The sequence below is a fragment of the Streptomyces sp. NPDC058864 genome, from assembly GCF_042742985.1.
GTDB lineage: Bacteria > Actinomycetota > Actinomycetes > Streptomycetales > Streptomycetaceae > Actinacidiphila.
Window position 1 is genome coordinate 9468 of the sequence record NZ_JBHYMQ010000004.1, and the last position, 113684, is coordinate 123151.

Consider the following 113684-nt stretch of genomic DNA (forward strand, 5'->3'; position numbering starts at 1 on the left):
TTGTTCTCCCTCCCGGGGGCTGTACCTAAAAAACCACCCCCCGGCGGCCCGGGCCGGCCGGGGGCCCGCGGGGGCCGCCCCCCCCCCCCCCGCCGCGCCCCCTCTCCACGTCAGCGGCCGCGCTCGGCGGCGTCGACTGCGGCGTAGATCCGGTCGAACACCGGCTTGAGGCTCTCCAGCTCCCCCGGGTCCAGCGGGTCCAGGACCATCCGGCGCACGGCCTCGACGTGCGCGGGCGCGGAGGCCACCAGCTTGTCGTACCCCTCGGGCGTGAGGATCGCGAGGGTGTAGCGGCCGTCCCCGGGGTCCGGCTCGCGGCGGACGAAGCCCTGGTGCTCCAGGCGCCGCACCACGTGCGACAGCCGGGACAGGGAGGAGCTCGCACGGTCCGCGAGCACGCTCATCCTGATGGTGTGCCGGTCCTGCTCGGAAAGCATCGCGAGGACGTGGTACTCCATCCAGTTCAGGTCCGCGTCGCGCTCCAGCTCGCGTTCCAGGGCCGGCAGGAGCCGGGCCATGACCCGGGCCATCGACATCCACGCGGTCAGCTCACCACCCTGCAACCAGCGCGGCTCCGCCGCGGCGGGCGCGGGCGGTGCCGCTGTGTTCTTCGTCATGTTCCCCAGGCTATCGGACTGCTTGAAGCTTCAATTCGATCTGTTACAGTGCACTTGAAGCTTCAAGTTGAAGCTTCAATCCATACCTCGCACCACACAGATCGGGAATCACGCCTCATGACCAGGATCGGCATCATCCTCGGCAGCACCCGCCCCGGCCGCAACGGCGAGAAGGTCGCCCACTGGGTCGTCGAGCAGGCCGCCAAGCACGCCGGCGACGCCACCTTCGAGCTCGTGGACCTCGCCGACTACCCGCTCCCCCACCTCGACGAGCCGATCCCGCCGGCCATGGGCCAGTACCAGAACGCCCACACCAAGGAGTGGGCCGCCAAGATCGCCGGCTTCGACGGCTTCATCTTCGTCACCCCGGAGTACAACCACTCCACCTCGGGCGTGCTGAAGAACGCCATCGACTACCTGCACGCCGAGTGGAACCACAAGGCGCTGGGCGTCGTGTCCTACGGCTCGGTGGGCGGCGCCCGCGCCGCCGAGCACCTGCGTCTGATCGCCGGTGAGCTGAAGATGGCCGACGTGCGCAGCCAGGTCGCGCTCTCCCTCTTCACCGACTTCGTCAACTTCAGCGAGTTCGCCCCCGGCGAGCACCAGGCCGCGAGCCTGTCGACCCTGATCGACGAGGTCATCGAGTGGAGCAGCGCCCTGGCGCCGCTGCGCGGCTGAGCTCCACGCCGTTCAGGCCCCGCCCCGGCCCGGGGCGGGGAACGGCGGACACCGGGGCCGGGCGGAACGATCCCCGCCCGGCCCCGCCGCCGCTCAGGCGAAACGCACGTCGTGGTCCGCCTCCGGGTCGGAGGCGGCGAGCAGCCGTCCGCCCTCGGCTTCCAGCGCTTCGCGGTCGGCGGCCGCGAGCGGTGCGAACGGCGCGACCGTGACGACAGCGGCGCCGCGCGCCCGGTCGGTGCTCCAGGTGCCGGCCACGAAGCCGTCGACGAGGACGGTGCCGCGGACGATGCCGTTCGCCGTCATCACCCGGCGGACGTCCTCCCGGGCCAGGATCCGCGAGCGGTCGGCGTGCGAGAGCACCAGGTTGTCGAAGTCGGCGACGAAGCGCGCGCCCACCGGCAGGTCCGGGTCGGGCAGCGGGGCGGCGTCCGGGTCGTCGTGGAGCACCCTGCCCTCCTCGTCGCGGTAACGGCGCAGCTCCATCGAGGCGAAGACCTCCCGCAGCCCGGTGAGCCCGGACCACTTCTGCGCATCGGCGACGGATGCGGGGCCGAAGGCCGCCAGGTAGCGGCGCACCAGCGCCCGCGGGTCGGCGGCGGCGACGGGGCGGGGCCCCAGCCAGGAATCGGCCGTGGTGTACGCGGTCCGCCCGGTCACACCCCACACGCCGCGCGGCGGCACCTGCACCAGCGGCAGCCAGTTGCGGAGCGCGTTGACCAGGGAGGCGGGATCGGCGTCCGGCCAGCGCGGGCCGAGCAGGTCGCGCAGCTCGCCCGGGGTGCGCGCCCGCGTCCCGACCAGCGCCCGGCAGGCGGCGACGGCCTCGTCGCGGTCCACGCCGCGCACACCGGCGCCCCAGGGGCCCTGGGCGATCTGCCGGTCCAGCAGCGGCTGCAGCACCGGGCGCAGCCGCAGCGCGTCGTCCGCGGTCACCAGGTGGACCGTGCCGCGCAGCAACGCGATCCGGACGACCCCGCGGTCCAGCAGCAACCGGGACAGGTCGGCGAAGGCGAAGCCGTCGAGCCGGGTCCACAGGGCGGTGTACGCCGCGTGCGGGGCCTGCGACTGAAGGCCCACCAGATGCCCGACCGCTTCCAGGGGGCCCATCCGCGAGCGCGCCAGCAGGAGTTGCCGGTCCAGCAGGGCCCGGTTGAGCGTACGGCGGCCCAGCACGGCCCCCGGTGTCGTCCTGCGCATGCGGACACCGTACGGCCCCGAAGAACTCGGGGGTAACAGTCGCCCCGGCAGCGCCCGGGAGTGTAGACATAGCCCATGGCAGGGCCGAGCGATCACCGCGCCTCGAGGAACCGACCGGAGCGGGGGCTGCGAGCGCTGCTGGCCGGACGCAGCGTGGCCGGGCAGGTCTTCCTGCTGCAGGTCGTGGTCGTCGTCCTGCTGGTCGCCGCCGCCGTCGTCGAACTCGTCGTCCAGGCACGGCACGACAGCGAGCAGGAGGCCCGCAACCGGTCGGTGGCGGTGGCCACGACCTTCGCGAGCTCACCGGGCCTCGTGGCGGCGCTGCAGTCCCCCGACCCGACCGCGGTGCTGCAGCCGAAGGCCGAACAGGCGCGCCGGGGCTCCGGGGTGGACTTCATCGTGGTGACGGACCGGCAGGGGATCCGCTACACGCATCCCAAACCCGACCGCATCGGCAAGAAGTTCGTCGGTGACATCGGGCCGGCACTGCGCGGCCAGCTGGTCACGGAGAACATCGTGGGCACCATCGGCCCGCTGGTGCAGGCGAACGTGCCCGTCCTCGACGACCGGGGCGAGGTCGTCGGCATCGTGTCCTCGGGCATCACCATCGCCAAGGTCAGCGGCGCGGCCAACGAGCAGCTGCCGGTCATGCTGGGCATCGCCGCAGGGGTGCTGGCGCTGGCCACCGCCGGGAGCTGGCTGATCGCCAGACGCCTCACCCGGCAGACCCGGGGCCTCGGCCCGGTCGAGATGACGCGCATGTACGAGCACCACGACGCCGTGTTGCACTCCGTGCGCGAAGGCGTCCTCATCCTCGACGGCGACCGGCGGCTGCTCCTCGCCAACGACGAGGCGCGACGGCTCCTGGACCTGCCCGCCGACGCGGAGGGCCGCCCCGTCACCGGGCTCGGGCTCGACGAGCGGGCCCGCGAACTGCTGGCCTGCGGCCGTGACGCCACCGACGAGGTGCTGCCGGCCGGGGACCGGCTGCTGGTACTCAACAACCGCCACACCGACCGCAACGGCGGCCCGCCGGGCAGCGTGGCGACCCTGCGCGACGCGACCGAACTGCGGGCGCTGTCCGGGCGCGCCGAGACCGCCAGGACCCGGCTGCGCCTGCTGTACGACGCGAGCATGGGCATCGGCACCACCCTGGACATCACCAGGACCGCGGAGGAACTGGCGCAGGTGTCGGTGCCGCGCTTCGCCGACTACGTCACCGTGGACCTCGCGGTACGCGTGCTCCGCGGCGACGAGCCGCAGTCGGGCCCGTCGGTGGAGATGCGCCGGGTGGCGGTGAGCGGGGTCCGCGACGACCACCCCCTGTACCCCGCGGGCCACCCGCTGCTCTTCGTGCCGTCCACTCCGCAGGCCGCCGGCATCGTCAGCGGCCGGGCCGTCCTGGAGCCGCGGCTCGCGGACTCCCCGGGCTGGCAGGCCCAGGACCCGCAACGCAGCGCCGAAGTCGTCGGCTTCGGCATCCACTCGCTGATCTGCGCCCCGCTCAGCGCCCGCGGCGTGCTCCTCGGAATGGTGAACTTCTGGCGCTCGCAGGCCCCGGAGCCGTTCGACGAGGAGGACCTCAAGCTCGCCGAGGAACTCGCCGCACGCGCCGCGGTGTGCGTCGACAACGCCCGCCGCTACACCCGCGAGCACGCCATGGCGGTCACCCTCCAGCACAGCCTGCTGCCCCGGGAGTTGCCGCGGCTGACCGCCCTGGACGCCGCCTACCGGTACCTGCCCGCCCAGGCGGGGGTGGGCGGCGACTGGTTCGACGTCCTGCCGCTGCCCGGGGCGCGGGTCGCCCTGGTGGTCGGCGACGTCGTGGGGCACGGGCTGCACGCCGCCGCCACCATGGGGCGGCTGCGCACCGCGGTGCACAATTTCAGCACGCTGGACCTGCCGCCGGACGAACTCCTGGGGCACCTGGACGAGTTGGTCGGCCGCATCGACCAGAGCGACTCCGCCCCCGCCGGTGACGGCGCCGCCCCCGCGGGCACCACCGTCGCCGGCGCGACCTGCCTGTACGCCGTCTACGACCCGGTGACGGGCACCTGCGCGATGGCCCGCGCCGGGCACCTGCTCCCCGCGGTCGTGCACCCCGACGGGTCCGTCGGGTTCCCCGACGTACCGGCCGGGCCCCCGCTGGGCCTGGGCGGACTGCCCTTCGAGGCGGTGGAGCTGACGCTGCCGGAGGGCAGCAGCCTGGTGCTCTACACCGACGGCCTCGTGGAGGACCGCGACCGCGACATCGACGAGGGCCTGGAACTCCTGCGCCGCTCCCTGTCCGAGCCCGGCCGCGACCCCGAACAGACCTGCCGCGACGTGTTCAAGGCCATGCTGCCCGCCCGTCCCGGCGACGACATCGCCCTGCTCGTCGCCCGCACCCGCGTCCTGTCCCCCGGTCGCGTCGCGGACTGGGACGTGCCCAGCGACCCCGCGGCGGTCTCCGGGGTCCGCGCGGCGGTCCAGCGGCAGCTGGCGGCGTGGGGGCTGGAGGAGTTGTCCTTCACGACGGAACTGCTGCTGAGCGAGCTCATCACCAACGCCATCCGGTACGGGGCCGAGCCCATCAAGGTCCGCCTGATCCTCGACCAGGTTCTGATCTGTGAGGTCTCCGACGCCGGGAGCACCTCCCCGCACCTGCGCTACGCGGCCGCCACGGACGAGGGCGGGCGGGGGCTGTTCCTCGTCTCGCAGTTCGCCGAACGCTGGGGTACGCGCTACACGCCCGAGGGGAAGGTGATCTGGGCGGAGCAGCAGTTGCCCCCCGGGGTGCGGTCGTAGTGCGCGGGTGTTGTTTGTGGTTGCGGTTGCGGTTTTTTTCCCCGCCGCCCTCCCGTTGCCCCGGTGCGGTCCGCGCCCGCGCGGCGTTCTTGTGCAGGCCGGTTGTTCGTGTGCGGGTCGTTTGCGCCTGCGGCGGGCGGTTTCCCGCCCGCCCGCCCGTGGCCCCGGTCGGTCAGTGACCGCCTCGCTGCGTGTTTTGGGGGTCGGTGGCGCGCCGGCGCACTCCCCCAGCCTTCGGCCGGGGGGACCCCCACAGCGCTCGCGGATTTGCCGGGCCGTTGCGTCACCGGCATCACCGCTCGTCTCCCCCAGCCTTCGGCCGGGGGGACCCCCATGGGCACACCCCGCCACACCCCCTTCTGCCGTGTGGGCGCATGACGGCCGGTGGGGGTGAGGAAGCGGTCCGGGGTTGCCGCACATGCCCTACTGACCCCCCACCGGCCGTTGGTCGCTCGCGATACGGAGGGGGTGGGGGAGTTGGGGGCACCCCCGGCCGAAGGCTGGGGGAGGGTGGGCGTTCTGGACGCTGACGTGTATTTGTTGTGCGGCAGAACGGCACCGATCCGGACCGCCCGCCATGCACATAAATATGCGGTACAGAATGCCCACCCCGGAGGCCCCGCCCCCGGCCAACCAAGGAAACCGGGCGCCGACCCGCACCAACCGTCCCCGGGGCAATCGGGAGGGCGGGCGGGGAAAAAACCCAACCGCAACCACAACGCACCCGCGCACAAACAAGCGGCCCGCGCCGCAGGCTCACCCCGGGGACGGGAAAGCGGCACCGTGGATCGGGGCGTTCACGCCCGTGAGGGGGCGGCCCGTGCCGCCGTGTCGGTGGGCGACGAACTCCGCGGCGATGGAAAGCGCCGTCTCCTCCGGCGTACGCGCACCGAGGTCGAGGCCGATCGGGCTGCGCAGCCGCCCCAGTTCGGCCTCACCGAGGCCCGTCCCGCGCAGCCGGGCGAGGCGCTGCTCGTGGGTGCGCCGGGACCCCATCGCGCCGACGTACGCGACGGGCATGCGCAGGGCCCGCTCCAGCAGGGGTACGTCGAACTTGGCGTCATGTGTGAGGACGCAGACGACGGTGCGCCCGTCGACCGGGGTCCGCTCGAGGTACCGGTGCGGCCACTCCACGACGACCTCCTCGGCCTCCGGAAAACGCCGGGCCGTCGCGAAGACCGGGCGCGCGTCGCAGACCGTCACCCGGTAGCCGAGGAACGTGCCGACCCGCACCAGGGCGGCGGCGAAGTCGATCGCCCCGAACACCAGCAGGCGCGGCGGCGGGACGCTGGTCTCGACCAGCAGCGTGAGCGGCTCGCCGCAGCGGCCGCCGTCCGCACCGATGCCGACGGTGGCGGTGCGGCCGGCGTCCAGCATGGCGTGGGCCTCCGCCGCGGCGGTGCGGTCCAGTTGCGGGTCGCCGAGGGTGCCCTCGTACGATCCGCCGGGGCGCACCAGCAGGGCCCGGCCGGGCAGGCCGGCGGGGCCGGCCACGACCCTGGCGAGCGCCGCCGCCTCCCCGCGGGAGGCGGCGGACAGTGCGGCGGCGAACTGCGGCTGGGGCAGGATCCGCTGGACGAAGACGTCGATGACGCCGCCGCAGCTCAGCCCCACGGCGAAGGCATCGTCGTCGGAGTACCCGAAGCGCCGGAGCAGCGGCTCGCCGGTCTCCAGCACTTCCTGGCAGAGCTCGTAGACGGCACCTTCGACGCACCCGCCGGACACGCTGCCGACGGCGGTGCCCTCGGCGTCGACGGCGAGCGCCGCGCCCGGCTGCCGGGGTGCGCTGCCGCCGACCGCGACGACGGTCGCGACGGCGAACGGCCTGCCCTCGGCCGACCAGCGGTCGAGCGCGTCGGCGATGTCCAGCATGGCGGGGACTCCTTCTAGCTGACGCCGAGCAGGCCCTCGAGCGGGTGCAGGGCGAAGTAGACGACGAAGACGGCCGTGAGCACCCACATGAAGACGCCGGGCTCGCGGTACCTGCCCTGGGCCGACTTGATCGCGGTGTAGGCGATGACGCCGGCGCCGACCCCGGCGGTGATGGAGTAGGTGAAGGGCATCAGGGCCACGGTGAGGAAGACGGGGACGGCCACGGAGCGGTCGCCCCAGTCCACGTGCCGCGCGTTGCCCGTCATCATGGCGCCGATCACAACCAGGGCCGCGGCGGCGACCTGGCCGGGGACGATCTGCGCCAGCGGGGTGAGGAACAGCCCGGCGGCGAAGAGCGCCCCGGTGACCACGGAGGACAGGCCGGTGCGGGCGCCCTCGCCGACGCCGGTGGCGGACTCGATGAAGACGGTCTGACCGGAGGCCCCGGCCACCCCGCCGATCGCGCCGCCGGCGCCGTCGATGAACAGCGCCTTGCTCAGGCCCGGCATGCGCCCCTCGGCGTCGGTGAGCTTCGCCTCCGTGCCGACGCCGATGACGGTGGCCATCGCGTCGAAGAAGCCGGCCAGCACGAGCGTGAAGACGATCATGCCGACGCTCAGCGCCCCGATGTGCTCCCAGCCGCCGAACTCGACGTGTCCGAACAGCCCGAAGTCGGGCGCGGAGACGATGTGGCCCGGCAGTTCGGGGACGGTCAGCCCCCACACCTTCGTGTCGGTGCCGCCGGCCGCGTGAACGGTCATGGCGAGGGCGGTGCCGGTGACGATGCCGATGAGGATGGCGCCGGGGACCTCACGCGCCTGCAGCATGAAGATCAGCAGCAGGGTGGCGCAGAAGACCAGCACCGGCCAGCCGGCCAGTTGCCCGCCGGTGCCCAGGGTGAGCGGGCTGCCCTCGCCCCGGCCCACGAATCCGGCGTTGACCAGCCCGATCAGGGCGATGAACATGCCGATGCCGATGGTGATCCCGTGCTTCAGCGGCAGCGGGATCGCGTTCATGATGACCTCCCGCAGACCGGAGACCACCAGCAGCACGATCACCGCGCCGTACAGCACGCACATCCCCATCGCCTGGGGCCAGGTCATGTGCGGGGCGACCTGCGTGGCGAGCACCCCGGAGACGGACAGTCCCGCGGCGAGGGCGAGCGGGACCTTGCCGACGAGGCCCATCAGGAGGGTGGAGACGGCGGCGGCCAGCGCCGTCGCCGTGATCAGGCCGGTCTGGCCGAGCCGGTGGCCGTCGACGTCGGGGCCGGACAGCAGGAGCGGGTTGAGCAGCAGGATGTACGCCATCGCCATGAAGGTCGTCAGGCCTCCGCGGAGCTCGCGGGCGACGGTCGAGCCGCGTTCGGATATGTGGAAGTACCGGTCGAGCCGGGTCCGTCCGGCGGGCCGGCGCGCGGGCGTGCCGGGCTCGTCCGGGGCGGTTCTGTGCATGGCTGACGGGGTCGACTGGGTCATGCGGTGCCACTCCCAAGGTTCACAGGGACACCCGGACGGCTTGCGCCGTGCGGGATTTGGGATGGTCCGCAGCACGACCGGGGGACGGCCCGACAGTGGTGCGGTGGACCGCCCGGCGCCGTACGGCGCCGGGCGGAGCTGCCTCACGTACCGGTCAGGTGCTCCGGTCGTACCGGTACGCGGCCGAGGGCGAGTCCGGTCGCCGCGCGGATGGCGGCGACGACGGCCGGGGTGGAGGACAGGGTCGGGGCCTCGCCGACGCCGCGCAGCCCGTACGGGGCGTGGTCGTCGGCGAGTTCGAGCACGTCGACGGGGATGGGCGGCGTGTCGAGGATGGTGGGGATGAGGTAGTCGGTGAAGGACGGGTTCCGGACCGCGGCCCGGTCGGAGACGAGGATCTCCTCCATGACGGCCAGGCCCAGGCCCTGGGTCGTGCCGCCCTGGATCTGGCCGACGACCGACAGCGGGTTGAGCGCCTTGCCGACGTCCTGGGCGCAGGCGAGTTCGACGACCTTGACCAGGCCGAGTTCGGTGTCGACGTCCACGACGGCGCGGTGCGCGGCGAAGGAGTACTGGACGTGCCCGCGGCCCTGGCCGGTGCGCAGGTCGAAGGGTTCGGTGGGGCGGTGCCGCCACTCCCGCTCGAGGTCGATCGTCTCGTCGCCGAGGACCTCCGCGAGTCCGGCGAGGACCTCGCCCGCGTCGGTGACGACCTTGCCCCCCTCCAGCCGGAGTTCGGCGGTGGCCCAGGCGGGGTGGTGGGTACCGAGCTTCGCCCGGCCGAGCTCCAGGACGCGTTCGCGCACCGCCTCGCAGGTGTGCCGCACCGCGCCGCCGGTGACGTACGTCTGCCGGGAGGCGGAGGTGGAGCCGGCCGAACCGACCTGCGTGTCGGCGGGGTTGATGGTGACCTGGGTGACGCCGAGTTCGGTGCGGGCGATCTGGGCGTGGACGGTGACACCGCCCTGGCCGACCTCGGCCATCGCGGTGTGGACGGTGGCCACCGGCTCGCCGGCGATCACCTCCAGGCGGACGCGGGCGGTGGAGTAGTCGTCGAAGCCTTCGGAGAAGCCGACGTTCTTGATGCCGACGGCGTAGCCGACGCCGCGGACGACGCCCTCGCCGTGGGTGGTGTTGGACAGCCCGCCGGGCAGGGCGCGGACGTCCACGGCGCCGCCGGCGCTCTCCCATTCCCGCTCGGGCGGCATCGGCATCGCCTTGACGCGGCGCAGCAGTTCGGCGACGGGGGCCGGGGAGTCGACGACCTGTCCGGTGGGCATGACGCTGCCCTGGGACATGGCGTTGAGTCGCCGGAACTCGACCGGGTCCATGCCGAGGGCTGCGGCGAGCTTGTCCATCTGCGCCTCGTAGGCGAAGCATGCCTGGACCGCGCCGAACCCGCGCATGGCACCGCAGGGCGGGTTGTTGGTGTAGAGCGCGAGGGCCTCGATGTCGACGTCGTCGATGACGTACGGGCCGGCGCTGAGCGAGGAGGCGTTGCCGACGACGGCCGGGGAGGAGGAGGCGTAGGCGCCGCCGTCCAGCACGATGCGGCACCGCATGTGGGTGATCTTCCCGTCGCGGGTGGCGCCGTGCTCGTAGTGCAGCTTGGCGGGGTGCCGGTGGACGTGCCCGAAGAAGGACTCGAAGCGGTTGTAGACCATCTTGACGGGCTTGCCGGTGCGCAGCGCCAGCAGGCAGGCGTGGATCTGCATCGACAGGTCCTCGCGCCCGCCGAAGGCGCCGCCGACGCCGGAGAGCGTCATGCGCACCTTCTCCTCGGGCAGGCCCAGGACGGGGGCGATCTGGCGGAGGTCGGCGTGCAGCCACTGGGTGGCGATGTAGAGGTCGACGCCGCCGTCCTCCGCGGGGACGGCGAGGCCCGACTCCGGGCCGAGGAAGGCCTGGTCCTGCATGCCGACCTCGTAGTCGCCGGTGACGATCACGTCGGCGCGCCGGGCGGCCGCGTCGGCGTCGCCGCGGACGATCGGCTGGCGGTGCACGACGTTGGGGTGCGGGACGTGGCCGCTGTGGTGGTCGGTGCGGCCCTCGTGGATCAGCGGCGCGTCCGGGCCGGTGGCGGTCGCCTCGTCGACGACCACGGGCAGTTGCCGGTACTCGACCCCGATCTTCGCGGCGGCGCGGCGGGCGGTCTCGGGGTGGTCGGCGGCGACCAGCGCGACCGGTTCGCCGTGGTGGCGGACCCGGCCGTGGGCCAGGACGGGGGTGTCCTGGATCTCCAGGCCGTAGTGCCGCACGTCGGTGGGCAGGTCGTCGTAGGTGAGCACGGCGTACACACCGGGCTGCGCCAGCGCCCGCGAGACGTCGAGGGAGACGATCTCGGCGTGCGCGTGCGGGCTGCGCAGGGTGTGTCCCCACAGCATGTCCTCGTGCCACAGGTCGGATGCGTAGGCGAACTCCCCGGTGGTCTTGAGGACGCCGTCGGGGCGCAGTGTGGACTCGCCGATGCCGCCCCGGGTCTCGGTGCCCTGGGTGGTGGGGGTGGGGGTACGGGTCACGCCCATCGCGGTCAGGCCTCCGTCCCCGTGCGGGCGGCCGCGAGGCGGACCGCGTCGAGGATCTTCTCGTAGCCGGTGCAGCGGCACAGGTTGCCCGAGAGCGCCTCGCGGATGTCGGCGTCGGTGGGCTGGGCGTTTCGCTCCAGCAGTTCGTCGGCGGCGACCAGCAGTCCCGGGGTGCAGAAGCCGCACTGGACTGCTCCGGCGTCGACGAAGGCCTGCTGGACCGGCGACAGTTCGGTGGCCGGGCCGGCGGGACGCGCCTGCCACCGCTGCGCGGCGCCCGGGTCGGTGCCGGGGCCCGCCGCGCCGGTGTCGCGCTCCTTGGCGAAGTCCGCCAGGCCCTCGACGGTCACGACCTCCCGGTCCTGCACCTGGCCCGCGGCGACCAGGCAGGCGCACACCGGGACCCCGTCGAGCCGGACCGTGCAGGAGCCGCACTCGCCCTGCTCGCAGGCGTTCTTGGAGCCGGGCAGGCCCATGCGCTCGCGCAGGACGTACAGCAGGCTCTCGCCCTCCCAGACGTCGTCGGCCTCCTGGCGCCGTCCGTTGACGGTGAAGGTCACGCGCATCGGGTGCTCCTCTCGTTGCCGCGGTACTCGTCCCAGGTCCAGCCGAGGGTGCGGCGGGCCATGACCTTCAGGGCGTGGCGGCGGTAGGCGGCGCTGCCGCGCACGTCGTCGATGGGGCTGGCGCAGCCGGCGACCAGTTCCGCGAACCGGCCCGCCACGGACGGCGGGATGATCCCGCCGCTGTCCCACAGCCCGTCCTCCTCCAGGGCCGCGGTGAGGAACTCCTCGGCGGTGCCGGCGCGGACGGGGGTGGGCGCGGCCGAGCCGATGCCCGTGCGCACCGTGCGGGTGGCCGGGTGCAGGGCCAGGCCGAAGGCGCAGACCGCGATGACCATGGCGTTGCGGGTGCCGACCTTGGAGAACTGCTGGGGGCCGTCGGCCCTGGCGATGTGCACGGCGCGGATCAGCTCGTCCGGGGCGAGGGCGTTGCGCTTGACCCCGGTGTAGAACTCCTCGACCGGGATCAGCCGGGTGCCGCGTACGGACACCGCCTCGACCTCGGCACCGGCGGCGAGCAGCGGCGGGTGCGAGTCCCCGGCCGGGGAGGCGGCGCCGAGGTTGCCGCCGACGCTGCCCCGGTTGCGGATCTGCGGCGAGCCCACGGTGCGGGCGGCAAGCGCGAGGCCGGGCAGTTCGCCGGCCAGGGCCTCGATGACGCGGGTGTACGGGACCGCCGCACCCAGCCGGACGGTCTCCTCCCCCACCTCCCACTCGTACAGGTCGCCGACACGGTTCAGGTCCAGCAGGACATCGGGCCGGCGGTGGTCGAAGTTGATCTCGACCATCACGTCGGTGCCACCCGCGATGGGTACGGCCGTAGGGTGCTCCGCCTTGGCGGCGAGGGCCTCCTCCCAGGTCGCGGGACGCAGGAAGTCCATGAGTGCTCTCTTCTTCGTCGGGGGACGGGATGGCTTTTCATGTCCTGTTCACGCTGTGTGACCCAGTACACGTCGGGGTACGGTGCCTGGTGCAGTCACCGAACACATGAAGCACTTCGCTGGTCGGTACGCTGGCCTTGTAGATTCCTCCGAAAGACGCGGACCTGAAACCTGTCGGCATCGACACGGCAACACCGATGCGACCGAGCGGGCGCCACCCTGGTACCGCCCCGGACAAGGAAGCGTTCGAGACAAGGCGACGACGATGCGGCTGCGCGCACTGCTGGACACCGATGCCCTGGGCCTGCGGCTGCTCGGCGGCGAGGACGAGCTGGACCGCACGGTCCGCGGTGTGATGACCACCGACCTGAAGGACCCCAGCCGCTACCTCTCCGGCGGCGAGCTGGTGCTGACCGGGCTGGCGTGGCGGCGCGAGCCCGAGGACTCGGAGCGCTTCGTGCGGATCCTCACCGCGGCCGGCGTCGCCGGACTCGCGGCGGGCGAGGCCGAACTGGGTTCCGTCCCCGACGACCTGGTGCTGGCCTGCGCCCGGCACCGGCTGCCGCTGTTCGCGGTGGACGAGGACGTCGCCTTCGCCTCCATCACCGAGCACGTCGTACGCCAGGTGTCCACCGAGCGCGCCGGGGACCTGGCCGCCGTGGTGGAGCGGCACCGCCGGCTGATGACGTCCGGCCCCGAGGGCGGTGGCCCCGACGCCGTCCTGGACCTGCTCGGCAGCGACCTGGACCTGAGGGCCTGGGTGCTTTCCACGACCGGCCGCCGGATCGCCGGATCGGACCACCCGCTGCCCGCCGGCGTACGGGCCGAACTCGCCGGCGAGCACCTGGCGGCCGCCCGGACCGGCCGCCCCTCGCCGCACCGCGCCTACACCGCGGGCCGCCACTACTCGCTCTTCCCGATCCGCAGCGGCGACCCGGCCGACGACATCCGCGGCACCCTGCTCTCCGACTGGTTCCTGGCCGTCGACGCCGACGCGGGCGACTGGCCGGCCGAGCGGCTGGACCTGCTGGACGGCGTCACCCAGCTCATCGCCGTCGAGCGCGACCGGCGGGACGCCGCGCGCACCGTACGCCGCCGGCTCGCCGCCGAGGTGATGGACCTCGTGCAGGCCGGCGCGCCGCCGGGGGAGATCGCGGCCCGGCTGCGGGTGGCCGCGCCCGTACTGGTGCCGGGGCTCGGCACCGCGCCGCACTGGCAGGTCGTCGTCGCCCGCGTCGACTGGGCGGGCGGCGGGCCCGCGGCCGGGCCGGTCGCCCAGGCACTGCTGGAGGAGGCCCTGGTCGACCCGGGCGCGGTGGGCCCGGACCCGGCGGACCGCATCGCCGTCGCCCACGCGGGCGAGGAGGCGATGGCCCTCGTCCCGCTGTCGTCGCTGGAGTCCGACGGCTCGGCCCCCGAGCTGTCGGCCCAGGGGCTGCTCGCCGTCCTGCGTGCGCCGCTCACGCGGGGCCTGGACGGCGACGGCCGGCTCACCGTCGGCGTCAGCGCCACCGTCCACTCCGCCGACGGGCTGCGCGGGGCCCTGGAGGAGGCCCGCCACGCCCGCCGCGTCGCCGCCGCCCGCCCGGGCCGGGTCTGTGTCGCCGGCCACGAGGAACTGGCCTCCCACGTCCTGCTGCTGCCGTTCGTCCCCGACGACGTCCGCCGCGCCTTCACCGCCCGGCTGCTGGATCCGCTGCGCGCCTACGACCGGCGGCACCGCGCGGAGCTCATCCCCACGCTCGAGGCCTTCCTCGAGTGCGACGGTTCCTGGACGCGCTGCGCGAACCGGCTGCATCTGCACGTCAACACTCTGCGCTACCGCATCGGCAGGATCGAGCAACTGACGGGCCGCGACCTGTCGCGCCTGGAGGACAAGCTCGACTTCTTCCTGGCCCTGCGGATGAGCTGACGGCGGGGTCGGCGGGCGGGCCTAGTAGACGTTGGTCAGCCAGATCTGGTTCCAGGCGCCGCTGCAGCTCCAGACCTGGAGCTGGGTGCCGTTGGTCCAGGACTTGCCCTTCGCGTCCAGACAGCGCCCGTCGTAGCGGTTGACGACGGAGTAGCCCCAGCCGAGGGAGCCCTCCCGCAGCTCCCACAGCTGGTTGGCGGCCCTGGAACAGGTGTACAGGTACACCACGGTCCCGTCGGCCGCGGGCCGGTCGCGGGACTCGTCCAGGCACTTGCCGCTCCCGGCGTCCTGGAAGTAGACCACCGGCTCGCCGTCCGCGGTCGTGCCGACGCGGACGGCCCGCACGTTCTGGTTGCCGCTGCCGCCCAGGGTCCACAGCTGCGCCTTCGCTCTGTTGGCGCTGCCCGCGAAGGCGATGACATGCGGCGTCCCGTCGTACGGCACGTAGAGCCGGACCGCCCCCGGGACGGGATCGTGCGCTCCGTACGCCGCCGCGTCGGCGGGCAGCACGGTGAGCAGCAGCGCCGCAGCCGCGGTCGTCGCGGTGGCGGCGCGGGCGAGCAGTCTGCGCACGGTCATGGGTCCTTCTCCTCTTCCGTCACAGCGGGGCGGCCCGGATGCCCACGACGGTCGCGGAGGCCGTTTGCACGGCGGTTGCGGCCCGGTTGCCGCGGTCCTTGACCGAGGATCACCGGCTCGGGCAAGCTCGCTGCAAAATTCGGGGGGCCGGGTGTTCGAGTTCGATGTCCTGGGACCGTTGTGCGTGCGCCGGGAGGGCCGATCGGTGGCACTGCCGGCGCCGATCCTGCGCCGGCTGCTGTGCCTGCTGCTGGCGGGCGGCGGACGCCCGGTGTCCGCCGGGCAGCTCCAGGACGCCCTGTGGGACGGCGAACCGCCGCCGAGCTCGCGCAAGACCCTGCAGGTCCATGTGCACCGGCTCCGCCGCGAGCTGGGGATCGAGGACCGGCTGCGCCACGGACCGCAGGGGTACGCGCTGACCGTCCACGACGGCGAGCTGGACGCATGGCGTTTCACGGACCGCGCGGACCGGGGGCGGCGGGCGCTGCGGAGCGGGGAACCGGCACGCGCCGCCGAGCTGTTCCGCGAGGCGCTGGCGCTGTGGCGGGGCCCGGCCTACGACGGCGTGCCCGGTGGGCCGGTCGTCGCCGCCGAGACCGGGCGGCTGGAGGAGCTCCGTGTACGGGTGCACGAGGAGTGCGCGGGCGCGGAGCTGGAACTCGGCCGGCACGCGGAACTCGTCGCCGAGCTGACCGCCCTGGCGCACCGCCACCCCTACCGCGAGGAGTTACGGGGACACCTCATGCTGGCCCTGCACCGGAGCGGGCGCCGCGCGGAGGGCCTGGCGGTGTTCCGCGAGACCCGCGCGCTGTTCGCGGAGCATCTGGGCATCGATCCCGGTGAACCGCTGCGGCGGCTGCACGAGGCGATGCTGCGCGCCGACGAGGGTCTGGAGGTCCCGTCACCGGCGCTCGCGGGGCCTCCGCGGCCACGGCCCGGGGGGCCGCCGCGCCGTGCGGGCGCGTTGCCCGCGCAGGCCACCGGCTTCGTCGGGCGGCGCCCGGAGGTGGAGGCGGTGCGGGCACTGCTCGCCGGTTCCCGGCTGGTGACGCTGACCGGCGTCGGCGGGGTCGGCAAGACGCGGCTGGCGCTGCAGGTGGCCGAGGAGGAGAGCGCCGCCTTCCCCGACGGGGCGTGGCTGGTGGAGCTGTCCTCGGTACAGGAGGGGGAGCTGGTCGCACACGCCGTGGCACAAGCACTCGACCTGCACGACTGGGCGCTCCGGCCGCCGCTGCAGGCGCTGCGGGAACATCTGGCCGGCCGGCGGCTGCTGCTGGTGCTGGACACCTGTGAGCATCTGGCCGACGCCTGCGCCCTGTTGGCCGAGACCCTGCTGCAGAGCGCTCCCGGCATCCGCGTCCTGGCCACCAGCAGGGAGTCCCTGGGTGTCGCCGGGGAGCAGATCTACGTGGTCGCGCCCCTGCCCGTGGCACCGCGGGATCCCACCGCTTCGCGGGACGGGGTCGCGGACGCCGTCGCCCTGTTCGTCGACCGGGCACGGGCCGTCGACCGGCACTTCGCGCTGACCCCGCTCAACCGGGCGGCGGTCGGCCGGCTCTGCGCCCTGCTCGACGGCATCCCGCTGGCGATCGAACTCGCCGCCGTGCGGCTGCGCTCCCTGTCGGTGGGTCAGATCCTGGAGCGCCTGGACGACCGCTTCACGCTCCTCGGCGTAGGACGCCGGACGGCGCTGCCCCGGCACCAGACGCTCAGGACGGCCATCGAGTGGAGCCACCAGCTCTGCTCGCCGGGCGAACGCCTGCTGTGGGAACGGCTGTCGGTCTTCTCCGGCAGCTTCGACACGGAGGCCGCACAGGACGTCTGCGCCGATGCCGAGCTGTCGCGCGCGGCAATCCCCGACCTGCTCGCCGGCCTCGTCGACAAATCGGTTCTGCTCCGCGAGGAGGACTCGCTCGGGGTCAGGCTCCGCATCCTCGACACGGTCCGCGAGTACGGCGCCGACCGGCTGCGGGGGCACGGCGAGCAGGACCGTCTGCGCCGCCGCCACCGGGACCACTGCCTGGCCCTGGCGCACCGCTTCGAGGACGACTGGTTCGGGCCGCGTCAGCTCCTGTGGCACCGGCGGGTGCTGCACGAGCACGCCAACATCCGCGCGGCGCTCGACTTCTGCCTGTCCCGGCCCCCGGAGCACCGCACCGGCCTCGAACTCGCGGGCACCCTGTGGGTGTTCTGGGTGGCCTGCGGGCTGTTCATGGAGGGGCGGCACTACCTCGACCGGCTGCTGGGACTGGAGCCGGCGCCGAGCGAAGAACGGCTCAAGGCGCTGTGGGCCTGCGGACACGTCGCCCTGGGCCAGGGCGACACCGAGACCGTCGACCGGGTGGCCGGCGAGTGCCGGTCCCTCGCCGACAGGCACGGCGACGGTGTCGCGGCCGCCTTCGCCACCCACCTGCTCGGCGCCGCCGCGGCCCAGCGGGGCGACGCCGGGACGGGTGTCGCCCTCGCGGCCGACGCCGTCCGCCTCAGCCGCGCGCTGCCCCGTACCGCCGACCGGGAACGCGGGCTGGCCATGGCCCTGGTGGGCGAGGCATTCGCGCTGCTGATGAACGGCGAGCTCGACGCGGCCGCCGCGGCCGTCGACGAGCAGCAGGCCCTGTCGGCCTCCCGCGGCGAGATCTGGACGCGCTCCTGGAGCAGCAGCCTGCGAAGCTCGGTCGACCTCGCCCGCGGGGAGACCGCGTCCGCCGTCGCCCACGCGAGGGCCTCGCTGAGGGTGCGCCGGATGCTCGGCGACACCCTCGGCGTGGCGATGTGCGTCGACACGCTGGCGCACGCCGCCCTCGCCTCGGGCGACGCCGACGGCTCCGCCCGCCTGATGGCCGTCAGCCGCCGGGTCTGGGAGATGTTCGGTCCGCCCCAGTTCGGCTCCCCCGAACTGCGCGCCGCCCAGGACCTGTGCGCGGAGCAGGCACGCAAGCTCATCGGCGACGCGGCGTACGACAGCGCCTTCCGCGCCGGCGGCGCTCTGGACCTGGAGGACGCGATCTCCTTCGCCCTGGGCGGGAGCTCGCGGTCCCCATGGGACCCCGGAGGGCCGTGGGGACCGCGGTGACGACCGCCCCGACCGCGGGCGTTCGGGAACCGGCTCCGCTCAGAGCGCGCAGTCGCGGTTGGGGATGTACAGATCGAGCCAGGTGTTGGACCCGACGATGCCGTCCACGCCACCGGGTGTCCGGTTGCAGCGCTGCACCGCGCGAACGGCCTCGTCGGTCTTCGTCCCGAACTCGCCGTCCTCGGACAGCCAGTAGTCGTAGGCGCTGCTCCCCACGTTGATGAGGCACTGGATCTGCTTCACTGCGGCCGCCGTGCTCGCGTTGTAGGGGCCCTTCTTGAGTGTCGGGCGGTTCCAGTCGTTCACGTAGTTGCACTCTCCGTAGGTGTCCGCCGCGTGCGCCGAGGTCGGTGCCACCAGCCCTCCCAGGCACAGCGCGGCGACGGTGGCGCCCACGGCGCCGATGCGGGCACGGTTCATGCGCATGGTCTGTCCCCTCCACAACCTGCCGGATACGCGCCCCTGTCCGGGGCGCCGGTGAACAGCGTCCGCCCCGCCGGATGCGGTACGGATGCGCCGTGGTTGCGCCACGGTTGCGGGTGGGGCCGGCCAACTGCCGTGCGGGAAATCGATCACGCGCCGTCCGCCCTCTTGGCGTGGCACCCGGTGACGTGCTGGACTTCGGCCCAACCGTGCTCGATGACGCGCTTCGGGGAGGGCAAGTGGCGGACACCGCCATGTCGGACGCAGAAGTGGGACCCGACGCGACGGGTGGCGGTACACCGCCCGACGTGTCGCGGCTGCGGGGCCGCGGGTGCTGGACGGAGGCCGCGCAACTGCTCGCACCGCACGCGGAACGGTTGCCGGCGGCGGCGACAGGGCGGGCGGCCCTGCTGATCGAGCGCTGCATGTTCACCCTGGACGGCTGGGCGGAGGCGGAGGACGCCCTGCGTACCGCCGAGGCCCTGGCCCGTACGGACGACGAGCGCGGCGAGGCCGCCTGCGAACGCGGCAACCTGGCGTACCTGGCGACGCTCTTCGGGCTCCGCGACCGGGCCGACGAGGCGCGGGCGGCCCTGATGCGCAGCGCGGCGCTGCTGGCACCCGGCGCGGCGGGGCGGCCCCTGCTGGACTTCCGGCGCGGCCTGGTCGCGGAGAACCTGGGCGACGACCCGGCCGCGGCACGGGCCGCGTACCGCCGGGCGCACGCGGGGGCGGTGGCGCACGAGGACGTGCTGCTGACCTCGTACACCTGGCGGCACCTGGCGGGGCTGGCGGCCCGCGACGGGGACGTCGCCGAGGCGCGGCACGGCTTCACCGAGTCGCTGCGGATCCGTGTGGAGCTCGGCTACGCCGTCGGGGTCGCGCCGGCCCTGACCGCGCTGGCCGGGGTGACGCCGGATCCCGAGGCGGGACGGCTGCGCGCGGAGGCGACGCGGCTGTTCCGGACGCTGGGCGGGGTGCCCGTGTGGCTGGCCGAGGAACTGGAGGCGGCGGAAGGCTGAGCGTCACGCCCCGGAGAAGTGCTCGCGCACCAGTGACTCGACGGTGGCGAGATCGCCGGAGACCAGTGCCTCCAGCAGCGCCGCGTGCTGCGTGGCGTCGGCGACCAGGCGGGCGCTGATGCCGCGCACGGGGGCGGCGCCGGGCCGGGCGTGGCCGTGGTCGTCCGTGACCGGCCACTGCGACCTGCGGTGCAGCTCGTCGGCGACGGCGACGAGCTGCCGGTTGCCGGACAGCTCCAGCAGGGCGCGGTGGAAGGCCCGGTCGGCCTCGGCGTAGGCGGCGCGGTCGCCCAGGGCCGCGGCGGCGACCGTGGCCTCGGCGAGCGGCCGCAGCTGCTCCCAGCGGGACGCCGGAAGGGTGCGGGCCATGCGCAGCACGACGGGGACCTCCAGCAGCGCGCGCACCTCGGCGAGCTCGGCCAGGTCCCGGCGGCTGCGCTCGGCGACCCGGAAGCCCTTGTTGGGCATGGCCTCCACCGCGCCCTCGCGGGCCAGCAACTGCATCGCCTCGCGCACCGGGGTGGCGGAGACCCCGAAGCGCTCGGCGAGGGCGGGTGCGGAGTACACGGCCCCGGGGCGCAGCTCGCCGGTGAGCAGGGCGCCGCGCAGGGCGCGCAGGACCTGGTCCCGTACGGTGTGCCGCTCGGGCAGCCGGCGCGGCCGGGGGAACCCTTCGGCGCGCTCCGGGACGGCCCCGGCGCCGGCCTCGGTACCGGGCTCGGCGTGCGGGTGGGCGCCGCGGACCCGCTCGTCGTGACCGGGGGGCAGCCCGGGGGCCGCGGCGGCGGGCGCCGCGGGGCGCCGCTGGGCGCGGGGGGCGTACTCCACAGGGGCTCCTTCGGGCAGTCGTGTGCGCTGGCGCACTCCCGCGGGGAATGTGCGCCGTCCTCTATTGCAACACGCTCGGCGACCGGCTTCGAGCCCCCTGGCGGACGGCTCTGCCCCGGCAAGATCGTCCGAGGTATGCCATACCTCGTGCGGATCTTTCGCCCATGTCGTCCGATGACCCGTCAGGTCACAGGTTTCGACTCGATCAACTGAACCAAACCCGCTCCTCAGTTCGAGTATTCTGTCGATCTCGTCCCACGCCACCCCTCCGTTGGCGTTCTCTTGCCCTGAAACCGCGTCACGCGTCCGAGGCGTTCGCCAGGATGGCGCGCGGACGCCGTCTCGCGGCCCGAGCGCGACGGTACTGCGACGCAAGGAATCGCACGATGAGACTTACGGACATAACGCTGGACTGGGCGCTCCCGGGCGCCGTGGGTCTGGCGGTCCTCGCCGCCGCGGCGGTGTTCCTGCGCAACCGCAAGGCCCGCAAGGAGGACGCGGGCCAGGCCGATTCCTGGGAGCGCGCGGAGGAGCGGCGCCGCAAGAAGGAGGCCGTGTACGGCACCGCCTCCTACGTCCTGCTCTTCGGGTGCGCCTCGGTCGCCGCGGCGCTGTCCTTCCACGGCCTGGTCGGTTTCGGCCAGCAGAACCTCGGCCTCTCCGGCGGCTGGGAGTACCTGGTGCCCTTCGGGCTCGACGGCGCGGCCATGTTCTGCTCGGTGCTCGCCGTCCGCGAGGCGAGCCACGGTGACGCCGCGCTGGGCTCGCGGCTGCTGGTGTGGCTGTTCGCGGGCGCGGCGGCGTGGTTCAACTGGGTGCACGCGCCCCGCGGCGGCGGCCACGCCGGCGCCCCGGAGTTCTTCGCGGGCATGTCGCTCTCCGCGGCGGTGCTCTTCGACCGCGCCCTGAAGCAGACCCGCCGGGCCGCCCTGCGCGAGCAGGGACTGATCCCGCGGCCGCTGCCGCAGATCCGCATGGTCCGCTGGCTGCGCGCGCCCCGCGAGACGTACGGCGCCTGGTCGCTGATGCTGCTCGAGAACGTGCGCACCCTGGACGAGGCCGTCGAGGAGGTCCGCGACGAGCGCGCCCGCAAGGAGCAGGAGGCCATGCGCCGCCGCGAGCACGAGCGCCTGGAGCGGGCCCGCATCAAGGCGATCAACCGGCAGCACCGGATCTGGAACCGCGGCGGCCGCAAGTACGAACTGCCCTCCTCCGCCGCGGCCGGCGCCCAGTCCGGCGCGGAGCCTGCCATAGAACCGGAGAAGGCCGAACTGCCCTTGCGCTCCCGCCCGGCCCTGTCGCCCGTACGTGAGGAGAGCGCCCGTACGACGATCGACCTCACCGCCGAGGACGACACCATGGCGCTCCCGAAGCTGGACTCGCTGGAGCGCAAGCTCGCCGACCTGGAGCGCCAGTACGGCTGATCCCGCACGTCCGTGACGTCTCATCGCGCCGCTGCCCCGGCCCGGAACCCCGGCCGGGGCAGCGGTGCGTCCAGGGGCGGTCGCCGTCGGCGGTGGGACAGGGGCGGTCGGGCGTGGGCGGGTCAGCAGGTCTCGGCGCCGAGTTCGAACCAGACGATCTTCCCCGTGCCGTCACCGTCGGGGCGGACTCCCCACGCGTCGGCGAGCGACTGGACGAGCAGCAGTCCGCGGCCGGAGGTGCGGCGGTCGGAGGGGGCGCGCAGCCGGGGGTGACGGGTGGTGAAGTCCCGTACCTCGACGCGCAGTCGGCGGGACGGGGCGGGCTGCAGGGTCACCGTGAGGACGGCGCCGCGGTCGGTGTGGCGCAGGGCGTTGGTGACGAGTTCGGTGGTGAGGAGTTCCGCTGTGTCGGCGAGGGCGGGCACGCCCCAGCTCCGTAACGCCTCGCGCAGCAGCCTGCGGACGTCGGCGACGGCCGGCAGGTCGGCGTGCTGGAGAGGCCGGTGCAGCCGGCGCGCCTCGACGGGCCCACCGGCCTCCCTGCTGCCCGGCTGGACAGGCTGACGTTCCATCGGCTCCGCTCCGGCCGCTGACGCCCTTTCGGGTTCGAACATCTACGCGCAATGCATGCCCCACCGCGACCACGTCCAGTCATGGAGCGGCGACGGAGCGCTCCCGAATTCCATTGCATGCAATGCATGCAATGGATACAGTGGAGGGGTGCAGCAGACGGACGCCGCGCGCACGCGGCTGCGGGAACTGATCCTGGACGGGGTGTACGCCCCCGGCCAGCGCCTGACCGAGCTCGAGGCCGCGGCGGTGCTGGCCATGAGCCGTACGCCGGTGCGGGAGGCGTTCCGGGCACTGGTCGCCGACGGGCTGGTGCGTTCCGCGGGGCGCGGGGTGAGCGTGGTCGAGCTGGGACCGGCGGCACTGCGGCACGCGTACCAGGTGCGGGGCGTGCTGGAGGGGCTGACGGCGGAGCTCGCCGCGGAGCGGCAGCGGCGCGGGGAGATAGCGCCCGCCGAACTGACCGCGCTGGAGCGGCTCGCGGCAGACACGGAGGAGGCCACGGCCGCGGGACGGCTGGTCGAGGCCGTCCGGCACAACCGGCGCTTCCACGGCCGGATCGCCGTCCTGTCGGCGAACCCGGTGGCGGCCGGGTCGCTGGAGCGGCTGTGGGACCAGATCCAGGTCTCCACACGGCGGTCGCTCGCCGCACCGGAGCGCCCGGAGCAGGTCGCCGCGCAGCACCGCCGCCTGCTCGCCGCGATCGCCGCCGGCCGCGCCGGGGAGGCCCACGCGGCCGCCCGTGAGCACGTCATGGACACCTGTTCCGCCCACGAGCGGGACGGGACGGAGGAGGAGCGTTAGCCGTGCCCGACATCAGCAAGCGCCACACCTACACCACCGAGGTCGTCTGGACCGGGAACCGGGGGACGGGCACCAGCACGTACCGCGGCTACGGACGGGAGCACGAGGTCGCCGCGCCCGGCCTGCCCGTGCCGCCGATACCCGGCAGCTCGGACCCCGCCTTCCGCGGCGACCGCGCCCGCTGGAACCCCGAACAACTGCTGCTCGCCGCGCTGTCGCAGTGCCACATGCTCTCGTACCTGCACGTGTGCACCGTCGCCGGAGTCGTGGTCACCTCCTACACCGACCGGGCGGAGGGCACGATGGAGGAAACCGGTGACGGCGGTGGCCACTTCACCCGGGCCCTGCTGCGGCCCCGGGTGGAGGTGGCCTCCGCCGCCATGGTGGACGCCGCCGTCGAGCTGCACGCCGACGCCCACCGGTTGTGCTTCATCGCCGGCTCGGTCAACTTCCCCGTGGCGCACGAGGCGGAGGTGACCGTCGCCGCGGGCGGCTGAGCGCCCTTGGGCGGCGGGCCCGGATCAGCGCAGTCCCCGCAGCACGTTGCCCTCGGTGGTGAGGTAGTTGGAGCGGTAGTCGAAGCGGCGCGCCCGGGCGAACAGCAGGTAGTAGTACTTGGCGTTCTCGCTGAACCAGTAGGCCGGGGTCAGGTCGCCCAGCTTCATGGGACGGGCGGTCACGTCACGCACCACGGTGTACCCGTTGGCCACCTTGCAGTACTGCTTCTGCCGCCGGAACATCTCGGCGGCCCGCCGCCGGTAGAGCTCCTTGCCCGTGGCCAGCCACAGGAAGAGGCAGGAGTCCACGTACTCCGGCCGCAGCGGGTAGGAGGCGTCCAGGGCGCGCATGCCCCGGTAGTCGAGGCTCTCGGGAGGCAGGCGGAAGGAGCGCAGGGCGGCGGCCCAGCTGTCGTGGTAGGCCTCGCCCTCGGCGACGCGGCCGCTCTGGGCGAGCAGCCCGGCGTAGAAGGCGGTCAGTTCGGACTGCGCGTGCCCGGTGGTGGCGCCCGTGCGCATGTCGGCCTGGCGGAACCAGAGCCGTCCGGAGCGGCGCTCGGTCAGGTGCTCGAGGACGGCGGCGGTGAGCGTGGTGTACCAGGTGCGCAGGTCCTCGTCGCGGTACAGCTCCCAGCCGTCCCAGAGGTACTCGTAGAAGGAGTCGACGGGCGGGTCGAGGGTGGCGGTGGTGCCCGTCCACACGCCGGTCTCGACGTTCATGCCGGTGCCGAGCAGGTTCAGCCGCGAGCGGCGGTCGTAGACGGCACGCAGGGCCTTCTTCGCCGCGTCGTAGTACTTCCGGTCCCCGGTGAGCCGGGACAGCTCGCCGAACTCGGTGATGCAGGTGCCGATCTCGGCGAGGTAGTTCTCCTTGCCGGAGACCGCGCCGGTGGCCAGGTTCACATAGCGGTAGGGGGCTCCGGTGGGCGACCGGGTGAAGGCGGGGAGCAGCCGGTCGGCCAGGTCGCGGGCCCGGTCCAGCAGGACCGTGTCCTTGGTGGCCAGGTGCCCGGAGAGCAGCCCGCCGACCAGACGGATGATCGTCTCGAAGACCTGCACGGAGGCGTCCTGGCCGAGCACGAGGTCGTCGCGCACCCACTGGACGCCGGCCTCCAGCTCCTCGTCCAGCTCCATCAGGTAGAGGGTGTCCAGCGCCTCGACGATCGTCAGGCCGAGGGTGCTGCCGGGGATGAAGAAGTCCGAGCCGGCGCCGGCGAGCGGCCGCAACTCGTCGCGTCCCCAGGCGAGTCTGCGATAGGCGTCCCAGGCACTGCGGAACTCGGTGACGGACGCGCGGGCCAGCGCCGCGTACGGGTCGGCGGCGGCCGCCGCCGTACCGGGCAGGGACACGGAGGGGACGGCGGCGAGGGGGGCGAGCCGGGCTGCGGCACCGAGCAATCTGCGCCGGGAGAGTCCGCCGGGACGCGCGATTTTTCTCATGCCCCGAAAACCCCGTCCGCCTTCCGGGCGTTACGGGACACCACCGCATTGACGGGGAATCCATCCGGTGAGCCGACCCGAGGAGCTGAGATGCACGACGACCGTCTGCTGGTCGAGGGCCGTCTGACCAGGGCCATGGACCAGTTCGTCCGGCCCGCCCGCTACGCCGACCGGGTGCCGCTGGGCATGTCGGTGTGGCACGTGGAGGACCGCAGGGGCGAGCCCCCGCCGGTCGGCGAGGCGCTGGAGGCGTGGTCGAACGGAAGGTTCGAACCGTTCTCCGTGGGCACGCCCTGGGGGCCGCCGTGGTCGACGAGCTGGTTCCGGCTGGAGGGCACCGTGCCGGCGGCCTGGGCGGGCCGCCGGGTCGAGGCCGTGATCGACCCGGGGTTCGGCAACGACGGCCCGGGCTTCGTGGCCGAGGGGATGGTCTACGACGCCGAGGGGGTACCGGTCAAGGGCGTCCACCCGCTCAACCGCCATGTCCCGGTGGCCTCTCCCGCCGCCGGGGGTGAGCGGGTGGGCCTGCTGCTGGAGGCCGCGGCCAACCCCGCCGTGCTGCGGGACTGGCGGCCGACGCCGCTGGGCGACGTACTGACCGCCGGGTCCGGTCCGCTCTACCGCTTCGACACCGCCGAACTGGCCGTACTGGACGAGGACGTCTGGCACCTCGTGCTGGACGTCGAGGTCCTCGAGGGCCTGATGCACGAGCTGGACTTCCACGATCCGCGCCGCCACGAGATCCTGCGCGCGCTGGAGGACGCCCTGGACGCGCTCGACCTGCACGACGTGCACGCCACCGCCGCGGACGCCCGTCGTCAGCTGGCCGGAGCGCTGTCCCGTCCCGCGCACGCCAGCGCGCACCGGGTCTCGGCGACCGGCCACGCCCACATCGACTCGGCGTGGCTGTGGCCGCTGCGGGAGACCGTCCGCAAGGCCTCCCGCACCTTCGCCAACGTCACCGCGCTCGCCCGCGACTACCCCGAGCTGGTCTTCTCCTGCTCGCAGGCCCAGCAGTACGCCTGGGTGAAGGAGCACCAGCCGGTGGTGTGGCAGCGCATCCAGCAGGCCGTCGGGAACGGCAACTGGGCCCCCGTCGGCTCCATGTGGGTGGAGTCCGACGCCAACATGCCCGGCGGTGAGGCGCTGGCCCGGCAGCTCGTCCACGGCAAACGCTTCTTCCTCGACGAACTCGGCGTGGAGACCGAGGAGATCTGGCTGCCGGACTCCTTCGGCTACACCGCCGCGTTCCCGCAGCTGGCGAAGCTCGCGGGGGTCCGCTGGTTCCTCACCCAGAAACTGTCCTGGAACCAGTCCAACAGGATGCCGCACCACACCTTCTGGTGGGAGGGCATCGACGGCACCCGCGTCTTCACCCACTTCCCGCCCGTCGACACCTACAACTCGCAGCTCTCGGGCCGTGAACTGGCGCACGCGGTGCGGAACTTCGCCGAGAAGGGCCGCGCCACCCGCTCCCTGGTGCCGTTCGGCTGGGGCGACGGCGGCGGCGGTCCCACCCGGGAGATGATGGAGAAGGCCCGCCGGCTGCGCTCCCTGGAGGGGGCGCCCCGGGTGGAGATCGAGAAGCCCGCCGCCTTCTTCACCGCCGCCGAGGCCGAGTACGGCAACCGCGCCCCGGTGTGGTCCGGCGAGCTCTACCTGGAGCTGCACCGCGCGACGTACACCACGCAGGCCAGGACCAAGCAGGGCAACCGGCGCAGCGAGCACCTGCTGCGCGAGGCCGAGCTGTGGTGCGCGACGGCGGCGCTGGAAGCCCCGTCCTCGTACGCCTACCCGTACGAGGAGCTGGACCGGATCTGGAAGACGGTGCTGCTGCACCAGTTCCACGACATCCTGCCGGGCAGCTCGATCGCCTGGGTGCACCGTGAGGCACGCGACACCTACGCGCAGGTGCGGGAGGAGCTGGAGCGGCTCGTCGCGGCGGCGGTGCGGTCACTGGGCGGCGGCCGGTCGCAGGGCTCCCCCGCCGTGCTCAACGCCTCGCCGTACGCACGGGAGGAGGTGGTCGAGCTGGACGCCGCGGCAGCGGCGGCCCTGCCGGAGGGCAGCGGCGCGCAACCCCTGGCGGACGGCCGGGCGGCGGTGGCGGTCGGCGTCCCGGCGCTGGGCACCGCGGCCGCCGGGGGCCGGGCGCAGTCCGCGGCCGAGCCCGTGCGCGCGGTCCGGGAGGACGGGCTGACCGTGCTCGGCAACGGCCTGCTGCGGGTCGTCGTCGACGCGGACGGGCTACTGGCCTCCGTCCGCGACCTGGCCGCGGACCGGGAGGTGCTGGCGCCGGGGGCGCGCGGCAACCTGCTGCAGCTGCACCCCGACCACCCCACCAAGTGGGACGCGTGGGACATCGACCGCCACTACCGGCGCAAGCACACCGACCTGACGTCCGCGGAGTCCGTCGAGCTCGTCGAGGAGGGCCCGCTGCGGGCCGCCGTCCGGGTGGTGCGGGCCTTCGGAGGAAGCCGGGTCGTCCAGGAACTGCGGCTGACCGCCGGGAGCCGCCGGCTGGACGTGCTCACGGAGGTCGACTGGCGCGAGTCGGAGAAGGTGCTGAAGGCGTCCTTCCCGCTGGACGTACTCGCCGAGCGCTCCACCGCCGAGATCCAGTTCGGACACGTCCACCGCCCCACCCACGCCAACACCGGCTGGGACGCCGCCCGGTTCGAGATCTGCGCCCACCGCTGGCTGCACGTCGGTGAGCCCGGTTACGGGATCGCGCTGCTCAACGACTCCACCTACGGCCATGACGCGGGACGTTCCGGCACGGACACCACCGTCCGGCTCACCCTGCTGCGCGCCCCGCACAGCCCCGATCCGCACACCGACCAGGGCACGCACCGCTTCCGCTACGCCCTGCTGCCCGGCGCGACCGTGGGCGACGCGGTCGCCGAAGGGCTCGCCCTCAACCTGCCGCTGCGGCAGGCTGATTCACTGCCGCCGCTGCGCCCGCTGCTGCGGGTCGGCCACCCCGGCATCACGGTGGAGTCGGTCAAGCTCGCCGACGACCGCTCGGGCGACGTGGTGGTGCGCCTGTACGAGTCGCGGGGCGACCGCGCCTCGGGCACGCTCACCACGGGCTTCCCACTCGCCGGGGCCCGGGTCGCCGACCTGCTGGAACGGCCGGTGGCGGACGCCGGGCACGAGGGCGACGCGGTCGCCGTCGCGCTGCGCCCGTTCCAGGTCCTGACGCTGCGGCTCACCCCCGGGCCGCGTCAGGCGTCCCAGACGGCGACGGCGGTGCGGTCGTCGGCGTAGCCCTTGACCCGGGTCTGCGTGTCGCCGAGGAAGGCGGGCAGGCCCGGGGGCCCGGCGGCACCCCACCGCTGCGTCAGGTGGGCGACCAGGGCGGGCTCCCCGCGCAGCGGCCCGGCCAGGCCACCGCTGCACAGCAACAGGGTGTCGCCGGAACGGGCCACGGAGGCGCGGAAGCGGAAGCGTACGGCCGGGCTGTCCTCGGTCTCGGCGCGCTCGTCGGGCCGCCAGGGGTCGAGGTCCTGCCATTCCCCGCCGCGGATGCGGTAGAGCCCGCCGTCGCCGACGCCGAAGAAGAGCCGGATGCGGCAGTCGGGGTCGGCGGGCAGCAGCAGGCAGCGCAGGGTGGCGCTGTACTCGGCCGGGTCCAGGCCCAGGTCCTCGCCGCGGGCGCGCAGGCGTCCGTAGCAGCGGTCGGTGAGCCGGTGCAGCCCGGACTTCAGGGAGCCCCGGCGGGAGGCGCGGATGTCCTCGCTGAGCCGGGCGTGGCTGCGGCCCACCGCCGCCGCCATCCAGGTGCAGGCGTCGCGGGCGGCACGGTGGGCGGTGTCCGAGGTGCGCGGTCCGGTGGCGACGGCGATCAGCAGCAGCGCGTCGTCGCCGGCGCCGAAGCGGGCGGTCAGGACGGCGTCCCGGCGCGGCTCGCCCCGGTAGCGGGCGGAGTCGCCGCGCACCGAGGCCGTACGGACCGTCAGCAGGCCGTACCGGGCGCCGTCGAGCTCGGTGTCCGGGACGAGGTCGTCGAGGCCGTCCGGGTCGGCCGCCGGCCAGGCGGTGGGCTCGGGGTCGTACGTGGGCGGGCCGTCGCCGACGTACGGCGCCTGCGGGAGGGCCGGCTCCGGCCGGACGGTCGGTGCCGACCCGACGGCCGGGGCGGCGGGCGCCGGGGGCGCGGAGGGCGTCGCGGACCGCACGGGGTCCGGGCCGGGTTCGGCCGGGGCCCAGCCCGGAGGAAGCCCGGGCGGCTCCGAGGCCGGTCCGGGCGCCACCGGGGGCTGGGGCGGGCCCTGGTACTGCCAGGGGCGCGGGGCGGCCGCCGGGGGCGGGGCCGGGCGGCGCAGCCGCAGGGTGTCGGGCGGGCCGGCGTCGTCCGCGTCGGTGCCGACCCCGTACCCGGCGGGGGCCGTGCCCGGATCCGTGCCCGCGCGACCGCCGTCACCGGGCGCGGCCGGCGGGTCCGTCTCCTGCGGGGCGGCCTGCCGCGGCACCCCGCCGCCGTCCGGCTCCTCGCCGAGCGCGGAGAGCGCCGAACTGTAGCGGTCGTCGAGCGTGTCGCCCGGCTCCCGGCCCCCGGGGTCGGGCTGTCCGTACAACTGCCGCCACCACTCGTCCTCTTGGCGGCGGTCCGTCTCCCCCTGCTGACTCATGCCCCTATTGTCCACCGGCGGGCGCGCGGCGGAACAGGGTTCGGGTACGCGAATGGTCCGACGGGCGGCCGGCTCCCTCCTCGGGCCGCACGTCGGACGATCCAGTAGGGACACCTTGCCAGGACAGGGGTTCGAGCAGGGATGATGTCGGGCGGCGGGATTACGCCATGGCTCATTTCCGCCATGCCCTGTGTGTTGCGTTCGCGTTCTCCGGATCAGGAAGGGGTGCCCGTGCTCGGTGCCATAGGGCTGGACGATGCCCAGGAGGCGGCGTACCGCGCCCTCGTGGGGCTGGGGGCCGCCGAGGTCGTCGACCTTTCGCACCGGCTCGGCATGCCCGAGGACGAGGCGGCAAGGACACTGCGGCTGCTGGAGCGGCACGGCCTGGTCGCGCAGTCCTCCGCCCGGCCCGGCCGCTGGGTGGCCGCCCCGCCCACGGTGGCGCTCGGCGCGCTGCTCACCCAGCAGCGGCACCGGCTGGAGCAGGCCGAACTGACGGCGGCCGTGCTGGCGCAGGAGTACCGGGGCGAGGCGGCGGAGCCCTCGGCGCACGACCTGGTGGAGGTGGTGACCGGGGCGAGCGCGGTGGCGCACCGCTTCAACCAGCTCCAGCTGGGCGCGGAGAAGGAGGTCTGCGCCCTCGTGACGGGCACCCCGATGGTGGTGTCGGGGATGGAGAACACCGCCGAGGAGCGCGCCGCCGAACGCGGGGTGGCCTTCCGCGTGGTCATCGAGCGCGAGGTCATCAGCGGGCCGAACGGCGTCGCCGAACTCACGGCGGCGCTCGGCCGCAGGGAGCAGGTGCGGGTGGTGGACCGGGTCCCGACCAAACTGGTGCTGGCCGACCGGTCGCTGGCGATGGTGCCCATGGCCCGGGACGCGGGAGGGCCCGCCGCGCTGGTCGTCCACGGCAGTGGCCTGCTCGACTCCCTGATGGCCCTGTTCGAGAACGTCTGGCGCGAGGCCCTGCCGATCCGGCTGGGCGCCGGGGGCGCCCTGCGGGAGGAGTCACCGGACGCGCCCGATTCCATGGACCTGCAGATCCTGTCGCTGCTGCTGGCCGGGCTCACCGACGCCAGTGCCGCCAAGCAGCTGGAACTGGGTCTGCGGACGGTGCAGCGCCGCGTGAAGCGGCTGATGGAACTCGCCGAGGTGACGACCCGGCTGCAGCTGGGCTGGCACGCGTACGAGCGGGGCTGGGTGGAACGCAACCCCGGCTGATCCGCGGGAACTTGGCGCGCCGGCGACGAGGCCGGAAAACCAGGGGGCGCCGGGGCCCGGCTTCGGGCACGCTGGGCCCATGGGGACCGGACAGCTGTGCCTGATCGGTGCCGTCATGCTGTCCGGACTGCTGGGCGTGCTCGTTCCGGGCGCGCCGGGCCCGCTGATGTGCTGGGCCGCGGTCCTGTGGTGGGCGACCCATCTGCACACCCCCTTGTCCTGGGGCGTCCTGGCGGCGGCGACCGCTGTGCTGCTGCTCAACCAGGCCGTCCAACTACTGCTGCCCACCCGGTCGGTGCGCGAGGCCGGGGTACCCCGGCGGGCCTTCCTGGTCGCCGGGCTGTGGGCCGTCGCCGGCTTCTTCCTGCTGCCGGTCGTGGGCGCGCCCGCCGGTTTCACCCTCGCCCTCTACGGCGGCGAGCGGCTGCGGCTCGGCAGCCACGGCGCGGCCTGGTCCTCCACCCGTACGGCCATGCGCGCCGCCGGAACGGCGCTGCTGGTCGAGCTGTTCGCGTGCCTGCTGGTCGCCGGGGCGTGGCTGGTGGCCGTCCTCGGCTCGTAGGCCCGCGGTACGCGGCCCGCCGCGTCGCCGTCCTTCGGCGGAATCGTCAGGGCTCCGTAACAGCAGGATCCCCCGGGGCCCCGCTCCCGTCCTCCCGAGTGCACGTACGGAACACGGAACACGGAACAGCGGACACGGACACGGGGAGCGGTGCGGACATGGGGTGGAGCGGGATGCGCGGGACGAACGGCCGGGTGCTGGCGGCGGCGTTGGGCGTGGCGGGGGTCGCCGCGCTGGCGTCGGTCTGGACCGCCCAGGCCGGCACCGCCGACGGGCGGCAGGCGGCGGAACGTCCGGTGAAGCCCTCCGCGTCCGCCGAGCCCCGGCCCATACCCGGGCAGACCTCCGTGCCGGACGCCGCACTGCCCGCCCCCGTGGTGAACATGGACATCGCCCACGCCTCGGACAAGGGCCCCCGGGGCGTCAACATCACCATCGACGACGGACCCGACCCGCAGTGGACCCCGCAGATCCTCCAGGTGCTGAAGGACAACGGCGTGAAGGCGACCTTCTGCATGGTCGGCCCGCAGGCCCGGGCCCACCCCGACCTGGTGAAGGCGGTGGTGGCCGCCGGGCACCGGCTGTGCGACCACTCCGTCGCGCACGACACGACGATGAACGGCAAGTCGCGGGAGTACCAGGCGAAGGAGGTCCTGGACGCCGAGCGCATGATCACCCGGGCCTCGGGCGGCGTCCGGCCGCTGTACTACCGCGCTCCGGGCGGTGCCTTCACCCCGTACAGCCGCCAGCTGGCGGCCTCCCGCGGCATGCGCCCACTGGGCTGGAACGTCGACTCCGAGGACTTCAAGCAGCCGGGCACCGCCGCGCTGGTCGCCACCGTCAAGAACGAGATCTCCAACGGGCCGACGGTGCTCTTCCACGACGCGGGCGGAGACCGCGAGCAGACCGTCGAGGCGCTGCGGCAGGTCCTGCCCTGGCTGAAGCAGCAGGGCTACGCCTTCGGCTTCCCGGTGCGCTGACCGCCCGGCGGTCGTCCGGCACAACACAGAGAGCGCTCTCAGGAACTGCCTCCGAGCCGCGGGGAGAGCGCTCTCTCCGCGCTTCCGGGAGGGACTACGCTGTTCCCGTCCCGAGAGGAGCACCCCTTGTCCGACCAGATCACCGGAGCGCGCCCGACGCTCGAAGCCGTCGCCGAACGGGCCGGGGTCTCCCGGGCCACCGTCTCCCGGGTCGTGAACGGCGGGACGGGGGTGCGCGAGGCGCTGGTGGAGAAGGTCCGCAAGGCCGTCGAGGAGCTGGGCTACGTGCCCAACCAGGCGGCCCGCTCGCTGGTCACCCGGCGCACCGGGGCGGTCGCGGTCATCGTCGCGGAGCCGGAGAGCCGGGTCTTCGCGGACCCCTTCTTCGCGCAGCAGCTGCTCGGCATCAGCCGTGAGCTGGCGGTGCACGACTCGCAGCTGGTGCTGCTGCTGGTGGAGGGCCCGGCCGACTACGACCGTGTGGGCCGCTACCTGGCCGGCGGGCACGTGGACGGCGCGCTGGTCTTCTCGCTGCACGCCGAGGACCCGCTGCCCGGCATCATCCGCCGGATCGGGCTGCCCACCGTCTTCGGCGGCCGCCCCGGCTGGCCGGGAGCGGAGGGGGACCGCAGCCTGCTGTACGTGGACTCCGACAACCGCGGTGGCGCCCGCGAGGCGGTGCGGCACCTGGTCGCGCTGGGGCGGCAGCGGATCGCGACCGTCACCGGTCCCCTGGACCAGACCGCGTCGGTGGACCGCCTCGACGGCTACCACGACATCCTGATGGACGCCGACCCGCGCCTGGTCGTGGAGGGCGACTTCTCCGAGACGGGCGGGGAGCGCGCCATGGCCCGGTTGCTGGACCGGGCGCCGGACGTGGACGCCGTCTTCGTCGCCTCCGACCTGATGGCCTGCGGCGCGCTGCGGGTACTGCGCGAGCGGGGCCGGCGGGTGCCGGAGGACGTCGCGGTCATCGGCTTCGACGACATGGCCTCGGTGGCGGAGCTGTCCGACCCACCGCTGACCACGATCCGTCAGGAGATCGAGGAGATGGGCCGGCTGATGGTCAGGCTGCTCGTCCGGGGGCTGGAGCGGCGGGCGGCGGAGGACAGCGGCGGCCGGCCGCTGTCCTCGCTCGTCACCCCGACCCGGCTGGTGCGGCGCGCCAGCGCCTGACCGGCCGGGGCTCAGAGCGCGCCCTGCTCCTTGACCACACGGCGGGCCTGGGCGAAGAGCATGCCCACGTTGACCGACCGGCGGCAGACGACGACGGCGACGGCGTCCTCGTTCTGGTTGTTCCGCATGAACAGGTGGGTCAGGTTGTCGCTGTTGACGAGGATCTCCTGGAAGTAGTGCGCGTCGCTGGTGACCCCGCGGCGCTCCTTGAAGACGTCCTCGATCATCACCACCGTGCGCCCCTGGAAGAGGTCGAGCGTCGCCGCGGCGAGCAGGTCCAGGACCTCCGGCGGGTGGCTGTCGACGGTGTCGACGGACAGCAGCATGCCCGTCGACATGTCGACCACTCCGGCGGCGAGGCAGTCGGGCACCTCCTGGCGCAGGGTCTTCACCAGGCCCATGACCTGGTCGGACAGGTTGCCGTGCGGGCGTTTTCCGGTGGTGCTCACAGCACTCCTTCTGCGGTCTCGGCTGGGGGCGGGGTCGTCATCCGAGGACTCCCTCGGGGTCGTGCGCGGACTCCGGCGCGGGCACGGCGCCCGGTCCGGGATCGGGCGCCAGCAGGATCGCGCCGATACGATCGACGGCGGACCTGGCCTGGACATGGAGTTGGGGGACGTTCATGCCCTCGTCGCCCACGACGACGAGGAGCGCGGTCTCGCCGACCGCGTAGACGGCGGTGTAGCCACCGCTGCCGCAGGTCACGGTCCTGCGGAGCGGGCCGCGCAGGGCCGCCGCGGCGATCCGCCGGGCGAGCCCGAGGCTGGCCGCGGCCAGCGCGGCGAGCCCGTTGGGGTCGATGGCGTCCTCGGTGTCGGCGGCGATCAGCAGGCCGTCGACGGCCGCGACGGCCGTGTCGGTGACGCCGACCACCTGGTCCCGCAAAGCGCGCATCTCGGCGACCAGGGCGTCATGATTCATGCACGTGCACCTCCTTGAATTCCCTTCGGTCGGTGTTCCGTTGGTCCCCGGGGATTTCGGTCACGGGGAATCGGTCCGGCTCCGTCCGCGCGGCCGGAGAAATCCTTTCCAGCCCGTTTGCGGGCGGCTCGCGTCGAGCGCCTCACGAATACCGCTGGCGCCCGGTTCACGGCGGGGCAGGCCTTCGGCGGCCGGGGCCGCCGCGGGGGCGTCACCCGGTTCCCACTCCGGCAGGGGCGGGTACGGACCGGGGCCGGGGGCACCCTGCGGGGGAGCGGCGGGAGGGCGCGGTGCGGCGGGCCCTCCCGCCGGTCCCGCCGGCTCGACCGGGGCCACGGCCGTGACGTCGGGGGGCGGCGGCGCCGGGTCCGGGACGGGCGGCGGCAGCGGGTGCGCCGGCGGGGCCGGAACTGTCTCGACGAGGCCCTCGGCGCACATCCGGGCGACCTCCACCGTGATGGTGTAGACCCCCCGGCCGATGAGGAACGCGATGTCCCGCGGGCTGCGCCGCCCGTTGGCGCAACCGAGGATCTCGCGGCGCACCGGGGCCAGCGGTTCGTCCGCCCAAGCGGGCGGCCCCACGGCGGCGACCCGGTCGCGGTCGGGGGAGACCGGGCGCGGCAGCGAAGCCAGCGCGGTCAGCCGGCGACCCGCCTCCACCAGCAGTTCCTCCGGTTCCACCCCGGGGGCCAGGCCCGGCGGCAGGACGTCCGGCGCGCCGGGGTCGAAGGCGCAGTTGTCCAGCCGTCCGGCCAGCACGGCGAAGACCGCGTCCTGAACGGCCATCATGTGCAGCACCTGGAACTCGGCCGTGCCGAGGCGTCCGCCGGCGGCGATCGCCGCGCCCGGCAGCAGGCCCGTTCCGGCGGCGTCGTGGGCGGCGTTCCACTCGTCGGCGTCGATGCGCCCGGAGCGGACGAGCAGGGTGCCGACCCCCGGCGCCCCGGGGCTCTCCACGGCCACGACCGCACCGCCGAGCAGATGGAAGGCCCCGCCGGGACTGCCCTGGACGTGCAGCACCCCGGTGGCCCGTTCGTCGCGGCACCTGGACAGCGCACGGCCGAGCAGACCGTGCGCGGCATTCCGGGCGGGCACGGAACCGGATGGTGCCGAGGTCATCGCTCCCCTTGCTGCGTCTGTTCGGGCATACGGGCGGGCGGACTCGCGGGCATTGGGACGGGAGGCGCGGAAAAGCCGTACTCATGCACGAACATTCACGCCGGCGGGTAATTTCTAGCAGCCCTCCGACACGCCTCTCCGGCCATCGCACGACATGGCCGAGGACGAGTACTTGAGCCCTGCAGATGTCAATTTCGTGCCTCTCGGCGACCGTTCCCGCGCCAATGGGCTCAGGCATCCGGAGAGCTTCGCGAAGGGTCACGGCGCCGGCCGGCGATGCCGTCAAGACGTGGAGCCGCGCGGGGCCCGGGGCCGCCCCACCGGCCGTTGTCCATTCGGCTCTTGACGAATCACCGGCCGCGGCGGCACTCTCCTGGGCATCGCTTGAGAGCGCTCTCAACAGCCGCTGCCGAGGGCCCTCTCACCCGTCCCGAAGCCATGGGAGGCTTCCATGCCCATCGCCCGAGCCGCCAGACGCGCCACCCTCCGACTCGGGGCGGTCGCGCTCGCCGGAGCGCTCCTCGCCGCCTGCGGATCCGGTTCGACCGGCACGTCCGCGGACAAGGACGGCAAGGTCACGATCACCGTCGACCTGTTCGGCACCTTCGGCTACAAGGAAGCCGGCCTGTACGACGCGTACGAGAAGCTCCACCCCGGTGTCACCGTCAAGGAGAGCAGCACCGAGAACGAGGCCGACTACTGGAAGGCCCTGCAGACCCGGCTCGCGGGCGGCGGCGGCCTCGCCGACGTCCAGGGCATCGAGGTGGGCCGCATCGCGTCGGTCACCCAGCAGCAGGCCGACAAGTTCGAGGACCTGGGCGCCTTCGGCGCGAAGGACCTCAAGGACGACTTCTCCGCCGCCAAGTGGGCCGCCGCCACCACCTCCGACGGCCGCACCCTGGGACTTGGCACCGACGTCGGCCCCGAGGCGATCTGCTACCGCACCGACCTGTTCGAGAAGGCCGGCCTGCCCACCGACCGGGCCCAGCTGGCGCAGAAGTGGTCCACGTGGGACGGCTACCTGGAGCTCGGCAAGCAGTACAAGGCGAAGGCCGGGGCCAGGAGCGCCTGGGTCGACAGCGTCGGCAGCCTGTACTCCGTCATCGTCGGCCAGGAGAAGGAACGTTACTACGACGCCTCCGGCAAGCTGATCTACGACGACAACGCCGCGGTCAAGGCGGCCTGGGACATCTCCGTGAAGGCAGCGCAGGACGGGCTGAGCGCCAAGCTCGCCCAGTGGACCCCCGCCTGGAACCAGGCCTTCAGCAGCGGCTCCTTCGCCACCATCGGCTGCCCCGCCTGGATGCTGGGCTACATCAAGGGCCAGGCCGGCGACGCCGGCAAGGGCAAGTGGGACGTCGCCCCGCTCCCGGGCGGCGCCGCGGGCAACTGGGGCGGGTCCTACCTGGCCGTCCCCAAGGGTTCCGCGCACGCCAAGGAGGCCTTCGCGCTGGTCAAGTGGCTGACGGCCGCGGAGCAGCAGGCCAAGCTCTTCAGGAAGCAGGGCAGCTTCCCCTCCAACGTCGGGGCGATCGAGTCCGTCAAGGACGTCACCGACCCGTACTTCAGCGACGCGCCCATCGGGCAGATCTTCGGCGCCGCGGCCGAGGCCTCGCCGGTGCAGGTGCTCGGCGTGCACGACGGTGACGTCAACCAGCAGATCACCAACGGGCTCGGCGAGGTCGAGCGCAAGGGCACGGACTCCGCGACGGCGTGGAGCCACGCCAGGAAGGGCGTCGAGAACGCCGTCGGCTGACGGCCCCGCACCGCCGGCGCCGGGCGCACGGGACCGCTCCCCGGTCCTCCGCGCCCGGCCGCCCGAGCCCCGCCACTCCCCCGACCCGAAGGTCCCGCCCCATGACCCTGACCGCCACCGCGCCATTGCCCCCGCGGCGACTGCTCGCCCGGCTGTCGCCCTACGCCTACATCGCGCCGTTCTTCGCGCTCTTCGCCGCGTTCGGGCTGTTCCCGCTGCTCTACACCGCGTACGTCTCCCTCTACCGCGTCGAACTCCAGACCCCCGGCGAGATGGAATGGCGGGGCCTGGACAACTACACCGCGCTCCTGCGCGACGACTTCTTCTGGACCGCGCTGCGCAACACCTTCACCATCGGGGTCGTCTCCACCGTGCCCCAGCTGCTCCTGGCGCTGGGCCTGGCCCACCTGCTCAACTACAAGCTGCGCGGACGCACGTTCCTCCGGGTCACCATGCTCCTGCCGTACGCCACGTCCGTTGCCGCCGCGACCCTGGTCTTCGCGCAGCTCTTCGGCCGCGACTTCGGCCTGGTCAACTGGGCGCTCGGGCTGGCCGGCATCGGGCCCGTCGACTGGCAGTCCGGGACCGTCGCCTCGCAGGTCGCGGTGTCCACGATCGTCACCTGGCGGTGGACCGGATACAACGCGCTGATCTACCTCGCCGGGATGCAGTCCATCCCCGGGGAGCTGTACGAGGCCGCCGAACTCGACGGCGCCTCGCGGTGGCGGCAGTTCCTCCACGTCACGCTGCCCGGCCTGCGGCCCACGATCCTCTTCACGGTCGTCGTCTCCACGATCGGCGCCACCCAGCTCTTCGGTGAACCCCTGCTGTTCGAGGGGAGCATCTCGGGCGGGATCTCCCACCAGTACCAGACCCTCGGCCTCTACATGTACGAGCAGGGCTGGGGCTACTTCCACCTGGGCCGGGCCGCCGCCATCGCCTGGGTGATGTTCGTCCTCATCGTCCTGCTCGTGCTGCTCAACACCGCGCTGGCACGGCGCCGTTCACGGAAGGGGGACCGCCGGTGAGCGCGCTCCTCGCACGGCCCCGGCCCGCCCGCGACACCGGGCCCGCACGCCCCCTCCCCCGCCTCCGCCCGGCCCGGCGGCACCACGGCGGCCGCCTCGCCTACGCCCTCCTGATCGTCGCGGCGGTGATCTCCGCCTTCCCCTTCTACTGGACGGTCGTCGCCGCGACCCGTTCCAACGCGGAGCTCGCCGCGAGCCCTCCGTCGCTGCTGCCCGGTGGCAGGCTCGCGCACAACGTCCGCCAGGTGCTGGAGCAGGCCGACATCGGCAAGGCCCTGCTCAACTCCCTGGTCGTGTCGGGGTCCGTGACCGTCGGCACCGTGCTGTGCTCCACCCTCGCCGGGTTCGCCTTCGCGAAACTCCGCTTCCGGGGCCGCAACGCGCTGCTCGCCCTGACGGTCGGCACGATGATGATCCCGCCCCAGCTGGGCGTCATCCCGCTCTTCATGCTCATCGCCGAGCTGCACTGGGTGAACCAGCTCCAGTCCGTCATCCTCCCGGGTCTCGTCTCGGCGTTCGGCGTCTTCTTCATGCGGCAGTACCTCGTGCAGTCGCTCCCAGACGAGCTGATCGAGGCGGCCCGCGTCGACGGGGCCTCGACGGCGCGGATCTTTTGGAGCATCGTCGTGCCGATCGCCCGGCCGGGGATGGCGGTGCTGGGGATGCTCACGTTCATGGCGTCCTGGAACGACTTCTTCTGGCCGATCATCGCGCTCACGTCGCAGGAGCCCACGGTGCAGGTTGCCTTGCGGCAGCTGGGCGGGGGGTACGTGCACGACCAGTCCGTGATCATGGCGGGCACGTTGCTGGGGACGGTGCCGGTGCTGGGGGTGTTCGGGCTGCTGGGGCGGCAGATCGTGGGCGGGATCATGCAGGGCGCGGTAAAGGGGTGAGCGGTGCCGCGCCGACCGGTTGTCTGTGTGCGGGTGCGTTTGTGGTTGCGGTTGGGGTTCTTTTCCCGCCGCCCTCCCGTGTCCCCGGTTGGTTGGTGCGGGTCGGCGCCCGGTTTCGTTGGTTGGCCGGGGGCGGGGCCTCCGGGGTGGGCATTCTGTACCGCATATTTATGTGCATGGCGGGCAATCCGAACAGGTGCCGCTCTGCCGCACAACAAATACACGTCAGCGTCCAGAACGCCCACCCCTACGGCCCCACCCCCTCCGCGAGTTGCGCGACCAACGGCCGGTGGGGGGTGTGAAGCAGTCCGGGGTTGCCGCGAGTGCCTTACTACCCCCCTCCGGCCGTCAGTCGCCCCAACGACGGGAGGGAGTGTGGCGGGGTGCGCCCATGGGGGTCCCCCCGGCCGAAGGCTGGGGGAGACGAGCGGTGATGCCGGTGACGCAATGACCCGGCGAATCCGCGAGCGCTGTGGGGGTCCCCCCGGCCGAAGGCTGGGGGAGTGCGCCGGCGCGCCACCGACCCACAGACGAACAGAGCGCAGACCCGCACTGACCGACCGGAGCAACGGGCGGGCGGCGGGGAAAAACCCCAACCGCAAGCACGACGACGCCCCACACAAGGAGCCCCCGTGACCACGACCGCCCCCCGCCCCACCGCCCCGCACCACAACACACCGGCCTTCCCCGAAGGGTTCCGATGGGGCGCCGCCACCGCGGCCTACCAGATCGAGGGCGCCGCCCACGAGGACGGCCGCACCCCCTCGATCTGGGACACCTTCAGCCGCACGCCCGGCAAGGTCCGCAACGGCGACACCGGGGACATCGCCGCCGACCACTACCACCGCATGCGCGAGGACGTCGCGCTCATGGCGGAGCTGGGCCTCACGGACTACCGCTTCTCCGTGTCGTGGCCGCGCGTGCAGCCCACCGGCCGGGGCCCGGCCGTGCAGAAGGGGCTCGACTTCTACCGCGCCCTGGTCGACGAACTGCTGGATCACCGCATCCGCCCCGTCCTGACGCTGTACCACTGGGACCTCCCCCAGGAGCTGGAGGACGCCGGCGGCTGGCCCGTCCGCGACACCGCGGAGCGCTTCGCGGAGTACGCGGGGCTCGTCGCGGACGCGCTCGGCGACCGGGTGCCGTTGTGGACGACGCTGAACGAGCCGTGGTGTTCGGCCTTCCTGGGGTACGCGCAGGGCGTCCACGCGCCGGGCCGGACGGAGCCGGAGGCGGCGCTGCGGGCGGCGCACCATCTGCTGCTCGGGCACGGCCTGGCGGTCGGCGTGCTGCGCGAACGGCTCCCGGTTCCGGCGCAGGTGTCGCTGACGCTGAACCTCGCGGCGGTGCGCCCGCACACCGGGAGCGCCGAGGACGCGGAGGCGGCCCGGCGGATCGACGCGCTGGCCAACCGGATCTGGCTGGACCCGGTGTTCCGCGGGTCCTACCCGGAGGACCTGCGGCGGGACACGGCCGAGCTGACGGACTGGTCGTTCGTGGCGGACGGCGACCTGGCGCTGATCTCCCGTCCGGTGGACGCGCTGGGCCTCAACTACTACGCCCCGACCGTGGTGGCCGCGGGCGGCCACGCGCTGCCGTCGCCGTGGCCGGGGGCCGAGGGGCACGTGCGGTTCGTGCCGGCGCCGGGGCCGCGGACGGCGATGGACTGGCCGGTGGACGCCGGCGGTCTGCACGAACTCCTGCTCCGGCTGCGGGACGAACTCCCGGACGTCCCGCTGCTGATCACCGAGAACGGCGCCGCGTACGACGACTACGCCGACCCCGAGGGCGAGGTGCACGACCCGGAGCGGATCGCGTACCTGCGTACGCACCTGGCCGCGGTGCAGCGGGCGATCGCGGACGGTGCCGATGTGCAGGGCTACTTCCTGTGGTCGCTGCTGGACAACTTCGAGTGGGCGTACGGCTACGGCAGGCGGTTCGGCGTGGTGCACGTGGACTTCGCGAGCCAGCGCCGTACGCCCAAGGACAGCGCCCGCTGGTACGCCGGGGTCGTCGCCCGGGGCGGCCTGCCGTCGGCATGAGCCGCACATGCGGACAACTCGGGCCGCAGGCCAGTGAGTTGGGCAGCTTCGCGTGTGAGACGGCACGGCCACGGGAAGGTCACGTTCGGACATCGAAGGTGAAGGTGCGGTAAAACGCGCCCCGTACGGGCTGGAGGAGCCATGGTCTACTCGATCGTCCTCGGCGTCGTCATCGTCGCGCTCGGCCTCGGCAGCATCGTCTACACCTTCTGGCACGAGGGCAGTCCGCTGACCCTGCGACGCGGCGGTGAGCGCCACAACGGAGCCGGATGACCGCCGGCCCGGCTCCCCGTCGGGGAGCCGGGCCGGACCGGGTCAGTACACCTTGCGGTGGCCGCCGCCGCGCTTGCGCTCGTACATCTCTCGCCCCGCGGCGGAGCGCAGTTTCCACTCGCGCCGCATCTCGGAGCGGAGCCGGGCGTCGGTGCGTGAGGCGATCCAGGCGTTCTCACGGAGCAGCTTGCGGTAGCTGTCCAGACGGCGGTGGGTCAGGGTGCCGTCGTCCAGGGCGGCGAGGACCGCGCAGCCGGGTTCCGAGTCGTGCGAGCAGTCGTGGAAGCGGCATGCGCCGGCCAGCGCCTCGATGTCGGAGAACGTCTGGGTGAGACCGGCGTCGGCGTCCCACAGTCCGACCCCGCGCAGCCCCGGGGTGTCGATGATCACCCCGCCGCCGGGCAGCGGCAGCATGTCGCGGGTGGTCGTGGTGTGCCGGCCCTTGCCGTCGCTGTCGCGGATCGCCTGCACCTCCTGGACCTCGCGGCCCAGCAGGGCGTTGGTGAGCGTGGACTTGCCCGCGCCCGACTGCCCGAGCAGCACGGACGTGCTGCCGCCCAGTGCCCCGGCGACCTCCGGTACGCCCTCGCCGGTGGCGGCGCTGACGACCAGGACGTCCACGCCGGGCGCCGCGCCGCGGGCGTCGTCCAGCAGGTGGGCGGGGTCGGCGACCAGGTCGGCCTTGGTGAGGACGACCAGCGGCTGCGCGCCGCTGGTCCACGCCAGGGACACGAAGCGTTCGAGCCGCCCGAGGTCGACTTCCGCGGCGATCGAGACGGCGATGACGGCCAGGTCGACGTTGGCCGCGAGGACCTGTCCCTCGGAGCGCTTGGAGGAGGTGGAGCGGACGAAGGTGGTGCGGCGCGGCAGCAGGGCGCGTACCGCGGGGCCGGCGGCCGGTGTCTCGTCGACGGCGGCCCAGTCGCCGGTGCAGGCGATCCCCATGGGGTCGCGGGTGAACACGTCCTCGGTGTCGGCGCGTACGGTCCGCAGACCGTCCGGGCCGCCGGGGAGGACGACGTCGCAGAGCCCGCGGTCGACGCGGACGATGCGGCCGGGTGTGAGTCCCCGCTCCGCGTGGACGGCGAAGTCGGAGTCGAGTGCGGAGTCCCAGCCGTAGGCGGTGAGCGCGGTGGACGGCTGCGGGACGGTTCCGTTGGTCAACGGAGGAGAGCCCTTCGGGAGGGCGGTCGCGCGCGGCTGTGCCGTCGGTTGCTTCGCGGCGGATGGGTCAGCCGGCGACCGCTGAGGTGGGGTTGACGATCTTCTGGACGCGGGCAGCGCCCAGCGCGACGGCAGTCATCGTTCCAACACCTCCCGGTTCACTCGCGGTCCGACGGGGACACCATAGCCGGTGTGCCGGCGGGCCCCGCAACGGGTTTTCCACGGACGGCTCACGCCGTCTCGGCGTAGCGCTCCCCCGCGTACTCCCGCACCACCGGGACGACGGCCTCCGCCCCGCCGGGCAGCCGGTCGAGGCGGACCAGGGCGTAGGCCTTGTGGCCGTCGACCAGGTACGAGGGGTTGTCGTACGGACGGCTGCCCGGCAGCGGCCACACCACCAGCCACGGGCGGGGGTCGTCGGTGGTCGGCGGGCGGCCGACCGTGACGGCCGCGATGTCCTTCCAGGAGAAGAACGACTCCTCGCGGGTCACCTCGCGCATCCCGATCCCGGCGGGCCCGACGCGAAGCCGCAGCGGCTTGCGCCAGCGCCGGTACGAGCGCCCCGTGAGGTAGCAGCAGCCGATCGCGCCGAGCGGCCCGAAGGCGGTGAAGGGCTCGGGGCCGACGAGGCGGCCGTGGAGGAGTTCCCAGAACGAGTAGCCGAGGACGGCGGCGAGCGCCGCCCAGACCAGCGTCCAGGTGCCGGCCCGCCGCCCGTCGACGAACTGCCGCTCCCCGCCGGGCACCCGCAGTTCCGGTCCCGACACGGTCACCGGGATCGGCGGCCGCACGGCGCGCGGCGCGGTCTCGAAGGTGGCGCCGCCGTGTTCGGCGAGCACGGCCGTCAGTTCGGAGACGCTCTGGTCGAGGTCCTCGCAGTCGACGAGCGTCCAGCGCGGCCGGTCGCCGCGGGTGCGGTCGGGCTTGCGGGGGAAGGCGACGCCGGGCGCCGTCCAGAGGGTGAGCCGCGGCTTGGGCGGCGTGGTGGTCTCGCTGTCCTCACCGGTGTTGGGGACGTGCCACAGCGAGACCGCCTCGATCTGCTCCCAGGCGAGCTCCGCATCGTGCAGCGTGATGCCGAACGCGTCGACCCGCAGCCGGAACGGCTGCCGCGCCCTCCGCAGGTCCTTCGCCCCGCTCCAGGCCGCCACGCCCGCAAGGAACCCCAGCATCAGGGGGCCCGTCGCGCTCCGCGAGGCGACCATCCACACCGCTGCCGCCCCGATCACGATCAGGCCTCCGGTCAGCCACCGCCGGCCCCGTCTCACGAGCGTCCGCTCTACCGTGAACTCCACTGCTCCCCGCCCCCTTTGACGTCCCCACCCGGATCTCATGATGCGCTCGCGGGGGCGTGCGGCCGCGGCCGTGAGCTGGGTGTTGCCCAACCGTGACGCCCGGCCGGACGGCGGCTCCGGCCGGTCGCCGCCGCGTCGCCCGCCGTTCACCGGGGGCCCCGCGAAAGCGACTTTGCCCGTTCTTTACAACCGGCTCGCGGGCCGCCTCGTCTCTTCGCGCGATCAGTTGCCAGAACCCGCCCGTGCCCCTACCGGGGGCAGGGGCGGGGTGACGAAGGAGAGCGAAACATGCGCAGGAGTGTTCTCACCGCCGCCGCCGTCGCGTGCACCGCGGTGCTGGCGGGGACGGCGCCCGCGTTCGCCGACGGGCCGAGCGCGCAGCCCGCGCCGGCCCGCAGCGCCGCGCCCGCCGAGGCGCCGTCCGCGGAGCCGTCCGCGGCGCCGTCGTCGCGTCAGGTCGGCACGGTGCCGGCGGGTGCCCCCGACACCGGCGTGCAGTCCCCGGCCGCCGCGCAGGGCCCCGACGGCACGGTGGTGGCGGCGGCCGCGGGCGGCCTGCTGCTCCTGGCCGGCGGCACGTTCGTGGTGACGCGGCGCAGGCGCACCACCGCCGGATGACCCCGGGCGCGAGGTGGGCGGCGGTCCTGGCGGTCCTTGCGGTCCTGCCCTGGGCGGGCGGGTGCGCGGGCGGCTCCGGTGACGGTCCCGTCGCCGCGCCGCCCGTCGTCTCCGTGCCGCCCGCGGTCACCGGGACCGACCCGTCCCCGCCGCCCCCGCTCGCCCGCTCGGTCCCGGTACGGCTGCGGATCCCGGCGATCGGGGTCGACACCCCGGTCATGGAGCTGGGACTGGCCGCGGACGGCACGGTGGAGGTCCCGCCGGTGGCGCGCAACTCGCCCGCCGGCTGGTACCGCCACTCCCCCACGCCGGGACAGCTCGGCCCGTCGGTGCTCCTGGCCCACGTCACCGTCGGCCGGTTCGGCGACGGGGTCTTCCGCGACCTGGCACGTCTGCGCCCGGGCGACCGGGTCGTGGCCGGGCTGCGGGACGGCGCGTCCGCGGAGTTCACGGTGGACCGGGTGCAGACGGTGGCCAAGGCGCACTTCCCGACCGGGGAGGTCTACGGCGACGTGGACCGTCCCGAGCTGCGCCTGATCACCTGCGGCGGCCCCCGCACCGCCGACGGGAGCGGCTACCGCGACAACGTCGTGGTGTACGCCTCCCTGACCTCGGCGGACCGCGGCTAGCAAGGGCCGGGCCGGCGGGCGGTGCGCCCCCGGCCCGGCCACCCCGCGGCGGGGCTGCGGCATGATGAACGACGGAATGTGGAGAGTGTTGAAACGGTCTTCCCGGGACGAAGCGGCGTCCGAGCTGTTCGCCGCCCTCTACCCGCGCCTGGCCGGCTGGTGCCGGCGGCTGGTCGACGACGACGAGACGGCCCACGAGATCGCCTCCGAGGCCTTCACCCGGCTCTGGGCGCGCTGGACGAACGTGGACGAACCGCGCGGCTTCCTCTACGTCACGGCCGCCAACATCGTGCGCGACCACTGGCGGAAGGTGGAGCGCGAACGCCGGGCCATGCGGCGCGCCACCGCGGAGGTCCTCGTCGACGGACAGGGCGAGGGGCGCGACGGGCAGACCGACCCCTCGGTGCGGATGCTCGTCCAGTCGCTGCCCGAACGGCTGCGGGTGCCGATCCTGCTGTACTACTACGCCGACATGCCGGTCCGGGAGGTGGCGGCCGCGACGGGACGGAAGGAAGGAACCGTGAAGGCCGACCTCCATGCGGCCAGGGAAATGCTGCGAGCCGGACTGAGGAGAAGCCTTGATCACACCCATTGAGGGCCCGGACGAGGAACGAGACCCGGAGCTGAGTGCCCTGCTGGGGTCCGGCACGGTCCTCCTCGGGCCGCCGCCCGGTCGCTTCCGCGAGGTCCGCCGCGCGGCGGCGCGGCGCAAGCTGCTGCGGGCGGCCACGGGAGCCGGGGTCTCCCTGGCGGTGGCGGCCATCGTCGCCGTACCGCTGCGCCTGATGTCCGACCCGGCGCAGGGCCCGGCGGTCGGGCCGACCGTGCCCGCGGTCTCCGTCCCCCCGGCGGCCGACCCGCCGCCCTCGCCGCGCCCCACGTCGTCCCCCGTCCCGGAGCCGTCCGAGACCCCCGGCCCCGACCGCCGCACCGGCCGACCCGACCCGGGCCGCGCCCCTTCCGCCGCCCGCCAGTCCCGGTCCGTCTCGGCCACCCCGCTCAGCGACCCCGGGGAGGACACCCCGGCCGGCCCGCGGCGCTGAACGGCACTGAACGGGCCGGCGCGTGTCCGATTCGTTCAAGACGGCCCGGACGGGGCGCCCCTACGGTTGCGGCATGACTCTTCGTTTCGATGTCGTCGAGATCGTCGTGGCCGACATGGCCGCCTCACTGGCCTTCTACCGCAGGCTGGGGCTGGAGATCCCCGCCGGGGCGGAGGCCGAACCGCACGTGGAGACGACTCTGCCCGGGGGGCTGCGGATGGCGTGGGACACCGTGGAGATGGTCCGCACCTTCGACTCCGCGTGGGAGCCGCCGCAGGGCGGTCACCGGATGGCGCTGGCCTTCACCTGCGACGCACCGGAGGAGGTGGACGCGACGTTCGCCGAGCTGACCGAGGCCGGGTACGCGGGACATCTGAAGCCCTTCGACGCGCCCTGGGGCATGCGCTACGCCGTGGTCCTGGACCCGGACGGGAACCCGGTCGACCTCTTCGCGAGGTTCTCCTAGCCGGGTAGTGGCGCATGGGTGCGGGTTCGTCCCGCGCCCTTCGGGCGGAAAGACGCGGGCTGCGGACGGGAGGGCAGGGAGCTGGACTTGCTGCCGGTGTGCCGCTGCGTTCGCGGCCGGGGTTCAGGCGCCGCAGCGGGGCCGGTTGTTCATCGGGTACCGGTCTCGTCGCCGTCCGCGGGTGCAGATGGCCGGTGGCCACGCCCACCGTTCGTGGGTGGCGCGTCCGCCGTAACCCGCGTCTGCGGGTGTTTCCCTGACATCGGGCCCTGCTACGCCGACATGTTCGGCGAAAGCGAGCCCGATCTCCCGCCGACCGCCCAACAGCACCCCGAAGCAGCCGCAGACGCCGGTCACGGCGGGCGCGCCACCCACCCGCAGTAGGCGTGGAAGCGGCCATCTGCACCCGCGGACGGCAACGAGACCCCCGCCACCTGCAAACGCACCCCGATCCGGCGCCTGAACCCCCACCACGAACCCACCCGCACCCTGCGCCGAAGCCCCGGACCGCCACCCTCCCCTCCGCAGCCCGCATCCGTGCGACCGAAGGGAGCGAGACGGCGCGACAGCCGACCCTCCCACCCGCGCCCACACACCACCCCACCCCCCGCGCGAGCCCCGGCGCCTAGAGCAGTTCGCCGAGCGGGACGCCGGCGAGGGCGCGGACGTCGCGGGCGAGATGTGCCTGGTCGGCGTAGCCGGCGCGGGCGGCGACCTCGGCGAAGGCGTGACCGTGCCGGGCCAGGGACAGTGCCCGCTGGAGGCGCAGGATGCGGGCGAGGGTCTTGGGGCCGTAGCCGAAGGCGTCCAGGCAGCGGCGGTGGAGCTGGCGTTCGCTGAGCCCGGTGTCCTCGGCGACGGCGGCGACGCGCGCCCCGGCCGCCAGGCTCGCGGCGATCTCCGGGCCCCACGGGGATGCCGCGCGCCGGACGCCGCTCGCCGACACCAGGGACTCCAGGACGGCGCCGGGGTCTGCGGCCGCGCCGACGCGCTCGGTGAGCCGGCGCGCCTCGGCGCCGGGCCACAGCGCGTCAAGCGGTACGCGGCGGTCGCGCAGTTCGTGCGCGGGCAGGCCGAACAGGGCGGGCCCCACGCCGGGGGCGAAGCGCAGCCCCGCGTATCGCGTGCCGGGCGGGCTGCCGGAGAGGTGGGCGGTGGTGTCGGGCCCCGCCGCGAAGACCCCGGTGTCCTCGCCCCAGATCAGGTCGATGCAGCCGTCGGGCAGCACGCGGGCGGCCCCGGCACCCGCTGTCTTCGTCCACAGCACGGCGCCGGGGACGGTCGAGGTCCGTTCCCGGTACACCGCTCCAGCATGGCACCGGCCACCGACACCGCGCCGGGTCCGGTCCGGGTCCAGGTGCGGGCCGCGTCAATCGCGCGGCTTCTTGCCGCCGTCCTTGCCCGAGGGGCGGCGGCCGCGCAGCCGGGACCGGACGTCGTCCGGGGGCAGGAAGCCCGCCCAGCGCTCGGGGAATTCGGCGGGCGGGTCCTCCGGGCCGACCTCGTCGTCCGGGCCGGACTCGAACGCGGCGCGGCGGGCGGCGGCCTCGGCGACGAGGTCGGCGGCGGCGCGCTCCCTGGCCCGGGCGTTCTCCTCGCGGGCGGCCGCGGTCTCGATCGACGGCCACACCCGGTCGATGGCCGCGTTGACGGCCGCCCCGACGAGCACCGCGAAGGCCGACACGAAGATCCACAGCAGTACGGCGACGGGCGCGGCCAACGACCCGTAGATGGTCGGGCCCTCGACGGTCTGGGTGAGGTAGATGCGCAGCACGAAGCTGCCCAGGACCCACATCAGCAGGGCGACGGCCGCCCCCGGCATGTCCTCGTACCAGGGCGACCGCACCGGTACCGAGACGTGGTACAGCGTGGTGAGGAACGCGATCGACAGCACGAGGACGACCGGCCAGTACAGTATCCGGATCACGGCCTCGCTCCAGGGCAGGAGCGACACCACCGCGTCCGGCCCGACGACCATCAGCGGCATGACGACCGCGCCGATCACCAGGGCGACGATGTAGAGCAGCAGGGCCAGCAGCCGCGTCTTGACGATGCCGCGCCTGCCCTCCAGCCCGTACATGATCGTGATCGTGTCGACGAACACGTTGAGGGCGCGCGATCCGGACCACAGGGCGATGACGAAGCCGATGGAGATCACATCGGGCCGGCCGCCGCCGAAGACGTCGTCGACCAGGGGCCGCATCAACTGGTCGACGCCCTTGTCCGACAGGACGGTCGCGGCGGCCGTCAGGATGTTGCGGCGGATGTTGTCGATCGTGTCGGTGCCGATGATCCCGTCGACGTAGCCGATGGCGCCGACGAGGCTCAGCAGCAGCGGCGGCAGGGAGAGCAGCACGAAGAAGGCGGCTTCGGCGGCGAGTCCGGTGACGCGGTACTCCATGCAGGAGTCAACCGTGTCCTTGAGCAGCAGCCAGCCCACCTTGCGCTTGGACACGTTCCGGTAGAGGGCCTGCGCCCGGTGGAGACGGCCGCGCCTGGGCCGCTCGGGTGTTTCGTCTGCTGCCTGCACGCGCCTACCGTAACTGTCATGAGTCCCCCCACACACACCGTGACCAACCAGGCTCCGCCCCTGGTCGGGTATGACGTGTACACCGCCGACACCGCTCTGGTGGAGGGGGTGGCACGGCACGTGGCACCCGGTCTCCGGGAGGAGGTGCACCGGGAGCTCGGCGACATCGGCCGGGTCGCGGGTTCGGCGCAGGCGCGGGGGTGGGCGGAGGCCGCCGACACCCGTCCGCCGGTGCTCCGCACCCACGACCGGTACGAGAACCGGATCGACGAGGTCGAGTTCCACCCGGCCTGGCACCGGCTGCTGGGACGTGCGGTCTCGTCCGGGCTGACCGACGCGTGGTCGCGCCCGGGCGGTCACCTGCGGCGGGCCGCGGGTTTCCTGGTGTGGTCCCAGGCGGAGGCCGGGCACGGCTGCCCGGTGTCGATGACGCACGCGGCGGTCCCGGCGCTGCGGGCCGACCCGGCGCTGGCCGCGGAGTGGGAGCCCCGGCTGGGGTCGCGGGTGTACGACCCCCGGCTGGTGGCGCCGGGGGCCAAGCCCGGGGCGCTGTTCGGCATGGGGATGACCGAGAAGCAGGGCGGCTCGGACGTACGGGCCACCACCACGCGCGCGGAGCCGCTGGCGGAGGCGGGCAGCTACCTGCTCACCGGCCACAAGTGGTTCTGCTCGGCGCCGATGTCGGACGCCTTCCTGGTGCTGGCGCAGGCGCCCGGCGGGCTGACCTGCTTCCTGCTGCCGCGGGTGCTGCCGGACGGCTCGCGCAACGTCTTCCTGATCCAGCGGCTCAAGGACAAGCTGGGCAACCGCTCCAACGCCTCGGCGGAGGTGGAGTTCGACGGCACGTGGGCGCGCCGGGTCGGCGAGGAGGGGCGCGGGATCGCGACGATCATCGAGATGGTGGCGGCCACCCGGCTGGACTGCGCGACCGGTTCGGCGGCGCTGATGCGCCAGGCGGTGGCGCAGGCGGTGCACCACGCCGGGCACCGCAGCGCGTTCGGCGGGCTGCTGGTCGACAAGCCGTTGATGCGCAACGTGCTGGCGGACCTGGCGCTGGAGTCGGAGGCGGCCACCACGACCGCGCTGCGGCTGGCGGCCGCGTACGACGCGGACGACGAGCAGGAGCGGCACCTGCGGCGGCTGGCGGTGGCGGTCTCCAAGTACTGGATCACCAAGCGCTGCCCACCGCTGGTGGCCGAGGCGCTGGAGTGCCTGGGCGGCAACGGCTATGTGGAGGAGTCCGGGCTGCCGCGGCTGTTCCGCGAGTCGCCGCTGAACTCGGTGTGGGAGGGCTCGGGCAACGTGCAGGCCCTGGACGTGCTGCGGGTGCTGCAGCGGGAGCCGCAGGCGCTGAACGCCTTCCTGAGCGAGATCGGCCTGGCGCGCGGCGCGGACCACCGGCTGGACGGCGCCATCAAGTCCCTGCTGACGGAACTGGCCGACCTGGAGGGCGTCGAGGCGCGGGCGCGCCGTGTGGTGGAGCGCATGGCGCTGGTGCTGCAGGGCTCACTGCTGGTGCGGTTCGCGCCGGTGGAGGTCTCGGACGCCTTCTGCGCCTCGCGGCTCGGCGGGGACTGGGGCGCGACCTTCGGCACGCTGCCGCGCGGCCTGGACCTGGCGGCGATCGTCGAGCGGGCGCGCCCGCGGGTGTGAGGGGCGGATGCGGCGGCGGTCCGCCCGCGGTCCCGGCGGAAGGACCGGGACCCTCGGGGAAACGTTCCGCCGCCGCGCCGCACTGAGGGTGGTGCCGCGCCGACTCGGCACCACCCCCGGTCTCGCCTCACCGTCGCACGGATTCAGGGTTCCGTACGAGTAGCGTGATGCGCCGTCACTGTCCGTCGAATGCGCGCATATTCGCAACCGTTGCAGACAGTTGCAAGGTATTGGCCGGATATCCCACCGGAGGGACCGGCCCAACGGCACCATATGCACATGGTGTGGCAGCGCAGAAACGTCGCTGCCACTGCCGGGGCGCGCCACGCACGGCGCACACGGACGCGGGGAGCACCATGAGCCAGGTTCCGATCGACGCACGGTCGTTGTCGGTCCAGTCCGTCCGGGAACCGCGTCGTTCCGCGCGGCTGCTGGCCGGCATGCGGGACGCCGCGCTGGGCGGCGGATCGGGTGGCACGGTGGCCAGACCGGTCATCCAGGACTCCTGGCAGCGTGCGCTGGATCTCGGGGTCGATCCCGACAACGGCAGTCAGACCGGCATGCTGACCGCCGACGAGATCGAGGTGCGCCGGCGCCGGACCCCGCTGAACGACGTGCTGCCCGCGCTGCGCGACGGGCTGGTCTCGGTCGCCGACGAGGCCCGGCACATCATGGTGGTGACCGACCCCGAGGGCCGGGTGCTGTGGCGGGACGGCAGCCTGGCAGTCCGCAGGAGCGCGGACCGGCTCGGCTTCGCGGAGGGCGCCTCGTGGTCGGAGGAGGCCGTCGGCACCAACGCGATCGGCACCGCCCTGGTCACCGGGCGGCCGGTGCAGGTGCACTCCTCCGAGCACTTCGTACGGGTGCACCACCAGTGGACCTGCGCCGCCGCCCCGCTGCACGACCCGCGCGACGGGCGGCTGCTGGGCGCGGTGGACGTCAGCGGGCCCGCGGCCGGCATGCACCCCGCGATGCTGTCGCTGGTGACCGCGGTGACCAAGGTCGCCGAGGCCGAACTGCGCAGCCTGCACTGGGCGACCGTGGACCGGCTGCGCTCGGTCGCCGCCCCGCTGCTCTCCGGGATGACGGGCCGGGCGGCGGTCGTCGACCCCAACGGCTGGACGGCGGCCGTGACCGGGATGCCGCCGGTGGACCGGATCACGCTGCCCGCCGCGCCGAGCGCCGGGCGCACCTGGGTGCCCGCGTTGGGCACCTGCACCCTGGAGCCGCTGCCGGGCGGCTGGCTGGTGCGGGCCGCCCAGCCGGAGGAGGAGGTGCCGGCGTCCGGGCACGTGGTGCTGGACCTCGGCCGTCCCCGTACATGGACGGTGAGCGTCTCGGGTGCGGCCGGCGGCTGGTCGCAGGAGCTCAGCCCGCGCCACGCGGAGCTGCTCTTCGTGCTGGCCCTGCACCGGGACGGCCGCAGCGCCGCGGAACTGGCCGGCGACCTGTTCGGCGACCCCTCCCGCACGGTGACGGTGCGCGCCGAGATGTCCCGGCTGCGCCGCACCCTGGCCGGGGTGCTCGACCACCGTCCCTACCGCTTCGCGGACGGCGTCGAGGTCGAGGTGGTGCGCCCCGCCCGCCCCGCGGATCTGCTGCCGCACTCGACGGCGCCGGCGGTGCGCGAGGCGCGCCACGCGGGGTGAGGCGCGGACCCGGACGGGCCGCGGCAGCGAGCCGGGGACCCGCCGGGCCCGCGAGGCCGCAGAATGTGGCGCATGAGCACTAGCGTCACGGTGACCACGTGGTCACTGGAGCAGACCTCCCACGCCGACCTGCGGCCCTCCCTGGAACCGGACCCCGCGACGTCGGGCGTCCGCATCGCGCGGGCCGAGGCGCCGTCCCCGGAGTTCAGCCGCTTCCTCTACACCTCGGTGGGCGCGGACTGCGCCTGGACGGACCGTCTGCCGTGGTCGTACGAGCAGTGGCGGTCCTTCCTGGAACGCCCGGGCGTCGAGACCTGGGTGGCGTACGACCGGGACACCCCGGCCGGCTACATCGAACTGGACCCGCAGGACGACGGCCAGGTGGAGATCGCGTACTTCGGGCTGCTGCCCGCCTTCCGGGGGCGGCGGATCGGCGGGCACCTGCTGTCCGTCGGCATCGCCCGCGCCTGGGACCTGGCGGAGCGCTGGCCGGACCGCACCCCCACGAAGCGGGTGTGGGTGCACACCTGCAGCCTGGACGGGCCGCACGCGCTGGCCAATTACGAGAAGCGCGGCTTCCGCATCTTCCGGACCGAGACGGGGGAAGAGGAGAAGAGGCCCGTGACCGGGCCCTGGCCCGGAGCCCGGTAGGGGGCCGGCCGGCGGGAAGGGGCGGGCATGGACGTCGTCGGGGTCGGGGCACTCAACCTGGACCTCATCACGGGGGCGTCCGCCCTGAACGGCAGCCCGGTGCTGGCCCGGCTGAGCGCGCACATGCGGCTGCGGCACCCGCCGGAGAGCGGGGGCGAGCGCATGGTCGACGAGCCCGCCGTCCGAGCCGGGCTGGAGTGGCTGCGGGACGAGGGGGTGCCGCTGACCCCGGAGCCGGGCGGCTCGGCCTTCAACACCCTCCACGCCCTGGGCCGCCTGGGCCGCGGGCTGCGGCTGGGCTACGTGGGCGTCGCGGGCCGCGACCCGCTCGGGGCGGCCGGCCCGCTCGCCGTCCTCGACGGGCTCGGCATCGACCGGCGGCTGGTGGCCCGGGACCCGGACCGGCTGTGCGGGATCTGCCTGTCCGTGCACGACGGCGGGGAACGCACGCTGCTGACCCACACCGGGGCCAACACGCGGATCGCCGCCCATGTGCGCGAGCACTTCGAGGAGATCGCCGGCTACCTGGCGGCGGCCCGGGCGGTCCACGTCACCTCGTTCCTGGATCCGGACGGCGGGGCGGCGCTGCACCGGCTGCTGGTGGAGGTGCGGCGGCGTTCGCCGCGGACGCTGATCAGCTTCGACCCGGGGCACGCCTGGTCGGCGGAACCGGCCGCCGATGTGCTGGCCATGGCGGCGATGAGCGACTACCTGCTGGTCAACGGGCGGGAGTTCGAGCGGCTCGGCCATGTGCGGACCCGGCGGGAGGGCGCGGCCGTGGTGAAGTACCCGGACCGGGTGGAGGTGCGGCGGCCCGGCACCGTGGAGCGCTACGCGCACCGTCCGCTGCCCGACGGGGAGGTCGAGGACGCCACGGGGGCGGGCGACGTCTTCGCGGCGGGGCTGCTCGCGGCGCTGGTCGCGGACCGGGCCCTGCTCGGTACGGGGGTGCGGCTGGGTTCGGCGCTGGCGGGCCACAAGCTGCGGCACGTGGGGACCCGCGGGCACGGTGGATTCCGGGCCATCGCGGCGGATTTCCTGCGCCCGGCGAGTCCTGTCAGGTGAGGAACACCATGGACGTCTCACCATGCGGGATAATGACGTCCATCATATGGATAGCGGTGGACTGGCCCGAGATCCGCGTGACACGCTTTCGACATGTCTCGCACTGGAATCGCCTTGGTAGGTCGGCTGCACGTCGATCTCGGACGCATGTCCAGCGCCATCTGTCAGGCGTGCTGAGCACTCGCCGCCGTCCCGTTCAGGACTGATCCGGCCGTCCCCGGTCTCGCGGGCGCAATGACGCGCCCACGCCCCGCGCCTTTCCCGGTGTTCCGGCGTATCCGCAGGCCAAGGGGACCTTTTGCGCTACGACCGACTCTTTCCAGCCTGCCAGAAGGACTGCATCGCCATGGCATCCACCCCTGACCAGCCGAACGCCGCCGCGCCGCGCCGCAAGGTGAGCCGCCACCGCGGCGAGGGCCAGTGGGCGGTCGGTCACATGACGCCGCTCAACGCCAACGAGCAGTTCAAGCGGGACGACGACGGTCTCAACGTGCGGACACGCATTGAGACGATCTACCGGTACCGCGGCTTCGACGCGATCGACGGCGCCGACCTGCGCGGCCGCATGCGCTGGTGGGGCCTGTACACCCAGCGCAAGCCCGGGATCGACGGCGGCAAGACCGCGATCCTGGAGCCGGAGGAGCTGGACGACAAGTTCTTCATGCTCCGGGTCCGCATCGACGGCGGCCGGCTCACCACCGAGCAGCTGCGCGTCATCGGCGAGGTATCCCAGGAGTTCGCCCGCGGCACCGCCGACATCACCGACCGGCAGAACATCCAGCTGCACTGGATCCGCATCGAGGACGTCGCCGAGATCTGGCAGCGCCTGGAGGCCGTGGGCCTGTCCACCACCGAGGCGTGCGGCGACACCCCGCGCGTCATCCTCGGCTCGCCCGTCGCCGGGATCGCCGAGGACGAGATCATCGACGGGACCTGGGCCGTGGACGAGGCCCACCGCCGGATCGTCGGCAACAAGGAGTTCTCCAACCTCCCCCGCAAGTTCAAGTCGGCGATCTCCGGCTCCCCGCTGCTGGACGTGGCGCACGAGATCAACGACGTCGCCTTCGTCGGCGTCCGCCACCCCGAGCACGGGCCGGGCTTCGACGTGTGGGTCGGCGGCGGCCTGTCCACCAACCCCAAGATCGGCGTCCGGCTGGGCGCGTGGGTGCCGCTGGAGGAGGTCCCCGACGTCTTCGAGGGCGTCATCTCGATCTTCCGTGACTACGGCTACCGGCGGCTGCGCACCCGCGCCCGGCTGAAGTTCCTGGTCGCCGACTGGGGCGCGGAGAAGTTCCGCCAAGTGCTGGAGGACGAGTACCTGGGCCGCAAGCTGGCCGACGGCCCCGCCCCCGACCAGCCGGTCGAGCAGTGGCGGGACCACGTGGGCGTGCACCGCCAGAAGGACGGCCGCTACTACGTCGGCTTCGCCCCGCGCGTCGGCCGGGTGGACGGCACCACGCTCAGCAAGATCGCCGAGCTGGCGGAGGCGCACGGCTCCGGCCGGCTGCGCACCACCGTCGAGCAGAAGATGATCGTGCTGGACGTCGAGCAGGACCGGGTCGACTCCCTCGTCGCGGGTCTGGAGGCGCTGGACCTGCAGGTGAAGCCCTCCCCGTTCCGGCGCGGCACGATGGCCTGCACCGGCATCGAGTTCTGCAAGCTGGCCATCGTCGAGACCAAGGCGCGCGGCTCCTCGCTGATCGACGAACTGGAGCGGCGGCTGCCGGAGTTCGAGGAGCCGATCACGATCAACATCAACGGCTGCCCCAACGCCTGCGCACGTATCCAGGTCGCCGACATCGGCCTCAAGGGCCAGCTCGTGCTGGACGCCGACGGCCGTCAGGTGGAGGGCTACCAGGTGCACCTGGGCGGCGCGCTGGGCCTGGAGGCCGGGTTCGGCCGCAAGGTGCGCGGCCTGAAGGTCACCGCGGACGAGCTGCCCGACTACGTCGAGCGGGTCCTGAAGCGCTTCCAGGCCGAGCGCGAGGACGGCGAGCGCTTCGCGCAGTGGGTGACGCGGGCGAGCGAGGAGGCGCTGTCGTGAGCGAACGCGCCGCACCGTTCTACTGCCCCTACTGCGGGGACGAGGACCTGCACCCCGCCGAGCAGGGCCACGGCGCCTGGGAGTGCCGTTCGTGCAACCGCGCGTTCCAGCTGAAGTTCCTGGGCCTGCTGGCCCGGGGGCTGCGGACCGAGACCCCCGAGGGAGGCCCTTCGTGACCATCGCGCAGCAGCACACCGCGGACGAACTGCGGGCGCTGGCCGAGCAGGCGGGCCGCGACCTGGAGGACGCCCCCGCGCTCGACATCCTGCGCTGGGCCACCGGCACCTTCGGGTCCCGGTTCTGCGTCACCTCCTCGATGGAGGACGCGGTCGTGGCGCACCTGGCCTCGCGCGCCGCACCGGGCGTCGACGTCGTCTTCCTCGACACCGGCTACCACTTCCCGGAGACCATCGGCACCCGTGACGCGGTCGCCGCCGTCATGGACGTCAAGGTCATCACGCTGACGCCGCGGCAGAGCGTGGCCGAGCAGGACGCCGAGCACGGTCCGCGGCTCCACGAGCGCGACCCCGACCTGTGCTGCGCGCTGCGCAAGGTCAAGCCCCTGGAGGAGGGCCTGACCGGCTACGACGCCTGGGCGACCGGGCTGCGCCGCGACGAGTCACCGACCCGCGCGAACACCCCGGTCGTCGGCTGGGACGCCCGGCGGGGCAAGGTCAAGGTTTCCCCCATCGCCCGCTGGACGCAGGACGACGTGGACTCCTACGTCACCGAGCACGGGGTACTCACCAATCCGTTGCTCATGGACGGCTACGCCTCGGTCGGCTGCGCCCCTTGCACCCGCCGGGTGCTGGAGGGCGAGGACGCCCGGGCCGGCCGCTGGGCGGGCCGGGCCAAGACCGAGTGCGGGCTGCACGGCTGATGACGGCGGAACGGATCTCCCGGGAGGGGCGGATGAGTGTGACGGACGCGGGCGCCACGGTGTGGCTCACCGGTCTGCCGAGCGCGGGCAAGACCACGATCGCCCAGGCGCTCGCCGCGCGGCTGCGCGGCGACGGGCACCGTGTGGAGGTCCTGGACGGCGACGAGATCCGCGAGTTCCTCTCCGCAGGCCTCGGCTTCGGCCGCGAGGACCGGCACACCAATGTGCAGCGGATCGGCTTCGTCGCCGAACTCCTCGCCTCCAACGGGGTCAAGGTGCTGGTCCCGGTCATCGCGCCGTACGCCGACAGCCGGGAGGCCGTCCGCAAGCGCCACGAGGCCCGGGGCACGACGTATCTGGAGGTGCACGTCGCCACGCCGGTGGAGGTCTGCTCCGTGCGCGACGTGAAGGGCCTGTACGCCAAGCAGGCCGCGGGCGAGATATCCGGGCTGACCGGCGTGGACGACCCGTACGAGGCACCCGAGACCCCCGATCTGCGGATCGGGACCCAGGACCACACCGTCGAGGACTCAGCGGCGCTGCTGACCGCGTTGCTGGTGGAAAGGGGACTGGCGTGACCACGGTAGTCGCGGTCGACGAGAGCACCGGCAATCCCTTCGCGCTGTCGCACCTGGACGCGCTGGAGTCGGAGGCGGTGCACATCTTCCGGGAGGTCGCGGGCGAGTTCGAGCGGCCGGTGATCCTCTTCTCCGGCGGCAAGGACTCCATCGTCATGCTCCACCTGGCGCTGAAGGCCTTCGCCCCCGCGGCGGTCCCCTTCTCGCTGCTGCACGTCGACACGGGCCACAACTTCCCCGAGGTGCTGGAGTACCGGGACCGCACGGTGGCGCAGCACGCACTGCGGCTGCACGTCGCCTCGGTGCAGGACTACATCGACGACGGCCGGCTGCGCGAGCGCCCCGACGGCACCCGCAACCCGCTGCAGACGGTACCGCTGACCGAGGCCATCCAGGAGCAGCGCTTCGACGCGGTCTTCGGCGGCGGCCGCCGTGACGAGGAGAAGGCGCGCGCCAAGGAGCGGGTGTTCTCGCTGCGCGACGAGTTCTCCCAGTGGGACCCGCGCCGCCAGCGCCCCGAACTGTGGCAGCTCTACAACGGCCGGCACGCCCCCGGCGAGCACGTGCGCGTCTTCCCGCTGTCCAACTGGACCGAGCTGGACGTGTGGCAGTACATCGCCCGCGAGGGCATCGAGCTGCCGGAGATCTACTACGCCCACGAGCGCGAGGTGTTCAAGCGCGCGGGCATGTGGCTGACCGCGGGCGACTGGGGCGGCCCGAAGGACGGCGAGGCCGTGGAGCGCAGGCTGGTTCGCTACCGCACGGTGGGCGACATGTCGTGCACCGGCGCGGTGGACTCCGACGCCGCCGGCATCGACGCCGTCATCGCCGAGATCGCCGCCTCCCGGCTCACCGAGCGGGGCGCCACCCGGGCCGACGACAAGCTCTCCGAGGCCGCGATGGAAGACCGCAAGCGCGAGGGGTACTTCTAGCCATGACCACCGGCACCACCGCCGAGCAGCTCTCGGCCACCTCCCTGCTGCGCTTCGCCACCGCGGGCTCCGTCGACGACGGCAAGTCCACGCTCGTCGGCCGGCTGCTGCACGACTCCAAGTCCGTGCTCGCCGACCAGCTGGAGGCCGTCGAACTGGCCTCGGCCCGGCGCGGGCAGGACACGCCGGACCTGGCGCTGCTCACCGACGGCCTGCGCGCCGAGCGCGAGCAGGGCATCACCATCGACGTGGCGTACCGCTACTTCGCCACGCCGCGGCGGCGGTTCATCCTGGCGGACACGCCCGGGCACGTGCAGTACACCCGGAACATGGTGACCGGCGCCTCGACAGCCGAGCTGACCGTGGTCCTGGTGGACGCCCGCAACGGCGTCGTGGAGCAGACCCGGCGGCACGCGGCGGTCGCCGCGCTGCTTCGGGTGCCGCACGTGGTCCTCGCGGTCAACAAGATGGACCTGGTGGACTGGTCGGAGCCCGTCTTCGCCGCCATCGCCGAGGAGTTCACCGCGTACGCGGCGTCCATCGGCGTCCCGGAGATCACCACGGTCCCGATCTCGGCGCTGGCCGGCGACAACGTCGTGACCCCGTCGGCGAACATGGACTGGTACGGCGGCCCGACGATCCTCGAGCACCTGGAGACCGTGCCGGTGGGCACCGACCCCGGCAGCCACCCGGCGCGCTTCCCGGTGCAGTACGTCATCCGCCCGCAGACCGCCGAACACCCGGACTACCGCGGTTACGCCGGGCAGATCGCCTCCGGCGTGCTGCGCGTCGGCGACCGGGTGACGGTGCTGCCGTCCGGGCTGACCAGCACGATCAGCGGCATCGACGCGCTCGGCACCGCGGTCGACGTGGCGTGGGCGCCGCAGTCGGTGACGCTGCTGCTCGGGGACGACCTGGACATCTCGCGCGGCGACCTGATCGCGCCGTCCGACGCCGCCCCGGAGACCACGCAGGACGTCGAGGCGACCGTGTGCCACCTCCACGAGCGGCCGCTGAAGGTCGGCGCGCGCGTGCTGCTGAAGCACTCGACGCGCACGGTCAAGGCGATCGTGAAGCGGCTCCCGTACCGGATCGACCTGACCCGGGGGCTGGAGCACCAGGACGATCCGGGCGAGTTCGGCGTCAACGACATCGGCACGGTGGTGCTGCGCACCTCGGAGCCGCTGCCGCTGGACGCGTACGCCGACTCGCGGCTCACCGGCTCCTTCCTGCTGATCGACCCGGCGGACGGCACCACGCTGACCGCCGGCATGGCGGGCGAGGCCTTCGCCGTCCGCACCGCCACGGCCGCCGCGGACGCGGCCGGTGACGACGAGGGGTGGGACTTCTGATGGCGTTCGACGACGCCTTCGCGGGATTCGCCAAGGAGGGCGGTCGCATCGGCAGCGGCTGTCTGGGCAGCGGCACGGGCGGTGTGACGCGATGTGCGCGCTGACCGCGTCCGAGCACCGTACCCACGCCGCGCAGGCGGCACCGCACCACCGACCACCAGACAGCCACCACCCCGGCGCGCCCTAGAGAGCGCGAGCCGGGGCCATCGAGAGGACCACCTCCCGTGACTGCCGATCGCACCACCGCCCCGAGAACGTCCGCCCGTCGCCGCCTGATCGCGGGCGCCGCCCTTCTGCCGCTGCTGGCGCTGGCCGCGTGCGGCTACGGCTCCGAGAAGAAGGACGACACCACCAACGCGGCCGCGAGCAGCGGCACCAGCAAGAAGCTGTCCGCCTCGACGGTGAAGATCGGCTACTTCGCGAACCTCACCCACGCCACCCCGCTGGTGGGCCTGAAGGAGGGCTTCTTCGCCGACGAACTGGGCTCGGGCACCACGATCAAGGAGTCGGTGTTCAACGCCGGGCCCGCCGAGATCGAGGCGCTCAACGCCGGTTCCATCGACATCGGCTGGATCGGCCCCTCCCCGGCGGTCAACGGCTGGACGAAGTCCGGCGGCAAGAGCCTGAAGATAATCTCCGGCTCGGCCTCCGGCGGCGTGAAGCTGGTGGTCAACCCGGACAAGATCAAGACCCTGAAGGACGTCAAGGGCAAGAAGATCGCCACCCCCCAGCTCGGCAACACCCAGGACGTGGCGTTCCTCAACTGGATCGCCGAGCAGGGCTGGAAGGTCGACGCCACCAGCGGCAAGGGCGACGTCTCCGTCGTCCGCACGGACAACAAGGTGACGCCCGACGCCTACAAGACCGGCTCCATCGACGGCGCGTGGGTGCCCGAGCCCACCGCCTCCAAGCTGGTCGCCGAGGGCGCGAAGGTGCTGCTGGACGAGCGCGACCTGTGGCCGGACAAGAAGTTCGTCATCACCAACGTGATCGTCTCCCAGACGTTCCTCAAGGAGCACGCGGACGTCGTCGAGGCCGTGCTGCGCGGCTCGGTGAAGACCAACGCCTGGATCAACGCCAACCCGGACAAGGCGAAGGCCGACGCCAACGCGCAGTTGGAGAAGCTCTCCGGCAAGCCGCTGCCCGCCGACGTCATCGACCCGGCCTGGGAGAGCATCCAGGTCATCGACGACCCGCTGGCGTCCACCCTGCAGACCGAGGCCGACCACGCCGTCACCGCCGGCCTGCTGGAGAAGCCCTCGCTGGGGGGCATCTACGACCTGTCGCTCCTCAACAAGATCCTCGAGGCCGACGGCAAGCCCGCCATCGACGACGCCGGTCTCGGCGGCTGACGCCCGGCAGCACCCCGTGAAGCCCGCAGCCCCAGCCCTCAGGAGGTGACGCCATGGCCACCGCACTCACCAAGCAGCCCGCCGTGACGGTCGACGCGGCCCCGTACGCCGCACGGCTCGAGCACGTCTCGAAGTCCTTCGGCCGTCCCGGCGCGGAGACGCACGTGCTGGACGACATCAGCATCGACGTCGCCCCCGGCGAGTTCGTCTGCCTCCTGGGGGCCTCGGGCTGCGGCAAGTCCACGCTGCTCAACCTGGTCGCGGGACTCGACCGGCCGACCGTCGGGGGCATAGCGACCCCCGGCGGCCGACCGGCCCTGATGTTCCAGGAGCACGCCCTGTTCCCGTGGCTCACCGCCGGCCGGAACATCGAACTCGCCCTGCGCATGCGCGGCGTACCGCGCGCCGAGCGCCGCCCGGAGGCCGAACGGCTGCTGGAGCTCGTCCGGCTGAAGGGCGCGTACGGCAAGCGGGTGCACGAACTGTCCGGCGGCATGCGGCAGCGCGTCGCGCTGGCCCGGGCGCTGGCGCAGGACAGCCAGCTGCTGCTGATGGACGAGCCGTTCGCCGCGCTCGACGCCATCACGCGCGACGTGCTGCACGAGGAGCTCACCCGCATCTGGGCCGAGACCCGCCTGTCGGTGCTCTTCGTGACCCACAACGTCCGCGAGGCGGTGCGGCTCGCCGAGCGGGTCGTGCTGCTCTCCTCGCGGCCGGGACGGATCGCCCGTGAGTGGACGGTCGACATCCCGCAGCCGCGCCGCATCGAGGACTCGGCGGTCGCCGAGCTCTCCGTGGAGATCACCGACCACCTCCGGGGGGAGATCCGCCGACATGGCCAGCACTGAGACGAAGGCAGAGGCCAGGCCGGCCGGCGACCTCGCGGGACTGGAGGCCGGCCTCGACGCCCTGGAGACCCGCTCCACCACGCGTGTGCCGCTGGCCCGCGTACTGCTCCACAAGGCCGTTCCCCCGCTCGTCGCCATCGCCCTGGTGCTGGTGGTGTGGCAGCTCGCGTACCACTTCGAGGTCAAGCCGCACTACCAGCTGCCCAGTCCGGCCGAGGTCGGCCGCGCCCTGCAGGACAAGTGGCTGGACGGCACCCTCCTCGGCTACGTCTGGACGAGCCTGTCGCGCGGCGCGCTGGGTTTCGTCGCCTCCGTCGCGATCGGCACGCCGCTGGGCCTGCTCGTGGCGCGGGTGAGGGTGGTGCGGGCCGCGATCGGGCCGATCCTGTCGGGTCTGCAGTCACTGCCGTCGGTGGCCTGGGTGCCCGCGTCGATCATCTGGTTCGGGCTGTCGGACGCCACGATCTACTGCGTGGTGCTGCTGGGCGCGGTGCCCTCGATCGCCAACGGCCTGGTCGCCGGCGTCGACCAGATCCCGCCGCTGTTCCTGCGGGCCGGCCGCACCATCGGCGCCACCGGTGTCCACGCGGTGCGGCACGTGCTGCTTCCGGCCGCCCTGCCGGGCTACCTCGCCGGCCTCAAGCAGGGCTGGGCCTTCTCCTGGCGCTCCCTGATGGCCGCCGAGCTGATCGCCACCTCCCCCGATCTCGGCGTGGGCCTGGGCCAGTTGCTGGAGCAGGGGCGCGAACTGTCCGACATGCCGAGCGTGCTGGCGGCGATCCTGCTGATCCTGGTCGTCGGCATCGGCATCGAACTGCTGGTGTTCGCGCCGCTGGAGCGTACGGTGCTGCGCAGCCGCGGCCTGTTCGCACGGGGCTGACCATGACCGCGCGCCACGTCCTCCTCGTCATCGCCCACGGCAGCCGCGACCCGCGGCACGCCGCGACCGTCCACGCCCTGACCGAACGCGTCAGGGCGGCCCGTCCCGGGCTGCGGGTGGAGACGGCCTTCCTCGACCACTGCGCGCCGAGCGTGCCGCAGGTCGTGGACCGCCTCGCCGATGAGGGCGTGCGCGACGTGGTGGCGCTGCCGCTGCTGCTGACCCGCGCCTTTCACGCCAAGGCGGACATCCCCGCCGTGCTGCGCGAGTCTGCGGCGCGCCACGTCCGGATGCGCGTGCGCCCGGCCGACGTGCTCGGCCCCTCACCGCTGCTGCCGGCCGCCCTGGAGCGGCGGCTGCGCGAAGCCGGGATCGGCCCCGGCGACCGCCCCTCGACCGGGATCGTCCTGGCCTCGGCGGGCTCCTCCGACCCGGAGGCGATCGCAGTGATCGCAGAAATCGCGCGGGAGTGGCGGCGTACCGGTTGGTGCGCCGTGCGGCCTGCGTTCGCCTCCGCATCCCTTCCCACCACGGACGAGGCGGTGCGCGCGCTGCGCGCCGAGGGCGTACGGCACATCGCCGTCGCGCCGTACGTCATCGCCCCGGGCTTCCTGCCCGACCGCATCGCCCGTGGCGCCCTGGCCTCCGGGGCGGACGTCCTCGCCGACGTCCTCGGCGACGCCCCGGAAGTCGCCCGCCTGCTGCTGCGCCGCTTCGACGAGGCACTGCTGCCGCGCCTGTCGCTGGCCCTGGCCTGAGGCGCGGCAGGCGGCGCACCGTCAGGACACGACGTCCGCCAGGCGTTCCACCTGGCCGGGGTCCGACGCCCAGCAGTAGAGGATCACTTCGTCGGCGCCGATGCCGCCGTACCCGGCGACCGCGTCGCGGATCTGCTCCAGGGTGGTCAGGAGACCCTGCGCGACACGATCCGCGAAGTCGGTGAAGGCGTAGTAGGCGCGGATGTTGCCGCGGGCCGCGGTGACCACCGGATCCGGTCCGAGTGCGACGTTGGCCTGGGCGACCAGCCGTGGCCGGCCGGACCGCGCGTGCCGCTCCCAGCTCCGCTCCGCCTCACGGAAGAGCCGGTCCATCGCCTTGGGCGGCATTCCGGCACCGAGGAAGCCGTCGCCGTGGCGGCCGACCCGGTCGATCGCGGCCGGGGCGAAGCCGCCGAAGAGCACCTCGGGCCCGCCCGGGGTCGCCGGGGCGGGCCCGACCGGCCCGGCCCCGTCGCCGTACGGGTCACCCGCCCAGAGGCGGCGCAGCACGGCCATCTGCTCGTCGAGAAGGCGGCCGCGGCGGCGGAAGTCGGCTCCGGCGGCGATGAAGTCGTCCTCGCGCGCGCCCACTCCGACGCCGAGGGTGAAGCGCCCTCCGGACAGGCGGTCCAGCGTCGCGGTCTGCTTGGCCAGGACGGCGCCGTCGCGGAACGGGGAGATGAGGACCTCGGTCTGCAGCCGGATCCTGCGCGTCGCCCCGGCGAGCACGGCGAGGGCGACCAGCGGTTCCGGGTTGTCGTACACGAGACGGTCGAGCAGGCCGAGGCTGCTGAAGGGGCCGTCGTCGGCACGGCGGGCCCAGGTCGTCAGAACGGCGGGGTCGTCGACGGGAAGGCCGAGACCGATCTTCATGGGGTACTCCTCCGGAAGGGCACGGGCATGGGTTCCGCCCCTCCGTCACCACGCACCGGCCGTGCGGGCCGCTCCCGTTCTGCGGCGTCCTTCTGGGGAGCGTGATCATCGAGTGCTGCCACCGTAACCCGGCTCCCCCGGTCCTCGCCCCTTCATTTCTCCCGTGTCGGACCGGCCTAGTAGTACCGGCCTAGTAGTAGTGGCGCAGTGACGGCCACAGCTGCGACCAGGGCTCCTTCGGGCCCGTGCAGAGGACGATCACGGCGTCCTGTTCCTCGTTGTCGACGTCTCGCCCGTTGTTGACGCGGCCGGCCCCCTGGCAGCCGGTGAAGTGGCGTTCGACGCGGTCGGCTCCCACCTGACGCACCAGCAGCACCGGACCGGTGGCGGAGTCCGGCGGTGGGCCCCAGTCGGCGAAGCTCATGTGGGCGGAGTAGGGAGCGGGCAGGCCGCGGATGGCTCCGTGGTAGGCCAGGGCGCCGGCCTCGCCGTAGTTCTGGGCGAAGATGACGGCACGGGGCCGGTCTGCGGCGGGGACCCCGGACCATGCCTGGTCGACGGCGACGGCGAGTTCGGGCCAGCCGATCTGCTCGCCCTGTTCCTTGTTGACGGCGTTGACGAGGCCCACGCTGCGCGGCGGGAGCACCGGCAGCGAGATCAGGGCGCTGATGACCGCCGTCACCGCGACGGCCGGCCACATGGCCCGCGGCCGGGAGGCGACCGTGACGCAGCCCGCGGCGAGCAGCACGAGCAGCAGCGGCAGGCAGTAGTACGGCTTGCCGCCGGAGGCGACGACCATGACGGCGAGGATCAGGTAGGCCGGGGCGAACGCGCGGGCCCACCGCAGCGCGGGATCGCGCCACAGCCGCAGCCCGCCCGCGATCCACACTGGGACGAACACCGGTGAGAGGAAGACGATCTGCTGAGGCACGAACATGATGCGGTTCTCGGTGCCGTCGTCCGCGCTGATGCCGCCCGCGACGGTCAGCTGGGGCCAGCCGTGGGCCGCCTGCCACCACAGGTTGGGCAGGGCCACCGCGAACGCGACGGCGGCACCGGCGACCGGCCACCAGCCGCGCAGCACGTGCCGGGGGCCGGTGGCGAGCAGCGCCGCGAGCAGGGCGAAGGCCAGCAGGGCGATCAGGTACTTGTTCTGCATGCCGACACCGAGGGCCGCGCCCACGGCGAGCCACAGCCGGCCGTCCCCGGTGCGCAGCAGCCTCAGCAGCAGCCAGCAGACGACCACCCACGCGAGCATGTCGAAGGTCGCGGTGGAGACCAGGTGGCCGACGGCAAGGACGAAGCCGGAGACCCCCGTGCACGCCGCGGCGAGTACTTGCGCCGCGCGCCCGCCGCCGAGTTCCCTGGCGACGGCGGCGACGACCACGATGGTCGCGGCGCAGGCGAGGGTCGCCACCACTCGGAGTCCCCCGGGCGTGTCGCCGAAGACGGCGGTGGAGAGGCGGGCGGCGAGCGGAGTAAGCGGGGGCTGGTCGACGTAGCCCCACGCAGGGTGGTCGCCGGCGACGAGGAAGTACAACTCGTCGCGGTGGAAGCCGTAACGGCCGGAGAAGACGGTCAGCACGGCGGCGACCGCGGCCGTGACCCCCAGGACCGGAGCGGTGGCGAACGGCGCCACCTCCGTGCGGACGTACGCAGCGGACATCCCCCACCCCCCGGTGTTCCCGCGCTGTTCCCCCGACGACGGTACCGGGGCGGCGGGCGGGAGGCCATGGGATACGGGTCGCCGGTGGTGACGCGGTGCCGGGGGTGATGCCGGTGGGTGAGTGCGGCCTCGTCTCGCTCCCTGCGGTCGCAAAGCGGCGGGCTGCGGAGGGGGAGAGTGGGGGCGGGGCCCTCGTGGCAGTGTGCGGGCCGGTGGTCGGTGGAGGTTCGGGCTCCGGATCGGGTTCCCTCTCCGGCGGCTGGGGTCTCGTTGCCGTCCGCGGGTATAGATGGCCGCTTCCACGCTTACTCCCGGTGGGTGGCGTGCCCGCCGTGACCGGCGTCTGCGGCTGATTCGAGGTGCTGTCGAGCCGTCCACGGGACATCGGGCTCGCTTTCGCCGATATGTTCGGCGGAAGAGAGCCCGATCTTCGAGCGGGGGGAGATCGGGCCCGCCTTCGCCGACTATGTCGGCGAAACAGAGCCCGATCTCGGAAACCGACCTGCCGAACCCATGTCCTGTCGGGGAATCACCCGCAGACGCGGGTTACGGCGGGCGCGCCACCCGCGGACGGTGGGCGTGGCAACCAGCCATCTATACCCGCGGACGGCAACGAGACCCCCAGCCACGGAAAAGGCCACCCGCTCCGGCGCCTGGACCCCGGCCACACACCCACTCGCACGGCGCCGCGAAGGCCCGCGCCCCACCCTCCCCATCCGCAGCCCGCCGCTTTGCGACCGAAGGGAGCGAGACGACGGGACAGCAGCCCACCCACCCGAACCACCCCGCCCGAGTACCCCGAGTACCCCTACAACCCGTCGACGTCGAAGCGGCTCAGCCGCGAGCCCCCGGCGCGTGAGGCGCGGTCGAGCAGGGCGCTCAGCAAGCGGCGCCCCGGGGTGAGCCGGGCGCGGGCCTCGCGCGGGAGGTCCCACAGGGTACGGGAGTCGCGCAACCGCAGGCCCCAGGCGGCCAGTTCAGCGGGGTCGTCGCAGCTCCAGCCGGCGTCGACGGCGCGCGGACGGCGGGCCTCCGCGGAACCGACGGTGTCCATCAGGAGGACCGAGCCGGGGAACCGGCGGCGGATGACGTCCACGGCGGATCGTGCGCCGGCCTCGTCGAGGTAGATGAGCACTGCCTCCGAGACGAAGAGGTAGGGGCCGGGGGCGGCCGCGACGGCCGCCGCCCAGTCCGGTTCGGCCGCGGAACCCACGACCATGCGGCGGCGGTCGTGCTCCGCGAAGAGCTCCCGGCGCAGCGCGATGACGTCCGGCAGGTCGATCTCGACCCAGGTGGCGGAACCGTTGTCGAGCCGCTCGTACCGGGTGTTGAGGCCGACTCCGATCTCGACGACGGTGCCCGAGGGGTGCTCGTCCAGGAACTCCCGCACCCAGCCGTCGAGGACGACCCCGCGGAAGACGGGGCCGAGCAGCCTCAGGCGGCCGCCGACGCGCGTGAGGTCGCGGTCGAGGGCCTCGGCCACCTCCACCGAGCGGGGGTCCCGGGTCAGCGGACGCCTGCGGCGCGTCTCGGCCGCACGCGCCCGCAGCGGTATGAGCAGGGTCTCCTGGACCCGGCCGAGTTCCACGCGGCGACGCTCCATCCCGGCACCGTACCGCGGTTCAGGCGCCGCGCAGGGCGTCCGCGAGGGGGCCGTCCCCGGTGACCTCGGCGCCGCCGTCCCGCAGGGCGCCGGCGATGCCGCGGACGGCTCCCGGGGGCAGCGCCACGACCGCGTCGGGGCGCTTGGCGGGGCCGTCTGCGTACGACGGGGTGCCGCCGCCGAGTTCGATGTGGAAGGCGCCCTCGTCGAGGCGGACCTCGACCACTCCCGCGGGGGCCCCGGGCAGCGTGGCGAGGTGTCGCATGAGGGGCACGGCGGCCCAGTGCGCGCGGACGGCGTCGGTGGGCCGCGGTTCCCGCAGTTCCGGCGCGCCCCATTCGGCGAGGGCGCCGAGCACCGCGAGCAGTCCGCGGCCGCGCGGGGTGAGTTCGTAGACGTACGCCGCGCCGGGCGGTGCGAGGCGGCGGCGGGTGACCAGGCCGTCGCGCTCCATCTCCTTGAGCCGTGAGGCCAGGACGTCGGTGCTGACGCCGGGCAGGTCGGCGTGGAGGTCGGTGTACCGGCGGGGGCCCGCCAGCAGCTCCCGGACGATCAGGAGCGTCCAGCGCTCCCCGACGGTGTCCAGGGCACGGGCGACGGCGCAGTACTGGTCGTAACTTCGGCGCGGCATGATCCCCAGTGTAGACAATGAGTTGGACTTTCCAAGCGCGCACTTGGTAAAACCAAGGAGAGCAGCGCACCGGGCAGGACCGCGGGAACCGGATCGGGAGGCCGTCGCATGGAGTACAAGCAGTCGAGCAAGCTGGCCGACGTCTGTTACGAGATCCGGGGGCCGGTGATCGAGCACGCCAACGCGCTGGAGGTGGCGGGGCACAGCGTCCTGCGGCTCAACACGGGCAATCCCGCGCTGTTCGGGTTCGAGGCACCCGAGGAGATCCTGCAGGACATCATCCGCACGCTCCCCGCGTCGCACGGCTACAGCGACTCGCGCGGCATCCTCTCGGCCCGCCGGGCGGTGGCCCAGCACTACCAGGACCGCGGGCTCACCGACGTCGGCGTGGACGACGTCTTCCTCGGCAACGGGGTGTCGGAGCTGGTGCAGATGGCCGTCCAGGCCCTCGTCGACGACGGCGACGAGGTGCTGATCCCGGCCCCCGACTTCCCGCTGTGGACGGCCGTGACGAACCTGGCCGGCGGCAAGGCGGTGCACTACCTCTGCGACGAGCAGGCGGACTGGTTCCCCGACCTCGACGACATCGCCTCGAAGATCACCAGCCGTACGCGGGCCTTGGTGATCATCAACCCCAACAACCCGACGGGCGCGGTCTACCCGCGCGAACTGCTCGAGGGGATGCTCGACCTGGCGCGGCGCCACCATCTGGTCGTCTTCGCCGACGAGGTCTACGACAAGATCCTCTACGACGACTCCGTGCACCACTCGGCGGCGCTGCTCGCCCCCGACGTGCTCTGCCTGACGTTCAGCGGGCTGTCCAAGGCCTACCGGGTGGCGGGCTTCCGGTCCGGCTGGCTGGTCGTCACCGGGCCCCGGAAGCACGCCAAGAGCTACCTCGAGGGCCTGACGATGCTCGCCTCGATGCGGCTGTGCCCCAACGTCCCGGCCCAGCAGGCGATCCAGGCCGCGCTCGGCGGCCGGCAGAGCATCAAGGACCTGATCCTGCCCGGGGGGCGGCTGCACGAGCAGCGCGACAAGGCCTGGGAGAAGCTGAACGAGATCCCCGGTGTCAGCTGCGTCAAGCCCAAGGGCGCGCTCTACGCCTTCCCCCGGCTGGACCCGAAGGTGCACCGGATCCACGACGACGAGAAGTTCGTGCTCGACCTGCTGCTCCGCGAGAAGATCCAGGTCGTCCAGGGCACCGGGTTCAGCTGGCCGCGCCCGGACCACTTCCGCATCCTGACCCTCCCCCGCGCCGACGACCTGGACGCCGCCATCAGCCGCATCGGCCGCTTCCTGGCCGGCTACCGGCAGTAGCCCGGATCGGGGGCGCGCTTCCCCCACGTGCCGCTCACCCCGACGGGGAGCGGTGACCGCATCCCGTTTTCGTGCGGCCGGGCACCGGGACGGCGGTCGTTGTAGGGGGCACCACTCCCGGGGGCGGGGGTTTTCCCCACTCCCTGGGGAGGAGAAACCCGCCGCCGGTTCACCTGTCAGCCGGATGGGGCGTCGTCCCGCGGGCCCATAGCGTCGAGGGCGAGGCGGTGGAGAGGTTCCACCGCCCGGCTACGAGGGGGTTCGCAACCGTGGCAAGCGCACACGGCAGGGCACGTACCGCGGGGACGGTACGCGGGCAGGGCATCGCCGCCGCCATGGGCGGCTGGAGTGCCCGGCACCGCTGGACGGCGGTCGGGAGCTGGCTGCTCTTCGTCGTACTCGCGCTGGTCATCGGCTCGATGGCCGGGCGGGTCGACCTGACGGACCGGGAGGAGGTGCCCGGGGAGTTCGGGCAGGCCGTGGCCATCCTGGACGACGCCGGACTGAACGACCGACCGGCCGGCGAGATGGTGCTGGTCCAGGCTGCCGGGGGTTCCCTGAAGGCCACCGACCCGGCGTTCCGGGCCGTGGTCGGGGAGGTCGTCGCCGCGGTGCAGGGCACCGGCGCGGTCGCCTCCGTCCAGTCGCCTTACGACGTCGGCGCGGTCTCCAAGGACGGCCGGTCCGCACTGGTGAGGTTCGACATGCGCGGCGACCCGCAGACGGCGGCCGACCGGGTCGAACCCGTCGTCGAGGCCGTCAGCGGCGTCCAGGACAAGCACAAGGAGCTGAAGGTCGAGCAGTTCGGCGAGGCCAGCTCGGAGAAGGTCTTCAACGACGCCTTCGGCAGCGACTTCCAGCGCGCCGAGTACTCGGCGCTGCCGGTCGCGCTCGGCATCCTGCTGATCGCCTTCGGCGCGCTGGTGGCGGCGCTGCTGCCGGTGGCACTGGCGATGACGGCCTTCCTCGCGACGACCGGTCTGGTGGCCGTGGTGAGCCACGCCGTCCACATGAGCGACACCGCCAACTCCGTGATGCTGCTGGTCGGTCTGGCGGTCGGTGTCGACTACTGCCTGTTCTACCTGCGGCGTGAACGTGAGGAGCGGGAGGCGGGCCACGACCCGCAGACCGCGCTGCGCATCGCGGCGGCCACCAGCGGCCGGGCGGTGCTGGTCTCCGGCGTGACGGTGATCGTGGCGATGGCGGGCATGCTCTTCACCGGCATCGGCGACTTCAAGGCGATGGGCCTGGCCACGATGATGGTGGTGGCCGTCGCGATGTTCGGCTCGGTGACGGTGCTGCCCGCTCTGCTGTCCCTGCTGGGCGAGCGGGTCGAGAAGGGCCGGATCCCCTTCCTGCGCCGCCGGGGCAAGGGGGCGGGCGGGGAGTCCCGTGTCTGGCGGGCGATCCTCGGCGGAGTGCTGCGCCGCCCGGTGGTGGCGGCGGCGGTCGCCGGCGGGGCACTGGTCGCACTGGCCGTCCCGGCGGTCGGCCTGAACACCGCGAACCTGACGCTGAGCCAGGAGCTGGGGGACGGACTGCCGGTCGTCCGGGCGTACGAGGACATCAACAAGGCGTTCCCCGGCGGTCCAGACCCGGCCCAGGTGGTCGTCAAGGCCTCGGACATCACCTCGCCCGAGGTGCGTCAGGCCATCGACGCCTTCTCCCGGGAGGCCGTCACCAAGGGCGCCTCCCCCGGCCCGGTGGAGACCGAGCTCCATGAGAAGGAGGGCGTCGCCGTCCTGAAGGTGCCGCTGACGGGCGGCACCGACGAGGAGAGGGCCGAGGCCTCACTGAAGGTCCTGCGTGACGAGGTACGCCCGCACACCCTGGGTGTGGTGGCCGGTCTCACGGCGCCGATCGGCGGCTCGACCGCGGCGTCGATGGACTTCACGGACAAGATCGGCGACGCGGTGCCCCCGGTGTTCGCCTTCGTCGTGGCCTTCGCCTTCCTGCTGATGCTGCTCTCCTTCCGGTCGCTGACCATCGCGGTCACCTCGATCGTGCTCAACCTCCTGTCGGTGGGCGCCGCCTACGGCATCCTCACCATCGTCTTCCAGCACGGCTGGGGCGCCGGCCTGGTGGGTGCCGAGGGCGTGGGCGCGATCGTGGCCTGGCTGCCGCTGTTCCTGTTCGTGATCCTCTTCGGGCTCAGCATGGACTACCACGTCTTCGTGGTCTCCCGGATCCGCGAGGCACGGATGCGGGGGCTGTCCACGCAGGGCGCGATCCGGCACGGCATCACGACGACCGCCGGTGTGGTCACCAGCGCGGCGGTCATCATGGTGGCGGTGTTCGCGATCTTCGGCACGCTGTCCATGCAGAGCATGAAGCAGATGGGTGTGGGTCTGGCCGCGGCGGTGCTCATCGACGCCACCGTCATCCGCGGTGTGCTGCTCCCCGCGGTGATGGCCCTGCTGGGCGAGCGCAACTGGTACCTGCCCAAGTGGCTCGGCTGGCTGCCGGACATGACCCACGACGAGGCAGTGGTCGCGCCCGCCCCGGCGAGGCCGGTCGGCACCCCGGCACCGGTCGAGCCCTCGGGCGTGGGCCGCTGACCCCGCGGGCAGCGCGAGGACGTTCCGGTCCGGCCCCCGTCGCCACGGGGGCCGGACCGCGGCGCGTACACACCCCGCCGGGGGCCGGCGGCGCCTCTCGTCTCCGCTCAGCGACCGGCACCGGGGCGCGGGGCTATGGCCCCGCGCCCCGGGCCGCCCACCGCGCGCGCGGCCGGGGCCGTGGACGCGCCCGCGGAGCCAGGGGTCCGGAACGGGTCGAGGACGGGTGCCGGACCGCGCACCGTGAGTGGCGCGGTCCGGTCGGGGTCCGAGAAGAGGTCTCGCTCATCGTCTGAAGTCGACATGCCCGCAGCGTATCCCGTGTTCGAATATCTGTGCGATCCCCCGAAAGGGTGTCAACGAACCGGCGGCCCGAACCTCCGCACCTCCGCGCCCGCCCCCTCCCCCGGCTCGTACGACCGCCACGGCCCACGCCCCCCGCCGTCCCCGCCGTCAGGGCACCCGGTCGCCACGAACGCGGCGAGCGCCCCGCCGAACTCCCGGGCGAGGGCACGGTCGGCGTCGTCCACCGGGCCCAGCATCGGCGCGTCGGCGAACGCCTCGAAGTTGCCGAAGAGGAAGGGGATTTCGGAGCAGTGCGTAGCGCCCAGGGTGCCGTCGTCCCCCGGCGGGCGCCGCGTGAAGCGGTAGGCGTACGCGGGCCGGCCGCGCTCCGCGCAGCGGGAAGCGATCTCGGTGACCCCCGCCCCGAAGACCCGCTCGGTCCCGGCCGCCGTGGGGAAGTGCGCCGGCGACGCGGCGCGGAAGGCCGTCATCTCGTCCTGCGTGCTGCCCAGCAGGACGTCCTTGCCGTCCAGGCCGCCCGCGGCCACCGCCGCCATCGGGGCGCGGGGCAGCCCGGCCCCGCCGAGCACCGGGTACATCGCGGGTGCGACGTCGCCGGGCCGGGCGCGCTCGGCCGACAACCGCCCGTACGCCGACACCAGCCGTTCAGCCGGCATCTCCCGCAGTTCCGACGGGTGCCCGACGCCCCGGAGGCGCAGATACGCGGCGGCGACCTCGGCCGCCTCGGCGGGTTCCTGCGGTTCGAGCCCCCACGGCCCGCTCTCGGCGATCACCCGCCGGACGAGGAGCCGCGTCCCGGGGTCGACGGCGAGGCAGACCGCGCTGTACGCCCCGGCCGACTGCCCTCCCACCGTGATCAGCGCCGGGTCGCCGCCGAAGGACGCGATGTTGTCGCGCACCCAGTGCAGCACCGCGGCCTGGTCACGGCTGCCCAGGTTGCTCGCACCGATCTCCGGCAGGTACAGCCAGCCCAGGGGCCCGACGCGGTAGTTGGCGGTGACGACGACGATGCCGCCGAGGGCGGCGAGCCGCGCGCCGTCGTACCAGTCCCAGCCGCCGGAACCGGTGGTGAAGCCGCCTCCGTGGAACCACACCAGCACCGCCCGGGGGCCGGCACCGGGTTCGAGCGCCCCCTCCGGCGTCCACACGTTGAGGGTGAGGCAGCCCTCCTCGTCCCCGTGCGGCTCGCGCGGGCCCATGACGACCGCCAGCCGGGACGGCGCCTGCGGCACGTCGGCGCCGGCGTGGACCGCGTCGCGCACTCCGGACCAGCCGGGGGGCGGGGCGGGCGGGGCGAACCGCAACGCGGCGACCGGCGACGCCGCGTAGGGGATCCCACGGAAGGCCGCCACCCCCTGCCTCCCGGTCACCCCGCGCACGGAGCCCCGCTCCGTGACCACCACCGGCCGCCGCCGTCCCTCGGTCCCGCTCCCGCTGTCCATGGCAGCCGGTCTACCGGCAACGGCCGTGCGGTGGCCACGACCGGCCCGGCCGACGCGGCGGTGACGGTGCCGGAAGCCGCCCGGACTGCCGAACGCGCGTCCTGCCGTCAGGCCGCCGGAGTCCCGGGCGCCCCGGCGGACTCCCCCGTCCCGCCCTCGGCGGCCGCCGCGGCCTCGGCTTCCGCGGCCTGCCGTTCCCGCTCCTTGCCGCGGGCGGCGGCGCGCCGGCCGTAGAGGACCGTCCAGGCGATGAGGACGCCGGTGACTGCGTACGCCATCACCGAGTTGACCGTCACCATGGTGCCGGTCGACAGCTTGTACGAAAGGCCGATCCTGGTGAGCGCCTCCAGGACGTAGCCGAGTCCCCAGACGACGGTCATGGTGCGGATGACATGGCGGAAGCCCTCGTACTGCCACAGCCCGTCGAACCGCTCGGCGTCCTCCTTGGTGCCGTCGGTGCCGAACTTGCGCCCGAAGTAGAACATCAGCGGCCGCGGCGCGAGCAGGCTGGCCAGGCAGACCACCCCGAACAGGCCCGTGACGGCGGAGTCCTTGACCAGCAGCAGCCGCGTGGAGTGGGGACCGACGACGGAGACGACCACGCTGATCACCAGGAAGACGAGGGTGATGACGGCGAACTCGTCCACCTTGCGCCGCCAGGCGAGCGTGATGGCGGTGTCGAGCACGGGCCAGACGCCGGACAGCAGCAGGGCGGAGAACTCGCTCCAGCCGGCGTCGGTGAGCCTGCCGTAGGTGAGGACGGGCAGGACGATGTTGAAGACAATGGTGAGCGCCCAGCCGAGCGCCGACGACGTGCCTGACCGTCCGGACACGGCTTTCCCCCCGTAGTCGTTGCCGAAGCCGCAGGGGAACATACGCGCGGCGCCGCCGCCCCGGCCGGGCACTTTGCCCAGGCTTTAGGCGGCGGCGCCATGAGGTGCCCGCAGGGCCCCGCACCGGGGCCCTGCACCGGATCAGTCCTCCGGGTGCGGCTCCCCCGCGAAGGCGGCGGCGAGCCGCAGCCAGGGCGCGGCCTCGGCCTCGCGGCCCTGCCGCTGGAGGGTGCGGCCCAGCAGCAGGTGCGCGTAGTGCTCGACCGGGTCGCGCTCGACGACGACGCGCAACTGCGCCTCGGCGCGGCCCAGCTGGGCGGAGTGGTAGTAGGCGCGGGCGAGCAGGAGGCGCGGGGCGACCTGCTCGGGCACCTCGTCGACGACGGCCGTGAGCAGCCGGGCCGCCTCGGTGTACTCCTTGGCCTCGAAGTAGAGCCCGGCGCGCGCCCAGCGCTCCGCCGTGGTGTCCTCGCGGGGGGCGCGGGACCCCTGGGTGACGGTGGTGTTCACGCGAGCTCCTCTCCAGGTGCGGTGTGCGGCATGCGGCCGGCCGGCTCCAGTCCGAACCGGCCCCGCTCGAAGTCCTCGACGGCCTGCATGACCTCGGCCTTGGTGTTCATGACGAACGGGCCGAAGTGCGCGACCGGTTCGCGGATCGGGCGGCCGCCCAGGATCAGGACGTCCAGGGCGGGGGTGCGGCTGTCGGGGTGGTCGGTGGCCTCCAGGGTCAGGGTGTCGCCGCTGCCGAACACGGCCAGCTGGTGCGCGTCCAGCGGGCGCCGTTCGGCGCCGGCGGTGCCGCGCCCGGACAGCACGTAGGCCAGGGCGTTGAAGTCCGGCCGCCAGGGCAGGACCAGACGCGCGCCGGGGCTGACGGTGGCGTGGACCAGCGAGATCGGGGTGAAGGTGCTGCCCGGTCCCGCGTGGCCCGCGACCTCGCCGGCGATGACGCGCACCAGCGCGCCTCCGTCGGGCGAGGACAGCAGCGCCGACTCGGGGCCCTCGATGCTCTGGTAGCGGGGTACGTTCCACTTGTTCGCCCGCGGCAGGTTCACCCACAGCTGGACGCCGTGGAAGAGCCCGCCGGAGACGACCAGTTCCTCCGGCGGTGCCTCGATGTGGAGGATGCCGCTGCCGGCGGTCATCCACTGCGTGGCGCCGTCGGTGATGGTGCCCCCGCCGCCGTGCGAGTCCTGGTGCTCCATGCGGCCGTCGATCATGTAGGTGACGGTCTCGAAGCCGCGGTGCGGGTGCCAGGCGGTGCCCTTGGGCTCGCCAGGCGCGTACTCGACCTCACCCATCTGGTCCATGTGGATGAAGGGGTCGAGCTCCCGCATGGGCACGCCCGCGAAGGCGCGGTACACCGGGAAGCCCTCGCCCTCGAAGCCCTGCGGGGCGGAGGTCACCCGGCGGACGGGGCGCTGCTCCGCGGTCACCGGGTCGGGCTCGGCGACACGGGGCAGCAGCAGGGTGTTCTCGACGGTCACGGCAGGCATGACGCCCTCCTCGGCAGTCCCGGCGGGCCCGGTCCGGGCCTCGCACGACCGGTTTAACATTCAACCAACCGGGTCCATTCCCGCTCCCCGCCACCCCTCGGGGCCCACCCTCCGCGGGTCCCGAGGGCCTCAGAAGCCGAAGCGAGCGCGCTCGCCCTCCGGCACCAGGTCCACGTACTCGGGGTGCTTGCCGATCCACCCGCGGATGAAGGGGCAGAAGGGCAGCACGGCGAGCCCGCGCTCACGGGCCGCGTCCAGCGCGGCCCGGGCGAGGGCCCCGCCGAGGCCCCGACCGCCGAAACGGGGGTCCACCTCGGTGTGGATGAACGCGATCTGGTCCCGGTACAGGTGGTACTCGGCGAAGCCGGCCACCTCCTCGGCACCGCCCTCCTCCGCCGCGTCGAAGATCTCGAAACGGGACGTGCCGGGGTTGTCGGCGACTCGCAGTGCCATCGTCTCTCCTACTCGGGCCGCAGGGCGGCCAATTGCTGCTCGAACGGAACGACCGTATCCGCCGCGGTCGCCGCGGCCGGCGGCCGCGCCACCAGCAGCGCCGCCAGCTCGCCCGCGGCGCGGGCGATGCGGGTCGGCAGGGTGTCGGTGAGCGCGTCGCCGCTGCCGCCCCAGTCCTCCGACGCCGCGTACACGGCGGTCGGGACGACCACGGCCCGCAGGAAGGCGAAGAGCGGCCGCAGGGCGTGCTCCAGCACCAGCGAGTGCCGGGCCGTGCCGCCGGTGGCGGCGATCAGCACGGGCTTGCCGGACAGCGCGTCGCTGTCGACGACGTCGAAGAACGACTTGAACAGCCCGCTGTACGAGGCCGAGAAGACCGGCGTCACGGCGATCAGGCCGTCCGCCTCCGTCACGGCCGCGACGGCCTCCGCCAGGGCGCGGCCGGGGAAGCCGGTGACCATGTTGTTGGCGATGTCCACGGCGAGGTCGCGCAGTTCGACCACGCGCACGTCGACCGTGCGGCCGCCGTCCGCGACGGCCCGCCGTACGGCCTCGGCGAGCCGGTCGCCGAGCAGCCGCGTGGACGACGGCGTGCTCAGACCCGCCGAGACGACCACCAGCTTCAGGGGTGCGACGGTCACTTCGCGGCCTCCTTCTCCTTGCCCTCCAGGGCCTGCGCGTCACGGTGCGCGACCCGCGAGGCGTGCGTCGGAGCCTCGGGCGCGTCCGCGGGACGGCCCTTGGCGAACTCCTCGCGCAGCACCGGCACGACCTCCTCGCCGAGCAGGTCGAGCTGCTCCAGCACGGTCTTCAGCGGCAGTCCCGCGTGGTCCATCAGGAACAGCTGGCGCTGGTAGTCGCCGGCGTACTCGCGGAAGCCCAGCGTCCGCTCGATGACCTGCTGGGGCGAGCCGACGGTCAGCGGGGTCTGCTCGGTGAAGTCCTCCAGCGACGGGCCGTGCCCGTACACCGGCGCGTTGTCGAAGTACGGCCGGAACTCCCTGACGGCGTCCTGCGAGTTCTTCCGCATGAACACCTGGCCGCCGAGGCCGACGATGGCCTGCTCCGGAGTGCCGTGGCCGTAGTGCGCGTAGCGCGTGCGGTACAGCTCGACCATCCGCTTGGTGTGGTCGGCGGGCCAGAAGATGTTGTTGTGGAAGAAGCCGTCGCCGTAGTAGGCGGCCTGCTCCGCGATCTCCGGCGAGCGGATGGAGCCGTGCCACACGAAGGGCGGCACGTCGTCCAGCGGCCGGGGCGTCGAGGTGAAGCCCTGCAGCGGACTGCGGAAGCGGCCGGACCAGTCGACGACGTCCTCGCGCCACAGCCGGTGCAGCAGCGCATAGTTCTCGATCGCCAGCGGGATGCCCTGCCGGATGTCCTGCCCGAACCAGGGGTAGACCGGTCCGGTGTTGCCGCGGCCCATCATCAGGTCGACGCGGCCGCCGGCCAGGTGCTGCAGCATCGCGAAGTCCTCCGCGATCTTCACCGGGTCGTTCGTGGTGATCAGCGTGGTCGAGGTGGACAGGACCAGCCTCTCCGTACGGGCGGCTATCCAGCCGAGCATCGTCGTCGGGGACGAGGGGACGAACGGGGGGTTGTGGTGCTCACCCGTCGCGAAGACGTCCAGCCCCACCTCCTCGGCCTTCAGCGCGATCGCCGTCATGGCCTTGATCCGCTCGTGCTCTGTCGGCGTCCTGCCGGTCGTGGGGTCCATGGTCACGTCACCCACGGTGAAGATCCCGAACTGCACCGGCTTCACTCTCCTCCGTCGTCTCACGATGTTTGTTGATTATTCAACCACCCCTGTCAACGGGATGCCCAATCGGGCTATTCCTCCCGTGCCGGGGCGGGGCGCCCACGGCGCCGCCAAGGCCGTCCGACCGCCTCGCGCGGGCGCACACGCGCCGGGACCCCCGGCGCGAGCGACCACCCGGAAGCACCGCACGCGGATCACGAGGCCGACGAGGGGGGGGCACCGGCGACCGGCCGGGACGAGCGGGGACACGGGCCGGCTCGCCCTCGTGCACGTGGCGCCCGGGAGGCCGGTCCGAGGTGGGAGATCATCCTGGACGCGGCGCGATCGGCCCTCAGGACACGGACGTGGGCGCCGCCGTCCTCATCGCCGCCGGCTGCACCGCGGGCACCAGCGCCCCGGGCCGGCTTCGCGGACGCCCGGCTCCGTCTCTTCGCCGGAGCCCGCGTCCGCGTCCCCTGCGGGGGACGCGGGGCGGTTGGGACACGGACGGTCGACCGTAGCGGACCGCGCGAGGGAAAGGCGAATTACGTTCACGGGTGGGTGAAAAGTGCCTATGTGACTGGATCGGAACACCTCCGGCAGAGCACTCTCAGGGGCGCCGACCGCCGCCCCGTGCGCCACGCCGACCCCGCGACGCTCCCCCCGCCCGCCTCCGAGCCGAAGTCCGTTTCCTGACACATGAGCCACGTGATGCTGCCCCCGAAGCCCACCGCCCTTGACGCGCGTTCCGCGGCGGGCCTCGTCCGGCAGTGGCGCAGGGCCGTGGAGCCGGAGGCGCTCGCGGCGGCGTACGACGCGCTGGCCGCGGCGGGGCCGCTCGTGCCGACGCCGTGGGGCGCGCTCCTGGTCACGGGGTACGAGGAGTGCCGGCAGGTGCTGACCGGGCGCGAATGGCTCACGCTCGGCGTCCGCTGGCGCGACGCGCACCGTCCCGGGTGGCGGGAGAGCGCGAGCACGGTCGGGCTGTGCGAGACGCCGCTGCAGCAGGATCCGCCGGAGCACACTGCGCGCCGCCGCCCGCTCAACGCGGTTCTGGCGCCCCGGGTCGTGCGGGAGGCGGCGGAGCGGCTCGTGGAGCCGCTCACCGAGCGCCACGTCGAGGAGTTCGCCGCGGCCGTGCGCCGCGACGGCTCGGCCGACGTCGTCGCCCGGGTGTGCCGGCCGCTGCCCACCGCGGTCCTGGCGGAGATGGCCGGGCTGCCGGAGTGGATCGACCGGGGGTGGCTCGCCGCCGAGAGCGCAGCCATGGTGCGGGTGGAGGAACTCGCCGCCCCGCCCAGCGTCGTACGGCGCGCGGACGCCGCCGCGCTGGCCCTGCTCGACGCGTACGACCGCGCGCTGGCCGAGCGCCTGCGGCGTCCCGTGGGAGACCTGCTGTCGGGGTGGGCCGCCGAGGACCCGGCGGGGGCCCGCTACCTGCTGCTGACGCTGTTCTCCGCCGGGGTGCCGACCACGGCCGCGCTGCTGGCCGGCACGGCGCTGGCGCTGACCACCGACCCCGCGCTTGCCGAAAGGATCCGCCGGGACCCGGGGTTCGCGGGGCCGCTCACGGACGAGCTGCTGCGCTGGGACCCGCCGGGACGCGTGGTGACCCGCGTGGCGGGCGCGGACACCGAGCTGGGCGGCCGCCCGGTGCCCGCGGGGCGGGTGGTCCACGCGCTCATCGGCGCCGCGCACCGCGACCCGGTGCGCTTCCCCGCCCCGCACGTCTTCGACCCGGACCGGCCGGCGCAACGGCTGCTCGCCTTCGGCGGCGGTCTGCACTACTGCCTCGGGTCCCATCTGGCCCGCGCGCAGGCGCTCGCGTTCGCCCGGGCCTTCGCCCGCGAGCTGCCCGGCGCCCGGGCCGCCGCCCCGCCGGTACGGCACGCCGGGCCGAGCATGGCCGACATCGCCCGGCTGACCATCCACTCGCCCCTCACCTAAGGGAGACCGAAGGCCAGTGACCGAAATCCAGGACGCAACGGACGCCACGGACGCGTTCCGCAAGGACCTGTCGTCGTCGACCTTCGTACGGGCCATGGCGGAGACGGGCGTCCGGCCCTTCTACCGCACCGTGCACATGACGGGCGACGGTGAGGCCGTCGTCGACGGCCGGGACGTCGTCATGGCGGGCTGCAACGACTACCTGGGCCTTTCCACGGACCCCCGGGTGACGGCGGCCGCGGCCGAGGCGCTGACCCGCTACGGCGCGTCCTGCTCGGGCGCCCGCACCCTCAACGGCACCCTGCCCCTCCACGGCGAACTGGAGGAGCGGATCGCGGACTTCCTGGGCACCGAGGCGGCCGCCGTGGTCACCACCGGCTTCCAGGCGAACCTGGCCGTCGCCGCCCTGCTCGGCCGCGGCGACATCGTCTTCAGCGACATGTCCAACCACGCCTCGCTGGTCGACGGCATCCGGCTCGGCGCGGGCCGCCGCGTGCTCTACCCGCACTCGGACACCGCGCGGCTGGACACGCTGCTGGAGCAGGCCACGGCCGCGGAACCGGCCGCGGGCAAGGTCATCGTCACCGACGGCATGTTCTCCATGGACGGCGACCTGTGCCGGCTCCCCGGGCTGACGGAACTCGCCGCCCGGCACGGTGCCCGCCTCGTCGTGGACGGCGCCCACGACATCGGGCTGCTCGGCCCGGGCGGGCGCGGCGTCGCGGACCACTTCGGGCTCATGGACCGGGTCGACCTGTTCACCGGCACCCTGTCCAAGTGCTTCGGCTCCACCGGCGGCTTCCTCGCCGGGCCCGCGCACGTCGTCGACTACCTGCGCTACAGCGCCCGTTCCATCCTCTTCTCCGCGTCGATGCCGCCGGCCGCCCTCGCCGCGGGGATCGCCGCGCTCGGCATCGCCGCGGCCGAACCGTGGCGGCGCCTGCGCGTGCTCGCCCTCGCGGAGGAACTGCGTGCCGGGCTGCGCGCGCTCGGCTACGACACGGGGGACTCGGTCACCCCGGTCGTACCCGTCCTCATCGGGGACGCCACCGCGTGCGCCCTGATGTGGCAGGCCCTGCTGGACGAGGGCGTGTTCACCAACGCCGTCGGGGCCCCCGCCGTCCCCGAGGGCCGGTGCGTGATCCGGGTGACCGTGCAGGCCACCCATTCCGACGCCCATCTGCGGCGGATCCTGGACGCCTTCGCCGCCGCCGGGCGCCGGGCCGGCCTGGTACGGGACCTGCCCGCCCAGGCGGTGGCACGGTGAACGCGGTCACCGTCACCCCCGTCGAGGACCGCGCCGCGACGACGGAGTTCATCCGGCTGCCGTACGCGCTCCACCGCGACGACCCGCACTGGGTGGCACCGCTGGAGCGCGAGATGCGCGGCTTCCTCGACCCGCGCCGCAACCCCTTCTTCGACACGGCCGAGGTGCGGCTCCTGCTCGCCCGCCGGGGGCGCCGGACCGTCGGCCGGATCGCCGCCGTCGCCGACCCGCGCTTCCAGGAGCGGCACGACTACAAGTGCGGTCACTTCGGGCTCTTCGAGTGCGCCGACGACCTCGAGGCCGCCGGAGCCCTCTTCGACGCGGCGGACGCATGGCTGGCCGGACGCGGGCTGACCCGGATGCTGGGCCCGCTCAGCTTCTCCGTCAACGACGAGTGCGGACTGCTCGTGGACGGCTTCGACGGGCCGCCGAGCGTGGGCATCCCGTACAACCCGCCGTACTACGCGGACCTGCTGACCGGCTGCGGCTTCGGCAAGGCGAAGGACCTGCTGTCCTGGCTGGTGCCGATGCCCCCGGACGGCGAACCGCCCGCCGCGATCGCCCGGGTCGCCGCGCGTACCCTGGCCGACCCGGCCGTGCGGGTGCGGCCGCTCGACCCGGACCGCTACGAGGCCGACATGGCCGTCGTCAAGGACATCTACAACGACGCCTGGGCCGAGAACTACGCCTCCGTGCCGCTGACCGACGCCGAGTTCGCGCACATGGCCGCGCAGCTCAAGTCGGTCGTCCACCCGGAACTGGTGCGGATCGCCGAGGTGGACGGCGAGCCCGCCGCGTTCACGTTGTGGGTGCCCGACGTGAACCAGGCGCTGCGCACCGCGCGGGGCAGGCTCACCACCTGGGGGCTGCCGATCGGGATGCTGCGGATCAGCCGGGCGATGGGGCGCATCACCCGTGTCAGGGGCGGCACTTCGGGCGTACGGAAGGAGCACCGCAGCCGCGGGCTGGTGGCGGTGCTGCTCGCCGACGCGCAGCGGGCGGCGTTCCGGCTCGGCTACACCGAGACCGACCTGTCCTGGATCCTGGAGGACAACCGGGGCTCCAACCGGCACGCGCAGGCCATGGGCGGGGTGCACTTCAGGACGCACCGGCTGTACGAGCGCGACGGCGGGGGCCTGCGGTGAGGTACCTCGTGACCGGCGCCACCGGTTTCGTCGGCGGCCACCTCGTACGTCACCTCACCGCCCGCGGCCACGAGGTGACCGCGCTGGTGCGCGGCGGCCGCGACGTGCCCGGCGCCCGCAGCGTGCCCGGTGACCTCGTCACCGGAGCAGGGCTGGCCGTCGCGCTGCGGGGCGTGGACCGGATCGTCCACCTGGCGGGGGTCACCAAAGCGGGCGACCCGCGGGCCTACGCGGCCGTCAACGCCGCCGGGACGCGGCGGCTGTGCGAGGCGGCGGCGGCGCTCACCGTGCCGCCGCGCCTGGTGTACTGCTCGTCGCTGGCCGCCTCCGGCCCGGGGCGGCGCCGCCACGAGGACGCCCCGCCGGAGCCGGTCTCCGCGTACGGGCGCAGCAAGCTCGGCGGGGAGTGGGCGGTGCGGGACGCCGCGGACCGGCTGCCGGCGGTCGTGGTCCGGCCGCCGATCGTCTACGGCCCCGGAGACCCGGAGTTCCTGCCGCGGCTGGTGGCGGCGGTGCGCACGGGCCTGCTGCCCGCGGTCGGCCGGCCCGGGCCGCGGCACTACTCGCTGATCCACGTCGACGACCTGTGCCGGGCGCTGATCACCGCCGCCGACCCCGCCGCCACGGAGGTGGGCACGTACCACGTGTGCGACGGCACCGAGCACCGCTGGGAGGACATCGGCGCCGCCGTGGCCGCCGCGCTCGGCCGCCGCGCACCGCGGGTGGTGCACATCCCCGGACCCCTGGCGATGGCGGCGGCCCGGTTGTTCGGCCGCGCGTCCGCGCTCAACCCCGACAAGGTCGCCGAGGCGCTGCATCCCGCGTGGACCTGCGCCCCCGGCGGCCGGCTCCCGTACCGCCCCGCCGTCACGCTCCCCGAGGGGCTGCGCGGCGCCCTGAACCGCTGACCGCCCCGCGAGGAAGGGGGAGCACCCCGTGCGCCGCCGACTGTCCCCGTACGAACGCGTCATCTGGGCCGCAGGCGAGCGGCTCCCCGTCAACATCGCCGCCGTGGCCCGGGTCGAGGGCCGCACCACGCCCGGGCGCGTCCGCGCGGCCGTGGCCGCCGTCCGCGTCCGCCACCCCCTGCTCGGCGTCCGGATCGCCGACCCCGGGCCGTGGCAGGGGCGGCTCACCACGACCGGGGTGCCGGACCCGGGCGTGCGGGTGGTCCGCGACGCCGGCGCGGATGCCTGGTCCCGCGTGGTGGAGGAGGAACTCCCGCGGCCCTTCGACACCCGCACCGGGCCCCTCGCCCGCTTCGTGCTCGTGGACGCGGGCGAGGCCTTCGACCTGGTCACCGTGTACCACCACCTGGTCGCCGACGCCGTCTCCGCGGGTGTCGTCATGCGCGACCTGCTGACCCACCTCGGCGGGCCGGACCCGGCGGGCGCTCCGCCGCCCGGCGCCGGGCCGGTGCCGGTGCTGGCGGCGCCCGCGGACGAGCTGATCCCCGGCCCGCGCGCCCGCCCCGGGGACCTGCTGAGGACCGCCCGCGCCCTGGGCGGGCCCGTACGGCCGCCGTACCCGCCGGGCGGGCTGCTCGCCTACCGCGCGTGGTCGCTGGAGCGCGAGGAGACGGAGCTGCTGCTCAAGCGGTGCCGGGCGCGGGGCGCGACGCTGCAGGCCGCGCTGTGCGCGGCCTTCGCCCGGGCCGCCGCGCCCGGCCGTTCCGCACGGATCGCGGTCGCCGCGGACCTGCGCCGGGTGCTCGAACCGTCGCCCGGGGAAGCCATGGGCCTGTACGCGGCGAGCTTCGTCGTCCCGGTGGACGGCGCGACCGGCGACCTGTGGGCGGCCGCGCGGGAGGCCAGGACCGGCATCCACGCCCGGCTCACCCCGCAGGAGCTGCGGCCGCTCGTGCGCGTCTTCCGGCTGGCCTCGTTCCTGCCGCACCGCGCCGTCGGCGCCCTGCTGCGGCGCGGCGAGTCACGCGGCCCCCGGTTCGACGTGTCCGTGAGCAACACGCGCCTGGACCTTCCCGAGGCGTACGGGCCGCTGCGGCTGGCCGCCGTCCACGGCGGGGCGCACACCAGCCTGTCCGGGGCGCCGCTGGTGATCGTGGTGGGGCTCGGCGGGCGGCTGTTCTTCAGCGTCACGTCGACGGCGGGCGAGGAGGCCGAAGACCTGTGCCGGCGCGCCATGGACCACCTGCTGTCCGCCGGGTGAGGCCCGCGGACGGATAGCGGCGGGCTCAGCGGGTATCGGAAGAGGGTGGCACGCACCGTGGGAGTCGAAGAGGAGCTTCTTCTGGTGGACGCGCGGTCAGGTGAACCGCGCGCGGTGGCGGACGCGGTACTGGACGGCGGGCCCTGGTCCCGGGAACTCGTGGCCGAGCTGCAGCAGCAGCAGCTCGAACTGAACAGCTCCCCCTGCGCCACCCTCGACCAGCTGAGGGAGGAGTTGCGCGCCTGGCGGCGGAGGGCGGCGGACCTCGCCCGCTCGGAAGGCGTCGCGGTGGCGGCGCTGGGCACCTCTCCCGTGACGGTGCCGCCCCGGCTCACCCCCAGGGGCCGCTACCGCAGGATGGCCCAGTCCTTCGGCCTCACCGCCCAGGAGACCCTGACCTGCGGCTGCCACGTCCACGTCGGGGTGGAGTCGGACGAGGAAGGCGTGGCCGTCGTCGACCGCATCCGCCCCTGGCTGCCGCCGCTGCTCGCGCTCAGCTCCAATTCGCCGCTCTGGCAGGGTGCCGACACGGGGTACGCGAGCTACCGCTACCAGGTCTTCGGCCGCTGGCCCACCGCCGGAGCCACCCGCGGCTTCGGCTCCGCCGAGGGGTACCGCGCGGCGGTGTCACGGCTGCTGGCCACGGGGATCCTCATCGACCAGGGCATGCTCTACTTCGACGCCCGGCTGTCGGCGAAGTTCCCCACGGTGGAGGTGCGCGTCTGCGACGTGTGCCCGGAGTGCCAGGACGCGGTGGTGCTGGCCGCACTGGTGCGCGGCCTGGTCGAGACCGCCGCCCGCGAGTGGGCCGACGGGCATCCCGCACCCGACGACGACCTGGCCCTGCTCCGGCTCGCCTCCTGGCGCGCCAGCCGCTCCGGGCTGGACGGCGCCCTCCTCGATCCGCGCACCTTCCGCCCGGCGAGCGCGCACGACGTCGTCGAGACCCTGGTCGCCCACGTCGAGGACGCCCTCAAGGACGCGGGCGACCTGTACACCGTCCGCGCCGGCATCGACCGCCTCACCTCGCAGGGGACCGGCGCCCGCCGGCAACGCGAGGTGTACGCCCAAGGCGGCGCCCCCGCGGTCCTCCGCGACGCGGTCCGCCGCACGGCGGCCTGACGGACCCCCGGCGGCCGAGCCTCCCGCCGGGACGCCGTCAGCCCGATGCGACGACCAGGTCGACACCCCGGACGAGCGTGCGGGCCGCGGACCGGGAGTCGCCGAGATAGCCCGCGACCATCGCTCCGTCACGTAGGGCGACCACAAGGTCGGCGGACTGCCGGGGGTCCGCGACGCCCATGGTCGCGAGGGCGTCCTCGAGCACCTGGTGGAACCACTCGCGGTGCGTCAGCACGGCTTGGTGGATCGGGCACTTCCGATCCGGGTACTCCGCGGCCGCGTTGATGAAGGGGCAGCCACGAAACCCCGGACCGCAGATCTCCTCGCCGATGCTGTGCGCGACGACATCGAGCAGGGCAGCACCTCCCCCCGTCTTCTCGGCCGCGACGGCCACCCGGGCCCGGATGTCCTGATCGGTGGCGTCCAGGTAGCCGCGCACCAGGTCGTCCTTGCCCTCGAAGTGCCGGTAGAAGGTGCCGCGCGCGACGTCGGCCTCCGCCATCACCCGGTCGACGCCGACAGCGCGAATCCCCTCCGTGTAGAAGAGCCTGCTCGCCGTGGTCAGCAGCCGCTCCCGTGCCGCCGACTTGCGGGCTGTCGTGGCAGGCCCGCTCTTGGTCTCGCTCATGGACGCATTATATAGAACGTTCCTTCCATGATCTGGGCAGGCGGCGCAAGCAGGCACCCGGGCCACAGCACCAGTGGGACAACGCGACAGGGCCGCCGAAGGGCCGCCCGTATGTTCCCCGGGCGCCGTCCGGTATTCCCGTCGGGAAGGTGCGGGCGGATGCGCGGACTGGCGCGCAAAGGACGCGCGGTCAATGCACGGGCCGACGGCGCCGGCCATTTCCCGGCAAGAGGGCGGGAAATTGCCGTGGGGGACGAATAACCTTTGTCCGCCGAAATGGGTGCGCGCCGCTCACGGGACGACGGGGCGCCTTTCCGCTCCCGGCGTCTTGCGCGTTCCGGTATTTCTCGCCTGATCGCCCCTGCCGTCGGACACGCGCCTGACGGCCGCTCCCACCTGGGCGGGGATCGTCGCGCGAGGGGGTTTCCGCCGGAGGATCGTGCGCCCGGACGACACGCTACCCCCCGCAGACACCCACCGGGTTCCCCCTTTCACTCAGTGAAAGAATTTCCTCCCGAGTTATCCAGGCCGTCGAGGGGGCTGGTCGAAATACGGCCCGGCGACGTGATTCCGGAAGTTCGCGCGGTAGCATGAACTTCCCCTTGCCAGTGAATTCAAGGAATATCCGACCGAGTGGAACCCGGGCGGACGAGGACGGCTGACGGGAGTGTGTACGCGTGGGCTACGGCAACCCTTTCGATGACGGAGCCGCCGGCGCTCTTGTCGGGCGTGCCAAGGAACTGGATCGCATACGCGGCTTCCTCGGCGCAACCGACCGTGGCGGGGCGCTCCTGCTGTCAGGGCAGGCCGGGGTGGGCAAAACGGTCCTGCTCAACGCCGTGGCGGAGGCGGCGTCCGCGACCGGGACGCGGGTCCTGCGCGCGGCCGGCGTCGAGTTCGAGGCCGACGTGAGCTACTCCGGCCTCAACCAGCTCCTCTTCCCCCTCTCCGAGACGCTGGGTGATCTGGACAGCACCCATCAGGAGGCCCTTCGTGTCGCGCTGGGCTTCGGCAGCGGAGCGTCGCCGAACCGGCTCGTCGTGTCCAGCGCCACCCTCATGCTCCTTCGCCAGGTGGCCGCGCCCGGCTCCCTGCTGCTCGTCATCGACGACCTGCAGTGGGTGGACCGCGCCAGCGCCGCCGTGTTCGGTTTCGTCGCCCGCAGGCTCGGCGGCAGCCGGATCGGCTTCCTCGGCGCCGTGCGCCAGGGAAGCGAGACCTTCTTCCATCGCGGTGGACTCCCCGAGTACGAGGTGCCGCCGCTGGACGAATCGTCGTCTCGGGCACTGCTCGACGCGCGATTCCCGAACCTCGCCGAACGCGTGCGGCGTCGGCTGCTGTCCGCGGCCGAAGGGAACCCGTTGGCCCTGCTCGAGTTGCCCAGGGTGCTGAGCGGGCAGCAGCGCATGGCGCTGGAGAACCTTCCCGCCGTCCTGCCGCTGAGCCGGCGGCTCCAGGCGCTGTTCGTCTCCCGGGTCTCCGGGCTCCCGGCTGCCGCCCGCCATCTGCTGCTGCTCGCCACGATGGACGGGACCGGCGATCTCGGGGTCCTGCACGCGGCGGCGCGGCAGGACGGTTGCGACGCCGACCTCGAAGATCTCGCCCCGGCCGAGCAGAACCAGCTGGTCACCGTCGACGAGGGCACCCGGAGGCTGGTCTTCCGCCACCCTCTGATCCGCTCGGCCGTCGTCGACGCCTCCTCCAGCGCCGAGCGGCGCGCGGCGCACCGGGCCCTGGCCCGGGTTCTGGCGCACCAGCCTGAGCGCCGGGCCTGGCATCTCGGAGAAGCGACCGTCGAGCCGGACGAGCAGGTCGCCACCCTGCTGGAGCAGGCCGCCCACCGCATCACGGCGCGCGGCGACGCCCTGGGGGCGGTTGCGGCACTGAAACGGGCGGCCGATCTGAGTCCACACGGATCGGACCGGGCCCGCCGCCTGGCCGAGGCCGCCTACATCGGCGCCGACGCGACGGGGGAGCTGCGCGGCGTCTCGGAGCTGCTCGAGGACGCCCGTCGCGCCGACCCGGACCTGGCCGGGTCCCTGCACTCCGCCGCTGCCGCCGTCTATCTGGTCATCAACGGCGACGGGGACATCGACACGGCTCACCGCCTGCTGGCGGGCGCGATCGAGTCCGGCACCCACCAGTACGACGCCAAGGACAACGCCGTCGTCGACGCCGTGCACCTGCTGCTGCTCCTCAGCTTCTTCAGCGGTCGTGCGGAGCTGTGGGACCCCTTCTACACCGCGCTCTCCCGGTTGCGCCCGGAGCCGCCCGCACTGCTGTCCGTGGCCGGCAGGACCTTCTCCGACCCGGTGCGTTCGGGAGCGGCTGCGCTGGACCAGCTGGAGGACATCCTCGGCGGACTTCCCGAGGAGACCGACCCCGGCCGCATCGTCAGGGTCGGCACCGCGGCGCTCTACCTCGACCGGTTGCCGGCCCTCCGCGAGCCCTCGTGGAAGGTCGTCCGCCAGGGACGGGACGGCGGCCCGGTGCGCCGGCACCTCGGCGCCTTGATGCACCTGTGCCTGAACGACTACCTGACCGGCAGGTGGGACGAGTGCGTCGAGCTGGCCGACGAAGGAGTCCAGCTCTGCGAGGACTCCGGATACCGGTTCTTCACCTGGTACTTCTGGTACTGCCGTGCTGTCGTCGCCGCCCCCCGCGGGGAGGACGCGACGGTCGGCCTCCTCACGGGCCGCATCACGCAGTGGGCCGCACCGCGGGGCGTCGGGACGGCACTGCACTACGCCCGGCACGTACGCACCGTGGCCGACCTCGGACGCGGCGACTTCACCAGCGCCTACCGGCACGCGACGGCGATCAGCCCGGCGGGCACCTTCGCCTCCCACGTGCCGCACGCCCTGTGGGTGATGATGGATGTCGTCGAAGCCGCGGTCCGCACCGACCGGCCGGCGGAAGCGGCCGCTCATGTGCGCGCCATCCGGGACAACGACATCGCCGCCCTCTCGCCGCGGCTCGCGCTCCTCGCCGGCGCTTCGGCCGCTCTGTGCGCCACGGACGACGAGGAGTCGGTGCGCCTGTTCGGCGAGGCACTGGCCCTGCCGGAAGTCGGGCAATGGCCGTTCGATCTGGCCCGGGTGCGGCTGGCCCACGGCGAACGGCTCCGACGAGCCAGGGCGAACGCGGAGGCCAGAACACAGTTGACGCTGGCCCACGACACCTTCGCGGAGCTTCGCGCCCGCCCCTGGATGGATCGTGCGGCCAAGCAGCTGCGGGCCGCCGGATGGGTTGCGCCGAGGACCGAAGCGGGCGGGAAGGTGCTCACGCCGCAGGAGCGGGAGATCGCGGACCTGGCGGCAACGGGGCTCAGCAACAAGCAGATCGCCGAACGGCTCTATCTCTCGCACCGGACGGTCGGAGCGCACCTGTACCAGATCTTTCCCAAGCTCGGCATCACCTCCCGGGCAGCGCTCCGCGACGCGCTCGGGACTTTGGGGGAATGACGCCCACGCCCACGCCGGGCACCCTTCCGCTTCCACGCCCTGACCGCGCCTTTCCGCGTCCGCCTAACCGCCGTCGCCGGTCCCCGGCGGCCGGTCACCGGGCGCACCGGCGGTGACCCGCGGCGGGCGAGTGCCCTTCGGGCTGTCCACCACGGCTGCGACGGCCTGGGCCGTGCGGGCGAGACGCGCCGCGGATACGGCCTCATCGGCCAGGTGGGCGTCGACTCGGTCGACCAGGCCGGGATACCGGCCCTCGTACGCCTGCGCCGCGTCGAGGTCGTCCGGACGGAACAGCCGCAGCCGCCGGCCTGTTGCGGGCACGATCAGGCCGGCCACGACGGCCGTGGCCTCCACCCCGAAGCCGGCCAGCTCCTTCGCGTAGCTCGCCGCGAGATGGCCGATCGCCGCGACGCCTTCGGAGTGCAGGGCGAGATAGGGGGACTCGTCCGCGGGGCCGCCTCCGGACGCCACCCAGACCAGCAGGCCGTCCCGGCGCTCGCGCATCTGCGGCAGTACAGCACGGTTCACCCGCTGGGTGGACAGCACGTTCGCGTCGTAGATCTGCGCCAACTGGTAGGGGGTGAAGGACTCGATCGGGCCCCGGGGCACAGGTCCCATCGTGTGGACCACGCAGTCGATCCGCCCGGCTTCCGCCGTGATGTCGGTGACCGCGGCGCTGACCGAGCGCTGATCGGCGACGTCGAGGTCGATCGGACGCGGCCGAGCGCCCTGGTGGCCCGTGGCCCGGTCCGGTTCGGCGGCGATCGGCGGACGGCCTGAGGCCGCGCCCATTCCGGCGTAGATGATGTGACCGGCCTCGGCCAAGGCCTGGGCGGTCGCCGCCCCGAGGCCGCTGGACGCCCCGGTGACAAGGATGATCTTCGACATCATGCTCCTCGGCGCATGGTGGGAGCGGTGAGGCGGCGGCAGTCCTGGCCGCGGACGGGCCATGACGGATCCGGCACCGGCGTGTGACCGCACGGGTACCTGCTCAGTATTGGTGCGGGTGGGACCGGCCCGCATAAGTCGTCCGACCGTGCCGACGACTGGGGTTCATGGCGGGTCCCGGTCCAAGCGGCGGGGCGGAATCCGGTCGCCCGGGCTCCGGGTGCCGGCTCCCGGACCTTTCACCTGAGGAATCCGGGCCTTGCGCGGTCCGTGGTGCCGGCTCCGCCGCCCGGCGACCGGGCGGACACCTGGTGCGCTGTCGAAATGACTGCCCGGCACGGCTCGGTGACCGGCCTTTCCGCAGGCGTTCGACTGATGTGGGCCCGGTGCCTGCGGCGACACTCTGGGGGCGCTGCGGGAGGCCGGCGCGTACCGCCGGCCTGGCGCGGTCCGGATTCGTGCTCGGTGCAGGGGGACGCGGGCCCGGCATGCGCCCGATGCGTGCTCGTACGCACCGGCCATGTTCTGACGGTTCCCCCGCGCCTTTCATGGCTCCGCTTGCGTGCCGATACCGGCCCGGCTAGCGTTTAGTGAACAGAACGTTCTATTCGTTTTGGAGGTCCGCATGAGTGAGCCCCATGCCCATGAGGCAGGCACGATCGTGCTCATCCACGGCCTGTGGGTGAACCCGCGTAGCTGGGAGGGGTGGAAGCACCACTACGAAGCGCGCGGGTACAGAGTCCTGGCCCCCGCCTGGCCCGGGCTCGACCGCGAGGTGGAGGAGCTGCGGCGCGACCCCTCGGGCATCGCGGGGGTCGGCCTGCTCGAGGTGGTCGACCACTACGAGCGGATCATCCGCGACCTGCCTCATCCGCCCATCCTCATGGGCCATTCGTTCGGCGGCACCATCGTGCAGATCCTGCTCGATCGGGGCCTGGGCAGTGCCGGGGTCGCCATCGACTCGGCGGCCGTCAAGGGTGTGCTTCCGCTGCCGCTGTCGACCCTCAAGTCGGCGTGGCCGGTGCTGGGGAACCCGGCCAACAAGAACAAGGCGGTCTCCCTGACGGCGCGGCAGTTCCACTACGCCATCACCAACACGCTCAGCGAGAGCCAGTCCGACGCCCACTACGAGCGCTACGCCGTCCCCGGATCGGCGCGGGTCCTCTTCCAGGGGGCGTTCGCCAACTTCAACCCCCGGGCCGCGACCCGGGTCGACTTCCGCAACAGACGCAGGGCGCCGCTGCTGTTCATCGCGGGAGAGGCCGACCACATCGTCCCGCCCAAGGTGAACAAGGCCAACTGGCGCCTGTACCGGAAGTCACCCGCCGTGACCGATTACCAGGAGTTCCGCGGACGCTCGCACTTCATCATCGGCCAGGAGGGCTGGAAGGAAGTCGCGGACTACGCACTGAACTGGGCCGAGGAACACCTTCCCGCCCGCGTGTGACCGCGGATCGCGGGAGCCGCCGACCGCGGGACCCGCAGACCGCCGGTCTTGATCTGCCGGTCTTCGACCTCATGAACGCGCCGTCCGTCACCGGCGGTCCGGCGCGGCGCCCCCGCCGCCCGCGGGGGCTCTCCCGGGGACGCGATCGTCGTGTGCCCCGTCAGCGCGGGCGTGTGTGCCCGCCGCAACAACCCCATCGCACAAGGAGAAATCCATGCTTCGCCGCCGTACGTTCCGTATCGCCGTTCTCACGGTGACCGGTGTCGCCCTTGCCGGCGGGGTGACCGCATTCGCGTCGGCCTCTCCCGCCCACCACTCGGCGCCGAAGCCGACCGTCGTCCTGGTCAACGGCGCCTGGTCCGACGCCGCCGGCTGGAAGGGCGTGATCACGCGCCTGCAGAACGACGGCTACCCGGTCGTCGCGCCGCCCACCGGTCTGCGCGGCGTGACCGCCGACTCCTCCTACCTGGCCGCCTACCTCAAGACCATCCAGGGCCCCGTCGTCCTGGTCGGCCAGTCCTACGGCGGCTCGGTCATCACCAACGCCGCAACCGGGAACAAGAACGTCAAGGCGCTCGTCTACATCTCCGCCTTCGCGCCGGACAAGGACGAGTCCGTCGAGGGCCTGACCAAGAAGTTCCCCGGCTCCCAGATCAGCAACGACCCTGACGCCCAGGTCCCCACCGCCCTCTTCCCCGTCCCCTTCCCCAAGGCCGACGGCACCACCGGGGTCGACCTGTACGCCAAGGCCGACCAGTACCGCAACCTCTTCTTCAGCGACCGCGTCAGCGCCAGGACCGCCGCCGAACTCGCCGCCACCCAGAGCCCCGCCGCCCCTGAGGCGCTCGGCGAAGGCTCCGGCGAGCCCGCCTGGAAGACCATCCAGTCCTGGTACCTCGTCTCCAAGGACGACCACGTGATCCCGCCCGCCACCGAGCGCTTCATGGCCAACCGAGCCCACGCCCACACCGTCGAGGCCGACACCCCGCACGCCGCGCAGGTGACCAACCCCGGCATCGTCACCGACCTCATCAAGAAGGCCGCCGCAACCGTCCACTGACGGCGGCCGGGCCGCGGCGTCGCCCGGCGGCCCGGTACGCCACCCCGCACGACGGCCCAGGTCGTCGTGCGGGGAGGGGCCGTGGCCGGTCGCCCGGCGAACGGCACGGAGGCCGTCCCGCACACGAAGGAAGGGGCATGGACATGCCCGATGAACACGGCATGTCGGTGACCGACAAGGTCCTGGCGCTGCTCGGGGCCTTCTCGTACGAGAACCCCGCGCTCACCCTCACCGAGTTGTCCCGGCGAACGGGCCTGTCGCTGCCGACGGTTCATCGTCGTGCTGCCGAACTCGTCGCCTGGGGAGCCCTGGAGCGCGGACCCGACCGGCGCTACCGGGTGGGTCTGCGGCTGTGGGAGGTGGCCACCCTCGCGCCTCGCGGCTTCCCGCTGCGCGATGCCGCTCTGCCGATCCTGCAGGACCTGTACGACGTGACGAAGGAGCAGCACATCCATCTCTCGGTGCGAGACCACCTGGACGTCGTCTTCCTTGAGCGGCTGAGCGCGCCGGGCGCCCCGCAGGCCGACAGCCGGGTGGGAGGCCGCTTCGGCGCATTCGCCACGGGAGCGGGACTCGTCCTGCTCGCCCACGCGCCCGACGACGTCCAGGAGGAGTACCTGAGCACCCCACCGCGTCGCTACACCAGCAACACGGTCACCTCTCCCGCCCGGCTCCGCTACCTGCTGGCCGAGGTCCGCAGGGACGGGTACGCCAGCAGCGACAGAATGGTGGGGCCGGACGTCCACTGCGTCGGAGCGCCGATCCACGGTGCGGGCGGCTCGGTCGTGGCGGCCCTGTCGATCGCCTTCAGGGCGGGCAGCCAGTCCCCCCAGTCGCTCGCTCCCGCCGTTCGCGCGGCGGCACGAAGAGTTTCCCGCGCCTTGCGCGAGTGAACACGCCGCGGGTCGGTCGACGGCCCGCAACCGAGCCTCCTCGGCGGCCACGAAGAGGCCGGCGGCGATGCACCGAGGTGCTGACCGCTCACGTCGCCGGGCTCCTTGGGGCCTCAACTCACCCTTCCATACCGCGATGGCACGAAAGCCGCGCCATGTTGATACGACACCTTGTTTCAAGGAAGATCCGGCCACTCCTCGGACTCGCGATGCCGCGCTGCCCGCTCGCTCCCGTCTCCGCGCCCGGGACCGATGACGGGGCCCGCCTGCTCCAGGCGTCAGGCCCGGGAGTCCCCCGGCGGCCGAAGGCTCATGGCCGCGGCGCCGGACCGTTGGGCATGCGTGGCCAGGCTGTGCCTCCGCTCCTGCTGATCGCGGCCATCACCTTGGGTGCGTCGTTCGCGCCCCTGGCGGTGCACCTGTCCCCACTGCTCGTGGCGGCCCCCACGTGCACGGCGACCTTCGCACGGACACGCTTCACGGCCGTCGTCGCGCTCATGGCAGCCGCGGCAGTGCTCCTCGTGGACCGCCACGACGGCCTGCTGCACTCACCGCTGCTGCCCATTCACATCGGCGCGGTGCTCCTGGTCTCCGCGTTCGTCATCGCCTCCCGGGCGCTGCACGACCGCGACTTGCGGGAGCTGGCCCAGGTACGGGCCGTCTCCGAAACGGCCCAACGCGTGCTGTTGCGGCCGATCCCCGTGGAGCTGGGCCGCTTCCGTGTCGCCTCGATGTACCGTGCCGCGGCGGCACACGCGCTGGTGGGCGGCGACCTGTACGCAGCGGCCCGCACCGGCCGGGCCACACGTCTGCTCATCGGAGACGTCCGCGGAAAGGGCCTTCCGGCCGTCGATGACGCCTGCGCCGTCCTGGGTGCTTTCCGTGAGGCCGCCCAGCAGTACCGCACGCTCCCGGAACTCGCGGCCTCCCTGGAACGCAGCGTCCGCAGGCACCTGGGCGAGCTGACCGCGATCGCCCCCGACAGCAGCGAGCGGTTCATCACCGTCCTTCTGATCGAACTCCCCGACGACGAGGAGATCGTGAGGGTGGTCAGTTGCGGGCACCCGCCGCCTCTGCTGTGCCAGGGCGACCAGGTCACCCTGCTGCCGGTCGCCCGGCCCGCCCCGCCGCTGGGCCTCGCGGCGGACACGCCCAACGCCTTCCGCCTCGACACTGTCGCCTTCGGTCCCGGAGACACCCTGCTCCTCTACACCGACGGGCTGGCCGAAGCCCGGGACTCCGCCGGCGAGTTCTTCCCCGTCCTCGACCGTGCCGATACGTGGAACTGGGACTGCCCCCGCCGTCTCGTACAGCACGTCGGTCTCGATGTGGACCGGCATGTGGGCCAGAACCTCCAGGACGACCTGGCCCTTGTCGCGGTCCATCATCCAGCGCACCCCGTCCACGCCGGACAGGCGCCACCGTGAACAACCAGAACCCGAAGACCCGCACACCCGCGCACTGCCCCCTCACCCTTGCGCCACCCACCGTGCGCGTCAATCGCGGGCGCTGCGCGTCACATCAGAAGGGACGGTGACGGGAATGGCCACGCCCAGACTCCTCCTGCTCCGGCACCCGAGCGCGCTGCTCGCCGTCTACCTCGCTGCGGCCTGCGCAGTGCAGCTGGATGCCTCTGCTGGGGGCTTGGTCCGCTGGTCGGACTACTCGGTGCCGGCACCCGTGATGGCGGCAGCCCTGCTGCCCTTCAGGCACACCCTGATCGTCGGGGCTTCCACGCTGGCGACCAGCGTGGTCATCTACGGTTTCGTGATTCCGGGCGTGTCGGACGGCGGGCGGGCGGTTGTCATCGCCGCGGCCCTCCTGTCTCTGGGCATGAGCCTGGCCATCTGCCGAGTCCGGGGCCGCCGGCAAGCGAGGTGTGCCTTCGCCGTACCTGCCCCGAGCGGTGAGCGGACGGGCCGGATCGCCTCTGCACCACGTCAGGCGCCCGGCGGTCTGTGCGCCTCCCTACTGGCCGGGGGAACACCGCCCGGGCGCCTGCCGCAACCGGCGCCCGTGGATCTCGCATACGGCCGGGCCGACGACGGAAGGCCGCAGGCCCACTGGCTGGACGTCATCCCGCTGCCCGGAGCCCGGGTGGCGCTGGTCGCCGCCAGCGTGACCGAGGACGGAGAACCGGCCCCCGCCCTGGTGCCCGAACTCCGCGCCGCGGTGCGCACGCTGGCGGACATCGACGTGCAACCGGACGAGATGCTCGGCCACCTGCAGGACGTCCTCCACCGGCTGCAACCGGACGACGCCGCCCACGACGTCACGGCGAGTTGCCTGTACGCCGTCTACGACCCCGTCACCGCAGACTGCACCCTCGCCTGCGCCGGGCATCCCGCGCCCACCGTCATCAGCCCCGACGGTGTGACCGTCGCCGTCGACCTGCCCTCCGGAACACCGCTCGGACGCGCACGAGCACATGTCGCGACCGCGGAGATCCGGCTCGGCAAAGGCAGCGTGCTCCTGCTGCACACGCACTCCGGGAAGCGAACCGGTTCCGGGACCAGGGCCGATGGATCCACCGTGCGCGAACGACGCATCGAGCCACGGGCCTCGCTCGCAGCCACCTGCCGTGCCGCCCTGCGGGCCCTCGCGGCAGAGGGCGGCCCCCGTCAACTGCGTGTGCTCGCCGTACGAACCCGCACACTCGACACCACCACCGTGGCCACGTGGGACCTCACCGCCGAGCCGGCGGCCGTCTCCGCCGCGCGCAAACATGTCACCGCCCAGCTGACGGCATGGGGCCTGGACGAGGCCACCCCCACCACCGTCCTCATCGCCAGCGAACTGGTCACCAACGCCATCCGCCACGCGCGGCCACCGGTACGTCTCCGCCTGATCCGCTGCGCCACCAGCCTGACCTGCGAGGTCACCGACGGCGGCACCACATCCCCGCGCCTTCGACGCGCCCGCACCTTCGACGAAAGCGGCCGGGGGCTGTTCATCGTCGCCCAACTCACCCAGCGCTGGGGCACCCGCCATCACCCGCAAGGCAAGACCATCTGGGCCGAACACACCCCGCAACACGAAACATAGAGAGCACACCGTGCGTTGCCTCAGAGCCCGCTCCCAGGCGGCGCTTCTTCTTCGGGTTGGACTCCTCGCGCCTTCAGGCGGCCATCTCCTCCCGTATCAGGCGGGCCAGTTCCGCGGGGTGCGAGAGGAACGGCGAGTGCCCGCTGTCCATCGAGCGGACGCGGCCGGCCTGCCGGGCCATGGAGTACTGGAACGCGGCAGGAATCGCGCGGTCCTGCTCGCAGACGATGTACGAGCTCGGTACGTCGCGCCAGACGGCCCGGGTGAGAGGCTGGGTGACCGAAGCGAGGGACTGCTTGCGCAGGGTCGCCGCGACGGACTCGGCCAGTTGCGGGGCGACGCCGTTGTACAGCACTTCCACCGGATCGGACACGCCGAAGCAGCCCGGACGGTCGCCTTCCTCCTCATGGACGTCCCAGTACGGGGGATGGACGCCTCCCGTCGGTGTCAGCACCGTGTCACCGACGTCCTGCATCATCGCCGCCAGATAGATCACCCGCACGATGCCGGACACCGCCGGTGTCTGCGACACGGGCGCTCCCCCGTAGGAATGGCCGAGGACCACCGCTGGTCCTCCGATCTCCCCCAGGACGGCTTCGATGCGAGCCGCATCCGCGTACAGGTCCCCGAGGAGTGCGGGGTCCTCCCCGGTACTGGGCAGGCGCACGGCCCTCACGTCCACATCGGGAAGACACGAGGCAAGGAACCGCCAGGCAGGTGAGTCGTGCCAGGCGCCGTGGACGAGGAGCAGAGCCGGAAGTGACATGAGAGAGCTTTCGGGTAGGCAGGGGAATCTGGCGGGCCGAGCCGATCACGGGCGGCCGAGGTCCGCCCGGAACGGTTCACACTCTGTCCGCCCAGATCTGCCGGGACGCCGACACGGGGTCGGCCACCACTGAGGCGGGCACGTCCCAGATCCGCGTGAGCGCCTCACCCTTCACGTACTGCGGCCAGCCCGGGTCGCCGGTGGCGGCGAAGGCCGTCAGCGACGTGCGGACCTCCTGCGCCAGGCCGACGGCCTCCGGCGGGAGCGAGTCGCCGAAGAGCATGGCCGCCATCGGGCCGTGGAAGTTGCCGAACAACAGCGGCACGTCGAGCAGGTGGCAGGAGCCGAGCGCGCCGCCGAACGCAGGGGTCGGCCAGGCCACCTCATAGCACCAGCTGCGGCCGGAGTGCTCCTGCGCGCACCACGTCGACGGCATGCGGAAGAACGCGTCGGACTGGATGAGGAGGTACAGATCGGCATCGGAGGCGCCAGGGTACGCGGCTCGGTAGGCGTCGAGAGGAACACCGTGCGCCGTCGCGGCACCAGCGAGGTCGACGGCGGACAGATCCTCGTTCATTGCCATGGCGAAGAACCGGTACTCGTCCCGGGCGAACCCGGTCATCAGGTCGACCTCCGCACGCAGGCCGCGCCAGGGCCGGTCGCGCACCGCATCCCCGTCCACCACCAGTCCGTAGGGAGTCACCTCGCCCTCCCTCGACTGCACGGCGTGGATCGCCTCGGACGCCACGCCCGCGAAGGCCTCGGAAGTGAGCGGCACACCGAGCGCCGCCGCGATCCGCTCTGCCGTGCCGCGCGCCCGTTCTTCGGGCAGGAAGGCCGCTGTGACGCTCTGTCCGATGGCCCGGACGAACAGCCCGCGGCCGGCCTCGGCGGCCGTCAGCGCCACCACCGCGCTGGCTCCGGCCGACTGCCCGAAGATCGTGACGTTGCCCGGGTCCCCGCCGAAACGCGCGATGTTCTCCTGGACCCAGTGCAGGGCCGCGAGCTGGTCGAGCAGCGCCCGGTTCCGCGGCGCGTCCGGCAGCCAGCCCAAGCCCTCGAAACCGGTTCGGTAGTTGAAGGTCACCAGCACGACGCCCGAACGGGCCAGGTTCTCGCCATCGAACTCGGGCTGGCTCGCGGAACCGAAAATGAACGCCCCGCCGTAAATCCAGACCATCACCGGAAGACCGCCCGCCCCGGGATCGGGCGTCCAGACATTCACGGTGAGGCAGTCGGCATCGTCACCCGGCTGCCACAGCGCCGGCAAAGGCGGCATTTGTGCCTGCGGGGGCGAGGCACTGAAAGCAGTGGCGTCGCGGATACCGTCCCACGGCTGCGGCCGCCCCGGGGCCTGGAAACGCCGAGGTCCGTCGATGGGCGCGGCATACGGAACACCCTTGAAAACGCTGACACCCTTGTCCATTACGCCTCGCACGGCGCCCTGGATCGTTTGCACGATGATGTCTTCCATACTGAAGCCCGGCTCCGCTCCCCATTGGAATACGAACGTCCGGATGCTACCTCCGGATCAGCGGGCGGCAAAAAACTTTCACTGAATGAAAGTTCGGCTCAGAGCCGGAGGCTCATTCGTCGGCTTTGTGATCGACGACACGTCTGAGGGTCTCTTGTGCGTGACTAGAATCCCGCTTGTCCCGCACCGACTTCGCATGTCCCAGTCGCGGGCTGCTGCCTTACCCGGCGTGCTCCGAATTCATCGGATCCATCATCAGGGATGTGATTTGCGACAGGAATTTCTGCGAAGAGGCTGGCACCCAACAGGTGCCACGCTCGTCGCCGGCACAGCGGGGTGACACAGGCATCAGCACCACCTGCAAGAACATGCCGGACAACCAGAAGAACGCCCGCACCGGCAACGCCCACTACGCCACTTCCGCGCCGCCATCGCGAGCGTGAACACCAGGACCGCCGGCGTCGGTTGTCGCCTGCGACGGATGTCAGGCAGCCCCGTCGGCACCGATGACGAAGGAAGGACCCCACCATGTCCGCAGTAACCGCAACTTCCGCTCCGACCAGAACCGTTGACGTCTCAGGGACCCCGTTCGCCTACCGCGAGGTGGGCACGGGCGAGGGCGTTCCGCTGGTCCTCCTGCACCACGTGACCGCGGTACTGGACGACTGGGACCCCGCCGTCGTCGACGGCCTGGCAGCCGAGCGGCGCGTCGTCCTGGTCGACCTGCGCGGGGTCGGCCGCTCGGGCGGGACCGCCCCCGACACCTTCGAGGCGATGGCCGACGACACCGTCGCGTTCCTGGACGCCCTCGGCCTGGAGACCGTCGACCTGCTCGGCTACTCCCTGGGCGGCATCGTCGCCCAGCAGCACCCCGACCGCGTCCGCCGGATCATCCTGGCCGCCACCGCGCCCGCCGGCGCCCAGGGCCCGGCTGCCACCGGCGCCACCCTCCAGGCGGCCGTCCAGAGGGCGACCGAGCTCGGCAAGCACCCCAAGCACTTCCTGTTCTTCGAGCCGTCGTCGGCGGGTCAGGCAGCCGCGGACTCCTTCCTCGCCCGCCTGGATCAGCGCACCGCGGACGACCGCGACACCCCGATCTCCGACGAGGCCATCGGCGCCCAGCTCACCGCGCTCACCACGTGGGAGCAGGACACCTCGCCGGCCGGCCTGGCAGCGGTGAAGCAGCCCGCACTCGTCGTCAACGGCGACAACGACACGATGTGGCCCACAGCGGCCGGCACTCTCCGCCTCGCCCAGCTGCTCCCCGACGCCAAGCTCGCCGTCTACCCCGGCTCCGGCCACGGCGGCATCTTCCAGTACCACGAGGTTTTCGTGCGGCAGGCCCTGGACTTCCTCCGCAACTGACCCCGCACCCTGGGCAGTCCTCAACACCCGACCCGAACCGCCGTCCAGGCCGCCCTTCGCGGCCGCCGGCGGGCACGACCGCAACACCCGGCCCTGGTGCGCCATACCAGCCGGCACATGGACGGCAGGCCCCAGGAACCGCCGGGCTCCGCACCTCTCATCGGCCACGTCGGCCGCCATTCGGTTGTCACCGGTCGGCGTGACGGCGACCGTAGTCCCGGACCGGTCGACGACCAGATGGTGCGTGGAGCCAGGACGGACTCGGTGACCGGGCGAGGGACCGGCATGACCCGGCCTCGCCCGGTCACCGCTGCACGAGCTGCCCTGCGGCCGACGGACCGCCCAGCCGCCCGACCCGGATGGCGGGGCGAACTCAGCGGATCAGGACCTCGGCCTCGATCTCCACCGGAATGCGGAAGGGGAGCTCCGCGAGGCCGACCGCCGACCGGGCATGACTGCCGGCCTCGGGCCCCCACAGTTCCAGGATCAGATCGGAGAAACCGTTCACCACCGCTGGCGCCGAGGCGAAACCGGGCGCGGCATTGACCATGCCGAAAACCCTGAGCCAGGCGACGACGCGGTCCAGATCGCCGAGAGCCGCGCGCAAACTCGCAAGGACGGCAAGGGCTGTGGAACGTGCGGCGTCGTAGGCCTCCGACTGCGATCCGCCCAGAGTGTCGCCGCAGGCACCGGGCCCACATCCGTCGAACGCCTGCGGAAAAGCCGGTCACCGAGCCGCGCCGGGCAGTCGTTCCGACAGCGCACCACGTGTCCGCCCGGACACCGGGCGGCAGAGCGGGCGCCACGGACCGCGCAAGGCCCGGATTCCGCCGCCGCTCGGACCGCGACCCGCCATGAACCCCGGTCGTCGGCACTGTCGGACGACTTACGCGGGCCGGTCCCACCCGCACCAGTACTGAGCAGGTACCCGCGCGGTGGACGGCCCCGTCCCCGTCGCGCACGTTGCCCGGCTGCAGGTCGCGGTGGACCAGCCCCGCATGCCCGGGCCCGACGGCCCGCCGCCGCTACGAGGCGCGTCGCGCTCGCACGCGTCCCACGGCCCGCTCCGCCGTGCCGCGCAGTGACCGGCCCGTCACCGGTGGCGCTATCCTGCCGCGACATCGGCGACGGGGATCGGGGGCGGCTGATGACGGACGCGCGGGCGGCCGTGGACCGCATGCTGACGCGCTTCGGGCTGGCGGAGCCGCCGGGCACCGCGCGCTTGGTCGACGGTGCCGGCACGACGCCCGGGGGCCTGCTCACGGCGGCGGAGGGCCTGCTGCGGGAATCCTGGGGGAGCGAGGACGGGCGGGCCCCGGCCGCCGCCGCGCTCGCGCTGATGGTGCTCGGGCTGGACACGGCGTCCCGCGACGATCCGCTGCGCGCCCGGCTCGTCCTCCATCTGCAGCTCGCCGAACGCACCCTGGCGCACGTGCACGGCGACTTCCGGACCGCGCCCGAGGTCCGCCATCACCTGGGGGCGCAGACCCAGCACCGCCCGCCCGACGACCTCGTGGCGGTCGCCGCCGTCTACCCGTCGGGCCCCTCGCAGCAGCCGTTCCGGCCGGCGGACCCCCTGGAGGGCAGGGTGGCGGAGCTGCTGGCGACGCTGCCCCCGGACGACCTGAGCCGCCCCGGGCTGCTCGCCCGGCTCGCGCACTCCGCGCTGATCCGGTACGAGTGCGGGGCCACCGGCGAGTTGCCGTCGCTGTGGGCGCGTGCCCAGGAAGCCTTCGGGACGGTCATCCCCGGGCACGTCGACGCCCCGGACGCGGGCCGGGTGGCGGTGCTCGCCGGGGTCGCCTGGATCCGGGCGCATCCGCGGGACCGGGAGGCGGTGGACGTCGCCGTGCGGGGCGGGCGACTGGCGCTGGCCGCGGCGAGCGGGCGCACCATGGGCGGGCTGCGGGACCGGCACGAGATGCGGAGCGTCCACTTCGCGCTGGCGGTGGCGCTGATGTGCACGCTGCCGTGGGCGCCGGCCCGCGCGACGATCGACGAGGCGATGGGCCACCTGGAGGCGTACCGGGCCGAGGGGCTGCCGGACGACAACGGGGCCTACGAGGTGAACGCGGCCTCGCTGCTGGCCGCCCGTGCGGTCGTCGCCTGGGAGGCCGCGGACGCCGCCGAGGCGGAACGGATGCTGCGCGCGCTCATGGAGCGGCTGCCGCCGGGCCATCCGCTGCTGCCGCACATCGCCGAGAAGGCGACCGCGGTGGGCGAACTCCGCGGCAGGATGCGGCTCGTGCCGCGGGCCCTGGGCGCGGTGGTGACCCGGTTCCTGCCGGTGATGGTGCGGTTCGCGCCCGCGCTGCCGCCGCTGCAGTTGCGGACGGCCCTGCCGCCGGACGGCTTCCGTGCCGACCCCGTCACCGCTCCCACCGCGGAACCCGGGCCGCAGCCGCAGCCGCAGCCCGAACCGCCGCCCGAACCCCAGCCCGGGACGGAGCCGCCGACCGAGCCGCGGCCGGGACCGCGCGACGAGGCGGGCGAGGACCTGTACACCCGCTTCACCTCCGCCTTCCCCGTCCCTCCCGACATGCGGCCGCTGCTCGATGCCCTGGCCAAGGGCCCCGGCACACCCCAGGGCCTGGACCCCGCCTTCGTCGCCGACGCGGAACGGCGGCTGCGGGAGGCGCTGGAGCGTACGGCGGCCGGCAGCCCCGAACGCGCCCAGACGGCGAGCCTGTTGATGGCGATCACCGGGATGCGCTACATGGCCGACCAGGACGCCGCCGTGATCGACGAGGCGGCCGCGCTCGGCGACCGCGTCCTGGCCGAACTCCCCCACGGCTCCCCGGAGCACGCCCGTCTGGTCCTCGCCTCGGCGCCGTGGCAGCACATGCGGGCGGTGCTCGCCATGGACGCCGGTGCGCTGCGCGCCTGCTGCGGGGAACTGCGCGCGGCGCTCGACCTGCTGCCCGAAGACGCTCCGGAACGCGCCGCCGGTGAGGTCGAGTACGCCAACGCGCTCACCAACCTCGCCGGGCTCACCCAGGACCCGGTCCTGGCCGCCGAGGCGCGCCGCAGGATCGCCGACGCCTCGCGGCGCGTGGAACGCACCCCGGGCCTGACGGACCTGCTGGGCGGGATGGTGACCTCGTACGGCCACTGGGCGGACTACACCGATGCCACGGTCCGCGGGGACCAGCGGGCGGCACGGGCGGCCGAGGTCGCGTTGGCGGCGGAGCCCGGGGGCGAGATGCCGGCGCTGCGGTTCGAGGTGGCGCGCATCGCGATGGCCGACGCGCTGGAGCACCACGACTGGGCGGCCGCCGCCGACGCGGCGGCACGGGCGCTGGAGACCCTGCCATCGGTGGCCTCGCGCGCCCTGGCCCGGGAGGACCGCCGGGCCTTCGTCGGCGGGGCGCTGCTGGGCCGCCGCTACCCCCTGGCGCACCTGCGGACGGACGGCGGCGACCCGGCGGACACGGGCCGGCCCGATCCCCTGACGGGCACGAGCCTGGGCCGTACCGGCTGTGCGGCGGCGCTCGCCGCCGGGCGGCCCGCGCAGGCGCTGGCGCTGCTGGAGCAGAGCCGGGCGGTGCTGATGGGCCAGGACCTTGAGGCCCGCGCCGATCTGACCGCCCTGTCCGCGGCACACCCCTTGCTGGCCCGGGAGTTCTCCGCGCTGGGGGGCCGTCTGCGACGGGCCGAGGCGGGCGAGGACTTCATGGAACGGCACGTCGCGGCCGCCGAATGGGAGGCGCTGCTGATGCGCGTCCGCGGCAGGACGGGGTTCGAGCGGTTCCTGATGCCGCCCACGGAACGGGAGATGCGGGCCGTGGCGGCACAGGGGCCGATCGTCGCCGTCAATGTGGACCGGCTGCGGTGCGACGCCGTCGTCGTCACGCCGGAACGGATCTTCTGTGTGCCACTACGTGGTTTGACGGAGGGCCAGGTGGCCCTGCGGGCGGCGGAGTTCCTCGCCGCCGTGGGCCTTCCGCGGACCGCGCCCGGCGAGGAGCGCGACCGGGCCCGCGAGCTCGTGCTGGACACTCTCGCCTGGCTCTGGCGCACGGTGGCCGAGCCGGTGCTCACCGCCCTCGGACTCACCCGGCCGCTCCCCGGGGACGCCCCCGCGTCGGCCGCGCCCCGGCTGTGGTGGTCGGCCTCGGGACCGCTGGCGTACCTGCCGCTGCACGCCGCCGGGCTCCAGCGCAAGCACCAACTGCGCGACGGCCGGACCGTGCTGGACCGGGTGGCCTCGTCCTACACCCCCACCCTGCGCGCCCTGGGGCACGCCCGGCGGGTCTCCTCCGGCCGCACCGGCGGACGGCTGCTGGCGGTCGGCCGGCCCACCGGCACGGCGGGCTCGGCGGGCGCCTCGGCCCGTGAGATCGCCGCGATCGGGGAGGCCCTGGGCGGCGTCCGCGCCCTCGAGGGCGAGGCGGCGACACCCGAACGCGTCCTGTCGGCCCTGCGCACGGCCCGCTGGGTGCACTTCGCGTGCCACGGCGTCAGCGACCCGCAGGACCCGTCCGCCAGCCATCTGCTCCTGCACGGCGGGCCGCTGAGCGCCGCGGACGTCTCCCGGCAGGAACTGCTCTACGCGGAGCTCGCGGTGCTGCTCGCCTGCCACACCGCGCACACCGGGCAGCTGCCCGACGAGGCGGTCCACCTCGCCTCCGCCTTCCAGACCGCCGGCTACCCGCAGGTCGTCGGTGCCCTCTGGGAGGCCGACGACGCGGTGTCCGCGCTCCTGGCCGCCCGGCTCTACGCCGCGCTGCGCGCCCCGGTGCCCGGCGCCGTCGCCCCGGCGAACGCCGGCCGCGCCCTCAACCACGTCATCCGCGCCCTGCGCACCCGCTACGCCCGCTCCCCGGCGGTCTGGGCCCCGTTCGTCCACATCGGCCGCTGAGCGCCACGACGGGCGGTCATGCGCCGCCGAGCAGTCCGGCCAGGACCGGGTGCGCGCGGGCCGGGTCGACGGTGGTGACGGTGTACGCGGCGACCCCCGAGGTCAACAGGGGGTCCTCCGCGGCGATCCGCTCGATCGTCCGGCGGTCCGTCCCGCGGGCGAGGATCACCCCGCCCTGGGACGAGGGCACCGTCTGCCCGGAGAGCAGGAAGGTGCCGGCGCGGTGGTGGCGTTCCAGGAACGCGACATGGGCGGCGACGAACGGCCCGGCGTCCTCCTCCGGTCCGGTGTACGTCAGGAACAGCAGGTGCAGCATCCCCGTCCGATCTCGCGGCGGGCCGGGCGGCCCGGCACATCATGGCAGCGCCCGCTCCGGCGCGTCACCGGCGCCGGCGCAGCACCAGGTCGAGCTCCCGCCAGGTCGCGGGCGCGACGGGCCCCGGCGGGACGGGGATGCCCACCGCACGGGCGACGGAGCGCAGGCGCAGGTCCACGACGGCGTCGGCGAGGTCCGCGAGGGCGAAGAGCCTTTCGCGGCCGAGCCACCAGGCGGCGAACACGAGCACGGCGCCCGCGGCGAACGCGGGCCACCATCCGGTGGCGCAGGCCAGCACCGCGTACAGCAGGCCCCATCCGCACAGCCGGGTGGACGCCTCGAAGGCACCGGCCGCCGTACGGATCTCGTTGCGGTCGGCCTCCGTGGCCGCCAGCCACAGGCGCGGCCAGACCGCCGTGAAGGGCACCGCGTAGTACGCGCCGACGCGGTGTTCCAGGGCGTGCATCCGGTCGCCCATGCGGGTGGGGCGGGCCGGGGGCAGGGGCGCGATCCGGTCCCGGCGGGCCTCGGCCGCGCGGGCGGCGGCCAGTTCGGCCTCGTCACCGTCGCGCTCGTAGTTCCGCAGGTGGGCCGCGACGTCCGCGTCGGCACGTTCGCGGCGGGCGCGGCGCCGGCGCACCAGCCGCTCCCCCGATCCACCGGGCCAGGGCCCGACCCAGAGCACCTGGACGGCGCGGGCCAGGGCCTGCACCGCCAGGCCCGGTACGACGGCGAGCAGCAGCACGGCGACCAGGGCCAGGAAGAGCCCGGCTCCGCCGTGCGCGTCGGTCCAGTCCGCGTAGCGCTCGACCTCGCGCAGCAGGCGGCCCACGTCGAACGGCCGCCCGCCGCCCAGCACATGGGCGGCCCAGGCGGTGCCGAGGAAGAGCGTTCCGGGCAGCGCGAGCAGGGAGACCCACCGCTCGGCGAGCTTCCCGCCGATCTCGTCCAGCAGACCCCCCACCGCGCTACGACCTGCCTTCCGGGTCCCTGCGGCCGCGCGCCGCCCGGCGGGCGCATCCGCCCCGTGGCCTCCGCGCAGCGGCAACCGGTGCCTGCTGCTTCCTCCGCCGTGCCGCTGCGCTCACCGGACGGTGCTCCTTCCCCCCGCGGGGGCCGGGACGACAGGTCCGGGCCGTGTGGTCAAAGCGGTTCCTGCCCCGCGGCCGGAGCCGCTTCGACGACACGGCCTAGTACCAGACGGGCCGCAGTTCGGCGTCCCAGATCGCGCAGCGCGGGGCGGTGACGGACGCCGTCGGGTCCTCGCTGCGGGCGCAGACGCCGCGCGGGCAGCGGTGGCGCAGGATGCCGCCGCCTCCGCCGGTCATGCCGGGCACCTGGGGGTAGCCGCCCGTGTTCTTGCGGCCGTCGACGACCGGCACGCCGAGCCGGTTCCCCAGATCGGAGATCGCCGCCGCGTCACCGGCGCCCTGCCGTACGGCCTCGGCGGCGGCCTCGACCTCGGCCGCCTCGCCCGGGTCGCTCGCGGCGTCCCGTAGCTCCGTCAGCATCTCGCAGAAGGTCATGACGTCTTCCTCGGTCACCGGCTCAGCCTACTGATCTGCGATCATTGCCGTATGGCGTTCACCGAAGAGCTCGCCCGGGCCGTGCTCGCGGCGGACGGGCAGGACGGCGCGAAGCTGATCGCGCTCGGCGAGAACGCGGTGCTCGAGCTCGCGGACGGCGTGACCGTCGCGAAGGTCGGCCGCGGTCCGGAACTGCTGGACCGGGCAGCCCGGGAGGTGCGCACCGCGTCCTGGCTGGCCGCGCACGGCGTTCCGGCGGTACGGGCGGCGGCACCGGAGGCCCGGCTGGTGGAGGGGCATCCGGTCACGTACTGGGAGCGGCTGGCGGACACCGTACGGCCCGCGGAGCCCGCCGACCTCGCCGGGCTGCTGCGGCTCGTGCACGCCCTGCCCGAGCCGGACTTCGCCCTGCCGCCCCGCGACCTGCTGGACGGCGTGGAGCGCTGGCTGCGGCTGGCCGGGACGGCGATCGACCCCGCGGACGCGGCGTACCTGCGGGAACGCCGCGACGGTTTCGCCGCCGCGGCGGCCGCGCTGACCCCGCATCTCGCCCCGGGGCCCGTCCACGGCGACGCGCTGCCGCGCAACGTGCACGTCGGCCCGGACGGTCCGGTCCTGGTGGACCTGGAGACCTTCTCCGCCGACCTGCGTGAGCACGACCTCGTCGTCATGGCGCTCAGCCGGGACCGCTACGGCCTCGGCGCGGACGCCTACGACGCCTTCACCGCCGCCTACGGCTGGGACGTTCGCGAGTGGGACGGCTGCGCGGTGCTGCGCGGGGCGCGGGAGACGGCGAGCTGCGCCTGGGTGGCGCAGCACGCGCCGGGCAACCCCGCGGCGCTCGCCGAGTTCCGCCGGCGGGTGGCCTCGTTGCGGGACGGCGATCCGTCGGTGCGCTGGTACCCCTTCTGACCCCGTCGCGCCGCCCGGGCTGGGAGGATGGGCACTCCTCCAGCCAGGGCGGTGTCCATGCCGGATTCGTTGACCGTCCGCCGTGTCCTCGGCGACCGTCCCTTCGCCGAGATCGGCGAACCGGACGTCGCCGCCGCCGACGAGCGGCTGGGATGCCTCGTCGTCGGCGGCGACCTGGGGTGGATTCCCTGGCCGAACTCCGGGCGGGCCCCCATCGATCGGTGGCCGCGGTACCGCATCGGCGTCTACGACGCGGACGACCTGCGCTGCCGGCAGGTGCACGACTGCCGGTGGCCGGTGATGTCGGTCGCCTTCCATCCGCTCCTCCCGCTGGCGGCCGTGGGCGTGGGCCGCTACGACGGCAGTTGGGACTTCGAGGGACAACTGCTGCTGATGGACCTGGAGTCGGGTCGGGTGCGGCCGCTCCTCGACGGCGGCCGCCAGGTGACCTCGGTCCGCTGGCTGGACGACCGCCGGCTGCGCCTGGTGGTCTCCCCCGAGGACAAGGACCACGAACACGCCTTCAGCCACGGCTTCGAGTCCGTGCTGGAACGCGGGGACTGGATGGCGGTGCCCCCTCGCTCCGTCGGTCACCGCGAGGTGACGGGTCCGCGCGTCCGGTACGAGGGACCCCTGGACCGGGGCCGCGCCCGCGACCTGCTGGCGGAGCGCAGCCGCATCCTGGGGAGGCCATGGGTGCCGCGCCGGCAGGTGCGGGCGGTCGAGGTGCTGGCCGACGGCCGGGTGCTGGCCACGGCCGAGGGCACGCGGCTGGAGTGCCGGCTGCCGTCGGGAGAACTGCAGTGGGCCGTACCGGACCTGGACGGGGCACGGCAGATCCACGTCGCCGCCGACGGGACCTCGGCCTGGGTCAACGTGCAGCACACCGTGCGCCCGGCCGGGCCGGGGTGGCAGGGCCACGGCACCCAGGTCGAGCGGCTGTCCCTGGCGGACGGACGCTCCCTGGAAGCCTTCGATCCCGGTCACGCCGTGACGTTCTCCGGGAGCCTCGACGGGCGGCTCGTCATCCGGGAGGGTTCGCACAGCGGGCGGGGCGGCGAGACCCGCATTTTCGCACCCGACGGCACGGAGCTGGCCCGCTTCACTCTGACGGCGAGCGACTTCCGTCTGCGACGCGGAACCGACCCGCTGTTCGTGCAGGACCTCCACACCCACCCCGGGGGCCGGGCGTGGATCGGCGCGCTCGTCGCCGGGGAACCGGGCGCGGAGCCCGGACTGCGCAGGCTCTTCGCCCTCGACTGGGAGAGCGGGCGCGGTTCACACCTCTTCCCCGGCCCCGGAGTCCAGCTCGACGGCGCCGCCCTGGTGCATGCCGCCGTAGTGCGCGACCACGAGGAGGCGCTCCCCCGGAACGCCTTCGTGGTGCGGCGCGGCCTCCCGGACGGCGCGCCGCAGTGGGTGTTCGCCGCCGACGAGCCGGTCACGGCCCTCGACGCGGACGAGGACACCGTCTACGCCGCGCACCGCTCCGGGGAGGTCGTGGCGCTCGACGCGCGGACCGGCACCCCGCGCCTGCGGCACCGGCTGCGCCTCGACGGGCAGGTGGTCGTACCCCTGTCCCTCTCGGCGGCCGGTGCCGGCAGGCTGCTGGTCGGCACCGTGGACGGGCGGATCCTCGACTGCCGCACGGCGTCCCCGTCGGCGCCCGCGGGCCCCGCGGTCACCTCGGCCGGGGGATGACCGGCCAGGCCTCCTCGACGACGGCCGCCGGGTCGGCGGTGCGCCGCAGATACGCCTGGAGGGAGGCCGACTGCTCGGCCGCCGCCCGGACCTGAAGGGCGTGCAGGTCCGCCAGCGGCATCAGGCCGACCGGCTCGTGCCGCTCCCCCATGCGGCGCACCACGCGTGCCGCGGCCACCGCGTCGGCCCGCGCGTCGTGGGCGCCCTCCAGCTGGACCCCGTAGTGGGCGCACAGCGCCTGCAGGGCCCTTCTGCCCTTGCGGTACTTGTCGACGTGCTTGTCGATGACCAGCGGGTCGATGACGGGCGCGGGCACGCTGCCCAGCCGTTCGCTGACCGAGGCGACGCCGTGCCGCCGGCACTCGCGGTCCAGCAGCGACAGGTCGTAGCGGGCGTTCATCACCACCAGCGGTGTGCCCGAGCGCAGCACCTCGGCGACGGCGTCGGCGATCTCCTCGACCGCCGTGCCGGCCGGGGCGCCGTGCGCGCGGGCGTGGGCGGTCGAGATGCCGTGGATCGCCGACGCCTGCTCGGGTATGGCGACGCCCGGGTCGAGCAGCCAGGTCCGCTCCCGCGAGACGGCCCCGTCGGCCTCCAGCCGCACGACGGCGGCGGTGACGATGTGGTCGGTCTCGACGTCGGTGCCGGTGGTCTCCAGGTCGAACGCGACCAGCGCGTCACTGATCCAGCTCATCGCGCGGCCCTCGTGCCCGCGGTGTCCGCCGCGCCGCGCGGGCGGATGCCCGCGGTCCTCCCCCGTCCGGAGCCGGCCGGCCATGCCCGGCGTCGTCCCATGCCCATTGGCGTACGTCCTTCCCGCTGTTCCCCCGTGTTCCGCTCCATCATCCCGCGCGCCACTGACACTCCTGCGGCCGGGCCGCGGGGGACGTCCGGCCGGGGTGCCCGCCGGGCCGTCAGGAGACCGGACGGGAGTCGGCCCAGACGCCCTCGAACTCCTCGCGGTAGATCTCGAACAGCCCGTGCTCGGCCTCGGACGTCTCGCCGGCCCTGGTCTGCACGAGTTCCCGCGGCCCGCCGCGCAGGATGAGGACCGGCGCCTCCATGCCGCGGGCCTTGCGCAGGTAGGGCTGGACGACCGCGATGCCGTCGGAGGTGTCGCCGTCCACGAGGTAGGCGGTGAAGCGCGGGGTCTCGTCGAAGACCCGGATCTCGAACGCGGCGGTGTCCCGCAGCCGGGCGCGCACCCGCCGCATGTGCATGATGTTCATCTCGACGGACCGGCTGAGTTCGCCCCGGCCGAGGCCGAGTTCGCGCTCGCGGCGGCGGACGGCGCTGCTCGCCGGGTTGAGGAAGAGCAGCCGCACCCGGCAGCCGGACTCCGCGAGCCGCACCAGCCGCTTGCCGGAGTAGTTCTGCACCAGCAGGTTGAGGCCGATGCCCACGGCGTCCAGGCGCCGCGCGCTCCCGAACAGGTCCTCGGCGGGCAGCTGCCGCTGCAGCCGCACCCGGTCGGGGTAGACGCCGACGACGTCGGCGTAGCGGTCGGCGACCAGCTCCTCGACGGCGTCCACGGGCAGCCGCTCGGCGGAGGGGTAGCCGGGCCCGGAGCCGAGCATGTCCAGCAGCCGTGCGGCGGCCCGCTCGGCCTGGTCCAGGACGGTGCGCGACAGGGCACGGTTGCGGGAGACGACGTGCCGGGCCACCTCCAGCTCGTCCAGCGCGAGTTCGAGCTCCCGGCGGTCGTCGAGGTAGGGCTCGAAGCACGGCCAGTGCTGGACGGCGAGCTCGCGCAGCTGCGGCAGCGTCAGGAAGCTGAGGATGTTGTCGTCGGCGGGGTCGAGCAGGAACCCCTTGCGGCGGCTGACCTCGCGCACGGCGGCGGCCCGCTGCACCCACTCGTGGCCGGCCGGGCCCGCGGCCGCGACCACCCACTCCTCGCCGTGCACGGGTTCGTAGATCGGGCGCAGCACGGCGTTGACGACGGCGCGCAGGCGCTGTTCGACGAGGTTGAGCCACACGTACGCCCGTCCGGCGCGCCGGGCGCGGGTACGCACCTCGGCCCATTCGTCGGCGCCCCAGTCCAGTTCCGCTCCGATCTCCAGCGGCAGTGCGAGCGAGGCCGTACCGGTGCTTCCCTCGCCGATGCCGCCGCCCGGGTCCCCCTGATCACCACCACCGGGGAGCACCAGACCTCCCGACATCACGACTGCACCCGCCTTCCCGCCCCCGTCCACGATCAAGGAAGGGTACTGCGGGGCGGGAGGCGGTGCAGCCGTAACGACGCTACTTCACCACATGCTTACCGGGTCCGACGGGGCGGAACGGTCAGTGTCCCTGCCCGTTGCGGCCCGAGAGCTCGTCCGGTGTGAGCGGGCTCATGGCGGTCACGTCGCGCGGCGCGAGCTGGAAGCCCTGCCAGTGGATCGGCATGGGCGTCTGGTCCTCGTCGCGCGGGATGTGGTGGAAGCCGACGTTGACCCACATCACCGGGTGCCTGAGGGCCTCCCCGTCCGCCCACTTGTCCACCGACGTGCCCCGGCCGTTGCAGGCCGGGTCGCTGTTCCCGCTGGCCAGCTGCTCGCAGGCGCGGTACTGGGTGAAGTACACGTCCTTCGAGGTGTAGGCGTGGGCGTCGTAGCGGTCGGA

98 protein-coding genes (1 of these 98 only partly in view) are annotated in these 113684 nt (G+C 73.6%); 56 read left to right on the forward strand and 42 right to left on the reverse strand.

Annotated features, from left to right (window positions below; all coding sequences use genetic code 11):
* Positions 1-110: 110 nt before the first annotated feature.
* On the reverse strand, positions 111-617 hold the full coding sequence (locus ACFW3D_RS04550; RefSeq protein WP_500501215.1) for a MarR family winged helix-turn-helix transcriptional regulator: 507 nt from the start codon (positions 615-617) through the stop codon (positions 111-113).
* 117 nt (positions 618-734) lie between these two features.
* Here ACFW3D_RS04550 and ACFW3D_RS04555 point away from each other — a divergent pair, with 117 nt between their 5' ends.
* Positions 735-1295, forward strand: coding sequence for an NADPH-dependent FMN reductase (locus tag ACFW3D_RS04555; RefSeq protein ID WP_500321684.1), 561 nt, complete (start codon positions 735-737; stop codon positions 1293-1295).
* A gap of 93 nt (positions 1296-1388) precedes the next feature.
* On the opposite strand, the gene ACFW3D_RS04560 is transcribed toward ACFW3D_RS04555, so the two are convergent.
* Positions 1389-2495, reverse strand: coding sequence for a winged helix DNA-binding domain-containing protein (locus tag ACFW3D_RS04560; protein WP_500501217.1), 1107 nt, complete (start codon positions 2493-2495; stop codon positions 1389-1391).
* A gap of 75 nt (positions 2496-2570) precedes the next feature.
* Here ACFW3D_RS04560 and ACFW3D_RS04565 point away from each other — a divergent pair, with 75 nt between their 5' ends.
* Complete coding sequence (locus tag ACFW3D_RS04565) at positions 2571-5282, forward strand: SpoIIE family protein phosphatase (protein WP_500501218.1); 2712 nt, start codon at positions 2571-2573, stop codon at positions 5280-5282.
* Between the two features lie 756 nt (positions 5283-6038).
* On the opposite strand, the gene ACFW3D_RS04570 is transcribed toward ACFW3D_RS04565, so the two are convergent.
* From ACFW3D_RS04570 to ACFW3D_RS04590, 5 genes are all read right to left on the reverse strand, one after another.
* Positions 6039-7154 (reverse strand): XdhC family protein, encoded by a 1116-nt coding sequence (locus ACFW3D_RS04570; protein WP_500501220.1) that lies wholly within the window; start codon positions 7152-7154, stop codon positions 6039-6041.
* A 14-nt stretch (positions 7155-7168) separates the two neighbouring features.
* The gene (locus tag ACFW3D_RS04575; RefSeq protein ID WP_500501221.1) at positions 7169-8632 is read right to left on the reverse strand and encodes an NCS2 family permease; all 1464 of its coding nucleotides are present in this window, start codon (positions 8630-8632) and stop codon (positions 7169-7171) included.
* A 143-nt stretch (positions 8633-8775) separates the two neighbouring features.
* The gene (gene pucD, locus ACFW3D_RS04580) at positions 8776-11157 is read right to left on the reverse strand and encodes a xanthine dehydrogenase subunit D (RefSeq protein WP_500501223.1); all 2382 of its coding nucleotides are present in this window, start codon (positions 11155-11157) and stop codon (positions 8776-8778) included.
* A 5-nt stretch (positions 11158-11162) separates the two neighbouring features.
* Entirely contained in the window at positions 11163-11723 is a 561-nt protein-coding gene (locus ACFW3D_RS04585; protein ID WP_500501225.1) for a (2Fe-2S)-binding protein, read from the reverse strand.
* Positions 11714-12601: an FAD binding domain-containing protein gene (locus tag ACFW3D_RS04590; protein WP_500501227.1), complete on the reverse strand. Its 888-nt coding sequence runs from the start codon at positions 12599-12601 to the stop codon at positions 11714-11716. Before ACFW3D_RS04590 ends, ACFW3D_RS04585 begins: the two co-directional genes overlap by 10 nt.
* A 265-nt stretch (positions 12602-12866) precedes the next feature.
* Here ACFW3D_RS04590 and ACFW3D_RS04595 point away from each other — a divergent pair, with 265 nt between their 5' ends.
* On the forward strand, positions 12867-14513 hold the full coding sequence (locus tag ACFW3D_RS04595; RefSeq protein ID WP_500501229.1) for a PucR family transcriptional regulator: 1647 nt from the start codon (positions 12867-12869) through the stop codon (positions 14511-14513).
* A gap of 21 nt (positions 14514-14534) precedes the next feature.
* Here ACFW3D_RS04595 and ACFW3D_RS04600 read toward each other — a convergent pair whose 3' ends face one another.
* On the reverse strand, positions 14535-15092 hold the full coding sequence (locus tag ACFW3D_RS04600; protein WP_500501231.1) for an RICIN domain-containing protein: 558 nt from the start codon (positions 15090-15092) through the stop codon (positions 14535-14537).
* A 205-nt stretch (positions 15093-15297) separates the two neighbouring features.
* On the opposite strand from ACFW3D_RS04600, the gene ACFW3D_RS04605 reads away from it, so the two are divergent.
* Complete coding sequence (locus tag ACFW3D_RS04605) at positions 15298-18165, forward strand: ATP-binding protein (protein ID WP_500501233.1); 2868 nt, start codon at positions 15298-15300, stop codon at positions 18163-18165.
* 39 nt (positions 18166-18204) lie between these two features.
* Here ACFW3D_RS04605 and ACFW3D_RS04610 read toward each other — a convergent pair whose 3' ends face one another.
* Positions 18205-18591: a peptidoglycan-binding domain-containing protein gene (locus ACFW3D_RS04610; protein ID WP_500501234.1), complete on the reverse strand. Its 387-nt coding sequence runs from the start codon at positions 18589-18591 to the stop codon at positions 18205-18207.
* Between the two features lie 251 nt (positions 18592-18842).
* Between ACFW3D_RS04610 and ACFW3D_RS04615 the strand changes: the two genes are divergently transcribed.
* Entirely contained in the window at positions 18843-19610 is a 768-nt protein-coding gene (locus tag ACFW3D_RS04615; protein ID WP_500501235.1) for a hypothetical protein, read from the forward strand.
* 3 nt (positions 19611-19613) lie between these two features.
* On the opposite strand, the gene ACFW3D_RS04620 is transcribed toward ACFW3D_RS04615, so the two are convergent.
* Positions 19614-20438: a GntR family transcriptional regulator gene (locus ACFW3D_RS04620; RefSeq protein ID WP_500501237.1), complete on the reverse strand. Its 825-nt coding sequence runs from the start codon at positions 20436-20438 to the stop codon at positions 19614-19616.
* A gap of 386 nt (positions 20439-20824) precedes the next feature.
* Between ACFW3D_RS04620 and ACFW3D_RS04625 the strand changes: the two genes are divergently transcribed.
* Positions 20825-21862, forward strand: coding sequence for a DUF2637 domain-containing protein (locus ACFW3D_RS04625; protein ID WP_500501239.1), 1038 nt, complete (start codon positions 20825-20827; stop codon positions 21860-21862).
* 122 nt (positions 21863-21984) lie between these two features.
* Here the strand turns inward: ACFW3D_RS04625 and ACFW3D_RS04630 are convergent, their stop codons facing one another.
* On the reverse strand, positions 21985-22434 hold the full coding sequence (locus ACFW3D_RS04630) for an ATP-binding protein (protein ID WP_500501241.1): 450 nt from the start codon (positions 22432-22434) through the stop codon (positions 21985-21987).
* A gap of 148 nt (positions 22435-22582) precedes the next feature.
* Between ACFW3D_RS04630 and ACFW3D_RS04635 the strand changes: the two genes are divergently transcribed.
* The gene (locus tag ACFW3D_RS04635; RefSeq protein WP_500501243.1) at positions 22583-23236 is read left to right on the forward strand and encodes a GntR family transcriptional regulator; all 654 of its coding nucleotides are present in this window, start codon (positions 22583-22585) and stop codon (positions 23234-23236) included.
* A gap of 2 nt (positions 23237-23238) precedes the next feature.
* Entirely contained in the window at positions 23239-23733 is a 495-nt protein-coding gene (locus ACFW3D_RS04640) for an OsmC family protein (RefSeq protein ID WP_500501244.1), read from the forward strand.
* Between the two features lie 24 nt (positions 23734-23757).
* On the opposite strand, the gene ACFW3D_RS04645 is transcribed toward ACFW3D_RS04640, so the two are convergent.
* Positions 23758-25173, reverse strand: coding sequence for a glycoside hydrolase family 47 protein (locus tag ACFW3D_RS04645; protein WP_500501245.1), 1416 nt, complete (start codon positions 25171-25173; stop codon positions 23758-23760).
* A 90-nt stretch (positions 25174-25263) separates the two neighbouring features.
* Between ACFW3D_RS04645 and ACFW3D_RS04650 the strand changes: the two genes are divergently transcribed.
* On the forward strand, positions 25264-28443 hold the full coding sequence (locus ACFW3D_RS04650; protein ID WP_500501247.1) for an alpha-mannosidase: 3180 nt from the start codon (positions 25264-25266) through the stop codon (positions 28441-28443).
* Here ACFW3D_RS04650 and ACFW3D_RS04655 read toward each other — a convergent pair.
* The gene (locus tag ACFW3D_RS04655) at positions 28401-29807 is read right to left on the reverse strand and encodes a protein phosphatase 2C domain-containing protein (protein WP_500501248.1); all 1407 of its coding nucleotides are present in this window, start codon (positions 29805-29807) and stop codon (positions 28401-28403) included. The genes ACFW3D_RS04650 and ACFW3D_RS04655 overlap by 43 nt on opposite strands.
* Before the next feature lie 231 nt (positions 29808-30038).
* On the opposite strand from ACFW3D_RS04655, the gene ACFW3D_RS04660 reads away from it, so the two are divergent.
* The 4 genes from ACFW3D_RS04660 (at position 30039) to ACFW3D_RS04675 (ending at position 33746) form a co-directional block, all read left to right on the forward strand.
* Positions 30039-31028 carry a helix-turn-helix domain-containing protein gene (locus ACFW3D_RS04660; RefSeq protein WP_500501250.1) on the forward strand — a complete coding sequence of 330 codons (990 nt, stop codon included), beginning with the start codon at positions 30039-30041 and terminating at the stop codon, positions 31026-31028.
* Between the two features lie 79 nt (positions 31029-31107).
* Positions 31108-31590 carry a DUF456 domain-containing protein gene (locus ACFW3D_RS04665; RefSeq protein ID WP_500501253.1) on the forward strand — a complete coding sequence of 161 codons (483 nt, stop codon included), beginning with the start codon at positions 31108-31110 and terminating at the stop codon, positions 31588-31590.
* A gap of 173 nt (positions 31591-31763) precedes the next feature.
* Positions 31764-32570 carry a polysaccharide deacetylase family protein gene (locus ACFW3D_RS04670; RefSeq protein ID WP_500501255.1) on the forward strand — a complete coding sequence of 269 codons (807 nt, stop codon included), beginning with the start codon at positions 31764-31766 and terminating at the stop codon, positions 32568-32570.
* A 126-nt stretch (positions 32571-32696) separates the two neighbouring features.
* Positions 32697-33746, forward strand: coding sequence for a LacI family DNA-binding transcriptional regulator (locus ACFW3D_RS04675; RefSeq protein ID WP_500501257.1), 1050 nt, complete (start codon positions 32697-32699; stop codon positions 33744-33746).
* Between the two features lie 11 nt (positions 33747-33757).
* On the opposite strand, the gene ACFW3D_RS04680 is transcribed toward ACFW3D_RS04675, so the two are convergent.
* From ACFW3D_RS04680 to ACFW3D_RS04690, 3 genes are all read right to left on the reverse strand, one after another.
* Positions 33758-34147 carry a hypothetical protein gene (locus ACFW3D_RS04680; RefSeq protein WP_500501672.1) on the reverse strand — a complete coding sequence of 130 codons (390 nt, stop codon included), beginning with the start codon at positions 34145-34147 and terminating at the stop codon, positions 33758-33760.
* An 85-nt stretch (positions 34148-34232) separates the two neighbouring features.
* Positions 34233-34667, reverse strand: a complete 435-nt coding sequence (locus ACFW3D_RS04685; protein WP_500501259.1) for a roadblock/LC7 domain-containing protein — start codon at positions 34665-34667, stop codon at positions 34233-34235.
* Positions 34668-34727: 60 nt separating this feature from the next.
* Entirely contained in the window at positions 34728-35762 is a 1035-nt protein-coding gene (locus ACFW3D_RS04690) for a MarR family transcriptional regulator (protein ID WP_500501261.1), read from the reverse strand.
* Positions 35763-36237: 475 nt separating this feature from the next.
* Here ACFW3D_RS04690 and ACFW3D_RS04695 point away from each other — a divergent pair, with 475 nt between their 5' ends.
* From ACFW3D_RS04695 to ACFW3D_RS04715, 5 genes are all read left to right on the forward strand, one after another.
* Positions 36238-37542: an ABC transporter substrate-binding protein gene (locus ACFW3D_RS04695; protein ID WP_500501263.1), complete on the forward strand. Its 1305-nt coding sequence runs from the start codon at positions 36238-36240 to the stop codon at positions 37540-37542.
* 101 nt (positions 37543-37643) lie between these two features.
* Positions 37644-38570, forward strand: coding sequence for a carbohydrate ABC transporter permease (locus ACFW3D_RS04700; protein ID WP_500501265.1), 927 nt, complete (start codon positions 37644-37646; stop codon positions 38568-38570).
* On the forward strand, positions 38567-39463 hold the full coding sequence (locus ACFW3D_RS04705) for a carbohydrate ABC transporter permease (protein ID WP_500501267.1): 897 nt from the start codon (positions 38567-38569) through the stop codon (positions 39461-39463). Before ACFW3D_RS04700 ends, ACFW3D_RS04705 begins: the two co-directional genes overlap by 4 nt.
* Before the next feature lie 632 nt (positions 39464-40095).
* On the forward strand, positions 40096-41505 hold the full coding sequence (locus tag ACFW3D_RS04710; protein ID WP_500501269.1) for a GH1 family beta-glucosidase: 1410 nt from the start codon (positions 40096-40098) through the stop codon (positions 41503-41505).
* Positions 41506-41646: 141 nt separating this feature from the next.
* Positions 41647-41778, forward strand: a complete 132-nt coding sequence (locus ACFW3D_RS04715) for a hypothetical protein (protein ID WP_431965331.1) — start codon at positions 41647-41649, stop codon at positions 41776-41778.
* 42 nt (positions 41779-41820) lie between these two features.
* Here ACFW3D_RS04715 and rsgA read toward each other — a convergent pair whose 3' ends face one another.
* Complete coding sequence (gene rsgA, locus ACFW3D_RS04720; RefSeq protein WP_500501271.1) at positions 41821-42942, reverse strand: ribosome small subunit-dependent GTPase A; 1122 nt, start codon at positions 42940-42942, stop codon at positions 41821-41823.
* Positions 42943-43172: 230 nt separating this feature from the next.
* A complete protein-coding gene (locus tag ACFW3D_RS04725) occupies positions 43173-44237 on the reverse strand; it encodes a hypothetical protein (RefSeq protein ID WP_500501273.1) in 1065 nt (354 codons plus the stop codon).
* A 288-nt stretch (positions 44238-44525) separates the two neighbouring features.
* Here ACFW3D_RS04725 and ACFW3D_RS04730 point away from each other — a divergent pair, with 288 nt between their 5' ends.
* From ACFW3D_RS04730 to ACFW3D_RS04750, 5 genes are all read left to right on the forward strand, one after another.
* Positions 44526-44855, forward strand: coding sequence for an LPXTG cell wall anchor domain-containing protein (locus ACFW3D_RS04730; protein ID WP_500501275.1), 330 nt, complete (start codon positions 44526-44528; stop codon positions 44853-44855).
* Complete coding sequence (locus tag ACFW3D_RS04735; protein WP_500501277.1) at positions 44852-45484, forward strand: class F sortase; 633 nt, start codon at positions 44852-44854, stop codon at positions 45482-45484. Before ACFW3D_RS04730 ends, ACFW3D_RS04735 begins: the two co-directional genes overlap by 4 nt.
* A 76-nt stretch (positions 45485-45560) precedes the next feature.
* Complete coding sequence (locus tag ACFW3D_RS04740; protein ID WP_500501279.1) at positions 45561-46079, forward strand: RNA polymerase sigma factor; 519 nt, start codon at positions 45561-45563, stop codon at positions 46077-46079.
* Complete coding sequence (locus ACFW3D_RS04745) at positions 46063-46527, forward strand: hypothetical protein (protein ID WP_500501281.1); 465 nt, start codon at positions 46063-46065, stop codon at positions 46525-46527. The genes ACFW3D_RS04740 and ACFW3D_RS04745 overlap by 17 nt, the downstream gene beginning before the upstream one ends.
* A gap of 73 nt (positions 46528-46600) precedes the next feature.
* Positions 46601-46993, forward strand: a complete 393-nt coding sequence (locus ACFW3D_RS04750; protein ID WP_500501283.1) for a VOC family protein — start codon at positions 46601-46603, stop codon at positions 46991-46993.
* 625 nt (positions 46994-47618) lie between these two features.
* Here the strand turns inward: ACFW3D_RS04750 and ACFW3D_RS04755 are convergent.
* Both ACFW3D_RS04755 and ACFW3D_RS04760 read right to left on the reverse strand, forming a co-directional pair.
* A complete protein-coding gene (locus tag ACFW3D_RS04755) occupies positions 47619-48296 on the reverse strand; it encodes a helix-turn-helix domain-containing protein (protein ID WP_500501285.1) in 678 nt (225 codons plus the stop codon).
* 66 nt (positions 48297-48362) lie between these two features.
* Positions 48363-49523 (reverse strand): YihY/virulence factor BrkB family protein, encoded by a 1161-nt coding sequence (locus tag ACFW3D_RS04760; protein ID WP_500501287.1) that lies wholly within the window; start codon positions 49521-49523, stop codon positions 48363-48365.
* Between the two features lie 18 nt (positions 49524-49541).
* On the opposite strand from ACFW3D_RS04760, the gene ACFW3D_RS04765 reads away from it, so the two are divergent.
* The 15 genes from ACFW3D_RS04765 to ACFW3D_RS04835 all read left to right on the forward strand — a co-directional run bounded on the left by ACFW3D_RS04765 (position 49542) and on the right by ACFW3D_RS04835 (position 64165).
* Positions 49542-51176 (forward strand): acyl-CoA dehydrogenase family protein, encoded by a 1635-nt coding sequence (locus ACFW3D_RS04765; RefSeq protein ID WP_500501288.1) that lies wholly within the window; start codon positions 49542-49544, stop codon positions 51174-51176.
* A 356-nt stretch (positions 51177-51532) separates the two neighbouring features.
* Entirely contained in the window at positions 51533-52825 is a 1293-nt protein-coding gene (locus ACFW3D_RS04770; RefSeq protein WP_500501290.1) for a helix-turn-helix domain-containing protein, read from the forward strand.
* A gap of 72 nt (positions 52826-52897) precedes the next feature.
* Positions 52898-53476, forward strand: a complete 579-nt coding sequence (locus ACFW3D_RS04775) for a GNAT family N-acetyltransferase (protein ID WP_500501292.1) — start codon at positions 52898-52900, stop codon at positions 53474-53476.
* 27 nt (positions 53477-53503) lie between these two features.
* Complete coding sequence (locus ACFW3D_RS04780; protein ID WP_500501294.1) at positions 53504-54541, forward strand: carbohydrate kinase family protein; 1038 nt, start codon at positions 53504-53506, stop codon at positions 54539-54541.
* Positions 54542-54634: 93 nt separating this feature from the next.
* Complete coding sequence (locus ACFW3D_RS04785; protein ID WP_322975673.1) at positions 54635-54718, forward strand: putative leader peptide; 84 nt, start codon at positions 54635-54637, stop codon at positions 54716-54718.
* Positions 54719-54887: 169 nt separating this feature from the next.
* Positions 54888-56585, forward strand: a complete 1698-nt coding sequence (locus ACFW3D_RS04790; RefSeq protein ID WP_500501296.1) for a nitrite/sulfite reductase — start codon at positions 54888-54890, stop codon at positions 56583-56585.
* Positions 56582-56761: a hypothetical protein gene (locus ACFW3D_RS04795; protein ID WP_361796807.1), complete on the forward strand. Its 180-nt coding sequence runs from the start codon at positions 56582-56584 to the stop codon at positions 56759-56761. Before ACFW3D_RS04790 ends, ACFW3D_RS04795 begins: the two co-directional genes overlap by 4 nt.
* The gene (locus ACFW3D_RS04800) at positions 56758-57465 is read left to right on the forward strand and encodes a phosphoadenylyl-sulfate reductase (RefSeq protein ID WP_500501298.1); all 708 of its coding nucleotides are present in this window, start codon (positions 56758-56760) and stop codon (positions 57463-57465) included. Before ACFW3D_RS04795 ends, ACFW3D_RS04800 begins: the two co-directional genes overlap by 4 nt.
* A gap of 32 nt (positions 57466-57497) precedes the next feature.
* Positions 57498-58043 carry an adenylyl-sulfate kinase gene (gene cysC / locus ACFW3D_RS04805; RefSeq protein ID WP_500501300.1) on the forward strand — a complete coding sequence of 182 codons (546 nt, stop codon included), beginning with the start codon at positions 57498-57500 and terminating at the stop codon, positions 58041-58043.
* The gene (gene cysD / locus ACFW3D_RS04810) at positions 58040-58975 is read left to right on the forward strand and encodes a sulfate adenylyltransferase subunit CysD (protein WP_500501302.1); all 936 of its coding nucleotides are present in this window, start codon (positions 58040-58042) and stop codon (positions 58973-58975) included. The genes cysC and cysD overlap by 4 nt, the downstream gene beginning before the upstream one ends.
* Positions 58976-58977: 2 nt before the next feature.
* A complete protein-coding gene (locus ACFW3D_RS04815) occupies positions 58978-60327 on the forward strand; it encodes a sulfate adenylyltransferase subunit 1 (protein WP_500501304.1) in 1350 nt (449 codons plus the stop codon).
* A gap of 224 nt (positions 60328-60551) precedes the next feature.
* The gene (locus ACFW3D_RS04820; protein ID WP_500501306.1) at positions 60552-61679 is read left to right on the forward strand and encodes an ABC transporter substrate-binding protein; all 1128 of its coding nucleotides are present in this window, start codon (positions 60552-60554) and stop codon (positions 61677-61679) included.
* A 53-nt stretch (positions 61680-61732) separates the two neighbouring features.
* Positions 61733-62527, forward strand: coding sequence for an ABC transporter ATP-binding protein (locus tag ACFW3D_RS04825; RefSeq protein ID WP_500501308.1), 795 nt, complete (start codon positions 61733-61735; stop codon positions 62525-62527).
* On the forward strand, positions 62514-63407 hold the full coding sequence (locus tag ACFW3D_RS04830; RefSeq protein ID WP_500501310.1) for an ABC transporter permease: 894 nt from the start codon (positions 62514-62516) through the stop codon (positions 63405-63407). The genes ACFW3D_RS04825 and ACFW3D_RS04830 overlap by 14 nt, the downstream gene beginning before the upstream one ends.
* A 2-nt stretch (positions 63408-63409) precedes the next feature.
* The gene (locus ACFW3D_RS04835; protein ID WP_500501312.1) at positions 63410-64165 is read left to right on the forward strand and encodes a sirohydrochlorin chelatase; all 756 of its coding nucleotides are present in this window, start codon (positions 63410-63412) and stop codon (positions 64163-64165) included.
* A gap of 21 nt (positions 64166-64186) precedes the next feature.
* Here ACFW3D_RS04835 and ACFW3D_RS04840 read toward each other — a convergent pair whose 3' ends face one another.
* The 4 genes from ACFW3D_RS04840 to ACFW3D_RS04855 all read right to left on the reverse strand — a co-directional run bounded on the left by ACFW3D_RS04840 (position 64187) and on the right by ACFW3D_RS04855 (position 68938).
* Entirely contained in the window at positions 64187-65038 is an 852-nt protein-coding gene (locus ACFW3D_RS04840; protein ID WP_500501314.1) for an LLM class flavin-dependent oxidoreductase, read from the reverse strand.
* A gap of 190 nt (positions 65039-65228) precedes the next feature.
* Complete coding sequence (locus ACFW3D_RS04845) at positions 65229-66704, reverse strand: glycosyltransferase family 39 protein (protein ID WP_500501316.1); 1476 nt, start codon at positions 66702-66704, stop codon at positions 65229-65231.
* An 808-nt stretch (positions 66705-67512) separates the two neighbouring features.
* On the reverse strand, positions 67513-68307 hold the full coding sequence (locus ACFW3D_RS04850) for a class I SAM-dependent methyltransferase (protein WP_500501317.1): 795 nt from the start codon (positions 68305-68307) through the stop codon (positions 67513-67515).
* 19 nt (positions 68308-68326) lie between these two features.
* Positions 68327-68938 (reverse strand): winged helix-turn-helix transcriptional regulator, encoded by a 612-nt coding sequence (locus tag ACFW3D_RS04855; protein ID WP_500501319.1) that lies wholly within the window; start codon positions 68936-68938, stop codon positions 68327-68329.
* Between the two features lie 108 nt (positions 68939-69046).
* Here ACFW3D_RS04855 and ACFW3D_RS04860 point away from each other — a divergent pair, with 108 nt between their 5' ends.
* Positions 69047-70258, forward strand: a complete 1212-nt coding sequence (locus ACFW3D_RS04860) for a pyridoxal phosphate-dependent aminotransferase (RefSeq protein WP_500501321.1) — start codon at positions 69047-69049, stop codon at positions 70256-70258.
* A gap of 335 nt (positions 70259-70593) precedes the next feature.
* Entirely contained in the window at positions 70594-72816 is a 2223-nt protein-coding gene (locus tag ACFW3D_RS04865) for an MMPL family transporter (RefSeq protein ID WP_500501676.1), read from the forward strand.
* Positions 72817-73172: 356 nt separating this feature from the next.
* Here ACFW3D_RS04865 and ACFW3D_RS04870 read toward each other — a convergent pair whose 3' ends face one another.
* The 7 genes from ACFW3D_RS04870 to ACFW3D_RS04900 all read right to left on the reverse strand — a co-directional run bounded on the left by ACFW3D_RS04870 (position 73173) and on the right by ACFW3D_RS04900 (position 79096).
* The gene (locus ACFW3D_RS04870) at positions 73173-74564 is read right to left on the reverse strand and encodes a carboxylesterase family protein (protein WP_500501323.1); all 1392 of its coding nucleotides are present in this window, start codon (positions 74562-74564) and stop codon (positions 73173-73175) included.
* Between the two features lie 107 nt (positions 74565-74671).
* Positions 74672-75397, reverse strand: coding sequence for a VC0807 family protein (locus tag ACFW3D_RS04875; RefSeq protein WP_500501324.1), 726 nt, complete (start codon positions 75395-75397; stop codon positions 74672-74674).
* A 141-nt stretch (positions 75398-75538) separates the two neighbouring features.
* Positions 75539-75907 carry a tetratricopeptide repeat protein gene (locus tag ACFW3D_RS04880; protein WP_500501326.1) on the reverse strand — a complete coding sequence of 123 codons (369 nt, stop codon included), beginning with the start codon at positions 75905-75907 and terminating at the stop codon, positions 75539-75541.
* Positions 75904-76893 (reverse strand): pirin family protein, encoded by a 990-nt coding sequence (locus ACFW3D_RS04885; protein WP_500501328.1) that lies wholly within the window; start codon positions 76891-76893, stop codon positions 75904-75906. Before ACFW3D_RS04885 ends, ACFW3D_RS04880 begins: the two co-directional genes overlap by 4 nt.
* A gap of 129 nt (positions 76894-77022) precedes the next feature.
* Positions 77023-77346, reverse strand: a complete 324-nt coding sequence (locus ACFW3D_RS04890) for a GNAT family N-acetyltransferase (RefSeq protein WP_500501329.1) — start codon at positions 77344-77346, stop codon at positions 77023-77025.
* Between the two features lie 8 nt (positions 77347-77354).
* The gene (locus tag ACFW3D_RS04895) at positions 77355-77987 is read right to left on the reverse strand and encodes an FMN reductase (protein WP_500501331.1); all 633 of its coding nucleotides are present in this window, start codon (positions 77985-77987) and stop codon (positions 77355-77357) included.
* Positions 77984-79096, reverse strand: coding sequence for an LLM class flavin-dependent oxidoreductase (locus ACFW3D_RS04900; protein ID WP_500501333.1), 1113 nt, complete (start codon positions 79094-79096; stop codon positions 77984-77986). The genes ACFW3D_RS04895 and ACFW3D_RS04900 overlap by 4 nt, the downstream gene beginning before the upstream one ends.
* A gap of 684 nt (positions 79097-79780) precedes the next feature.
* Here ACFW3D_RS04900 and ACFW3D_RS04905 point away from each other — a divergent pair.
* Genes ACFW3D_RS04905 through ACFW3D_RS04930 form a run of 6 tightly spaced genes read left to right on the forward strand, consistent with a single transcriptional unit; the run spans position 79781 to position 86731 of the window.
* On the forward strand, positions 79781-81028 hold the full coding sequence (locus ACFW3D_RS04905) for a cytochrome P450 (protein ID WP_500501335.1): 1248 nt from the start codon (positions 79781-79783) through the stop codon (positions 81026-81028).
* 16 nt (positions 81029-81044) lie between these two features.
* Complete coding sequence (locus ACFW3D_RS04910) at positions 81045-82295, forward strand: aminotransferase class I/II-fold pyridoxal phosphate-dependent enzyme (protein ID WP_500501337.1); 1251 nt, start codon at positions 81045-81047, stop codon at positions 82293-82295.
* Positions 82292-83440: a GNAT family N-acetyltransferase gene (locus ACFW3D_RS04915; protein WP_500501339.1), complete on the forward strand. Its 1149-nt coding sequence runs from the start codon at positions 82292-82294 to the stop codon at positions 83438-83440. Before ACFW3D_RS04910 ends, ACFW3D_RS04915 begins: the two co-directional genes overlap by 4 nt.
* The gene (locus tag ACFW3D_RS04920; protein WP_500501341.1) at positions 83437-84348 is read left to right on the forward strand and encodes an NAD-dependent epimerase/dehydratase family protein; all 912 of its coding nucleotides are present in this window, start codon (positions 83437-83439) and stop codon (positions 84346-84348) included. Before ACFW3D_RS04915 ends, ACFW3D_RS04920 begins: the two co-directional genes overlap by 4 nt.
* 28 nt (positions 84349-84376) lie before the next feature.
* Positions 84377-85609, forward strand: coding sequence for a condensation domain-containing protein (locus ACFW3D_RS04925; RefSeq protein ID WP_500501343.1), 1233 nt, complete (start codon positions 84377-84379; stop codon positions 85607-85609).
* A gap of 57 nt (positions 85610-85666) precedes the next feature.
* Positions 85667-86731, forward strand: a complete 1065-nt coding sequence (locus tag ACFW3D_RS04930; protein WP_500501345.1) for a carboxylate-amine ligase — start codon at positions 85667-85669, stop codon at positions 86729-86731.
* 37 nt (positions 86732-86768) lie between these two features.
* On the opposite strand, the gene ACFW3D_RS04935 is transcribed toward ACFW3D_RS04930, so the two are convergent.
* Complete coding sequence (locus tag ACFW3D_RS04935; protein WP_500501346.1) at positions 86769-87359, reverse strand: TetR/AcrR family transcriptional regulator; 591 nt, start codon at positions 87357-87359, stop codon at positions 86769-86771.
* Positions 87360-88036: 677 nt separating this feature from the next.
* Between ACFW3D_RS04935 and ACFW3D_RS04940 the strand changes: the two genes are divergently transcribed.
* A complete protein-coding gene (locus ACFW3D_RS04940) occupies positions 88037-90823 on the forward strand; it encodes a helix-turn-helix transcriptional regulator (protein ID WP_500501347.1) in 2787 nt (928 codons plus the stop codon).
* A 63-nt stretch (positions 90824-90886) separates the two neighbouring features.
* Here ACFW3D_RS04940 and ACFW3D_RS04945 read toward each other — a convergent pair whose 3' ends face one another.
* The gene (locus ACFW3D_RS04945; protein ID WP_500501349.1) at positions 90887-91714 is read right to left on the reverse strand and encodes an SDR family NAD(P)-dependent oxidoreductase; all 828 of its coding nucleotides are present in this window, start codon (positions 91712-91714) and stop codon (positions 90887-90889) included.
* A 622-nt stretch (positions 91715-92336) separates the two neighbouring features.
* On the opposite strand from ACFW3D_RS04945, the gene ACFW3D_RS04950 reads away from it, so the two are divergent.
* From ACFW3D_RS04950 to ACFW3D_RS04970, 5 genes are all read left to right on the forward strand, one after another.
* Positions 92337-93158, forward strand: a complete 822-nt coding sequence (locus ACFW3D_RS04950; protein ID WP_500501351.1) for an alpha/beta hydrolase — start codon at positions 92337-92339, stop codon at positions 93156-93158.
* A 214-nt stretch (positions 93159-93372) separates the two neighbouring features.
* Complete coding sequence (locus ACFW3D_RS04955) at positions 93373-94218, forward strand: alpha/beta fold hydrolase (RefSeq protein ID WP_500501353.1); 846 nt, start codon at positions 93373-93375, stop codon at positions 94216-94218.
* A gap of 137 nt (positions 94219-94355) precedes the next feature.
* Positions 94356-95111: an IclR family transcriptional regulator gene (locus ACFW3D_RS04960; protein WP_500501355.1), complete on the forward strand. Its 756-nt coding sequence runs from the start codon at positions 94356-94358 to the stop codon at positions 95109-95111.
* A gap of 338 nt (positions 95112-95449) precedes the next feature.
* Entirely contained in the window at positions 95450-96538 is a 1089-nt protein-coding gene (locus tag ACFW3D_RS04965; protein ID WP_500501357.1) for a PP2C family protein-serine/threonine phosphatase, read from the forward strand.
* A 589-nt stretch (positions 96539-97127) separates the two neighbouring features.
* Positions 97128-98156 carry a SpoIIE family protein phosphatase gene (locus ACFW3D_RS04970; protein WP_500501359.1) on the forward strand — a complete coding sequence of 343 codons (1029 nt, stop codon included), beginning with the start codon at positions 97128-97130 and terminating at the stop codon, positions 98154-98156.
* A gap of 73 nt (positions 98157-98229) precedes the next feature.
* Here ACFW3D_RS04970 and ACFW3D_RS04975 read toward each other — a convergent pair whose 3' ends face one another.
* Complete coding sequence (locus tag ACFW3D_RS04975) at positions 98230-98922, reverse strand: alpha/beta hydrolase (protein ID WP_500501361.1); 693 nt, start codon at positions 98920-98922, stop codon at positions 98230-98232.
* Positions 98923-98998: 76 nt separating this feature from the next.
* The gene (locus tag ACFW3D_RS04980) at positions 98999-100396 is read right to left on the reverse strand and encodes a carboxylesterase/lipase family protein (protein ID WP_500501363.1); all 1398 of its coding nucleotides are present in this window, start codon (positions 100394-100396) and stop codon (positions 98999-99001) included.
* Between the two features lie 528 nt (positions 100397-100924).
* On the opposite strand from ACFW3D_RS04980, the gene ACFW3D_RS04985 reads away from it, so the two are divergent.
* Positions 100925-101761: an alpha/beta fold hydrolase gene (locus ACFW3D_RS04985; RefSeq protein ID WP_500501365.1), complete on the forward strand. Its 837-nt coding sequence runs from the start codon at positions 100925-100927 to the stop codon at positions 101759-101761.
* A 373-nt stretch (positions 101762-102134) separates the two neighbouring features.
* Here the strand turns inward: ACFW3D_RS04985 and ACFW3D_RS04990 are convergent, their stop codons facing one another.
* Positions 102135-102434, reverse strand: coding sequence for a RidA family protein (locus tag ACFW3D_RS04990; RefSeq protein WP_500501680.1), 300 nt, complete (start codon positions 102432-102434; stop codon positions 102135-102137).
* Between the two features lie 474 nt (positions 102435-102908).
* Between ACFW3D_RS04990 and ACFW3D_RS04995 the strand changes: the two genes are divergently transcribed.
* Positions 102909-106622 (forward strand): CHAT domain-containing protein, encoded by a 3714-nt coding sequence (locus tag ACFW3D_RS04995; RefSeq protein ID WP_500501367.1) that lies wholly within the window; start codon positions 102909-102911, stop codon positions 106620-106622.
* 16 nt (positions 106623-106638) lie between these two features.
* Here the strand turns inward: ACFW3D_RS04995 and ACFW3D_RS05000 are convergent, their stop codons facing one another.
* The 3 genes from ACFW3D_RS05000 to ACFW3D_RS05010 form a co-directional block, all read right to left on the reverse strand.
* Positions 106639-106938, reverse strand: a complete 300-nt coding sequence (locus ACFW3D_RS05000) for a YciI family protein (RefSeq protein WP_500501369.1) — start codon at positions 106936-106938, stop codon at positions 106639-106641.
* A 64-nt stretch (positions 106939-107002) separates the two neighbouring features.
* Positions 107003-107902: a hypothetical protein gene (locus ACFW3D_RS05005; RefSeq protein ID WP_500501371.1), complete on the reverse strand. Its 900-nt coding sequence runs from the start codon at positions 107900-107902 to the stop codon at positions 107003-107005.
* A 226-nt stretch (positions 107903-108128) separates the two neighbouring features.
* Positions 108129-108482, reverse strand: a complete 354-nt coding sequence (locus ACFW3D_RS05010; protein WP_500501373.1) for a hypothetical protein — start codon at positions 108480-108482, stop codon at positions 108129-108131.
* Between the two features lie 33 nt (positions 108483-108515).
* Between ACFW3D_RS05010 and ACFW3D_RS05015 the strand changes: the two genes are divergently transcribed.
* Positions 108516-109376 carry a phosphotransferase gene (locus ACFW3D_RS05015; RefSeq protein WP_500501374.1) on the forward strand — a complete coding sequence of 287 codons (861 nt, stop codon included), beginning with the start codon at positions 108516-108518 and terminating at the stop codon, positions 109374-109376.
* Between the two features lie 57 nt (positions 109377-109433).
* On the forward strand, positions 109434-111077 hold the full coding sequence (locus ACFW3D_RS05020; protein WP_500501376.1) for a PQQ-binding-like beta-propeller repeat protein: 1644 nt from the start codon (positions 109434-109436) through the stop codon (positions 111075-111077).
* Here the strand turns inward: ACFW3D_RS05020 and ACFW3D_RS05025 are convergent.
* The 3 genes from ACFW3D_RS05025 to ACFW3D_RS05035 form a co-directional block, all read right to left on the reverse strand.
* Positions 111058-111771, reverse strand: a complete 714-nt coding sequence (locus ACFW3D_RS05025; protein WP_500501378.1) for a 3'-5' exonuclease — start codon at positions 111769-111771, stop codon at positions 111058-111060. The genes ACFW3D_RS05020 and ACFW3D_RS05025 overlap by 20 nt on opposite strands.
* 220 nt (positions 111772-111991) lie before the next feature.
* Positions 111992-113239: a DUF5919 domain-containing protein gene (locus tag ACFW3D_RS05030; RefSeq protein ID WP_500501380.1), complete on the reverse strand. Its 1248-nt coding sequence runs from the start codon at positions 113237-113239 to the stop codon at positions 111992-111994.
* Between the two features lie 124 nt (positions 113240-113363).
* Positions 113364-113684: the end of a copper amine oxidase gene (locus ACFW3D_RS05035; protein ID WP_500501382.1), read on the reverse strand. It continues 972 nt past the right edge of the window; only the last 321 of its 1293 coding nucleotides appear in the window; its start codon lies off the right edge, out of view; its stop codon occupies positions 113364-113366.

What these genes read in the sequence shown, in the direction of transcription:
- ACFW3D_RS04550 (WP_500501215.1), bottom strand. Translation starts at nt 617, where the DNA reads ATGACGAAGAACACAGCGGCACCGCCCGCGCCCGCCGCGGCGGAGCCG.
- ACFW3D_RS04555 (WP_500321684.1), top strand. Translation starts at nt 735, where the DNA reads ATGACCAGGATCGGCATCATCCTCGGCAGCACCCGCCCCGGCCGCAAC.
- ACFW3D_RS04560 (WP_500501217.1), bottom strand. Translation starts at nt 2,495, where the DNA reads ATGCGCAGGACGACACCGGGGGCCGTGCTGGGCCGCCGTACGCTCAAC.
- ACFW3D_RS04565 (WP_500501218.1), top strand. Translation starts at nt 2,571, where the DNA reads ATGGCAGGGCCGAGCGATCACCGCGCCTCGAGGAACCGACCGGAGCGG.
- ACFW3D_RS04570 (WP_500501220.1), bottom strand. Translation starts at nt 7,154, where the DNA reads ATGCTGGACATCGCCGACGCGCTCGACCGCTGGTCGGCCGAGGGCAGG.
- ACFW3D_RS04575 (WP_500501221.1), bottom strand. Translation starts at nt 8,632, where the DNA reads ATGACCCAGTCGACCCCGTCAGCCATGCACAGAACCGCCCCGGACGAG.
- pucD (WP_500501223.1), bottom strand. Translation starts at nt 11,157, where the DNA reads ATGGGCGTGACCCGTACCCCCACCCCCACCACCCAGGGCACCGAGACC.
- ACFW3D_RS04585 (WP_500501225.1), bottom strand. Translation starts at nt 11,723, where the DNA reads ATGCGCGTGACCTTCACCGTCAACGGACGGCGCCAGGAGGCCGACGAC.
- ACFW3D_RS04590 (WP_500501227.1), bottom strand. Translation starts at nt 12,601, where the DNA reads ATGGACTTCCTGCGTCCCGCGACCTGGGAGGAGGCCCTCGCCGCCAAG.
- ACFW3D_RS04595 (WP_500501229.1), top strand. Translation starts at nt 12,867, where the DNA reads ATGCGGCTGCGCGCACTGCTGGACACCGATGCCCTGGGCCTGCGGCTG.
- ACFW3D_RS04600 (WP_500501231.1), bottom strand. Translation starts at nt 15,092, where the DNA reads ATGACCGTGCGCAGACTGCTCGCCCGCGCCGCCACCGCGACGACCGCG.
- ACFW3D_RS04610 (WP_500501234.1), bottom strand. Translation starts at nt 18,591, where the DNA reads ATGCGCATGAACCGTGCCCGCATCGGCGCCGTGGGCGCCACCGTCGCC.
- ACFW3D_RS04615 (WP_500501235.1), top strand. Translation starts at nt 18,843, where the DNA reads ATGTCGGACGCAGAAGTGGGACCCGACGCGACGGGTGGCGGTACACCG.
- ACFW3D_RS04625 (WP_500501239.1), top strand. Translation starts at nt 20,825, where the DNA reads ATGAGACTTACGGACATAACGCTGGACTGGGCGCTCCCGGGCGCCGTG.
- ACFW3D_RS04630 (WP_500501241.1), bottom strand. Translation starts at nt 22,434, where the DNA reads ATGGAACGTCAGCCTGTCCAGCCGGGCAGCAGGGAGGCCGGTGGGCCC.
- ACFW3D_RS04645 (WP_500501245.1), bottom strand. Translation starts at nt 25,173, where the DNA reads ATGAGAAAAATCGCGCGTCCCGGCGGACTCTCCCGGCGCAGATTGCTC.
- ACFW3D_RS04650 (WP_500501247.1), top strand. Translation starts at nt 25,264, where the DNA reads ATGCACGACGACCGTCTGCTGGTCGAGGGCCGTCTGACCAGGGCCATG.
- ACFW3D_RS04655 (WP_500501248.1), bottom strand. Translation starts at nt 29,807, where the DNA reads ATGAGTCAGCAGGGGGAGACGGACCGCCGCCAAGAGGACGAGTGGTGG.
- ACFW3D_RS04665 (WP_500501253.1), top strand. Translation starts at nt 31,108, where the DNA reads ATGGGGACCGGACAGCTGTGCCTGATCGGTGCCGTCATGCTGTCCGGA.
- ACFW3D_RS04670 (WP_500501255.1), top strand. Translation starts at nt 31,764, where the DNA reads ATGCGCGGGACGAACGGCCGGGTGCTGGCGGCGGCGTTGGGCGTGGCG.
- ACFW3D_RS04680 (WP_500501672.1), bottom strand. Translation starts at nt 34,147, where the DNA reads ATGGGCCTGGTGAAGACCCTGCGCCAGGAGGTGCCCGACTGCCTCGCC.
- ACFW3D_RS04685 (WP_500501259.1), bottom strand. Translation starts at nt 34,667, where the DNA reads ATGAATCATGACGCCCTGGTCGCCGAGATGCGCGCTTTGCGGGACCAG.
- ACFW3D_RS04695 (WP_500501263.1), top strand. Translation starts at nt 36,238, where the DNA reads ATGCCCATCGCCCGAGCCGCCAGACGCGCCACCCTCCGACTCGGGGCG.
- ACFW3D_RS04700 (WP_500501265.1), top strand. Translation starts at nt 37,644, where the DNA reads ATGACCCTGACCGCCACCGCGCCATTGCCCCCGCGGCGACTGCTCGCC.
- ACFW3D_RS04715 (WP_431965331.1), top strand. Translation starts at nt 41,647, where the DNA reads ATGGTCTACTCGATCGTCCTCGGCGTCGTCATCGTCGCGCTCGGCCTC.
- ACFW3D_RS04730 (WP_500501275.1), top strand. Translation starts at nt 44,526, where the DNA reads ATGCGCAGGAGTGTTCTCACCGCCGCCGCCGTCGCGTGCACCGCGGTG.
- ACFW3D_RS04735 (WP_500501277.1), top strand. Translation starts at nt 44,852, where the DNA reads ATGACCCCGGGCGCGAGGTGGGCGGCGGTCCTGGCGGTCCTTGCGGTC.
- ACFW3D_RS04740 (WP_500501279.1), top strand. Translation starts at nt 45,561, where the DNA reads ATGTGGAGAGTGTTGAAACGGTCTTCCCGGGACGAAGCGGCGTCCGAG.
- ACFW3D_RS04750 (WP_500501283.1), top strand. Translation starts at nt 46,601, where the DNA reads ATGACTCTTCGTTTCGATGTCGTCGAGATCGTCGTGGCCGACATGGCC.
- ACFW3D_RS04765 (WP_500501288.1), top strand. Translation starts at nt 49,542, where the DNA reads ATGAGTCCCCCCACACACACCGTGACCAACCAGGCTCCGCCCCTGGTC.
- ACFW3D_RS04770 (WP_500501290.1), top strand. Translation starts at nt 51,533, where the DNA reads ATGAGCCAGGTTCCGATCGACGCACGGTCGTTGTCGGTCCAGTCCGTC.
- ACFW3D_RS04775 (WP_500501292.1), top strand. Translation starts at nt 52,898, where the DNA reads ATGAGCACTAGCGTCACGGTGACCACGTGGTCACTGGAGCAGACCTCC.
- ACFW3D_RS04780 (WP_500501294.1), top strand. Translation starts at nt 53,504, where the DNA reads ATGGACGTCGTCGGGGTCGGGGCACTCAACCTGGACCTCATCACGGGG.
- ACFW3D_RS04785 (WP_322975673.1), top strand. Translation starts at nt 54,635, where the DNA reads ATGTCTCGCACTGGAATCGCCTTGGTAGGTCGGCTGCACGTCGATCTC.
- ACFW3D_RS04790 (WP_500501296.1), top strand. Translation starts at nt 54,888, where the DNA reads ATGGCATCCACCCCTGACCAGCCGAACGCCGCCGCGCCGCGCCGCAAG.
- cysC (WP_500501300.1), top strand. Translation starts at nt 57,498, where the DNA reads ATGAGTGTGACGGACGCGGGCGCCACGGTGTGGCTCACCGGTCTGCCG.
- ACFW3D_RS04815 (WP_500501304.1), top strand. Translation starts at nt 58,978, where the DNA reads ATGACCACCGGCACCACCGCCGAGCAGCTCTCGGCCACCTCCCTGCTG.
- ACFW3D_RS04825 (WP_500501308.1), top strand. Translation starts at nt 61,733, where the DNA reads ATGGCCACCGCACTCACCAAGCAGCCCGCCGTGACGGTCGACGCGGCC.
- ACFW3D_RS04830 (WP_500501310.1), top strand. Translation starts at nt 62,514, where the DNA reads ATGGCCAGCACTGAGACGAAGGCAGAGGCCAGGCCGGCCGGCGACCTC.
- ACFW3D_RS04835 (WP_500501312.1), top strand. Translation starts at nt 63,410, where the DNA reads ATGACCGCGCGCCACGTCCTCCTCGTCATCGCCCACGGCAGCCGCGAC.
- ACFW3D_RS04840 (WP_500501314.1), bottom strand. Translation starts at nt 65,038, where the DNA reads ATGAAGATCGGTCTCGGCCTTCCCGTCGACGACCCCGCCGTTCTGACG.
- ACFW3D_RS04845 (WP_500501316.1), bottom strand. Translation starts at nt 66,704, where the DNA reads ATGTCCGCTGCGTACGTCCGCACGGAGGTGGCGCCGTTCGCCACCGCT.
- ACFW3D_RS04850 (WP_500501317.1), bottom strand. Translation starts at nt 68,307, where the DNA reads ATGGAGCGTCGCCGCGTGGAACTCGGCCGGGTCCAGGAGACCCTGCTC.
- ACFW3D_RS04855 (WP_500501319.1), bottom strand. Translation starts at nt 68,938, where the DNA reads ATGCCGCGCCGAAGTTACGACCAGTACTGCGCCGTCGCCCGTGCCCTG.
- ACFW3D_RS04860 (WP_500501321.1), top strand. Translation starts at nt 69,047, where the DNA reads ATGGAGTACAAGCAGTCGAGCAAGCTGGCCGACGTCTGTTACGAGATC.
- ACFW3D_RS04865 (WP_500501676.1), top strand. Translation starts at nt 70,594, where the DNA reads ATGGGCGGCTGGAGTGCCCGGCACCGCTGGACGGCGGTCGGGAGCTGG.
- ACFW3D_RS04870 (WP_500501323.1), bottom strand. Translation starts at nt 74,564, where the DNA reads ATGGACAGCGGGAGCGGGACCGAGGGACGGCGGCGGCCGGTGGTGGTC.
- ACFW3D_RS04885 (WP_500501328.1), bottom strand. Translation starts at nt 76,893, where the DNA reads ATGCCTGCCGTGACCGTCGAGAACACCCTGCTGCTGCCCCGTGTCGCC.
- ACFW3D_RS04890 (WP_500501329.1), bottom strand. Translation starts at nt 77,346, where the DNA reads ATGGCACTGCGAGTCGCCGACAACCCCGGCACGTCCCGTTTCGAGATC.
- ACFW3D_RS04905 (WP_500501335.1), top strand. Translation starts at nt 79,781, where the DNA reads ATGAGCCACGTGATGCTGCCCCCGAAGCCCACCGCCCTTGACGCGCGT.
- ACFW3D_RS04935 (WP_500501346.1), bottom strand. Translation starts at nt 87,359, where the DNA reads ATGAGCGAGACCAAGAGCGGGCCTGCCACGACAGCCCGCAAGTCGGCG.
- ACFW3D_RS04945 (WP_500501349.1), bottom strand. Translation starts at nt 91,714, where the DNA reads ATGATGTCGAAGATCATCCTTGTCACCGGGGCGTCCAGCGGCCTCGGG.
- ACFW3D_RS04950 (WP_500501351.1), top strand. Translation starts at nt 92,337, where the DNA reads ATGAGTGAGCCCCATGCCCATGAGGCAGGCACGATCGTGCTCATCCAC.
- ACFW3D_RS04955 (WP_500501353.1), top strand. Translation starts at nt 93,373, where the DNA reads ATGCTTCGCCGCCGTACGTTCCGTATCGCCGTTCTCACGGTGACCGGT.
- ACFW3D_RS04960 (WP_500501355.1), top strand. Translation starts at nt 94,356, where the DNA reads ATGGACATGCCCGATGAACACGGCATGTCGGTGACCGACAAGGTCCTG.
- ACFW3D_RS04965 (WP_500501357.1), top strand. Translation starts at nt 95,450, where the DNA reads ATGCGTGGCCAGGCTGTGCCTCCGCTCCTGCTGATCGCGGCCATCACC.
- ACFW3D_RS04975 (WP_500501361.1), bottom strand. Translation starts at nt 98,922, where the DNA reads ATGTCACTTCCGGCTCTGCTCCTCGTCCACGGCGCCTGGCACGACTCA.
- ACFW3D_RS04980 (WP_500501363.1), bottom strand. Translation starts at nt 100,396, where the DNA reads ATGGAAGACATCATCGTGCAAACGATCCAGGGCGCCGTGCGAGGCGTA.
- ACFW3D_RS04985 (WP_500501365.1), top strand. Translation starts at nt 100,925, where the DNA reads ATGTCCGCAGTAACCGCAACTTCCGCTCCGACCAGAACCGTTGACGTC.
- ACFW3D_RS04995 (WP_500501367.1), top strand. Translation starts at nt 102,909, where the DNA reads ATGACGGACGCGCGGGCGGCCGTGGACCGCATGCTGACGCGCTTCGGG.
- ACFW3D_RS05000 (WP_500501369.1), bottom strand. Translation starts at nt 106,938, where the DNA reads ATGCTGCACCTGCTGTTCCTGACGTACACCGGACCGGAGGAGGACGCC.
- ACFW3D_RS05015 (WP_500501374.1), top strand. Translation starts at nt 108,516, where the DNA reads ATGGCGTTCACCGAAGAGCTCGCCCGGGCCGTGCTCGCGGCGGACGGG.
- ACFW3D_RS05020 (WP_500501376.1), top strand. Translation starts at nt 109,434, where the DNA reads ATGCCGGATTCGTTGACCGTCCGCCGTGTCCTCGGCGACCGTCCCTTC.
- ACFW3D_RS05025 (WP_500501378.1), bottom strand. Translation starts at nt 111,771, where the DNA reads ATGAGCTGGATCAGTGACGCGCTGGTCGCGTTCGACCTGGAGACCACC.
- ACFW3D_RS05030 (WP_500501380.1), bottom strand. Translation starts at nt 113,239, where the DNA reads ATGTCGGGAGGTCTGGTGCTCCCCGGTGGTGGTGATCAGGGGGACCCG.